Source organism: Pseudomonas syringae pv. tomato str. DC3000 (assembly GCF_000007805.1).
GTDB lineage: Bacteria > Pseudomonadota > Gammaproteobacteria > Pseudomonadales > Pseudomonadaceae > Aquipseudomonas > Aquipseudomonas avellanae.
The window spans coordinates 5,020,142-5,135,484 of record NC_004578.1 but is presented as its reverse complement, the minus strand read 5'-3'; the positions used below and the strand labels follow the sequence as shown (position 1 = coordinate 5,135,484).

General features: G+C 58.3%; 89 protein-coding genes, 2 tRNA genes, 1 other RNA gene and 2 pseudogenes (1 of these 94 cut by a window edge). 56 read left to right on the top strand and 38 right to left on the bottom strand.

What is annotated here, in order from left to right; translation table 11 throughout:
- Window positions 1-59 precede the first annotated feature (59 nt).
- Entirely contained in the window at window positions 60-254 is a 195-nt protein-coding gene (locus PSPTO_RS23530; protein ID WP_046463392.1) for a hypothetical protein, read from the top strand.
- Window positions 255-499: 245 nt separating this feature from the next.
- On the opposite strand, the gene PSPTO_RS30335 is transcribed toward PSPTO_RS23530, so the two are convergent.
- From PSPTO_RS30335 to PSPTO_RS23500, 7 genes are all read right to left on the bottom strand, one after another.
- Complete coding sequence (locus PSPTO_RS30335; RefSeq protein ID WP_007243742.1) at window positions 500-700, bottom strand: hypothetical protein; 201 nt, start codon at window positions 698-700, stop codon at window positions 500-502.
- A gap of 224 nt (window positions 701-924) precedes the next feature.
- Window positions 925-1,710, bottom strand: a complete 786-nt coding sequence (locus PSPTO_RS23525) for a sulfite exporter TauE/SafE family protein (RefSeq protein WP_046463393.1) — start codon at window positions 1,708-1,710, stop codon at window positions 925-927.
- Window positions 1,711-1,801: 91 nt separating this feature from the next.
- Window positions 1,802-3,625, bottom strand: coding sequence for a sensor domain-containing phosphodiesterase (locus tag PSPTO_RS23520; protein ID WP_011105049.1), 1,824 nt, complete (start codon window positions 3,623-3,625; stop codon window positions 1,802-1,804).
- A 364-nt stretch (window positions 3,626-3,989) separates the two neighbouring features.
- Window positions 3,990-4,490, bottom strand: coding sequence for a GAF domain-containing protein (locus tag PSPTO_RS23515; RefSeq protein ID WP_003379656.1), 501 nt, complete (start codon window positions 4,488-4,490; stop codon window positions 3,990-3,992).
- A 243-nt stretch (window positions 4,491-4,733) separates the two neighbouring features.
- Window positions 4,734-6,359, bottom strand: a complete 1,626-nt coding sequence (locus tag PSPTO_RS23510) for a methyl-accepting chemotaxis protein (protein WP_011105048.1) — start codon at window positions 6,357-6,359, stop codon at window positions 4,734-4,736.
- Window positions 6,360-6,615: 256 nt separating this feature from the next.
- Entirely contained in the window at window positions 6,616-7,557 is a 942-nt protein-coding gene (locus tag PSPTO_RS23505; protein WP_046463396.1) for a proline iminopeptidase-family hydrolase, read from the bottom strand.
- A gap of 103 nt (window positions 7,558-7,660) precedes the next feature.
- On the bottom strand, window positions 7,661-8,425 hold the full coding sequence (locus PSPTO_RS23500) for a LuxR family transcriptional regulator (protein WP_011105046.1): 765 nt from the start codon (window positions 8,423-8,425) through the stop codon (window positions 7,661-7,663).
- 338 nt (window positions 8,426-8,763) lie between these two features.
- On the opposite strand from PSPTO_RS23500, the gene PSPTO_RS23495 reads away from it, so the two are divergent.
- From PSPTO_RS23495 to PSPTO_RS30550, 7 genes are all read left to right on the top strand, one after another.
- Complete coding sequence (locus PSPTO_RS23495; RefSeq protein ID WP_005769341.1) at window positions 8,764-9,711, top strand: ABC transporter permease; 948 nt, start codon at window positions 8,764-8,766, stop codon at window positions 9,709-9,711.
- Complete coding sequence (locus PSPTO_RS23490) at window positions 9,708-10,571, top strand: ABC transporter permease (protein ID WP_011105045.1); 864 nt, start codon at window positions 9,708-9,710, stop codon at window positions 10,569-10,571. The genes PSPTO_RS23495 and PSPTO_RS23490 overlap by 4 nt, the downstream gene beginning before the upstream one ends.
- A complete protein-coding gene (locus PSPTO_RS23485) occupies window positions 10,568-11,572 on the top strand; it encodes an ABC transporter ATP-binding protein (protein WP_011105044.1) in 1,005 nt (334 codons plus the stop codon). Before PSPTO_RS23490 ends, PSPTO_RS23485 begins: the two co-directional genes overlap by 4 nt.
- Complete coding sequence (locus tag PSPTO_RS23480) at window positions 11,569-12,549, top strand: ABC transporter ATP-binding protein (protein ID WP_011105043.1); 981 nt, start codon at window positions 11,569-11,571, stop codon at window positions 12,547-12,549. Before PSPTO_RS23485 ends, PSPTO_RS23480 begins: the two co-directional genes overlap by 4 nt.
- Window positions 12,550-12,598: 49 nt before the next feature.
- Window positions 12,599-14,113, top strand: coding sequence for an ABC transporter substrate-binding protein (locus PSPTO_RS23475; RefSeq protein WP_007243735.1), 1,515 nt, complete (start codon window positions 12,599-12,601; stop codon window positions 14,111-14,113).
- Between the two features lie 157 nt (window positions 14,114-14,270).
- The gene (gene nhaA / locus PSPTO_RS23470) at window positions 14,271-15,449 is read left to right on the top strand and encodes a Na+/H+ antiporter NhaA (protein ID WP_011105042.1); all 1,179 of its coding nucleotides are present in this window, start codon (window positions 14,271-14,273) and stop codon (window positions 15,447-15,449) included.
- 451 nt (window positions 15,450-15,900) lie between these two features.
- Window positions 15,901-17,205, top strand: a complete 1,305-nt coding sequence (locus tag PSPTO_RS30550; protein WP_007243732.1) for a methyl-accepting chemotaxis protein — start codon at window positions 15,901-15,903, stop codon at window positions 17,203-17,205.
- Between the two features lie 78 nt (window positions 17,206-17,283).
- Here PSPTO_RS30550 and katG read toward each other — a convergent pair whose 3' ends face one another.
- The gene (katG, locus tag PSPTO_RS23460) at window positions 17,284-19,554 is read right to left on the bottom strand and encodes a catalase/peroxidase HPI (protein WP_011105040.1); all 2,271 of its coding nucleotides are present in this window, start codon (window positions 19,552-19,554) and stop codon (window positions 17,284-17,286) included.
- A gap of 405 nt (window positions 19,555-19,959) precedes the next feature.
- On the opposite strand from katG, the pseudogene PSPTO_RS23455 reads away from it, so the two are divergent.
- Window positions 19,960-20,052 (top strand): annotated as a pseudogene (locus PSPTO_RS23455) (GCN5 family acetyltransferase); the annotation flags it as partial.
- A 72-nt stretch (window positions 20,053-20,124) separates the two neighbouring features.
- On the opposite strand, the gene PSPTO_RS23450 reads toward PSPTO_RS23455, so the two are convergent.
- A complete protein-coding gene (locus PSPTO_RS23450; protein WP_011105039.1) occupies window positions 20,125-20,613 on the bottom strand; it encodes a hypothetical protein in 489 nt (162 codons plus the stop codon).
- Between the two features lie 192 nt (window positions 20,614-20,805).
- Between PSPTO_RS23450 and PSPTO_RS23445 the strand changes: the two genes are divergently transcribed.
- The 3 genes from PSPTO_RS23445 to PSPTO_RS23435 all read left to right on the top strand — a co-directional run bounded on the left by PSPTO_RS23445 (window position 20,806) and on the right by PSPTO_RS23435 (window position 24,291).
- Entirely contained in the window at window positions 20,806-21,798 is a 993-nt protein-coding gene (locus tag PSPTO_RS23445) for a helix-turn-helix domain-containing protein (protein ID WP_046463394.1), read from the top strand.
- Window positions 21,799-21,866: 68 nt separating this feature from the next.
- A complete protein-coding gene (locus PSPTO_RS23440; RefSeq protein WP_011105037.1) occupies window positions 21,867-22,799 on the top strand; it encodes a SphA family protein in 933 nt (310 codons plus the stop codon).
- Between the two features lie 46 nt (window positions 22,800-22,845).
- The gene (locus tag PSPTO_RS23435) at window positions 22,846-24,291 is read left to right on the top strand and encodes an amidase (RefSeq protein ID WP_011105036.1); all 1,446 of its coding nucleotides are present in this window, start codon (window positions 22,846-22,848) and stop codon (window positions 24,289-24,291) included.
- A 486-nt stretch (window positions 24,292-24,777) separates the two neighbouring features.
- Here PSPTO_RS23435 and PSPTO_RS29955 read toward each other — a convergent pair whose 3' ends face one another.
- From PSPTO_RS29955 to smpB, 13 genes and pseudogenes are all read right to left on the bottom strand, one after another.
- Window positions 24,778-24,939, bottom strand: a complete 162-nt coding sequence (locus tag PSPTO_RS29955) for a hypothetical protein (RefSeq protein ID WP_010208948.1) — start codon at window positions 24,937-24,939, stop codon at window positions 24,778-24,780.
- A gap of 726 nt (window positions 24,940-25,665) precedes the next feature.
- The gene (locus tag PSPTO_RS23430) at window positions 25,666-26,475 is read right to left on the bottom strand and encodes an isocitrate lyase/PEP mutase family protein (RefSeq protein ID WP_007243725.1); all 810 of its coding nucleotides are present in this window, start codon (window positions 26,473-26,475) and stop codon (window positions 25,666-25,668) included.
- Between the two features lie 73 nt (window positions 26,476-26,548).
- Window positions 26,549-27,004 (bottom strand): Lrp/AsnC family transcriptional regulator, encoded by a 456-nt coding sequence (locus PSPTO_RS23425; RefSeq protein WP_226992705.1) that lies wholly within the window; start codon window positions 27,002-27,004, stop codon window positions 26,549-26,551.
- A 311-nt stretch (window positions 27,005-27,315) separates the two neighbouring features.
- Window positions 27,316-28,599, bottom strand: coding sequence for an MFS transporter (locus tag PSPTO_RS23420; RefSeq protein ID WP_011105034.1), 1,284 nt, complete (start codon window positions 28,597-28,599; stop codon window positions 27,316-27,318).
- A gap of 146 nt (window positions 28,600-28,745) precedes the next feature.
- Window positions 28,746-28,952: an MbtH family protein gene (locus PSPTO_RS23415; protein WP_007243722.1), complete on the bottom strand. Its 207-nt coding sequence runs from the start codon at window positions 28,950-28,952 to the stop codon at window positions 28,746-28,748.
- A 31-nt stretch (window positions 28,953-28,983) separates the two neighbouring features.
- Window positions 28,984-31,335, bottom strand: a complete 2,352-nt coding sequence (locus PSPTO_RS23410) for a methyltransferase domain-containing protein (protein WP_011105033.1) — start codon at window positions 31,333-31,335, stop codon at window positions 28,984-28,986.
- Window positions 31,336-31,371: 36 nt separating this feature from the next.
- Window positions 31,372-41,613 carry a non-ribosomal peptide synthetase gene (locus tag PSPTO_RS23405; protein WP_226992654.1) on the bottom strand — a complete coding sequence of 3,414 codons (10,242 nt, stop codon included), beginning with the start codon at window positions 41,611-41,613 and terminating at the stop codon, window positions 31,372-31,374.
- A gap of 165 nt (window positions 41,614-41,778) precedes the next feature.
- Window positions 41,779-47,040 (bottom strand): non-ribosomal peptide synthetase, encoded by a 5,262-nt coding sequence (locus PSPTO_RS23400; RefSeq protein ID WP_011105031.1) that lies wholly within the window; start codon window positions 47,038-47,040, stop codon window positions 41,779-41,781.
- Between the two features lie 62 nt (window positions 47,041-47,102).
- On the bottom strand, window positions 47,103-48,053 hold the full coding sequence (locus PSPTO_RS23395; protein WP_011105030.1) for a fatty acid desaturase: 951 nt from the start codon (window positions 48,051-48,053) through the stop codon (window positions 47,103-47,105).
- Window positions 48,054-48,355: 302 nt separating this feature from the next.
- Window positions 48,356-48,742 (bottom strand): annotated as a pseudogene (locus PSPTO_RS30320) (integrase); the annotation flags it as partial.
- 172 nt (window positions 48,743-48,914) lie between these two features.
- Window positions 48,915-49,302: a transfer-messenger RNA gene (gene ssrA / locus PSPTO_RS23390) on the bottom strand.
- Window positions 49,303-49,412: 110 nt separating this feature from the next.
- Window positions 49,413-49,697: a hypothetical protein gene (locus tag PSPTO_RS23385; RefSeq protein ID WP_003377470.1), complete on the bottom strand. Its 285-nt coding sequence runs from the start codon at window positions 49,695-49,697 to the stop codon at window positions 49,413-49,415.
- A 291-nt stretch (window positions 49,698-49,988) separates the two neighbouring features.
- Window positions 49,989-50,471, bottom strand: coding sequence for an SsrA-binding protein SmpB (gene smpB / locus PSPTO_RS23380; protein WP_003377471.1), 483 nt, complete (start codon window positions 50,469-50,471; stop codon window positions 49,989-49,991).
- Window positions 50,472-50,584: 113 nt separating this feature from the next.
- On the opposite strand from smpB, the gene PSPTO_RS23375 reads away from it, so the two are divergent.
- Genes PSPTO_RS23375 through PSPTO_RS23365 form a run of 3 tightly spaced genes read left to right on the top strand, consistent with a single transcriptional unit; the run spans window position 50,585 to window position 52,737 of the window.
- Window positions 50,585-51,988: a sodium-dependent transporter gene (locus tag PSPTO_RS23375; RefSeq protein WP_007243715.1), complete on the top strand. Its 1,404-nt coding sequence runs from the start codon at window positions 50,585-50,587 to the stop codon at window positions 51,986-51,988.
- 7 nt (window positions 51,989-51,995) lie between these two features.
- The gene (locus PSPTO_RS23370) at window positions 51,996-52,430 is read left to right on the top strand and encodes a type II toxin-antitoxin system RatA family toxin (protein ID WP_005620437.1); all 435 of its coding nucleotides are present in this window, start codon (window positions 51,996-51,998) and stop codon (window positions 52,428-52,430) included.
- Window positions 52,423-52,737, top strand: coding sequence for an RnfH family protein (locus PSPTO_RS23365; RefSeq protein ID WP_011105028.1), 315 nt, complete (start codon window positions 52,423-52,425; stop codon window positions 52,735-52,737). Before PSPTO_RS23370 ends, PSPTO_RS23365 begins: the two co-directional genes overlap by 8 nt.
- A gap of 55 nt (window positions 52,738-52,792) precedes the next feature.
- Here PSPTO_RS23365 and PSPTO_RS23360 read toward each other — a convergent pair.
- A protein-coding gene (locus PSPTO_RS23360) for an IS3 family transposase (protein ID WP_165442254.1) occupies window positions 52,793-54,015 on the bottom strand; the annotation gives its coding sequence in 2 pieces (ribosomal slippage) (window positions 52,793-53,664 and window positions 53,664-54,015; 1,224 coding nt in all).
- A 104-nt stretch (window positions 54,016-54,119) separates the two neighbouring features.
- On the bottom strand, window positions 54,120-54,641 hold the full coding sequence (locus PSPTO_RS23355) for an outer membrane protein assembly factor BamE (RefSeq protein WP_011105026.1): 522 nt from the start codon (window positions 54,639-54,641) through the stop codon (window positions 54,120-54,122).
- Window positions 54,642-54,739: 98 nt separating this feature from the next.
- On the opposite strand from PSPTO_RS23355, the gene fur reads away from it, so the two are divergent.
- Window positions 54,740-55,147: a ferric iron uptake transcriptional regulator gene (gene fur / locus PSPTO_RS23350; RefSeq protein ID WP_002555142.1), complete on the top strand. Its 408-nt coding sequence runs from the start codon at window positions 54,740-54,742 to the stop codon at window positions 55,145-55,147.
- A gap of 64 nt (window positions 55,148-55,211) precedes the next feature.
- Here the strand turns inward: fur and recN are convergent, their stop codons facing one another.
- Window positions 55,212-56,885, bottom strand: a complete 1,674-nt coding sequence (gene recN, locus PSPTO_RS23345) for a DNA repair protein RecN (protein WP_011105025.1) — start codon at window positions 56,883-56,885, stop codon at window positions 55,212-55,214.
- Window positions 56,886-57,153: 268 nt separating this feature from the next.
- Here recN and grpE point away from each other — a divergent pair, with 268 nt between their 5' ends.
- The 7 genes from grpE to greA all read left to right on the top strand — a co-directional run bounded on the left by grpE (window position 57,154) and on the right by greA (window position 67,220).
- Window positions 57,154-57,717, top strand: a complete 564-nt coding sequence (gene grpE, locus PSPTO_RS23340; protein WP_003377479.1) for a nucleotide exchange factor GrpE — start codon at window positions 57,154-57,156, stop codon at window positions 57,715-57,717.
- 110 nt (window positions 57,718-57,827) lie between these two features.
- Complete coding sequence (dnaK, locus tag PSPTO_RS23335; protein WP_011105024.1) at window positions 57,828-59,744, top strand: molecular chaperone DnaK; 1,917 nt, start codon at window positions 57,828-57,830, stop codon at window positions 59,742-59,744.
- 325 nt (window positions 59,745-60,069) lie between these two features.
- A complete protein-coding gene (dnaJ, locus tag PSPTO_RS23330; RefSeq protein WP_003377482.1) occupies window positions 60,070-61,212 on the top strand; it encodes a molecular chaperone DnaJ in 1,143 nt (380 codons plus the stop codon).
- A 22-nt stretch (window positions 61,213-61,234) separates the two neighbouring features.
- Window positions 61,235-62,038 (top strand): 4-hydroxy-tetrahydrodipicolinate reductase, encoded by an 804-nt coding sequence (dapB, locus tag PSPTO_RS23325; RefSeq protein WP_005766439.1) that lies wholly within the window; start codon window positions 61,235-61,237, stop codon window positions 62,036-62,038.
- Between the two features lie 215 nt (window positions 62,039-62,253).
- Window positions 62,254-63,390: a glutamine-hydrolyzing carbamoyl-phosphate synthase small subunit gene (carA, locus tag PSPTO_RS23320; protein WP_007243710.1), complete on the top strand. Its 1,137-nt coding sequence runs from the start codon at window positions 62,254-62,256 to the stop codon at window positions 63,388-63,390.
- Window positions 63,391-63,525: 135 nt separating this feature from the next.
- Window positions 63,526-66,747, top strand: coding sequence for a carbamoyl-phosphate synthase large subunit (carB, locus tag PSPTO_RS23315; RefSeq protein ID WP_007243709.1), 3,222 nt, complete (start codon window positions 63,526-63,528; stop codon window positions 66,745-66,747).
- Window positions 66,744-67,220 (top strand): transcription elongation factor GreA, encoded by a 477-nt coding sequence (gene greA, locus PSPTO_RS23310; RefSeq protein WP_005766442.1) that lies wholly within the window; start codon window positions 66,744-66,746, stop codon window positions 67,218-67,220. The genes carB and greA overlap by 4 nt, the downstream gene beginning before the upstream one ends.
- 79 nt (window positions 67,221-67,299) lie before the next feature.
- Here the strand turns inward: greA and PSPTO_RS23305 are convergent, their stop codons facing one another.
- A complete protein-coding gene (locus PSPTO_RS23305) occupies window positions 67,300-67,611 on the bottom strand; it encodes a YhbY family RNA-binding protein (protein ID WP_003377487.1) in 312 nt (103 codons plus the stop codon).
- 103 nt (window positions 67,612-67,714) lie between these two features.
- Here PSPTO_RS23305 and rlmE point away from each other — a divergent pair, with 103 nt between their 5' ends.
- The 17 genes from rlmE to PSPTO_RS23220 all read left to right on the top strand — a co-directional run bounded on the left by rlmE (window position 67,715) and on the right by PSPTO_RS23220 (window position 85,334).
- On the top strand, window positions 67,715-68,365 hold the full coding sequence (gene rlmE, locus PSPTO_RS23300; RefSeq protein WP_005620411.1) for a 23S rRNA (uridine(2552)-2'-O)-methyltransferase RlmE: 651 nt from the start codon (window positions 67,715-67,717) through the stop codon (window positions 68,363-68,365).
- A gap of 193 nt (window positions 68,366-68,558) precedes the next feature.
- Window positions 68,559-70,463 (top strand): ATP-dependent zinc metalloprotease FtsH, encoded by a 1,905-nt coding sequence (gene ftsH, locus PSPTO_RS23295; RefSeq protein WP_011105023.1) that lies wholly within the window; start codon window positions 68,559-68,561, stop codon window positions 70,461-70,463.
- An 8-nt stretch (window positions 70,464-70,471) separates the two neighbouring features.
- Window positions 70,472-71,323 carry a dihydropteroate synthase gene (gene folP, locus PSPTO_RS23290; RefSeq protein WP_011105022.1) on the top strand — a complete coding sequence of 284 codons (852 nt, stop codon included), beginning with the start codon at window positions 70,472-70,474 and terminating at the stop codon, window positions 71,321-71,323.
- Between the two features lie 16 nt (window positions 71,324-71,339).
- On the top strand, window positions 71,340-72,683 hold the full coding sequence (gene glmM, locus PSPTO_RS23285) for a phosphoglucosamine mutase (RefSeq protein ID WP_005766449.1): 1,344 nt from the start codon (window positions 71,340-71,342) through the stop codon (window positions 72,681-72,683).
- 66 nt (window positions 72,684-72,749) lie between these two features.
- On the top strand, window positions 72,750-73,505 hold the full coding sequence (tpiA, locus tag PSPTO_RS23280; protein ID WP_005739097.1) for a triose-phosphate isomerase: 756 nt from the start codon (window positions 72,750-72,752) through the stop codon (window positions 73,503-73,505).
- Window positions 73,506-73,509: 4 nt separating this feature from the next.
- Window positions 73,510-73,890, top strand: coding sequence for a preprotein translocase subunit SecG (secG, locus tag PSPTO_RS23275; protein ID WP_005766452.1), 381 nt, complete (start codon window positions 73,510-73,512; stop codon window positions 73,888-73,890).
- A gap of 46 nt (window positions 73,891-73,936) precedes the next feature.
- Window positions 73,937-74,022: transfer RNA gene (locus PSPTO_RS23270), tRNA-Leu, on the top strand.
- A gap of 95 nt (window positions 74,023-74,117) precedes the next feature.
- Window positions 74,118-74,194, top strand: a tRNA-Met gene (locus tag PSPTO_RS23265).
- A 130-nt stretch (window positions 74,195-74,324) separates the two neighbouring features.
- Entirely contained in the window at window positions 74,325-74,783 is a 459-nt protein-coding gene (gene rimP / locus PSPTO_RS23260) for a ribosome maturation factor RimP (RefSeq protein WP_024419631.1), read from the top strand.
- A 59-nt stretch (window positions 74,784-74,842) separates the two neighbouring features.
- Window positions 74,843-76,324, top strand: a complete 1,482-nt coding sequence (gene nusA, locus PSPTO_RS23255) for a transcription termination factor NusA (RefSeq protein WP_005620402.1) — start codon at window positions 74,843-74,845, stop codon at window positions 76,322-76,324.
- A gap of 27 nt (window positions 76,325-76,351) precedes the next feature.
- Window positions 76,352-78,877: a translation initiation factor IF-2 gene (gene infB, locus PSPTO_RS23250; protein ID WP_003377503.1), complete on the top strand. Its 2,526-nt coding sequence runs from the start codon at window positions 76,352-76,354 to the stop codon at window positions 78,875-78,877.
- Between the two features lie 159 nt (window positions 78,878-79,036).
- Complete coding sequence (gene rbfA / locus PSPTO_RS23245; RefSeq protein WP_003377505.1) at window positions 79,037-79,453, top strand: 30S ribosome-binding factor RbfA; 417 nt, start codon at window positions 79,037-79,039, stop codon at window positions 79,451-79,453.
- A gap of 3 nt (window positions 79,454-79,456) precedes the next feature.
- Window positions 79,457-80,374 carry a tRNA pseudouridine(55) synthase TruB gene (gene truB, locus PSPTO_RS23240; protein ID WP_005766456.1) on the top strand — a complete coding sequence of 306 codons (918 nt, stop codon included), beginning with the start codon at window positions 79,457-79,459 and terminating at the stop codon, window positions 80,372-80,374.
- Window positions 80,375-80,532: 158 nt separating this feature from the next.
- The gene (gene rpsO / locus PSPTO_RS23235) at window positions 80,533-80,802 is read left to right on the top strand and encodes a 30S ribosomal protein S15 (RefSeq protein ID WP_002555121.1); all 270 of its coding nucleotides are present in this window, start codon (window positions 80,533-80,535) and stop codon (window positions 80,800-80,802) included.
- Between the two features lie 175 nt (window positions 80,803-80,977).
- A complete protein-coding gene (gene pnp / locus PSPTO_RS23230; protein ID WP_003377508.1) occupies window positions 80,978-83,083 on the top strand; it encodes a polyribonucleotide nucleotidyltransferase in 2,106 nt (701 codons plus the stop codon).
- Window positions 83,084-83,197: 114 nt separating this feature from the next.
- The gene (locus PSPTO_RS23225; RefSeq protein ID WP_054082654.1) at window positions 83,198-84,622 is read left to right on the top strand and encodes an IS1182-like element ISPsy6 family transposase; all 1,425 of its coding nucleotides are present in this window, start codon (window positions 83,198-83,200) and stop codon (window positions 84,620-84,622) included.
- A 358-nt stretch (window positions 84,623-84,980) separates the two neighbouring features.
- Window positions 84,981-85,334, top strand: coding sequence for a BON domain-containing protein (locus PSPTO_RS23220; protein ID WP_004656644.1), 354 nt, complete (start codon window positions 84,981-84,983; stop codon window positions 85,332-85,334).
- 154 nt (window positions 85,335-85,488) lie between these two features.
- Here the strand turns inward: PSPTO_RS23220 and PSPTO_RS23215 are convergent, their stop codons facing one another.
- The 3 genes from PSPTO_RS23215 to PSPTO_RS23205 all read right to left on the bottom strand — a co-directional run bounded on the left by PSPTO_RS23215 (window position 85,489) and on the right by PSPTO_RS23205 (window position 89,927).
- The gene (locus PSPTO_RS23215; RefSeq protein WP_032710582.1) at window positions 85,489-85,797 is read right to left on the bottom strand and encodes a DUF2845 domain-containing protein; all 309 of its coding nucleotides are present in this window, start codon (window positions 85,795-85,797) and stop codon (window positions 85,489-85,491) included.
- Between the two features lie 25 nt (window positions 85,798-85,822).
- Window positions 85,823-88,786 carry a DUF748 domain-containing protein gene (locus PSPTO_RS23210; protein ID WP_005766460.1) on the bottom strand — a complete coding sequence of 988 codons (2,964 nt, stop codon included), beginning with the start codon at window positions 88,784-88,786 and terminating at the stop codon, window positions 85,823-85,825.
- Between the two features lie 124 nt (window positions 88,787-88,910).
- On the bottom strand, window positions 88,911-89,927 hold the full coding sequence (locus PSPTO_RS23205) for a class I SAM-dependent rRNA methyltransferase (protein WP_005766463.1): 1,017 nt from the start codon (window positions 89,925-89,927) through the stop codon (window positions 88,911-88,913).
- A 148-nt stretch (window positions 89,928-90,075) separates the two neighbouring features.
- Between PSPTO_RS23205 and PSPTO_RS23200 the strand changes: the two genes are divergently transcribed.
- Window positions 90,076-91,659: an alkaline phosphatase D family protein gene (locus PSPTO_RS23200; RefSeq protein ID WP_011105019.1), complete on the top strand. Its 1,584-nt coding sequence runs from the start codon at window positions 90,076-90,078 to the stop codon at window positions 91,657-91,659.
- A gap of 104 nt (window positions 91,660-91,763) precedes the next feature.
- The gene (locus tag PSPTO_RS23195) at window positions 91,764-92,714 is read left to right on the top strand and encodes an AEC family transporter (RefSeq protein WP_005766467.1); all 951 of its coding nucleotides are present in this window, start codon (window positions 91,764-91,766) and stop codon (window positions 92,712-92,714) included.
- Here the strand turns inward: PSPTO_RS23195 and PSPTO_RS23190 are convergent.
- The 6 genes from PSPTO_RS23190 to gatC all read right to left on the bottom strand — a co-directional run bounded on the left by PSPTO_RS23190 (window position 92,701) and on the right by gatC (window position 97,890).
- The gene (locus tag PSPTO_RS23190) at window positions 92,701-93,084 is read right to left on the bottom strand and encodes a carboxymuconolactone decarboxylase family protein (RefSeq protein ID WP_007243700.1); all 384 of its coding nucleotides are present in this window, start codon (window positions 93,082-93,084) and stop codon (window positions 92,701-92,703) included. The genes PSPTO_RS23195 and PSPTO_RS23190 overlap by 14 nt on opposite strands.
- A gap of 31 nt (window positions 93,085-93,115) precedes the next feature.
- The gene (locus PSPTO_RS23185; protein ID WP_011105018.1) at window positions 93,116-94,147 is read right to left on the bottom strand and encodes a calcium/sodium antiporter; all 1,032 of its coding nucleotides are present in this window, start codon (window positions 94,145-94,147) and stop codon (window positions 93,116-93,118) included.
- 66 nt (window positions 94,148-94,213) lie between these two features.
- Window positions 94,214-94,582 (bottom strand): septal ring lytic transglycosylase RlpA family protein, encoded by a 369-nt coding sequence (locus PSPTO_RS23180; protein WP_011105017.1) that lies wholly within the window; start codon window positions 94,580-94,582, stop codon window positions 94,214-94,216.
- 98 nt (window positions 94,583-94,680) lie between these two features.
- Window positions 94,681-96,126, bottom strand: coding sequence for an Asp-tRNA(Asn)/Glu-tRNA(Gln) amidotransferase subunit GatB (gatB, locus tag PSPTO_RS23175; RefSeq protein ID WP_011105016.1), 1,446 nt, complete (start codon window positions 96,124-96,126; stop codon window positions 94,681-94,683).
- 10 nt (window positions 96,127-96,136) lie between these two features.
- Complete coding sequence (gene gatA / locus PSPTO_RS23170; RefSeq protein ID WP_005766477.1) at window positions 96,137-97,588, bottom strand: Asp-tRNA(Asn)/Glu-tRNA(Gln) amidotransferase subunit GatA; 1,452 nt, start codon at window positions 97,586-97,588, stop codon at window positions 96,137-96,139.
- A gap of 14 nt (window positions 97,589-97,602) precedes the next feature.
- A complete protein-coding gene (gene gatC, locus PSPTO_RS23165; protein ID WP_002555109.1) occupies window positions 97,603-97,890 on the bottom strand; it encodes an Asp-tRNA(Asn)/Glu-tRNA(Gln) amidotransferase subunit GatC in 288 nt (95 codons plus the stop codon).
- Between the two features lie 206 nt (window positions 97,891-98,096).
- Here gatC and mreB point away from each other — a divergent pair, with 206 nt between their 5' ends.
- The 8 genes from mreB (at window position 98,097) to tldD (ending at window position 109,385) form a co-directional block, all read left to right on the top strand.
- Window positions 98,097-99,134: a rod shape-determining protein MreB gene (mreB, locus tag PSPTO_RS23160; RefSeq protein ID WP_002555108.1), complete on the top strand. Its 1,038-nt coding sequence runs from the start codon at window positions 98,097-98,099 to the stop codon at window positions 99,132-99,134.
- Between the two features lie 182 nt (window positions 99,135-99,316).
- Window positions 99,317-100,444 (top strand): rod shape-determining protein MreC, encoded by a 1,128-nt coding sequence (mreC, locus tag PSPTO_RS23155; RefSeq protein WP_074842212.1) that lies wholly within the window; start codon window positions 99,317-99,319, stop codon window positions 100,442-100,444.
- On the top strand, window positions 100,437-100,928 hold the full coding sequence (mreD, locus tag PSPTO_RS23150; RefSeq protein WP_003377527.1) for a rod shape-determining protein MreD: 492 nt from the start codon (window positions 100,437-100,439) through the stop codon (window positions 100,926-100,928). Before mreC ends, mreD begins: the two co-directional genes overlap by 8 nt.
- A gap of 67 nt (window positions 100,929-100,995) precedes the next feature.
- On the top strand, window positions 100,996-101,598 hold the full coding sequence (locus PSPTO_RS23145) for a Maf family protein (RefSeq protein WP_011105015.1): 603 nt from the start codon (window positions 100,996-100,998) through the stop codon (window positions 101,596-101,598).
- The gene (gene rng, locus PSPTO_RS23140) at window positions 101,595-103,052 is read left to right on the top strand and encodes a ribonuclease G (RefSeq protein WP_003377531.1); all 1,458 of its coding nucleotides are present in this window, start codon (window positions 101,595-101,597) and stop codon (window positions 103,050-103,052) included. The genes PSPTO_RS23145 and rng overlap by 4 nt, the downstream gene beginning before the upstream one ends.
- Before the next feature lie 181 nt (window positions 103,053-103,233).
- On the top strand, window positions 103,234-107,049 hold the full coding sequence (locus PSPTO_RS23135; RefSeq protein ID WP_011105014.1) for a YhdP family protein: 3,816 nt from the start codon (window positions 103,234-103,236) through the stop codon (window positions 107,047-107,049).
- 48 nt (window positions 107,050-107,097) lie between these two features.
- Window positions 107,098-107,943, top strand: coding sequence for a carbon-nitrogen hydrolase family protein (locus PSPTO_RS23130; RefSeq protein ID WP_005766488.1), 846 nt, complete (start codon window positions 107,098-107,100; stop codon window positions 107,941-107,943).
- A gap of 2 nt (window positions 107,944-107,945) precedes the next feature.
- A complete protein-coding gene (gene tldD, locus PSPTO_RS23125) occupies window positions 107,946-109,385 on the top strand; it encodes a metalloprotease TldD (RefSeq protein ID WP_011105013.1) in 1,440 nt (479 codons plus the stop codon).
- Window positions 109,386-109,433: 48 nt separating this feature from the next.
- Here the strand turns inward: tldD and yjgA are convergent, their stop codons facing one another.
- The gene (gene yjgA, locus PSPTO_RS23120) at window positions 109,434-109,955 is read right to left on the bottom strand and encodes a ribosome biogenesis factor YjgA (RefSeq protein WP_003377535.1); all 522 of its coding nucleotides are present in this window, start codon (window positions 109,953-109,955) and stop codon (window positions 109,434-109,436) included.
- Between the two features lie 107 nt (window positions 109,956-110,062).
- Here yjgA and pmbA point away from each other — a divergent pair, with 107 nt between their 5' ends.
- The 6 genes from pmbA (at window position 110,063) to PSPTO_RS30515 (ending at window position 114,740) form a co-directional block, all read left to right on the top strand.
- Window positions 110,063-111,409: a metalloprotease PmbA gene (gene pmbA / locus PSPTO_RS23115; protein ID WP_007243694.1), complete on the top strand. Its 1,347-nt coding sequence runs from the start codon at window positions 110,063-110,065 to the stop codon at window positions 111,407-111,409.
- Window positions 111,410-111,713: 304 nt separating this feature from the next.
- Window positions 111,714-112,109, top strand: coding sequence for a hypothetical protein (locus PSPTO_RS23110; protein WP_011105012.1), 396 nt, complete (start codon window positions 111,714-111,716; stop codon window positions 112,107-112,109).
- Window positions 112,102-113,478: a class II fumarate hydratase gene (locus PSPTO_RS23105; protein ID WP_011105011.1), complete on the top strand. Its 1,377-nt coding sequence runs from the start codon at window positions 112,102-112,104 to the stop codon at window positions 113,476-113,478. Before PSPTO_RS23110 ends, PSPTO_RS23105 begins: the two co-directional genes overlap by 8 nt.
- 32 nt (window positions 113,479-113,510) lie before the next feature.
- On the top strand, window positions 113,511-113,972 hold the full coding sequence (locus PSPTO_RS23100; RefSeq protein ID WP_005766501.1) for a tetratricopeptide repeat protein: 462 nt from the start codon (window positions 113,511-113,513) through the stop codon (window positions 113,970-113,972).
- Window positions 113,973-114,584 (top strand): superoxide dismutase, encoded by a 612-nt coding sequence (locus tag PSPTO_RS23095; RefSeq protein WP_011105010.1) that lies wholly within the window; start codon window positions 113,973-113,975, stop codon window positions 114,582-114,584. It abuts the gene before it with no gap.
- A 27-nt stretch (window positions 114,585-114,611) separates the two neighbouring features.
- Window positions 114,612-114,740 carry a hypothetical protein gene (locus tag PSPTO_RS30515; protein ID WP_011105009.1) on the top strand — a complete coding sequence of 43 codons (129 nt, stop codon included), beginning with the start codon at window positions 114,612-114,614 and terminating at the stop codon, window positions 114,738-114,740.
- A gap of 14 nt (window positions 114,741-114,754) precedes the next feature.
- Here PSPTO_RS30515 and PSPTO_RS23090 read toward each other — a convergent pair whose 3' ends face one another.
- Together PSPTO_RS23090 and rapZ are read right to left on the bottom strand one after the other, a co-directional pair.
- On the bottom strand, window positions 114,755-115,027 hold the full coding sequence (locus tag PSPTO_RS23090; RefSeq protein ID WP_003377548.1) for an HPr family phosphocarrier protein: 273 nt from the start codon (window positions 115,025-115,027) through the stop codon (window positions 114,755-114,757).
- 16 nt (window positions 115,028-115,043) lie between these two features.
- Window positions 115,044-115,343 carry the end of an RNase adapter RapZ gene (gene rapZ, locus PSPTO_RS23085; protein ID WP_003377550.1) on the bottom strand. The gene runs 558 nt beyond the window's last position, so 300 of the gene's 858 nt are visible here — the last part of the coding sequence; its start codon lies off the right edge, out of view; it ends in the stop codon at window positions 115,044-115,046.

The window sequence follows — 115,343 nt, the reverse complement described above, 5'->3', positions numbered from 1 at the left end:
TTCTTCTGCAATGGTGAGGTGTTTACATACTCGCCATCCAGACCCGGAAGGAGAGAGCCATGTCGATCATTACAAAGTGGATGTTGCAGACAATTGCGCTGTTTATGCTGGGCTGGATGGCAACCGTGACCGCGAGCTGGAGTAATAATGTCGCCAGCGGCACGAGCAATGACCGTCTGGCAGAGCTGAGCGCTGGCGTATTGAGCAGCCCGGCGGTGACTGTGGCCACTTCCAGAAACCTGCAAAGCGAATAATCAGACCTGTGTTTGCAGGCGGCAATGCAGCGCTTTTCTGCAGGCAAAAAAATGGCCCACAACGGGGTGGGCCAAATGGGATTCATCAAAGGAGTAGGGCTAATTTACCCATCCAGACGTGAAGAGGATGTGAAAGGGATGTGATGGAAACGAGAACTGTTCCAATGCTTGAAAGCACGTGATGCCGGGATAAAACAGCGCCGCCAGCCAGGTGACCACGCTGCTTTTGTTGATTCAGGGGGGGCTTAGCGGGCCATCGCACTTGCGCTTGGTTCGGGGGCTGCGCGCCGTGCCAGATGCGGCAATGAATGAGGGGCATCCATTCTGGACTTCATGCGATCTGCAAACTCGCGGGCTTCCTGCCAGCTCCTGCACTTGACCGGGTAATCACCCAGTTTTACAACCCAATCAGCTCCGTATACACCTTCTTCAATTCGGATAAGCATTGTTGGCATCTCCTGTCAGCGAGGGTAAGTCTGTGCCGGGTTATCGGCGCGTAAGCAGACGGACGAAATCCTGCGCCGAAAACCGGTGTTGAGCTACAAAAAATTACAATTCCCGATGAATGCGATCTATGTGCAGCAGAACACCTGCGGCAGGCGGTTCCAAGGCTGTGTGCACGCACCAAGCCTGACGCATGAATGTGACAGGCTGATGGAGGGGAGGGCGATCAGAACGCCAGCTTGAAGCCGATCATGCCCAGCATGATGGCCAGGAAGGGCCGCAACAGGTCATCGGAGACACGGCCGGCCATGTGGCTGCCCAGATAGATACCTGGCAGCGAGCCCATCAGCAGCCAGCCGAGCAATTCCCAGTTCATGTTGCCCATGCTCGCATGGCCCAGGCCTGCGACCAGCGTGAGGGGCACGGCGTGTGCGATCTCGGTACCCACCAGGCGGCGTGTCGGCAACAACGGGTAGAGAATGAACAGCGCCACAGTGCCCAATGCCCCGGCACCAATCGATGTCAGTGCGACCATGGTGCCGAGGATCAGGCCGGTGACAACAGTCAACATCGTCAGGCTGGTGCCACTGAAAAACGATTGTCCATCGCCACGACCGTGGGCGAACGCCAGCAGCTTTTTCTTGAACAGCACGGCCAGAGCGGTCAGTAACAGCACATAACCCAAGGCTTGCTTGATGATCGCGTTCAAGGCGTCGGGTGCAGTGTGCAAGGTACTCAGAAACCACAGCGTCAGCAGCACCGCCGGTACGCTGCCCAGTGTCAGCAGGCCGGTGACTTTCCAGTCGATGTTGTCATTTTTGCGGTGTACCAGAACCCCGCCGGATTTGGTGATTGCCGCATACAGCAGGTCGGTGCCGACTGCCGTTGCCGGGTTGATACCGAACCATAAAAGAATGGGCGTCATCAGTGAGCCGCCACCGACTCCGGTCATACCCACGATAAAACCGACTACCAGCCCCGCCACTACAAACCCAAGTCCACCCGCTTCCATAACCAACCCTGTCAAACAAACGTATCAGGCAAAAAGTGGCGGGCAGCATAACGGCTTGTGTTCAAAACGGTTATGAAGAAGTGATCTAAGGTTATAACCGTTTGTCGCGGATGACGGCCGCTTCGGCCGCTTCTGTGACACTTTGCAGGCGGCGGTCCGGGCCGAGCCAGCCCAGCACGGCGTCGGCTTCCATGGGTTTGGCAATCAGGTAGCCCTGGCCTTCGTCACAACCCCACTGCTTGACCAGCCGACGAATTTCATCGGTCTCGATGCCTTCGGCCACCACGCAATAGCCGAGCTTCTTGGCCAGCCCGATCAATGCCTTGACCAGACGCTGATCAGTCTTGTCGGAGGCCAGGTTACGAATCAGCGACTGGTCAAGCTTGACCGTGGTCGCGGGCAGTTGCCGCAGGTAATTCCAGTTGCTGTAGCCCGTGCCGAAGTCGTCAATCGCCACATCCATGCCCATCTGCCGCATGCGCTCCAGCTGATGACGCACTTCGGCAGGGTTGTGCATCAATGCGCCTTCGGTGAATTCCAGCTCGAAGCGCGTGGGGTCTATCTTGTGCTGACCCAACAGCCGCACCATCCGGTCGGTAAACGCCGGGCCGGTGAGGTCCTCGGGGGTCACGTTGATGGCAATACGGAAATGGAAGCCCTGTTGCTGCCACCGGGCTGCCTGCTCAATGGCGCTCGTCAATACCCACAGACTCAACGGGCGCATCAGTGCGGTCTTCTCGGCCAGCGGCACGAACTCGGCAGGCCCGATGGGGCCGAGCGTCGGGTGATTCCAGCGCAGCAAGGCTTCCACCGACGTGCACAGGCCGGTCTCCAGGTCGATACGCGGTTGATAGACCAGGCGCAACTGATCATGCGAGTGCACCGCGCTGGTCAATGAGCTGAGCAGCTTGAACGCGCGTTGCTGAGCAGCATCGAAGTGCGGCTCGTATATCGCCCAGCCAAGGTCGCGGTCGCGTGCGTCGTCGGCGGCGCTGATGACCATACGCATCCAGTCCTGCTCTTCGTTAGGGTCGCGGTTCAGGGTCACAACCCCGAGCCCGACCTGCATCTGCACCGGAATGCCCCGGCACTCGACTGGCGTCTCAAAGTCTTCGAGGATGGTGCGAAACAGGTGTTCAGGCGGACGGTCTCCAGGCAGCAGAAAGCCGAAACGGGTCGGCCCGACCTTGTACAGCGAGCAAGTCCTCGGCAACAGACTCTCTATGCGCTCCTTGATCGCCGTCACCAGGTCCTGAGAGAAATCGTAACCCAGCGCCTTGACGATGTCGTTTAAGAACGCCGAGGTAATCATGTCCACCACGACCAGTTGATAATCAACGCTCGATGCCAGCGCCTCATGAATGTCTTCCTGCAGGCGCGAGCGGTTGAACAGGCCGGTAGGCTGGTCGATGAAGCAACTGAGTCGCAGGCTGACAATGCGCTTCATGACCAGCGAGGCGAAACGCTTGAGCATCTGCGTCTGGTGCTCGCTCATCGGCTCACGCGGCTTGGTGTCGATCACGCACAGGCTGCCCAGGGCAAGGCCGTCGTCGGTGATCAGCGGAGCACCTGCGTAATAGCGGATGTCGGGATGGCCGGTCACCAGGCTGTTGTTCATGAACCGCTCATCGAGCGTCGCATCGGGGATTTCGAACAGCGTGTCGGAGAGGATTGTGTAGGCGCAGAACGACACGTTGCGCGGTGTCTCCCGCGCACTGAGACCCACTCTGGCGCGGAACCACTGGCGATGTTCATCGACGATCGAGACCAGGGCAATGGGCGTCTGGAAAAACTCGGCGGTCATCGCGACGATCTCGTCGAACACCTCGTCGGAGGTGTCTTCAAGTACGCACAGCTCCTGAATACGCAGCAGACGTTGCGTTTCATTCAGGGGAATGGGGGCACTGGCGTTCATAAAGATTCTCGATGGGTGTACGATGATGCCTCTTTGACATCACTAAGCTCACTTTAACAGACGAAAAGATTTCGACTACAGCCGCGAGATACAGAGTGATCGGCCGCAGACGCTGATTTCTTAATGCAGTCAGTCTTGCAACCCTTACAAACAAAGGCTTTGGCCCTTTAGTTACGGCGATTTTCCGGGTTTGCCATTCGTCGTTAAGTAGTAAAAATATATTTCATAATCGATGGCGGCGCTGAAATGCGCAGTTAACGAGGTTGGCACGGGGACGGGTTGAAGGCCGTATGTGAGGATCGGGAGGGCGAGGCGCGCAGGTGAGTCATGGGGCGGCATGTGCGCCCCCGAAATGTGGCGCGGGTTAAACGGTGAGTTCCTGCATTTCCTGCAGTTGGTAGTGCGCGTAAAGCGTGCTGGCAATCAGCGTGCAGAACACTTTCAGGGTGTCGAGCGTATCGGCGTCGTCGAGCTGCTTGGGCAACTGGTCCAGGCCGCACAGCGTGCCAAAGAAATCGCCATTGGGAAAAATGATCGGCAGCGAAAAATAGCTCTGAAACCCATAGAGTTTCGGAATGGGGTGCTCGGCATACACCGGATCGGTGGCCAGTTCGTTGATCACAATGGGTTGCCGGTGCTGGCGCAACTCGTTGCACAGCGTGGTTTCCAGCTTGAGCTGGTGACCCGCTTCCAGTCCGAACTGGATTTCGTCGTAAACAGCACACGCAGTCCAGCTGCTCTCGGTTACTTTCGCAATCGCCGCAAATCGCAGCCCGGTCAGCCGGGTTACCAGCCTGAGAAGGCTGGAAGTGGCTTCGATCTCACTAATGACTGCGAGCTCTGCCGAAGTCAGGTTGTTGTTCAAAATGTGTCACCCTGGTCATAAAAGCACTGATGCAGCCTTGGCAGTACGCCTGTCGCTGCCGATCTGGCGCAGGCACTGATCCTGCCATACCTGATCGTGGCTTACATGAAATATCGTCGTTATCCTTGGGTAACTATTTAATGGGTTAAACGCATCTGTCAACTTTCATGAACTTGTTCAGGGCAGGTGTCTTGGCAAAAACGCACTTTTCAAAGAGCCTTGTCCCTGCGCAAGGCTCGGTAATCACGTCTTGAAGCGCAGTACCAGATCGTTCAGGTTGACGGCCAGCTGCGACAGTTCGTTACTGGCCACCAGCGTCTGGCGAGTACCTTCACTGCTCTGCACGGCCAGGTCACGGATGCTGACCAGGCTGCGGTCTACGTCACGGGCCACATGCGCCTGTTGTTCTGATGCCGTGGCAATCTGCAGGTTGCGGTTGTTGATCTCCAGCACCGAATCGGTGATCTGACGCAGCGATTCGCCCGCACCTTCGGCTGTCTTGCGCGTGCTGTGAACTTCCTGTGTGCTCTTTTGCATGGACTCCACGGTCGCGGACGAACCGGCCTGAATCGCCGAAATCATCTGCTCTATTTCCTGCGTGGAGGTTTGCGTGCGATGCGCCAGTGCCCGCACTTCGTCCGCCACCACGGCAAAGCCGCGACCCTGCTCGCCGGCACGGGCCGCTTCGATCGCCGCGTTGAGCGCCAGCAGGTTGGTCTGTTCTGCAATGCCGCGAATCACGCTCAATACTTTGCTGATGTCCTGCGCCTGGCCGGCGAGTGCCGTGACCTGCTCCGATGAGCCTTCGACCAGCCCGGTGAGCTTTTGCATGGCGCTCAGGGTTTCAGTCACACGCTGGTTGCCCAGGTCGGCGGAAAGGCTCGACTGCCTGGCGGCCTCGGACGTGGACGTAGCGTTACGAGCAACTTCTTCCACGGCGGCACTCATTTCGTTTACTGCGGTGGCCGCCTGTTCGATCTCGCTGTTCTGTTGTTGCAAGGTCCGGTCTGCACTTTCAGTGATCGAGGTCATCTCGACAGCGGCAGTGCTGAGTTGCGCAGAGGCGCCGGAGATTTCGTGAATGGTGCTGCGCAGGTTTCCCGACATCGTGTTCAGTGCGTTCATCAGCCGTGATGCTTCGTCGCTGCCGACAACGCTCAACTGCCGGGTCAGGTCGCCTGCGGCGATGTCTTCGGCCAGCTTCAGCGAGACGCTGATCGGATCGACAATGCTGCGGGTCAGGGCTATTGCCAGCACCACCGTCAGCAGCGATGCTGCAATGACAACAGTCAGTAATACGTTGACGCTGTGGTTATAAACCGCCGTGGCATCTTTACCGGAGCTTACGGCTTCCTCGGCATTTTGCTCGCGCAGGGTGGTGAGTTTTTCCTGATAGGCGTTGGCGCGCTCGACCTGCTCTGCGTTCGCAAAGGAAAGGGCTTTTTCATGATCGGAACTGTCCATGGCGATGATCTGTTTCACGCCGTCGATGTAGGCCCCCATCTTGCTGTTGGCGTCTTCGAATTGCGCCAGGTCGGTCGCACCTGAAATCAGATTTTTCCGATAGAACTCGCTGCTTGAGCGAAGCGCCTCGATCGCTTCCCGAGCTTTTGCCTCCGCTGTGCTGTGCACGGCGGGGTCGGTACTGGCGAGCATTCTGATGCTTTCCAGCCGGGCGTGAAGCAGAGCGATCTGGATGTCATCGACGACCTGAATGCTGGGCAACGAATTCTCTTCGATGTTCTGCTCGGCCGTGCGCAGTTGGTCGATCTGCACATAGGAAAATCCTCCCAGGCCGATCAACAGTACGGTGATGATGCCGAAGCACAAGGAGGCCCGGCGCGAAATGTTTAACGATCTAAGATTCATGGTTGCCTCCGGCGGCAAAACAGGCAGAAGGTGAATACGTACCTTCCAATACCTGTTTTTCTGCCGAAGTGGGTAGAGCTTTAACGGGTTGCGATGAAGGTTATTTCATGATGAGCGACATATTTCAATTTTTTGTTTTTAATCAATGGCTTGGTGCTGATGTATAGGGTGTTTCTGTTTCCTGTAACAGTGCTGGAAAAGGCTGGTCGCGGGAAACTAAAGTATTCCCGCTTACTGCACGGCGGTGCGCCATTGATCATCCAAAACGGGCTTTGACGCCTGGCAACGCTTTGCCTGAGGTGGCGACCTCGTCAAGAAAATCTGCCACGCGGCCCATGCATGCCATGCGTTCTTCTACGTGGGGCATGTGGCTGGATTCCTGGAAAACCGACTGGCGAACGTCAGGGATGTTATCTACGTAAGGTTGAATCACCAGTGGAGTGGCCTCGTCGTAAAACCCTGAAATCACCAGGGTCGGGACGTTGATGTTCGACAGGCGGTCGACAATGCTCCAGTCTTTCATCGTGCCGATAACGTGAAATTCGGTGGGGCCGTTCATCGCGCGATACACCGTCGGATCTTCGTCGATCTGGTGGAATGTACGTTCTACCTCAACTGGCCAGGGCGTGATGCGGCAGACATGGCGGTCGTAGAATACCCGAGACGCTGTCAGGTACGCCGGGTCAGTCAAAGTGCCTGCCTCTTCGTGCTTGAGTAACGTGGCCTGAACGTCGTCGGGCAGCTCCTCGCGCAGGCGATTGGCTTCGCTGACCCACGTGTGCATGTCTGCGGGCGAGTTGGCGATGATCAGTGCCTGCAGGCCTGTCGGCTGAAGTACGGCGTGTTCCGACGCCAGCATGCCACCCCAGGATTGACCCAGCAGCGCGTAGTCGTCGGCGATCTCCAGATACTCAAGCAGGTTGTCCAGCTCGCTCAGGAACAGATCGACTGTCCAGAACTCGCTGCCCATGTCCGGCAGATGGGTCGACTTTCCGTTGCCCAGTTGATCGTAGTGGATCACCGCGCGACCGGTATTGGCGATGTCCTTGAACGAGTCCACGTAATCATGGGTACAGCCAGGGCCGCCGTGCAGGATGACCAGCGGTGTGCCGCCGCCACGCAGGTCGCCGGTGATGCGATACCACGTTTGATAGTCGCCAAAGGGCGCAAAACCTTCCTTGATCGTCATGTCTGCCATATCTGCCATGTCGGCGGTCCCTGCTGGATAGTTCGGGGCACCTTAGCGCTGTGCGCGGCATTTAATAACTATAGAAAGTAATAGGTTTTGGCCAATAAACCGGTCAGTGGTCGAGTAAACGGTAGTGAACGGCACGTACCACCGCCTGAACTCGGTTTTTGGCGCCCAGTTTCTGCATGGCCGAATTCAGATGCAGTGTGACGGTCGCGACCGAGCGGTTGAGTTGGTCGGCGATTTCTCTGGCCGTCAGGCCTTCTGCCGACCAGCTCAGGCACTCGCGTTCACGCCGGGTCAGCTTGATGGCGTTGCAGGAACGCATCTTCTGGTCAAACAGCGGGTAGGCGACTTCCTGAAACGCATGAGCCAGCAGGCCGAATTCCGCCAGGCTCTGCCGGGCATCTTCCAGTGCCACATCGCTGCTGTCAGAACACAAGCCTGTCAGGGTCGCAAAACCGCCCTTGGGCATGTGAATGGGCACGGTCAGGCCACACGTCATGTGTGAATCGTGCAGATAACGCACCACCGGCTTGTGCATGTCAGTGAGGAAGGTTTGCAGCACCGTCTCGGCTCTGGGCTGATAGGACCATACGAAAGGCGAGACGCTGGCGACGGCCAGGTGTTGCACCGGATCTATCTGGTAATAACCCTGACTGCACCAAAGCGCATGCCAGTCGGCGGGCGTGTTGCGCAATGACAGCAACGACGGGGTAATCAGTGCTCCATCATGGGACACGGGCACCGGGCTGTAATCGTAAATCACAGCATCGAACCCCATATCCGATGCCAGCAGCAGGGCGCAATCCATTTGCTGATCCAGCGTAGATGCCGATTGCAGACGCGAATTGAAATCCGACAACCTGATATGCATGGCATGACCTCCTTTGTCATTGAACCAATCTGGGGTCTTAATATAGCAATTAGCAAGGACAGTGCCACGCTTGCGTCCAATCGGCTGTCAGTCCTGTAAAACCTATAAGAATTGCTAGATGTCTGCCGTCGCGCTGCACGGTAGGGTTGATGTCATGAGCCATGGCCGCAAAGGTGCAGTGTGATGAGGGATGAGAGTGGGCCAGGTGAGCAAAAAACGATCAAATTCGACGAATGGCGAATGTTCGACTACAACTTCGCCTTGCCCTTTTGCGTGGAAAGGGCTGCGGCGTACTTTCCGGTTCTGCTGAAACTTCTGTCACAGCATCGGGGCGTCTGATGAATCCGGGTCGTTATCGCTTCATCCTCCAGCGTCCGCTGCAACTGCTGCCCGTGCTGTTCGGCATCAGCCTGGTGACCTTCATTCTGGTGCGTTCGATCCCCGGTGATCCGGCGCGCATCCTGCTGGGTGCCCGTTCCACACCGGACGCACTGGCCAATATCCGCGCCCAGTACGGCCTGGATCAGCCGATGTGGACGCAGTACCTGTACTTCATGAAAAACCTGTTTCAGGGTGATATGGGCAAGTCGCTGCTGTACAAGATCGACGTGCTCAAGCTGATCGGTACACGCCTGGAACCGACATTATTTCTGGTGATCGGCAGCGTTCTGCTGGCCTTGCTCATTGCTGTGCCACTGGCGACGGTCGCTGCGCGCAACAAAGGCAGTTGGGGCGATAACCTGATACGCGTTTTCACCACCACCGGGCTGGGCATGCCGGCGTTCTGGCTGGGCATCATGCTGATCCTGCTGTTCAGTGTGCGGCTTGACTGGTTTCCGGTGTCGGGCTACGGCAGCGACTGGCTGGACAAGCTGCATCACATGGTGCTGCCGTGCCTGACCATCGCCCTTGCGCTGTCTGCCGTGCTGGTCCGCAACCTGCGCGCCAGCATGCTCATGGAGCTGCAAGCCGATCACGTCACGGCAGCACGGGCACGCGGGGTCAGTGAAGGCGCGCTGTTTCGCCGTCACGTGCTGCCTAACTCGCTGGTGCCCTCGATCAACCTGCTGGCAGTGAATATCGGCTGGCTTATCAGCGGCACGGTGGTTATCGAAAGCCTGTTTGCCATCCCCGGCATCGGTCAGTTGTTGGTGCGCGGCATTTTCAGTCGCGATTACATGGTGGTGCAGGGTGTGGCGATGGTGCTGGCCTGTGCCACGGTGATCGTCAACTTCCTCGCCGATGTGGCCACGGTCGCGATAGACCCGCGGGTGAACATCAAATGAGCGTCGCTCAGGCTCATCTTCGTCCGCAGTGGCGTTCGCGACTGCGTCTGCGCTTGCGCAATGGCCGGCTGGCGATGCTCTCGGGTGGTGCGCTGCTTGGCGTGTGGTTGCTGCTGGCACTCTTCGCCCCTTGGCTGGCACCCTACGATCCGATTTATCAGAACACCGAACTGCGCCTGCTCGCGCCACACCTCGCACACCCGTTCGGCACCGACAATTTTGGCCGCGATATTCTGTCCAGAGTGATCTGGGCGGCGCGCGTCGACCTGCAGATCTGCGTGATCGGGGTGGTGTTCCCGTTCATGATCGGCACCTTTGTCGGTGCATTATCGGGCTATATCGGTGGCCGATTCGACAACCTGTGTATGCGCCTCATCGACATCGTTCTGGCGTTCCCGTTTCTGGTCTTGATGCTGGCGATCATCGCCATTCTCGGGCCGGGCCTGAGCAGCTTTTACATCGCCATGGCGCTGGTGGGCTGGGTGTCTTATGCGCGGCTTATTCGCTCACAGATTCTGGTCCTCAAGGAAAGCGATTTCGCCCTGGCGGCCAAGAGCCTGGGCTTTGGTCACCTGCGTATTCTGTTTCGCCATCTGCTGCCCAACGCGATGTTCGGCTCGATTGTGTTTTCCATGTCCGATGCGGTGCTGGTGTTGCTCAGTGGCGCGTCGGTCAGCTACCTGGGCCTGGGCGTGCAACCGCCGTTGGCCGAGTGGGGCACGATGGTTGCCGAGGGGCAGGCGTTTCTGACCTCGGCCTGGTGGATCTGCACCTTTCCAGGCCTCGCCATCGTGACACTGGCCATGGGCTTCAGCCTGCTGGCCGACGGCGTGGCCGAAACACTGGGAGAGCGTCGATGAGTACGCCGGTGCTGAAAGTCAGCGAGATGAGTGTGGTAGCCAGCAATGTGGCCAGGCATCGTGGCCGTGAGGTGACGCTGGTCGATCGCTTGTCGTTCGACCTGCATCAGGGCGAGATTCTCGGGCTGGTCGGCGAAAGCGGCTCCGGCAAGACCATGGCCTGCCGGGCACTGATGCAATTGATGCCGTCGCCGGACCTGCAGGTGCGTGGCGGCTCGGTGCTACTCGACGACGTTGATCTGCTGAAACTCGATGCAGCCGGAATGCGCGCCATGCGCGGACGCCGGATCGGCATGATTTTCCAGAACCCAAGCGGCCATCTGGACCCTTTGATGCGTATCGGCGAGCAGATCGCCGAGGGCTTTCGGCTGCATCAGGGCTCATCGAAGCGCGAAGCGCGGGCCCAGGCGATTGACCTGCTGCGTCAGGTCGGCATTCCTGATCCGGCTTCGCGTGTGGATAACTTTCCCCACGAGTTTTCCGGCGGCATGCGCCAGCGGGCGATGATTGCCGTCGCCCTGGGCTGCGGCCCGCAGGTGTTGATCGCCGACGAACCGACCACCGCGCTGGACGTGACCGTGCAGGCGCAGATTCTGCGTCTGCTGCTGGACTTGCGTGATCGTCACGGGCTGTCGTTGATCATGATCACCCACGACCTTGGCGTGGTGGCGCAAACCTGCGACTCCATTGCTGTGATGTACGCCGGTCGCCTGTGCGAACACGGCAGCAAGCGCGATGTGCTGGCCCGCGCCAGACACCCATACACCCACGGCCTGATCGAGTGCCAGCCCGCCAGCAGCGCGGGCAGCGGCCTGTTGCGCACCATTCCCGGCCAGCCGCCTTTGCTCGACGCGCTGCCCAGCGGCTGCCGCTTCCATGCGCGCTGTGGCCATGCCGGCCAAGGCTGCGCCGAAACGCTGCCGCTGATGCGCCCGATGGGCGTTGCGCATGCTGCGGCGTGTCACTATCCGCTGGCAGACAGGCAAGGAGCGCTTTCATGAGCGGCCCCAGCCTGTTGAACGTCAACGATCTGGTCGTACGCTTTGCAGCGCCCGGCTCGGGTTTCACGGGCCTGAACAAGCGCTGGGTCCATGCCGTCAACGGTGTGTCACTGAGCATTTCAGCGGGCGAAACGCTGGGCCTGGTCGGCGAGTCGGGCAGCGGCAAGAGCACCTTGGGCCGCGCGATTCTGCGCCTGAACGACATTACCTCAGGGCAAATCGTCTTCGACGATGTTGACGTGGCGCAGGGCAGCGGCATCAATTTACAGCGTCTGCGCAGTGAAACGGCGATGGTCTTTCAGGACCCGTCTTCCTCGCTCAACCCGCGCATGACCGTCGGTGCCACGCTGGCCGAGGTGCTTAAAGTGCAGCGCAAGGTCGCGGCATCCGACATTCCTGCGCGGGTCATCGAGTTACTCGACATGGTCGGCCTGCGCGCCGAGTTTGCCGAGCGCAAGCCCGGTGCATTGAGCGGCGGGCAGTGTCAGCGTGTCGGCATTGCCCGCGCACTGGCCATCGAGCCGCGGCTGATCATTGCCGACGAATGCGTGGCAGCGCTGGACGTGTCGATTCAGGGGCAGATCATCAACCTGCTGCTGGAACTGCGTGAACGCATGAACCTGGCGATTCTGTTCATCGCCCACGACCTGGCCATTGTGCGGCGGCTGTGCGACCGGGTGGCGGTGATGTATCTGGGCAAGATCGTTGAAGAAGGCCCGGTCGAAGCCGTCTTTCTCAGGCCGCGCCATCCCTACACCGCTGCGCTGATCCAGGCGATCCCGGAGATTGATCCGGATCGCCCATTGCCCAGCGAGCCGTTGCAGGGCGAGCCGCCAAGCCCCCTGCATCTGCCTGATGGCTGCGCGTTTCATCCGCGCTGCCGTTTTGCCCGGCCCACCTGTTGCAGCGTTGCGCCGCCGACCCGCTATGTCGGTGAACAACGCTATGACTGCGTACTCGATGCGCCCGTTTTTTGATCCGACTGACAACAACATTTGTCCCGACACCGGCAAGGAGTTCATGTGTATGAAAGCTCGACCAATGAAAATGCTGACCGTCGCTATGTTGGCGGCCTGTTCCCTGGCAGCGGGTGTGGCAGAAGCCGCGGGCGTGCTGACCATCGGCCGTCGTGAAGACGGCACCACCTTCGACCCGATCAAAAGCGCGCAGAACATCGACAACTGGGTATTTTCCAACGTCTACGACGTGCTGATCCGGGTGGACGACAAAGGCACCAAGCTGTTGCCGGGGCTGGCGGAAAGCTGGTCGATCTCGCCTGATGGCCTGACCTATACGCTGAAGATGCGTGAGGCGAAGTTCTCTGATGGTTCTGAGCTGACCGCCAGTGATGCGGTGTTCAGCCTGCTGCGAATTCGCGACGATAAAGGCTCGCTGTGGAGCGATTCCTACAAGATCATCGACAAAGTCGTCGCGACCGATCCGCATACACTGGTCATCACGCTGAAAAATCCTTCAGCTTCGTTCCTCTCGCAATTGGCCTTGCCAAACGTCTCGATCCTCTCCGAGAAGGCCATGAAAACCCTGGGCGAAGAGGCTTACGCCGAAAAGCCTGTCAGCTCCGGCGCCTTCACGGTGAAAGAATGGCGGCGTGGTGACCGGGTGATTCTGGCCAGAAACCCCAACTTCTGGGAGGCGCCGAGCGTCAGCCTGGATGGTGTCGAGTGGATCTCGGTACCGGATGACAACACGCGCGTACTGATGGTCCAGAAGGGCGAGCTGGACGCCGCGATTCTGGTGCCCTTCTCTCGGATCGAAAATCTGAAGAAGAACCCTGATCTGGTGGTGCATCTGGACCCGTCCACCCGCGAAGATCACTTGTTGATCAACCACGAACACGGCGCGCTGGCCAAGCCGGAAGTACGCCAGGCACTGGACATGGCCATCGACAAGAAATCGCTGATTGATGCCGCCACTTTCGGGCAGGGTACGGTGGCCAATTCCTACATCCCCAAAGGTGCGCTGTATCATTACGCCGATAATCTGCAACGCCCCTACGACCCGGTCAAAGCCAAAAAGATGCTGGCCGATGCCGGTGCCTCTGACCTGAAACTCAACTATGTGGTCAATGCGGGCAACGAAGTCGATGAGCAGATCTCGGTCATGCTTCAGCAGCAACTGGCCAAGGTCGGCGTGACCACGACGCTGCAGAAGGTTGATCCGAGCCAGAGCTGGCAGATGCTGATCGACGGTGATTACGATATTTCCGTGATGTACTGGACTAACGACATTCTCGACCCGGACCAGAAAACCACGTTCGTGCTCGGTCACGACACCAACAATAACTACATGACCCGTTACAAGAACGAGAAGGTCAAGGAACTGGTCGCTGCTGCGCGGGTGGAAATGGACCCCAAAAAGCGTGAGCAGATGTACATCGACCTGCAGAAAATGGCCAAAGCCGACGTCAACTGGATCGACCTGTACTACAGCCCTTACATCAGTGTTTCACGCAAGAACATCGAGCACTTCGGTCAGAACCCGCTGGGCCGATTCACCCTTGAAGAAACCGTCAAGAAGTGAGGCGGGCAGGGCTCTCTGCTGATTGGCCAGAGCCCTGATTCTTCGAGCGATGACTGGCGTGTGCGTTAATTTGTATCCTCAGGTTTACCTGCGCTTCGACAGGCTCTGCGAGTGGTAAAGTTGCGGCCTTTTTTCGCTGTACCCCGCGGAGCCCCTCATGCACAACCCCACCCCCCGTACCGAATCCCCGAACGCGCTGGCGTTCATCAAGCGCTTTTTCGCCGCCGAAGCCGCTGGCGGTCTGATTTTGATGGCGGCTGCACTGGCTGCCCTGATCGTCGCCAATTCGCCGTTGGCTGACAGCTATTTTGCAGCGCTGCACACCGTGCTCGCCGGCATGTCGGTAGAGCACTGGATCAACGACGGCCTGATGGCAATCTTCTTCATGCTGGTGGGCCTTGAGATCAAACGCGAAATGCTGGCAGGCCAGCTTGCGTCCTGGAGTCAGCGCGCCTTGCCGGGCTTTGCGGCGCTGGGTGGCATGGTGGTGCCGGCGTTGATCTACGTGGCATTCAACTGGGGCCAGCCAGAAACCATCGGCGGTTGGGCCATCCCGGCTGCGACCGACATCGCCTTTGCCCTGGGTGTGCTTTCTCTGCTCGGCAAACGCGTACCGTTGTCCCTGAAAATCTTCCTGTCGGCATTGGCGATTCTCGATGACCTCGGCGCGGTATTGATCATCGCGCTGTTCTACACCAGTGATCTGTCCATCCCCATGCTGCTGGCGGCGCTGGGCTCCATCGCCGTACTCGTGGCGCTGAACCGTCTGGGCGTTAAAAAGCTGTTGCCGTACCTGCTCATCGGCGCGCTGCTATGGTTTTTCATGCTCCAGTCCGGCATTCACGCCACCCTTGCAGGTGTGGCCCTGGCGCTGTGCATTCCGCTCGGCAAAGCTGATGAAGAAGCCAGCTCGCCACTGCTTCATCTGGAAGAGAAACTGCACCCGTGGGTCGCTTTTGCTGTGGTACCGATCTTCGGGTTCGCCAATGCGGGCGTGTCGCTGGCCGGTATCACCGTCGACAAACTGGTAGACCCGGTGCCGCTGGGCGTCGCGCTGGGGTTGTTGATCGGCAAACAGGTCGGCATCTTCGCCCTTGCGGCACTGGCCATCCGCGCCGGCCTGGCACGCTTGCCTGACGGCAGTAATTGGGGTCAGCTTTACGGCGTCGCGGCACTGTGCGGGATCGGTTTCACCATGAGCCTGTTCATCGGCGCACTGGCCTTCCCGGGCGCGCCGGCACTGGTGGACGAGGTCAAGGTGGGCGTGTTGATCGGGTCGGTGTTTTCGGCGTTGTTGGGGGTGGTGGTGTTGCGCAGGTTTGGGGCGCGGGGGTGAGCGTAGGGAATGGTAATCTCAACTCATATAGCCAGGGGGCATCGGTAAATGTTGAAACTGATAAGTCAGCGCAATTGCGCGCCATCGCTTGAGGACCCGAAACACGATGTGTATGCATTCAGTGTCGATACATCCGGGACCGATAAGCCGTTCTGTTTTGAACAGTCAATTACTGGCGGGCACGCTGAGCGGGGTGGCTGCATATTCCTGAACCTGGCCGAACTTGAGCAATGTCCCGGCGATTGGCGAGTTCATCTGGAGAAGTCCGGTTGCGGGTGGGTAGCGGAGTTGATGGCGGAGGCGCAAACCGATCAGCAGGCCGTGAAGTTGATTCTGGATCGAGTGTCCACCCTCTGATCACAATCTGACATACAGAAACCGCACGGCATGTCGATAAAGAACTGACATGCCAGGGACTCGGCAAATCTGACTTATTTTGAGAGTCCACTGTATGCTCCATTTATTCCGCCCGCGTCGCGACAGAAAAGCCCTTCACCAACTTATTGCCTCGCTCAACGGTTCTGGCGAGCCGGTTGTAAGAGGCTGCGCAGAAGAAAACACCGTACTTGAATGCTGGCGTTCGCTGAGCAGCCAGCGCCGTATGAACGAACAGCGTATTGCCGAGCTTGAGCAAGAGCTTGAAACCGCCCGCCATCTTCTCGGCGAGGCTTCCGCGTCGGCGACTGCTTACGAAACACGGTTTGATCTGGTCAACCGCGCTTCCAGTGAAGGTCTCTGGGACATGGAGGTGGTTGCGGGTGATCCGGTCAACCCGAACAATCGATTCTGGTGGTCTCAGCAACTGCGTTCGCTTCTGGGCTTCAATGACGAGCGAGACTTCCCCAACGTGCTGGCCAGCTGGGCCGACCGGCTTCATCCGCAGGATAAACAGGCCACGCTGGACGCCTTTGCCAAGCACCTCAACGACCGCTCGGGTAACACGCCGTATCGGATCAAGAATCGCCTGGCCATGAAGAACGGCACGTATCGCTGGTTCTACGCCCAGGGTGAAACATTACGAGACGCTCGTGGCACGCCCTTGCGTGTCGCCGGCTCCCTTCGTGATATTCACGATGAGCTTGAGCGTGACCTCGAACATGACGTGATCATTACCCGCTTCGAACTGGCCCGCGAAATGCTCTCCGACGGTCTGTGGGACATGGAAGTGATTGCGGGTGATCCGGTCAATGCCAGAAACCCTTTCTGGTGGTCGCCGCAGTTCAGACGTCTGCTTGGTTTTGAAACAGTCGAAGAGTTTCCTGACGTGCTGGACAGCTGGGCATCACGGCTGCACCCGGAAGACAAGGAAAGAAGCCTGACGGCCTTCGGCACCCATTTGAATGATCGCTCGGGCAAGACACCTTTCGATATCGAATACCGTTTAAAAATGAAAACCGGCGAGTACCGCTGGTTTCGCGCACGCGGTCAGACCCGCCGAACCCCGGAAGGTACGCCGCTGAGGGTGGTAGGGGCATTGGTGGATGTGCATTTGAAGCATGAGCAAGATGCCCTCCGGGAAACCGAAGCTCATCATCAGAAAAATCTGGAAGAGAACATCGCCCAGCTTACTCAGATTGTGGGCACCATCCAGAGCATCGCCAGCCAGACAAACCTGCTGGCGCTCAATGCGGCCATTGAAGCGGCACGTGCCGGTGAGGCAGGGCGGGGCTTTGCGGTTGTGGCCGATGAGGTGCGCAAGCTGGCCACCAGAACCACCGAAGCCACGGAGCAGGCAGCCAGCATGATGAGCCGCTGACGGCGCGCCGATCAGTGCGCAAAAAAAACGCCTCCACAGGGGAGGCGTTATTTTTGTACTCAAAACACAGCTAGCGCATCAAGCGAGGTCGAAACGGTCCAGGTTCATTACCTTGGTCCAGACGGCCACGAAGTCTTTGACAAACCTTTCTTGCGCATCCGCGCTGCCGTACACCTCGGAAATCGCACGCAGTTGAGCGTGTGAACCGAACACCAGATCGACACGAGAGCCGGTCCACTTCACTTCGCCGGTCTTGCGGTCACGTGCTTCAAAGGTGTCGTTGGCACCCGAAGTCGCTTTCCACTCGACAGCCATGTCCAACAGGTTCTTGAAGAAGTCGTTGGTCAGGGTTTCCGGCTTGTCGGTGAACACACCGTGCTTGCTCTGCCCGACGTTGATATTCAAGACCCGCAAGCCGCCCAGCAGCACAGTCATCTCTGGCGCAGTCAAGGTCAGCAGTTGCGCCTTGTCGACCAGCAGCGACTCGGCCGATACCTTGTAACGCCCTTTCTGATAGTTGCGGAAGCCATCGGCGATCGGCTCAAGGAAGCTGAACGACTCGACATCTGTCTGCTCTTGAGACGCATCGGCCCGGCCCGCTGTGAACGGAACCGTTACCTGCTGACCTGCGTTCTTCGCCGCCTGCTCGACGCCTGCACTACCGGCCAGCACGATCAGGTCGGCAATGGACACTTTCTTGCCGTTCGATTGAGCTGCGTTGAACTCGCTCTGAATACTTTCAAGCGTACTCAGCACGTTCGCCAGTTGTGCAGGCTGGTTGACCGCCCAGTCCTTCTGCGGCGCAAGACGCAGACGCCCGCCATTGGCACCGCCGCGCTTGTCAGAGCCGCGGAAGGTGGAAGCTGCCGCCCATGCGGTTGAAACCAGTTGTGACACCGAAAGCCCCGAGTCGAGAATCTTGCCCTTGAGCGCGGCAACATCCTGATCATCCACCAGCGGATGAGTGACGTCTGGAATCGGGTCCTGCCACAACAGCTCTTCGGTCGGTGTTTCCGGGCCGAGGTAGCGGGCCAGTGGGCCCATGTCGCGGTGAGTCAGCTTGAACCAGGCACGTGCGAACGCGTCGGCCAGTTGCTCGGGGTTGGCCAGGAAGCGGCGAGAAATCTGCTCGTAGGCCGGGTCGAAACGCAGCGCCAGGTCAGAGGTCAGCATGCTCGGTGCATGGCGTTTGCTCGGGTCGTGGGCATCCGGAATCTTGCCAGCGCCAGCGCCGTTTTTAGGCGTCCACTGATGCGCGCCGGCCGGGCTCTTGGTCAGTTCCCAATCGAAGGCAAAGAGGTTTTCCAGGTACTCGTTGCTCCATTGGGTAGGCGTCGAGGTCCAGGTCACTTCCAGGCCACTGGTGATGGTGTCGCCACCTTTACCGGTGCCAAATTTGTTGCTCCAGCCAAAGCCCTGTTGCTCAAGACCCGCTGCTTCCGGCTCTGGACCCACGTTGTCGGCCGGGCCGGCACCGTGAGTCTTGCCGAAGGCGTGACCACCGGCGATCAGCGCCACGGTCTCTTCGTCATTCATGGCCATGCGGCCGAAGGTTTCGCGGATATCCCTCGCCGAAGCGACAGGGTCCGGCACGCCTTCAGGGCCTTCCGGGTTCACATAGATCAAGCCCATCTGCACGGCGGCCAGCGGGTTTTCCAGATTACGTTCGCCACTGGCGGTGCGGCTTTCTTCGTTCGCGTGGTTCTCAGGCTCGGCCACCAGGGTGCCGTCGCCCGGCTGCTGCATTTTCTTCTGCGCGCCGTAGCGCTCTTCGCCACCCAGCCAGGTGGTTTCGGAACCCCAGTACACGTCTTCTTCCGGTTCCCAGACATCCGGGCGACCACCGGAAAAACCGAAGGTCTTGAAGCCCATGGACTCCAGCGCCACGTTACCGGTGAGCACGATCAGGTCGGCCCAGGAAATCTTGCGGCCGTACTTCTGCTTGACCGGCCAGATCAGGCGACGCGCCTTGTCCAGGCTGACGTTGTCAGGCCAGCTATTGAGCGGCGCAAACCGCTGCTGACCGGCGCCCGCGCCGCCACGACCATCACCGGTGCGGTAAGTACCGGCGCTGTGCCAGGCCATACGAATGAACAGCGGGCCGTAGTGGCCAAAATCCGCCGGCCACCAGTCCTGCGACCGGGTCATTACGTCGCGCAGGTCTTGCTTGACCGCTTCGAAGTCCAGGCTCTTGAACTCCTTGGCATAGTCAAAGTCCTCGCCCATCGGGTCGGAGAGCGAAGAATGCTGGTGCAAAATCTTCAGATTCAGCTGCTTGGGCCACCAGTCACGGTTGGTGGTGCCGCCGCCGGCAGCGTGGTTGAAGGGGCATTTCGATTCAGTTGACATGCTTGATACACCTTTTTGTCATTTGCATCCGGCCATCCAGCCCACTCGGGGGGCTTCAGACAGCGATGACGGAACTCAACAGCACGGGATTCATACCGGCAGCCCGATCAGCGATCGCGCCAGCTCTACAGATACGTCGCACAGCGATCATCAGATTACTGCGGTGCGAGCCCACAACGTGCACAGCGAACTTGAGCTCATTCTTATCTCCTTATCAGGGTAAAACCGCACGGCCTGCGCCGATGCATTCCTAGATTAGCCTTCTTGGTGAATATTTCTAATAGAAAGAACGTTAGAGGGTGATAGGCAGGCTCTGATAGCCAGGCTGTGAAAGCGTTGTCATGAGCGTAGCGAAGGGCTCTGCCAATCTGTTCGGCCTTTGAAACAGCAGGTTGAGCTTGCCCGATGACCACGATCCGCAGCATGACAATGGACGACTACGATGCAGTCATCGAACTGATGCGCAGCACGCCAGGCATCTCGATCCCCGAGGCGAACGACGATCACGCGCCCAGTGAGTAATGCCCGAAAAGCATGACTCAAGCAAGACGCGTGGGAAATTCAGGGGGGTTATTTCAAGGTGAACGAGTCTGCGCTGCATGCGCCGAGTGAGTTGGTATTATAGGTGCGCCAGTCGTCGATGCTCAGCATGCCAACGCGGATAGCCCCTTCGCCAAGGCTGTCGTTCAAATTCCTGATAGTCACCCACCGGACCGGCTTGTCACAAAAGCCGTTCTTGCCTTTGTTCAATGAGAAAAATTCATCGGCGTTCAGCACCTGATAGACGTCTCCGCCGAATTCAGTATTATCGCTGTTCTTCCATACGTCAGAATATTTAAGTTTCATTTCCCCTTTCAGTAGAGAAAATTGTGCAGACGTGCGAGAGAGTTTCATCGTGTCTCCCAGCGTTACCGATGTTCCGTTTGACAGCGCGTCATAGACACGAATGCTGTCCGTCGGCATCGCCTTCGTACTTGACTGGGCGATGGCGCCATGGGCCAAGAGTGTACACAGCGAAGCTGCGGTAAATAAGTTTGTTAAAAGCCTATAGCCTGTCATGGACGTACCTCTTTAACGACGCTGGTGTGTATACGAGTAACATCCGAATTATAAGCTTCGGCCATGGAATATTCTCCATCCGAGAAAGGAGAGCCGCCACTCTGGACACAAATCCCACAAGCCCTGTGCAACCGGAATGAAACTTGCCTCCACCTGTCCTGTGACCTTGAAACGTATTTAAGGGCAAGGCCGATGAATCACAATAATATGGCGATAAACCCTGCTTCGAACCAAGCGGCAGCACTGCCTCATCTAGGGCGTTTTCAAACCTGCGACATCGACGAGCACGGTCGTAACCTCAGCGGCTGGCAGGTTCGGTACGATCAAGTGACGCCCGGTGGCTTTGAAGGCGAACTGACGGAGTTTCGCTCGGACTGGCTGCAACTGGTCCGCGACCGCTCTAATCAGGCCTTGGTCAAGAGTGGCATGGCCTGGAAGGGGGCGATTATTTTTGCGCTGCCGTTGAGCGCCAACGGTCCGGCTTTCTGCGCCGGGCACACGCTTCAGGAGCCCAGCCTGATCGTCGCGCATGGCGAGAATCTTCCGGAATTGAGTACGCCGCTGCAACTGGATGCCCTGGGGGTGGCGATCGAAGAGGGTGCCCTGGCTCATGCGCTGGAGCGTCAGGGCAGTCGTTTTGAAATTACCGATCTTCCCAAGTGTTACCGTTTGGCCGATCCAACGGTTCGCACGAGGTTCGCTGCGTTGTTCGATAACCTGTTGAATGGTGAGCAGGCGTGCTTGCAGAAGCTTGAGTACGATTCGATCCGGCGGGGCATTCGCGATGCTGTGATGTTGCAGGTACTGGAGCTGGTGGCGCCTGATGAGGCGCCGCCGCTCAACCCCACGGCGCGCAAGAAAATGGTGGATCGGGCCCGAGATTATGCCTTGGCGCATCTGGACGAACCACTGTCCATCCTCGATGTGTGCAATCACATCGGCACCAGTCGCCGCAAACTGCAGTACTGTTTTCAGGAGACGCTGGGCATCAACCCTGTGGCCTTTCTGCGCACGTTGCGCCTCAACGCAGCGAGGCGTGAGTTGCGCGAAAGCAGCCGGGTCGAACTCGTACAGACGGTCGCCGCGCGCTGGGGTTTCTGGCACCTGAGCCGGTTTTCCAGTGACTACCGGACGCTGTTCGGGGAAACACCCTCGCAGACGTTACAGCGCACGCATCTTTGCTGAAAACGGATAACGGCACACAGCATGACTCAATAGCATAGCCCCACCACCTTCGTGGTCAGGGGCATGCGATGAGTCATAACAATAATTCCAAAATCAGACGCTTCACTTTCTTGACGCTCGGCCTGATGAGCCTTGGTGCTACGGTTCAGGCAACCGAAAACGGCGCACCCACTACGTCTTTCGGCGTTTACGATTTCGGCGCTGGCATGCTGCCTGCGTCGACGCCCGTGGGCACATTGGGAATGCGTGTAGCGTTCTATTCGGCCAATGTGCAAAAAGACCGCCACGGTCGCTCGCTGGACAACAATTTTTCGCTGGACGTTCTGTCCATCGGCGTCGCGTACTTTCGCATGACCGATTACAGAATACTGGGCGCGCGCTATGGCTACAGCGTTGCATTACCGTTCTTCCAGATGGATGGCTCTTTTCGGGTGCAGACGCCTGGCGGCCCGCTGGACCTGAAGGCGGATCCGTTCAGGATGGCCGACATTTCAGTGTCGCCGCTCATTCTGCAATGGGACCTTTCGCCCAACCTGTTCGTGAACGCGCGGATGCAGGTTCAGGCGCCCACCGGCGACTACGACAAGAGTCGTGTGTTCTCGCCGGGGGTGAATCACTGGACGTTTTCTCCCACTTTCAACGCGACCTATATCACCGACAGCGGCTTTGAAGTGTCCAGCAGTTTTCAGACGGACTTCAACACCCGCAACCCTGCGACCGACTACAAGAACGGCGTCGAATACCGTCACGAGTTCGCCGTGGGCCAGCACGCAGGGCCTTTCACGCTGGGGCTGGGCGGGTTCTATTACCGGCAATTCTCCGATGACGATGCGCCCGGGCTGCAAACCGGCAACCGCGCCCGAGTAGTCGCTGCCGGCCCCGCGATCAGCTACTTCACGCCTGGCATGCCAGCGGCGTGGTTTCACCTCTACAAGGAGTTCGATGCGCGCAACCGTTCCGAGGGTTACACCGTGGCGTTACGTGTGGGCCACAGTTTTTAAGGCGATTGCGAGATAGACGAGCTTTTCAATTATCAGGAACCTTCACATGAAAGACATTCAGAATTTGTTGAACGATGAAGACGCGACCGGCCTGGCCGAATGGGTCCGGCGCGGCGAGGTCCAGCCGATTGATTTGCTGGAGGCAGTGATTCAGCGCATCGAGCACGTCGAACCGCAGCTCAACGCCGTTGCCGAGCGGCTGTACGACTCGGCCCGCAGCGCAGCGCTGGACGCTGCAAAAAGCCAAGGCGTTTTCGCCGGCGTACCGACGCTCATCAAAGACCTGTTTACCCCGGTCCACGGCGCACGGATGAGCAATGGCTCCCTGGCCATGGGCGAGTTTCGCGCCCCCTTTGAAGCCGAAGTGGTCAGCCGCCTGAGGCGTGCCGGTTGCGTGCTTGCCGGCACGACCACCTCACCAGAATTCGGCACGTCCTATTCCACCGAGTCCACACGCTTCGGCGCGACCCGTAACCCCTGGAACCTTGAGCACAGCGCCGGAGGCTCAAGCGGCGGGGCTGCCGCACTCGTCGCCGCGCGGGTGGTGCCCTTTGCCCACGGCAACGACGGCGGTGGCTCATTGAGACTGCCGGCGTCCTGCTGCGGCGTGTTCGGCTTCAAACCCAGTCGCGGCCTGATGCCCTCCGGCCCCATGGTCGGCGAAGGCTGGGCCGGCATGAGCACTGCGCACGCCATCACCCTGACCGTACGCGACAGCGCAGCCCTGCTCGACGCCACAGCCGGCATGGACCTCGGCGCGCCTTACGCAGGCCCGGTCCAGAGCCTGTCTTACGTCAGCGCCGCCCAACGCGACCCCGGCCCCCTGCGCATTGCGCTCATCGAACAATCAGGCACCTGGCCAACCTCGCCCGAAAGCCTGACCGCCGTGCGCGAGGCCGCACAATTGTGCGAGTCACTCGGGCACCGCATCGAACCGGTCAGCCTGCCCGTGGTATTACCAGAACTCCTCGACCACGTCTTCACCATCATCGGCGCCAACACCCGCAACCACGTCGACATGCTCGGCCGCATGCGAGGTTTTGACGTGCAGGACGCCGAACTGGAAGCCCGCACACGCATCATCCTGCGCGACAAAGGCAGCGTCAGTGGCGCGCAATACGCTGCCGCCGTCGAATGGATTCATGCTCTGGGCCGTCAACTGGCGACGTTCATGCAGGACTACGACGTGATCCTCTCGCCCGTGCTGACACGCGAGCCGGCACGCATTGGTGAGCTTGTGGTGCCGGACATGAGCCTGAGCCTTGAGGACATGATCGAGCGGTCGCATCGGTATTCGCCCTTTGCCGCGTTGTTTAATGCGAGTGGTCAGCCGGCGATGTCGGTGCCGCTCTACTGGAGCGCTGCGGGGCTGCCTATGGGGGCGCATTTTGCTGGGCGGTTTGGGGAGGAAGGGGTGTTGTTGGGGTTGGCTGGGCAGTTGGAGCGGGTGCGGCCGTGGCGGGGGCGGGTGCCGGGGGTTAGTGGGGGTTGAGGTGGCGGGGTTTCCAGATGCTCGTTCGATATCGGGGTGGTTGCGTGGGTAGGCAAGCGGGGGCGAAAAAGACGCTTTAGGGCGTCTTCGTCTGCGATTTGATGGGCCGGGGTTGTAGTGGTCAACTGATCCCGGACACGACGTTAAGGTTTTTCTCGTACTGATATCCAGCTCAACCAGTGCGGCTAGACCGTCGATGGATTTTAGGAAATCCATAGGGTTCGGGTAGAGGTACACTTTTTCGACTTTGGCGTCGGGTCGCATCATGGGGAGCTGGCTCCTGAAAAGAATTGGGAGCACTGCATCAGGCTTCAATTGTCAGCTTGGAATGTGGGGGTTTACGCTAAACAGGCGGAGTCTATGCGGTATAGCAAAGCCCCGTCACTCACGCATAACGTCGGGTACTGGAATCAGCGTGCTCGCAACTGCCAGGCCACTGCCTGCCTTAATGACTCGCCTGCGTCGGCGATTTGTGACCCAGGCGTATCAGTTCGTCGGAGAAACACAAACCAGCGATCGCAGTCGTGAGCCGATCAGCAGGATTGCCAGTGGCAACAGCCAGGGCGCGGACTCGCCCAGGTAAATCGCCAGGCTGATCCAGAACAGATTCTGTAACAGCGCGAAGAGGCAGTGATAGTTGTCGTACATGTACAACGCTTAGATCTGTTCCTTGATATCTTTCGAGCATCGGTGTCTGAGTAACATCGACAGTCCTGTTGATAATATTAAGCATGGCAGTGCGCATTACATGCGGAAATCCCGCACTCATACAAAATGAGTGAATGGCCGAAGGCGCGAACAGCCTCTCTTGTTCAGGACCGGGCTTGGGCGCTGAGCGTTTTCTATTAATTATAGGTAACGAATAGCTCGCCGGCCCGACTGCAATCAGAGCACAACCTTGACACACAAGTGTACACACCAGGGCTTCTGGTCAGGCCTTGAACCCGTATCGCTTTCAAACAGAGCGCCGATTGCCGCAGGGACAGAGAAGGGTGTGCGCTTGTCTAGGTCAATCAAGACGTTTTTGATACCTGTCCACTTAAGTCCTTTTATTGAAGCTTCATCCTTAAAAGCGACGCAAGGCGATTGGAAGGAGTCAAACCATCGTGTGGCAGTCAACGTCATCAGCAGGGGGGCTTACTGATGTGTTGTTACACCCGGCGTAATAACGTCTATTCCGAGCTTTGTTTTACTTTATCTAATAATGCGCCAACGTTACGCGTAACAATATGCGAACGCAACTCGAACGCCATCATCTGTACATTTAATACATGGCATCGCTTTACCGAGGGAGCCGGGCCACAAGGCTCCGGCGCGTACTTTATGCCTTTGTGTCAGCGCAATGTGAGACCCAAAACGGGTCTCATACGAATATCACACTGCCTTCAATGCCATCAGAGCGTTCAATTCGCCATACGTATGGGCTTTCAGGGTGTGGGTATCCAGTTGGCCGTTGTCCAGAAAACTGCGGATCAGTCCGCCCATGGCACCGAACAGGAATTCCGCAATGCTGGAGCCTGCGCTGAGTCGTCTGACACCCAGGCGTTTGAGTTCGTCGGGGGACGGCAGACCGTCTCTGGAAAGCAGGTTGACCGGCAGTTGAGTGTTTTGACAGAGGGTCGCAATTTCATTGGAATCCACCACGCCTGCTGCAAACAGGCCATCTGCGCCAGCATCGGCATACAGTGCCGCGCGCTTCAGAAGCTCTTCCAGGCGTTGTTCCGGGGCGAAAAGATTCTTCAAATAGACATCGCAACGCACATTGATGAACAGATCGACTCCAGCCTGTTGCGCCATCTGTCTTGCGACATCGATTTTTCGAACCAGCAGCTCTGGAGCGCCAAGGCCATCTTCGATGTTGATGCCTACCGCCCCGGCGCCGACAACGGCGTTGATCACCTGTCCGACCTTCTCGAGTTCATCCGAATAACCGCCTTCGATATCCACGGTAAGTGGCACATTGAGTACGCGCACCATCGATTGGATGGTTGTGCTCAGCAGCTCCAGGGGAAGCTTATTGCCATCCTGATAGCCATGAGACCAAGCCATGGCCGCGCTGCTGGTGGCCACCGCTTTGCCGCCCAGATGTTCCACCATGCGCGCCCCGCCGGCGTCGGCCACATTCGCCAGGACCAGCAGTCCATTTTGATGCAGGCTGTGAAAAGCGTGATCCAGTGTGGTCATAACGTATCAACTCCTTCGACAATGACAGGCAAAATGATGGAGGGTTTGATTAATTCATCCGTCCAGAAAACCTTCAGAGATACGCGGACAGTGGAACCCGTTTCGAGTCATACACTTCGCGCAAGGTGATCGATGTTTTTATTTGGGTGATGCACGGAATCTTTCGCAGGGTCTTTTCAATGAAGACGGTATATAAGGCGATGCTTTTGCAAACAATCTTTACGAGGAAATCATAATCCCCTGTCACATTGTAAAGCGCCACTACTTCGGGGCACAGGATGATTTTCTCTTCCAGTTTTCGAGTGACTTCTTCCGTGTGTAAGTCCACGGAGAGATGCACGAAGGCAATGACTTCAAACCCCAGCGCTTCTTTGTTCAACATGGCTTGATAGCCTTCAATGAACCCTTCGTCTTCAAGGCGTTTGAGACGGCGCCAACACGGTGTCTCACTCATGGAAAGAACTTCCGCAAGTTTTGATGTGGTGGTAAGGCAATTAGCCTGCATGATGCTCAGGATTTTTAGATCTATTGCATCAAGTGCCCTAGAGTTTTTTTCAAAAACAGAATCCTTTCTGGAAGGCAGCGTCAGTTACAGCCTGGGTGCGCGCATAGATACCATTTATTTCAAGGTGATGCAAATTTTTCAGCTACCGTACAAGCCATCATTCGGATCAAGAAAAATGTCGCTTATCTGTTACATGGTGCTGCCCATACAATCGTTAATACCGGTGGCGATAAGGTACGACACTAAGCAATTTATCCATTGCAGGTATACCGTGCAGGCAATGCCGAGGGGGCGCTTGCGCTCTCGGCGGCAGTGTCGATACGTGTCGGTTTCTGTCAAGCCTGCGTGCTGTGGACGCTAATATCTTCAGACCTGACTGCAATAGCCTTGCGATTCGCAGATCGGACGAGAAGGGGAGTTGCGACACCGGCCAGGGCGAAGACAACAGCAAGGCCTATCCAGCCGGTTGAACCTGCCTCGACGACAGCGATGGGCAGGATCCCCGGAAAAATCACGGTCATCAGGTTGGCTCCCAAGGCATAGATGCTCAGGTAATAAGCGCGATTTTCGACTGGAGACAAATAGTACGAGATACCCCACGCACCTGCGCATTGCCACAGCTCTCCAAACGTCATGACCACACAGGCGAACAACAGGATACCTGCCACCAGGTAGGAGGGTTGTTCCGCCGTGGTGAAGGCAACCAATGCGCACGAAAGAGCCAGTGTTATCCCTGCGTACAAGTGTTTGCGGGCGGCAAAAAGCACCTCATTGCCACGCTTGCTGAACGACAGTTGCAGGGTAATCGCCATGATGCCGTTGATGACCAGAATGATGCCGATCAGAGACTTGGGCGCCTGTGTCTTGGTCAGCAGCCACAGGGGAATGGCGATGGTCATCACGGCCTGATGCAGTGACAGAATACCGTTGCACAAGGACAGCGACAGGAAGTTCAGGTTTTTCAACGGCTGAGCGGGCGGGGTCACAGGTTGGCTCTGGTCAGACGCCTTGGTGACAACATGGGGCAGTTTTACGCTGACCAGCAGGATGGCGGAAACCAGAAACGCCATGGCATTGGCGATCAGCATGCCAATCACGCCGCCGGGGCCGGTCGTGAAGCTGACCACAATGGAAAATATTCCGGCGGCCAACATGTAGGCCACGTTTCTGACGATCGCGACCTTGGACATGGTCTTCACGTAGGCATCCGCTGTTACCGCTGAACCTACCAGCGTCTGGATGATTGGCCAGACCGCCTGCTCGACACAGCCGATGAAGCAGGCAATCAGCAGGAAGGAATAGAACTCATCCACGAAGGGATAGATCAGAAAGCCTGCCATTCGCCAGACCTGAAGAAAGGCCAAGACGCGCGCGGCACCCAGACGATCCGCCAGTCGGCCAATCGGAACTGCGCAGACAAGGCCACAAAGGCCGGCCAAGGCCAGACCGATGCCAACTTCGACATTGCTCAGGCCAACAACCTGAGTGTAGAAAAACGTTGCCCCGGCGAGAAAAAGCCCGCGACCAGCCGCATCGACGAATGCGATGAGCAAGAGCAGAAGAGTGGCTCGGTCGTCGGAAACGGGCACCTTTTCAGAAACGCGGTTGGGCGCGGACATCAGACTATTCCTTTAGAGAAACATGCGTGAGCTTCAGCATCCGACGGATTCCCGAAAGGGCCGAAGAGCGGAACGCGGAGGTGAACACTGCCATGCCTGGCGCAGGGGGACATTGTCGATGACAACCCCTGCGCACGGCAACCGACTCAGGCCTGCTGGCGTTGCCGCAAACTCAGAGGGCGCATGTCAGTCCATACTTCTTTGATGTACTCCAGGCATTCGGACTTGCTTGCGCGTTTGCCCATGAACTGCCATCCGCCGGGTAATGGCAGATCGGCGGCCCAGATTGAGTACTGTTCTTCAGCGTTGGCGACGACCAGATAATCACCCTGGTTTTTTTCTTCATCGGTCATGATTGCTCTACCTCGGACTTAACAGTGATCGTTAGATTTTTCTGATAATCAGCATGTACATCTGGCCATGCAGGTCTGGAAATTTGGCCTGGAACGCGAGGTCCATGTCCAACAGATTCCTGATTCGCTCAGGGCCGTCCTGTTGCAGGTCAAGTTCGTAGCCCAGCGATTCCGGCAGCAGGCCCACGCCTCTGATTTCCTCGACAACGAACCCTTGCGCGATAGCGATCTCGCTAACGTCGGCTCGGCTGATGGCGTTCTGGCGCATCAGCTCTTTTTGTTCGTGAGAGTAGATGGAGAGGTAGGTCAGGTGCGGGCATTCGATGTCCCAGGTTGAGATGACACAGAACCCTCCGGGCACCAGGCAGCGATGAATTTCCGACATGACGGTGGGGACGTCCTGTCTTGGGAAATGCGCTGCGGTGCCCATCATGCAGGTGACGAGATCGAACTGGGTGCTTTCGAACGGCAGATCACGCGCGTCGCCCTGATGGAATTGAGGGTTCAGCGCGCCGTTGCTTTTTTTCCGGGCGAACTCCACGGCCATCGGCTCCAGGTCAACGCCAAATGCCTGGATACCTTGTTGTGCCAACAGCGTTGGATAACGGCCGGTCGCTGCGCCGATGTCCAGGCTTTTACTGAACGGACCGTAGTGTTTGATGCAGTCGAGCATGTTGACCAGTTCCAGCGATTTCTTCGCCTCGTCCTCGGGGACAGAACAGTCATAGCGCATATACGCGGCGACGTCGTAGCCGAGTCTGGCATCGGCGGTATTGTCGACGCTGTCCAGTGAAAACTCGGAAACAATCGACAGCAAGCGCTTGCGGTGCTCGGCGACTGAGGTGAGTCGGGCAGTTCTGGAGTGTGCGGGATTATCCTGCCGGGCAAGGTCAAACCCATGCTGCGAGACCGGGCTGAGCAATTCCCGGATAAGGCTGGCGTACCAGTCCTTGTTTTCGGGGACGGCCCGGGAAGTGAGCGTGGCGGGCGGGCTGTTCAGGTTCTGCAGTCTGGCGCAGACATCCAGATAGTCAGGGTTGAGGGTAAACACCACCTCATAGTATTTCTGGGCGTCCGTTATCGAGCCCTGTTCTTCATGGATGCGACCCAGCGTGTAGAGGGTTTTTTTCGCTTCCTCCGTAACGGTCAATTCGCGTGCCCGACGGTATGCCGACTTGGCGGCGAAAGGCAGACCTGCCTTCTGGAAGCTCTCTGCCGCCAAGGTGAAGCTTTTCAGTTTCATCCGCTCGTTCTGCCCGGCCCACGTGAAGTGGCGCGCAGCTTGATGCCATTCCTGACGTCTCTGATAAGTCTGGGCCAGAATAAAGTGGCTAGCATAGTGTTTGGGGAACCGTTGTACCTGTTCACTGAGCAGTTTGATGACGATTTCGTCAAGTGCATCGGGAGCCAGTTGCAGCGTCCCTTCCTGCAGCCAATTCACCGCATACACTGCCAGCCCCGTCTGGCTCAGACTGGCCAGAATCTCGCTGACCGCCTGCTGCTGTTCTGCGGTGTTTTTCAAGCGTTCGGCGCTGTGCTGCAACGCGTGGATGTATTGGTTGTAAGCATCGTGAGCATGGTTGGCGAGCAGTTTGACCGTGCCGTCGGTACAGCCGGAAGCAATGATCGCCCCGTTTTCCGAGATGCCCAGAGTCCAGACTTCGCCGTCCACCTGCCTGGACCAGAGTGGCTTGCCCTGGCAGTCGATAAGGTGAATCTTGCCGTCCAGCGAGCCGATGGCGGCCGTGCCTTCCAGAGACACCGCTACGCTTGCGGCGTGGGGGTACAGGTTCGGCTCACTGAGTAAACGGTCCTTGACCGCCAGCAAGGCATCATTACGCTTGGACTGCGCCACATCCTCGGCGTTGGCCTGACTCAATTGATAGGTGTCAGCCACGCGCGATGCGATGTACCACGCCTGGTTCTTGCACTGAATGACGAGATGTTCGCCATTAGAGGAGTGCGTGAGGCTCGAGACCGCCGACTTCAGCGATGTCCGGAACAGCTCCCGCCCATCGGCATCGAAGAGGTAGACAGCGACGGCTCCATCCGAGGCCTGTTGAGTTCCCACCGCGACGTGATGATTCGACGCGATCGCCGTTGCAGTGATGTCATCGTCCAGCCGATGGGACCAGTGCAACTCTCCGTCACGGGACAACACCGTCAACTGCCGGTTTTTACAGGCAACGGCGAGCATGGCGAGGTCCGCGGTAACCGAGAGGCTGACCACTGCGCTACCAAAATGCCGACTCCAGAGTTCGCTGTAGGGCGTTTCAAGAAACAGCGGGGAAGGATGAGGAACGCTGCTCAAGCCCATGACACTGTGAGTAGAGGCTCTTTGCTCTTTTGCCGGGGCGTAGAAATCAATGTTGAAGTTGGTCATGGAATTTCCTTATCAAACCATCTTGTCTGTTCGGTTTTAATTGAAGAGCTTGCTGATACATGGCGTGGCAGCTTCGAGAATGCTGTAGTGGTCGGCCGTGAACCCGGTGGCGTTGAAGGACTGCCCACAGAGTGGCCGCCACTTGTCCCGCAGCTCTGCACTTTCTTCTGTGTGCAGTAACGTCAGATTGCTGTTGATGCCGGTTTTTGGGCGATAGGCTTCCAGCGCCTGCTGATGGGTGCAGAAGATCTGCAGTCGTCGTGATACCTGCTGATCGTCCATGCTGTCGGGGATCACGCCGATGCGCCGCATGGTTGCAATGGCCAGAACGTCCCGGTCCGGATGCTCGATCAGTTGGTTCATTTCGCTGGCCGAAAGTGGCAGGTCGACCGAAAGCGAACGGGCCATGTCCATCAGGTAAGCACCCAGCGGCCAGGTCTGCTCCTGTGCCGCGTGGCCCGGCGCGGGCGCGTCGATCAGCAGCAGTTGGCGTACTTCCCTGTCCAGTGCTTCCAGCTGACGGGCCATCTCGAAGGCAATCACTCCTCCCATTGACCATCCGCCCAACCAGTACGGCCCCTCGGGTTGAATTTCAAGCATCTGCTCGATGTAGATCGCGGCCATTTTTTCCAGGGTATCGACGACGTCGGTGCCGTGTTCAAGACCTCCGGCCTGGAAGGCGTGTACGCTCACGTCATCGGGCATCAACTGCGAAAGCTTGATGTAGGGCGAGACCACGCCGCCAACGGCATGCACCAGGAAGAGGTGCCTGCGCGTTCCCTGCTTGAGCCTGATACGGTTTGAACCACGTTCGCCGATGCCCTGGCTGATCTTTTCGATGAAGGCGCCCAGAGTGGCTGACTCGAAAATGTCACGAACGCGGGCCGCCAGCCCCAGCTCCCGGTTGACCTGATCGATCATTTTCATTGCCAGCAATGAGTGACCGCCTTCGTGAAAGAAGTTGTCGTTCAGGCTGATGAACTCAAGATTCAGCGTGTTCTTCCAGACCGCAGCCACGCTTTTCTCCAACGCAGTTCTCGGCGCCAGCAGTTGAATGGCCTGGTCCCGAACCGCGCTTACAGGCTGCGGGAGCGCGCGCCGATCGACCTTGCCGTTTGACGTCAATGGCAAGTGGTCAAGAAACTGAAAGCAGACGTCTGCCATGTAATCGGGCAGGGTGCGGGCCAGGCATTCTCTGAGTTCGTCGACACTTGGCTGTGTATCCGCGTTGCACACAAGGTAGGCGGTAAGGGTGGGGTTATCCGCATCGCTGGTATTGACACTGACGACGGCCTGGCTGACCTGCGGATGGGCGCACAACTGCATTTCGATCTCGCCCAGTTCTATCCTGAAACCGCGCAATTTGATCTGCTGGTCGTTGCGTCCCAGATACTCGATTTCACCGTGGGCACGATAACGAGCGGTATCCCCGGTCATGTACATGCGACTGCCCGGCGTGCCGTGCGGGTCTGGGATGAAGCGTTCGGCCGTCAAGTCGACGCGTTTCAGATAGCCACGGGACAGTTGCACACCGGCCAGGTAGAGATTGCCGGTCACGCCAATGGGGACCGGTTGCAGCGTCTCGTCAAGAATGTACGTACGCGTATTGGCGACGGGGCGGCCAATCGGGACCGCATGACCGACGTCACCGGCCTGGCAATGCCAATGGGTGACATCAATCGCAGCCTCTGTCGGTCCATACAGATTATGCAGTTGTGTGGCCGGGTATCGTTTGAAGAACTCGTTTTGCACTGAGGTGGACAGTGCCTCGCCGCTGCTGAAGACCCGGCGCAGGGCGCGGGTGTGACTGGCCTGGGTCAAGGCCATGTAGGCGCTGAGCATGGAGGGCACAAAGTGCGCCGTGGTCACCCCCTCGCGTTCGATAAGCGTCTCCAGGTAGCGCGGATCTTTGTGCCCCTCGGGTTTGGCCAGCAGCATCCGCGCGCCCACACTGAGTGGCCAGAAAAATTCCCAGACCGAGACGTCGAACGAAAATGGCGTTTTTTGCAGCACCCGATCTGTCGCATCCAGCAAGTAGGTGTCCTGCATCCAAAGGATACGGTTGATGATTGCCTCATGGCTGTTCAACGAGCCTTTCGGCGCACCTGTCGATCCGGAGGTGTAGATGCAATACGCCAGACAGGCCGGGTCTATCAGGCGCTGAGGATTGGTCTTGGGCAGGTGTGCCAACGAGGTTGCGTGCTCGTCCAGACACAGGCTGTCGGTCCGTTGCAGCGCGGTAAGTTTCAGCAGGCTGCGTTGTGTCATGGTCAGGATCGGTGCGGCGTCTGCGAGCATGTACGCGATACGCTCTTCGGGATAATGAGGGTCGATTGGCACATAGGCGCCGCCGGCCTTCAGGACTCCCAGAAGACTGACGACCATCTCGACGCTGCGCTCCATGCAGATTGCGATCAGATCATCCGCCCGGGTCCCCCGCGAAATCAGGTAGTGGGCCAACTGATTGGCGGCCTCGTTGAGTGCCCCATAGCTGAGGTGTTGGCCTTCGAAACTGACTGCGATGGCGTCCGGCGTCTGTTCCACCTGCTGTTCAAACAGATGATGAAGGGCTGCAACCGGACGATGACTGACCTTGGTCGCATTCCACTGCTCAAGCATCCTGTTTTTTTCAGAGGCCGAAAGCAGGTCAAGGCTTGCGACCGTTTTCTGTGCATCAAGGACGGCCGATTCAGCGAGGGTCTGGAACTGTGCGGCCAGCCGTTCAATGGTCGTGGCGTCGAACAGGTCGCAGTTGTATTCCCAGCGTACTTGATAGCCCTGGACCGTGGGCGTCAGCTCCAGGCTCAAGTCGAATTTGGCCGTGGTGGTCCCGATGTCGAAGATGCGGACCTCGACGTCCGGAATTTTCAATGGCTCGGGCGCCGTGTTCTGTAGCACAAACATCACCTGGAACAGTGGCGAATGGCTCATGTTCCGAGGCGTATCCAGCGCTTCGACGACTTTTTCGAACGGCAGGTCTTGGTGGGCATAAGCGCCGAGGGTGGTGTTCCTGACCTGTTGCAATAATTGGCGAAATGTCGGGTTGCCTTCAATGCGTGTGCGCAGTGCCAGCGTGTTGACGAACAGGCCGATCAAGGGTTCGACCTCGGTTCGGGTCCGGTTGGCGATGGGCGTGCCGACGACGATATCGCGCTGGCCGCTGTGCCGGCTCAGCAGCAGACTGAACAGGGTGAGCAGGGTCATGAACGGTGTCACCCCCAGGCTTTGGCTCAACGTATCGATCTTCTTGGACAGGGTTGGGGGCCATGTATGGGTAACGGCCTGACCTCGATAGGTCTGAATCGCGGGACGCGGTCGGTCCGTCGGCAGCTCGAGGCGGGCAGGTGCCTGATCCAGCTGCTGGCGCCAGTAGCCGACCTGCGCTGCAAAAACGCTTGGGGCCTGTAACGAACGCTGCCAGAAGGCGTAGTCGCTGTACTGGATTTCCAGAGGCGGCAACGGTGATGCCTGGTCTGTCGAAAACGCTTGGTAGAGCGCCATGATCTCGCGGGTAAGCACCGCGATCGACCAGCCGTCAGCAATGATGTGATGCACGGTAAACAGCAGAATATGGTGCTCGTCGGCGACCTGCAGCAGGAGGACTCTCAGCAGTGGACCGGTTTCCAGGGAGAACAACTGTGAGGCATGGTCGCGTACCTGTTTTTCAGCCACCGACAGCGGCTGAGCGGTATGGCGCAAATCGAGAGAGATCAGCGTATCGAGCTGCGGGGGATGAACGAGGCTCACCACCTGGCCGTCTTCCTGCAAGGCGAATGTCGTGCGCAGGGGTTCGTGACGTCGAATCAGCTCGTCCAGGCATTGCTGCAACACCGGCTTTTTCAGCGGGCCGTTCAGTTCCAGCGCCAATGCAATGTTGTAAGCGGTACTGGAGCGATCCAGACGATTCAGGAAGAACAGACGCTCTTGGGCATAGGAAGCGACTTTCATGCCGGAGCCGGTGTTGGTGGCAGTGATTGCTGACAGGGTCACTACCGGGCTTGTGCTCAGGCGCGGCAGCAATTGTTCGATGGTCGGCGCTTCAAACAGGGTGCGCAGCGCCATATCGACATTCAGCTGTTTGCGAATACGCGAAACCACCTGAGTGGCGAGCAAAGAGTGCCCACCAAGTTCGAAGAAGTCATCGGTGATACCGACCTGCGACAGATTCAGGACACTCGCCCAGATGGCAGCGAGTTGTCGTTCAGCGTCGCTCCTGGGGGCAACATATTGATTTTCGTGGTTGTCGTTTTCCGGCTGCGGCAACGAGCGTTTGTCGACTTTGCCACTTGGGGTCAGGGGCAGGGTCGGCAGGATGACGAAGGTGGTCGGCACCATGTAATCGGGCAGCGTTCGTCGCAGATGTTCCTTGATGTCCACGATGTTCAGCGTGCAGTCGCTTTTGGCGACCAGATAACCCACCAGCTTTTTCAGCCCTGGACGGTCTTCCCGGACCATCGCGGCGGCGCTTGCCACCGTTTCCTGGGCCATCAGTGCCTGTTCGACCTCGGCCAGCTCGATCCTGAAGCCGCGAATCTTGACCTGATGGTCCGAGCGCCCCAGATACTCGATATTTCCATCAGGAAGATAGCGCGCAACATCACCGGTCTTGTACATACGAGCGCCCGGCGAGAGGCTGTGGGGATTGGGAACGAAACGTTCGGCAGTGATATCGGGACGCTCCCAGTAACAGCGCGCCAAGTGAACGCCAGCAATGTAAAGATCACCTCGTACGCCGACCGGAACCGGTTCCAGACTGGCGTCGAGAACGTACATCTGCGAGTTGAACAACGGCTTGCCAATGGGCGGGAGGGCCGGCCATTGCGTGGCATCGCCGCTGAGCCGATAGCCGGTGACGAAGTGTGACTCCGTCGGTCCGTACTGGTTGTGCAATAAGGCATCTGGCAGTTTTTGAAACAGGTCGACGACTTCCTGAGTGACCTGCAGTTGCTCGCCGCCGCAGACGACTTCCTTCAGGCAGGCCAGTTTATCTACATCCCGGGCAGCGTCAGCAATGCCTTGCAGGGCAACGAAGGGAATGAAAAGGCGGGCAATGTTCTGTCGCTGAATGAGTTCAAGCAGCAGAACGGGGTCCCGGCGCGTATCTTCGCTGACCATGACCAGCGTGCCGCCGCTGGCCCAGGTGGAGAAGAATTCGTCGAAACTCACATCGAAGCTCAATGGCGAGAATTGCAGCGTATTGTCGCCTCGGCTCAGGCGCGATTCAGTGAGTTGCCACTGCACGAGGTTGGTCAGCATTTCGTGAGTCAGGGCCGCGCCTTTGGGCAGCCCGGTGGAGCCCGAGGTGTAGATGACGTAACACAGGTCAAGCAGGTTTTGCGGTCTGGCCGGATTTGACGATGGCTCATGCCAGGCATCGGCGCATTGGTCCATGCAGATGATGGTATGGCTGCAGCCTTCGACACGCGGGCGCAAAGTAGTCAGGGTGATGATCAGGTCGGCACGGGCATCCTGGGCCATGAAGCGCAGGCGCTCGGTCGGATAGCTCGGGTCCATGGGCACGCACACTGCCCCCGCTTTTAGTACAGCCAGAATCGCCACAGGCACATGCATAGAGCGCTCGAGGCATATGCCCACCAGCGTGCCGGGGAGGACGCCCGAGCGTTGCAAGTAATGGGCGAATTGGTTGGAACGTGCTTCCAGCTGTCGATAGCTCATCGACGCTGTGCCGAACATGACTGCGGGCAAGTCGGCGCACGGCTCGCTCATTTCGGTGAACAACTGATGCACCGCCAATGGGCGATAAACCTGCTGAGTCGCGTTCCATTCGTGGAGGATGTGTTGTTTTTCTTGCGCGGTGATCATCGACAGGCGCTGGGCGGGTTGGCTCGGATCGCTGATCGCCGAGCGGGCCAGTGTTTCAAAATGGCGGGTCATGCGTTCGATAGTGTCAGCGTCAAAAAGGTCGCTGTTGTATTCCCAGCGCATCTGATAACCCTCGGATGAGGGCGTCAGTTCCAGGGTCAGATCGAACTTGGCTGTGGTCGACTCAAGCGCGAAATTTCCGATCTCCAGCCCTGGCAGGTTCATTGCTTCAAGCGCAGTGTTCTGCAGGACGAACAGCACCTGGAACAAGGGCGAGCGACTCATGTCACGCGGGATGGCCAAAGACTCGACTACTTTTTCGAAAGGCAGTTCTTGATGGGCATAGGCGTTTAACGTGGTGTCGCGAACCTGTCCTAGCAGTTCGCTAAAGGTCGGGTTGCCTTCCAGGCGTATCCGCATGGCAAGGGTATTGACGAACAAGCCGATCAGCGGCTCGATCTCGGGTCTGGTGCGGTTGGCGATCGGGGTTCCGATCACAATGTCTTGCTGGCCGCTGTAGCGGTTGAGTAAGACATTGAACAGGGCCAGCAGCGTCATGAACGGCGTGCCTTCCTGAGCCTGGCTCAGGGCATCGATCCGTGCGGACAGCGTTTTGCCCAGTGAGCGACTGATGACCCTGCCACGGTAGGTCTGAATCGCCGGGCGCGGCCGGTCGGTAGGCAGTTCCAGAGTGGTCGGGGCCTGGGCCAGATGGCAGGACCAGTAATCGGTTTTCGACGCGAACTCGATGGGGGCCTGCCACTCGCGTTGCCAGGCAGCATAGTCACCGTACTGAATATCAAGAGGTGCCAGGGGCGAGGGTTGGCCCTGTGCAAAGGCTTGATAAAGGGCCATGACCTCACGGGCGAGTACGGCCACCGACCAGCCATCACTGACGATGTGGTGCAGGGTCAACAGCAGGATATGTTGCTGCTCGCCAGTCTGTAACAGCGAGGCGCGAAACAATGGGCCTTTTTCCAGAGAAAACAGGTGTTGTGCTTCGGCATTGGCCTGCGTTTGAGCGAGCAGGTAAGGCGTCGAGTGATGACGCAGATCGCGATAGACCAGTTGGCTAAGCGCCTCGGGGTGAACCTGTGCCTGAGGCTTTCCGTCTGCGTCCAGGACGAACGTTGTGCGCAAGGGCTCGTGGCGACGGATCAGCTCATTCAGACACCTGTGCAGCAGCGATGCCTCCAGCGGGCCGTTCAGCTCAAGGGCCAACGCGATGGTGTAGGCCGCGCTGGCAGGCTCGAACTGATCCAGAAAATACAGTCGCTCTTGAGCGTACGACAGCGGCTGACGGTGCTGCGACGGTGAGCGCGGGATGATGGATTGGGCCTGCCGAACGGTTGGCGAGCCGAGGCTTGCGATCAGTTGCGCGATGGTCGGCGCTTCGAACAATGTGCGCACCGAGAGTTCGATCTGCAGGGTATTGCGTAGTCGGGAAACAACCTGAGTGGCGAGGATCGAGTGTCCGCCCAGCTCGAAGAAGTTATCGGTAATGCCGACGCCTTCCAGATTGAGTACGTGCTGCCAGATATCGGCTACGGCCTTTTCCATCGGTGTGCCAGGAAGAACACGATTCGCACCCGGCGGTGTGGTGTTGGGTGCCGGGAGGCGCTTGCGATCAAGTTTGCCATTGGGTGTCAGCGGGAATTGCTCAAGAACCACAAAGTGGTTCGGGATCATGTAGCCGGGCAACGTCTGCGCGAGGTGATGGCGCAGTTGTTCCGGCTCTGCGGCGTATTGCTCACCGACCAACAGGTAAGCCACGATCTGCTGGTCGCCCGGCTGATCTTCCCGAACGATCACTGCCCCTTGGCGTACGCTGGGGAAGCTGACCAGACGGGTTTCGATTTCACCCAGTTCGATGCGGAACCCGCGGACCTTGACTTGATGATCGATGCGCCCCAGAAATTCGATTTCGCCGTTGGGCAGCCACCTGACCAGGTCGCCGGTTTTATAAATACGTGCTCCTGACCCTGACGCATAAGGATCGGGCACGAATTTCTGCGCAGTCAGATCCGCACGGTCGAGATAGCCACGGGCGACACCCTCGCCACCGATGTGCAGTTCGCCGGGACTGCCGGTCGCACACAGGCGCGCGTTCTCATCAAGGACACGCAGCACGGTGTTGGCAATCGGGCGACCCAGAGTGCTAGCGCTGCCCGTTACACGGCTGATGGCTGACCAGATGGTGGTTTCGGTCGGGCCATACATGTTCCATACCGAGTCGCTGCGTTGCAGCAGTTTTTGCGCCAGAACAGGTGGCAGCGCTTCGCCGCCGCAAAGTACTTTGAGCTTGAGCGTGCTTGGCCAGCCTGCCTCCAGCATCAGCCAGTAGTTTGAAGGTGTGGCCTGGATGAAGGTGACATCCTGGTGCATGGCCAGCTTGATCAACGCCTGTCCATCCGCCGCCGCTTCCGAGTCTGCCAGCACAAGGCTTGCGCCACTGATCAATGGCAGGAAAAGCTCGAGGACACTGATGTCGAATGAGATCGAGGTGACCGCCAACAATCGGTCCCCAGCGTTTATGCCAGGCTGGTTCGTCATCGACAGCAGAAAGTTAACGACCGCCCGGTGCGGCACCTGAACGCCTTTCGGTAAGCCGGTGGAGCCTGAGGTGTAAATCACATAGGCCGTGTTCAGAGCGGCGACGGGATGCCGGATATCAGAGGGACGAGGGTTCGATTGCACTTCATCGAGCAGGACAATCTGTACCGCTGCTGCGCTGAACGCCTGCACGTGCGGTCGCTCGCTGAGCAGGATCCGAGCCTTGGAATCCTGCAGCATGTGCAGCAGGCGGGCATGAGGGTAGCCTGGGTCCATCGGTACATAATGTGCGCCCGCCATCCAGGTGCCGAGCAACGCTGCCACCATGGTGACCGAACGATCCAGACAGATCGCTACGCAGGTTTCCGGACCCGCGCCCAGCGCAATCAATCGGTCAGCGATGGCCGTTGCCTGCTGCTCCAGTTGGCGATAGCTCACCTCCTGCCCGGCGCAGAGAATCGCAGTCGCGTCAGGGGTGGCCCGCGCCTGGGTCAGAACCAGATCGTGCACGCATTGATCTGCACTGAGCGTGTGGGCAGGCGTGGGTGCGGTCGCCAGTCGGGACAGCCGTTCCTGCAGGGGCAAAATTTCGAGGTCGCCGATACGGGCAGTGGTGTCGACGACAATGGATTCCAGTAATACACGATAGTAGCCACTCATACGTTCAATGGTGGCCTGGTCATAAAGCGCGGTCCGGTACTCGAAGAAGCCTCCCAGGGTGTTCTGCCGAGTGTTCATTTCCAGAGACAGGTCAAACTTCGAGAAGCGGCAGTTCTGCTCCAGTGTGCCGGACGTTGTCCCACTGAGCGTCAGTCCTCCGGCCAGGTCCTGGTTGAAGAAAGAAAACAGGACTTGAAAGAGCGGCGAGTGGTTCAGCTCCCTGGCAGGGCGTAACGCCTCGACCAGTCTTTCGAACGGGATGTCCTGATTCAAGTCCGAGTCGAGCAGTGTCGATTGGGTCTGTTGCAGATAAGCGGCAAACGTCTGTTGCGTGCTCATCTGACTGCGCAGCACGAGGGTGTTGACGAAGAAGCCGATCAGCGGCTGGATTTCGGCACGACCGCGATTGGCGACCGGATACCCGATACAGATATCGGGCTGATTGCTCAAGCGCAGCAGCAGCGTATTGAAGGCACATATCAGCGTCGTGAACAGCGTCACATGGTGGCGTTGGCTGAGTTCCTGGAGTTGCGCTCCGAGTTCGGCGGGAAGTGTGAAGTGAACCCGGTTACCCGCATAGTCGAGTCGTGCAGGGCGGGGCCGGTCGGTCGGCAGTTCAAGAACGCTTGGCGCATCCTTGAGCTGAGTCTCCCAATAATCCAGCTGTGGTTGCACGACCTCTTCCTGCAGCCATTCCCTTTGCCAGACGGCGTAGTCGGCATAGTGTATTTCAAGCGCTTGAAGGTCAGCGGCTACGCCGTTCAGCTCGGCGTTGTAGAGCCGACTGAGTTCGTCCAGCAACACGCTCATGGACCAGCCATCTGCAACGATATGATGCAGGGTCAGCAGCAGGACATGCTCATCGGCCCTGACTTCGATGGCTGTGGCGCGGATCAGTGGTGCCTGCGTCAGGTCGAAGGGGCTGGCCGCCTCATCATCCATGAACTGTTGCAGGGTGAGGTTCCGTTCAAGGAGCGCCGCCAGTTTTACAGGCCTGATCAGCACCGGCGCCTCGCGCATGATCACTTGCACGGGTAGATCTTTATCCACGGAAAATGAGGTGCGTAGCGCTTCATGCCGCTCGATGATGGCATTAAGGCTGCGCTCAAGGATATCGAGCCGCAGCACACCGTTGATCCGGCAGGCGGCCGGGATGTTGTACAGGCCAGTGCCGGGTTCATATTGCTCGAGAAACCAAAGACGCTGTTGAGCAAAGGAGGTGCTGAATTGATCGGCTGACATGACTCGAAATCTCTTCTGGTTCTCTGTCCAAGAGGTCCGGTTCTTGATGCAGCGCATGGCGTGATGACATGCGGCGAGAACAATCGGTCCTGGGCAGGGGCGCTAGGGCATGCTTTTCAGGAAGGTGCCGACTTATGATCGGCACAAGGCAAGTCGAGGACCCAATCAGGTCTGGTTACGCGTCAGCCGCTTGATTGGCGGTGCCGACGCGCGTGGTGTTCGTGCCGCCTGATCGATGTAAGCCGCCATGGCCGCGACCGTTGGCGATTCGAATAGATGCTTCAGCGGCAGGCTGACCGAAAAGGTCTGCTGGACGCTGGCGAGAATCTGGGTTGCCAGCAGGGAGTGCCCGCCCAGTTCGAAGAAGCTGTCGTTGATGCCAACGCGGGGGACCTTCAGCGTCTCTTGCCAAAGGCTGACCAGACTTTTTTCGGTTGCGGTGGTCGGCGCCAGATAATCCCGGGCGAGCGACTGGGCAATTTGCTCGTGGGGCGGTAGCGCCTGTCGATCGATCTTTCCGTTAGCGCTCAGTGGCAACGCGGCAAGAACAACGTAAAAGCTCGGCTGCATATAGTCGGGCAGTATTTTTCCGATCTGTTTACGCAGTTGCGCAGCGTCCGGTTCGCTCACACTGGATGCAATGTAGGCCACAAGGTATTGGCCACCAAACGCATCGTCCCTGGGGACAACTACGGCTTCACGCACCGTTGGGCACTGCAGCAAGGCATTCTCGATCTCGCCCGGTTCGATGCGGAAACCACGGATCTTTATCTGATGATCGATACGCCCCAGGTATTGGATATCACCTGATGGCAGATAACGGCCACGATCTCCGGTGAGGTACATCCGGCCACCGTGGTTGTCGTTCGGGTCCGGAATAAAACGTTCTGCGGTCAGATCGGGACGCCCGAAGTAGCCTCGGGCCAGCTGCACCCCGGCGATGTAGAGATCGCCGATGACCCCGATAGGGGCTGGCTGCAGAGTCTCGTCCAGAATGTACAAACGGGTGTTGGCCACTGGGCGGCCAATCGGCACGAGTGGATGGCGATAATCGGGTTGGCATTCCCAATAAGAGACGTCCACGGCCGCTTCGGTCGGTCCGTAGAGGTTGTGCAGACGCGTGTGCCGGTAGCGTTCGAGGAACTCGTTGGCCACCGCCACCGGGAGTGCTTCACCACTGCTGAATACGTGACGTAATGAGTCGGCGGGTTGTGCTGGCCCGGTTTTGAGAAAGGCTTGCAACATTGAAGGCACGAAGTGCGCGGTTGTCACGCCCTGCTGACCGATCAGGTTCCATAGATAGGACGGGTCTTTGTGCCCCTCGGGTTTGCAGATCACCAGCCGGGCGCCCTGGATCAGCGGCCAGAAGAACTCCCAGACCGAGACATCGAACGAGAAAGGCGTCTTTTGCAATACGCGGTCCTGGTTCGATAGGGCGTACTGCTCTTGCATCCATTGCAGCCGATTGACGACAGCGCCATGAGCGTTCATCACGCCTTTCGGGCGGCCTGTGGAACCGGAAGTATAAATACAGTAGGCCAAGCTATCGGTATCGCCGATTGTCAGGTTATGGGATGAGCATCCGGCGATCTCCTGCTCTTCGGTCTCCAGCCATAGGGTCGGTACTGAATGCTCGGGCAAACAGTCTCGCACGCTCTCTTGAGAGACCAGCACGTCAGGTTTGGAGTCGTCGAGCATGTAGGCCAGACGCTCGGTGGGGTAGCCGGGATCAAGGGGCACGTAGGCGCCGCCTGCCTTGAGAATGGCCATTAGCGTGATGACCATCTGCGCGCTGCGTTCGATGCACAGAGCCACTCGTGAATCGAGCCCCACGCCATAGTCGAGCAGGCGGTGGGCCAACTGGTTGGCCCGTGTATTGAGTTGAGAGTAGCTCAGTTGCTCTGCCTCGAAGACCAGCGCGATAGCCTCGGGCGTGCGTTCGACCTGCTGCTCGAACAAGCCATGAAGTGTTTGCCCGAGCGGATAGTCCCGATCGGTATCGTTCCACAGACTGGTCAGCTGTCGTCGCTCGTTCTCATGCAGCAGAGGCAGGGTGTTGACCGGCACCTGGGGCTGGCCAGTCGCACCGGTCAGCAGAACGAGGAAGTGATTCATCACGCGGTCGATGGTCGACGGTGTGTACAGTTCCTTGTTGTACTCAAACGCGATGGACAGGTTTCGTGTCGTTGAATGCACCTCCATTTTCAACTCGAACGCTGCGTGGTTCACAGTACTCGGGTGATGGCCAACGAGGCTTACCCCACTGCTTCTCTGCAGCCCTGGCCGCGGCGTGGGTTCGGCTATTTCGTTGTGGAAGTTCATCACGAATTGAGCGTAAGGCGTACCGCCGGTCTGTCTGGGTGGCGCCAGATGCTTGAGGATCAGCTCGAAAGGAATCTGCTGGTCATAGGCAGCCAGTAATTGCCGGGAGGTGGTTTTCAACAGGTTGCTGAACGCCTCGTCCCCTTTGATGTGACTGTATAGAGGCACTACGTTGATGAAATTGCCGATCAACCCCTCGGTCCCTTCCGGGCGATTCGCCGACATCACGCCGATGCACAGATCTCTTTGTCCGGTCATGCGTTGCAACAGGACATTCATGGCAGTCACCATCACCATGAAGACTGTGGCGTTGTTCAGGCGGGCAAACGTTTCGAGTTGTCGCACCAATTCCTGCGGCACCTGAATCGTGCGCACATCGCCTTCCTGACGGGTGTTCTCATGGCGTGGAAAATCAGTCTGCAGATCCAGTGACGTCGGAGCATTGGCCAAGTGCGCACGCCAGAACGCCAGTTTCTCCTCAAGCCATGGGCCAGCGATGTGCTGCTGCTCCCACAGCGTGTAATCAGTGTACTCGAAGGGCAACGCAGGCAGCGCCGCAGGCTGGTCATGTACAAGCGCGTCATAGAGGGCCGAGAACTCATGTTGCAGCACATTGCTCGACCAGCCATCGCAACTGATGTGATGCAAGGTCAACAGCAGGACATGGCGCTGTGGGGCACTTTGCAACAGGCGGGCGCGAATCAGTGGGCCTTGTGCCAGATTGAACGGTTGATAAGCCTCCTGGCGAATGGCCTCGGCAATTGCGCAGGCCGCCTGGTCCCCCGATTGACTGAAGTCGACATGAGTTACCGGGACCTTCAGTACCGGCAGAATATGCTGCTGAAGCACACCGCCTTCGCGCTTGAACAGGGTTCTTAATGGCGTGTGGCGCATAACCAGCAGGTTCACGACCTGCTGGACGATTTCTGCGTCCAGCGGCCCGTCGATGGTCAGCGCCAGAGGCAGCGAATAGAACGGGTTGTCGGGCTGGTACTGGTCGAGAAACCAGAAACGTTGCTGTGCATAGGACAGCGGTACAGGTACTTGGTGAGGCGCGCGGGCAATGGCTGGCAGAGATTGGCCAGATGGGGGCCGTGCGTTGGAGATTTCAGCTGCCAGTTGGTGGAGTGTCGGCGAATGGAAGAGCACACTGAGCGCCAGGTCGACATTGAAGCGCTTGCGAACCTCCATCATCATCTGTGTGGCCAGCAACGAATGACCACCCAGCAAGAAGAAACTGTCAGTACTGGAAATATCCTGTCGATCCAGTGTCGTTTGCCAAATGGATAACAGCTGCGCCTCTATTTCTGTAAGGTGCGCGCTGCTCCGGGTGTCCGCCTGATGGCCTTCATCTTCCCGGCTCCATGACCATATCGGCTTCAGCTCTGCAGCTTCGAACAGGTCTCTGCAGCGAGCCCGCTGAATCTTGCCGCTGGAAGTTCTCGGCAGCGTACCCGTCTTGACCAGAAGCACTGCCGCCAGATCGAAGACTTCATGACGATCTGCCAGTTCGGCCCGCAGGCGGGGCATCACGCTGTCGAATTCAACGTGTTGGCGTGACTCCAACTCCTGCACGACCACCAGTTGACTGACCTCGCCGTTCTCGATGGAGAAGGCCGCGCAGCCATTGGCGCGAAATGCCGGGTCGATGGCTTCGACCGTTATCTCGATGTCCTGAGGGTAAATATTTCGCCCACTAAAGATCATCACCTCCTTGAGGCGGCCAGTAATATAAAGATCGCCGTCATTGACGAAACCCAAGTCCCCGGTACGGAACCAGCGAGTTTCATCGCCCTCTGCACGGGTATTGAAAACCTGGCTTTCAGCCTCTTGCCGCCAGTAACTGCGGGCGGTTGACGGACCGCTGATCCATATTTCACCCACCTGCTGCGCCGCGAGCCGTAAGGCGTGCTGCGGATGGAAAATCCCGACCCGGTGATCGCCTGTGATTTCGGTGCCCGTGGCCACTAGCTCCACTGCGTCGGTGGCATGCCGTTCGGGCCTGACCTGGCCATTTTCCAGCGCACTTTTGCTGATAGTGCGCATACGCGGCAATTGTCCGATCGGGGTCTGCGTATTGGCCGTCACCAACAGTACGGACTCGGCCATGCCGTAAGCGGGAACCATGGCATGGGGTTTTAAACCACAGCCGGAAAACGCTTCCACGAACGACCTCAGAGTGCCCGGACGAATTCGCTCAGCCCCGTTGACCGCAATTTCCAGTGAACCAAGGTCAAGGCTTTGTTTCTGCTCTTCAGTGACGCGCTGGACGCACAGCTGGAAGGCGAAGTTGGGGCCGCCGGTGATGCGTGCCCGGTAGTCTGAAATCAATTTCAACCAACGGTAGGGGCGCATGACAAATGCCGCAGGCGGGAACTGCACGCAATGGCTGGCCATGTAGACCGGAAGAATGATCGCACCGATCAGCCCGAAATCGTGATGGGCCGGCAGCCAGGAGACGAAGACATCCTGCTCGCGTATCCGGTAGGTCTGTTTTGACAGTTCCACATTGGCCAGCAGATTGGCGTGGCTGACCATCACCCCTTTGGGCGCTCCGGTCGACCCTGATGTGTACTGCAAAAATACGATGTCGCTCGCCACGGTCGGCGGGCATTGCCAGTCGGCGCTGGCATCCACGAGCAGGTTGCTGGACAGCCAGGTGATGTCCGTGAGCAGGTTGGGCGTGTTGTCGTCAGTGACTATGCGTTGCAGCCCAGTCAAAACCGCATCCATCGTCAAGGCAAGTGCTGGCTGTGAGTCCTGTGCAATCAGATGCAGGCGAGGCAACGTCTTGGCGTTGGCCGGCGACAGTGCTGGAACCGCAATGACGCCAGCGTAGATGCAGGCATAAAAGGCAATGGTGTATTCCATACACGGTGGGTACACCAGCAATACCCGATCGCCAGGTCGAGTGTGGCGTTGTAAGTGAGCCGCCAGGCTACGTGCTTTTTGATCCAGTTGAACGTAGGTCAGACTATCACTGACCGACTCGCCGTCAGCCAGGTAAGTAAAGGCCAGACGCTCGGCATTGACTGAGTCATGCGTTGCTCGATAGCGGACAACATCCAGAAAAGTGTTGAAGTGCAGCGCAGTTGGTTTGTCCATTTGACGGCTCTAAAAAACGTGGTGATGTTGGCGGCAGGGCAACTTCTCTTCTCGGCAGTGTTTCAGGGTGATACGTCTGCCACGTTCTCCTTCCTCAGTTGGCTTGCACGTTCTGGAAACATCAACGGCGAATTCAAGTAATGCGAATACGGCACGGTATGGCGGTCGCTGGGTAACTCTTTGGTGAGCTCCGGAAGTTTTAGCCAATGCAGGCCGGGCTTGTAGTGATGTTCCTGGTGATAGCCCAGATTGAACGTCAGCAGGTTGTAGAGCGTTGAGTAGCAACTCACCGAATCGCGCTTCGGGTCATTGGGGTCCGTTGCTCCCCAGTGCTGAAAGTAGTTCTCGCCTTGCCTCAGGGTATCGATGAGGTAGGTGACGGGAATGAAGTAAAAGAAGAAAAACTGCCAGTCAACCACACACAGTACGAGGCGAAACAGGAACCAGGCTGCCAGGTCGTATTTCGCCGCCTTCAGTTTTGCAGGTTCCAGCAGTTTCTTCAGCGCCCGGGCTGCCAGCACAGGATCTTCCGGTGATGCCAGCACCGCCACGCGCTCGATGGGCCAGTATTTCAGCAGGACCAGCAAGGTGAAGTACTTCACGCCCAACGATTCGAAAATGAACAGACCGAAGCTGATCAGTTGTTGGGCGATTGAACGCTTCAGTCCGAGAACGGCCAGGATTGATTTGTCATTCCATGACTGGTGCGTTGCGTGATGAATGCCGTGGCCGATGTTATAGGGCGTCTTGGGCGCTTCCGTCGCAGAAAAGCCCATTCGCGTCAGTGTATTCATCCACCGGATACGAAAGAAGGGCGTGTGGTAATGGTTATGGTTGGCCCCGGCGTTTTGCAGGGACAAGGCAAACAGAACGGGGATCATGCCGAGCAGGGCAAGCAGCGACATGCTTTGATAGTAGTAGGCGAGTAAAGCGTACACGCTGATCTGAAAAGGAATTACCAGACAGCATGCAATGTCCCAGCGGGAATACTTGAATACTTTGCTTTGAAGCATGTCCACTCCTTGTGTGACGTTCTTCAGCAGTGTGACGCTCCTGCCAGCTGACCGGATTAAGAGGAGGCGGTAGGCGCAATGGTATGTTTCAGCCCTGCACCGTTACGGTGGAGGTTGTCAGGCTTTTTATGGCTGCATCGGCTAAGGCGGTTGTCGATGACAAAATTTATGGAACTATTATCTGTTTCTGAGTGAGAGGTTTTTTGCTTTTTTAGCGTGCTCACAGGGCGTTTTAGGGGAAATTTTTCGTTTTAGGGGAGGTAATCGGAGAAAAGCTCTCATCTGGCAGCGTGCTAGTGATTAACTGTTTCCGGGCTGCCTTTTGTTTCAAGGGGCCTCAGCAGATTGATGGCGGCCGGAGCTGTGATGGCTGAGATAGGTATAGCCGCCAGGCCGGGGAAGATATGCAAGGTCAGGGTGCGCTATATGCCTTAAGCGTAAGCGGTAGCAACGTAGTCTTAAGGTCAAACCATGCGGAGGGCACATTTTTGAAGGTGTGCTCAGTGGTCGCTTTTAGTATTTGCTGATCGGCGTCGCGCTCCTCTTTTGGGTCCAACCCCTGAGCAACGATTCCACAGTCCGCTTTCGCGTTTGAGCCAAGCCCACCTCAGGAAAAGTCCCAAGCCCATATTGATCCGCTTCTCGGATACAGGATGAATGTCGTTGAGATTCAACAGCTTCGAGCTATTGGGCATCCATGGTGTGCTGTGTGTATTCCAAAAAAATACCAGTGGAAGGCTTGGATTACCTGAATTGATGGATGGGGTCGGATCCCTCAGGACACCAATGGACCTGAACCCCCCTGTTTTCACAGGATTTCAGGCACAAAAAAAGACGCCCTAGGGCGTCTTCTTCTTGATTTGGTGGAGCCGGGGGGATTTGAACCCCCGTCCGCCAGTACTCCGCTGTCGGTACTACATGCGTAGCCGTGTCTATTAAGTTAACCCTCAGCGACCCGACGGGCAGGGTGCATTGGGCGAGTTGCGTAAGTTTTAGTCGCTTCGTCCACAACGTACTAGGCGACGATCCTGTTCTATATGACAATCATTTTGGGTTTACAGGCATCCCCTGATGATTGCTGGAGCCGAAGCTACCAGAAGTGCGGCTAGGCTGCTTACGCAGCTAGTTGAGCACCGTAGTTTTCGTCATTGGCAACTATAGAAAGTTGCAACAGTGGATTTACGAGTTCTGTTACCAACTCGGCATGCACCTAAAGTTTCATCACCGGCGTCGAATCCAAATCGGCCCCGAGACTGCTTTCGCAGTCGCTGGGGCGCAGTGTACGCCGATTGGCGTGCCACGTCGACCCGTTTGCTGCAATCGATCAGGCAAGCCCGGTGGCTGGCCTGATCGAGGGTGTTATTTGGTGCCTTCGCTGCCCGACCCGGTGTTTTTCAGCGAGGTGATCACCTTGGTGGTGATCTCGATGCATTTTTTCTCATCGTTCTGCGCTTGGGCCGCTTTGGCGTTTTTCTCGGTGGTTTCGAGCATGGTCTTGGTTTCAGGGCTCAGGTTGGTGCCGGAAGAAACCTGGGCATTTTCGATCGTTTTGATGTTGGCGCCACACAAATCATCGGCGGCGAATACCGGCGAAGCCAACAGGGCGGCGCTGAGGAACAATCCAGTGAGGGCGGTACGCATCATGTGTCTCTCCTTATAACCTGTGGACTCGGTATGGCCGGTCGTTGACGCCGTCGCCCGAGGGTTTGAAAGCCCGTTCATTTTCAGGGCCTAAAGGATTGACTGTGCTGTAACGCAGGCGTTCTATTTTATTTTTGCGCAGATGCGAAAAAGCCACATTGGGCAGTTAAGGCACCAAAGTGGGGCGATCTTCGCGTTGAGGTTGTGATTATGCTGGGTGGGAAGGGGAGGCGAAGTGATTGAAGCGGCGCAGCGCCAAATGCCTGGTTCAAGGCATTTGGCACTCGCAAAGGGCTAGTCGTCCTTGCCCTTGGTGCGCACGGCACGCTGCAGCTCACGGTCCGAATCGCGTTCGCGCTCGGTGTGGCGCTTGTCGTATTCCTTTTTCCCTTTACCCAAAGCAATTTCGCACTTGATCAAGTGCTGCTTCCAGTAAATGGAAAGGGCGACACAGGCGTAGCCTTTTTGCTGAACCGAGCTGGTGAGCTTTTCGAGCTCGCGCTGGTTCAGGAGCAGTTTACGGGTGCGTGTCGGGTCAGCGATGACGTGCGTGCTGGCAGTCTTGAGAGGCGTGATGTGGCAACCCATCAACCAGGCCTCGCCGTCCTTGAGCAGCACGTAACTGTCAACCAGCTGTACCTTGGTGGCACGCAGGCTTTTTACTTCCCAGCCAGACAGGACCAGACCGGCCTCGAACTTGTGTTCGATGAAGTAATCGTGGCGCGCCTTTTTGTTCTGCGCGATGGTCCCTGTAGGGTGTTTCTTGAGCTTAGCCATAGGGGGCGCATTATAGGGAGTTGCATCAATGTCGGCTACGGGAAAGCGTGTGCTTGAGCACAAAGGTTGAATCCCGGACAATGCGCGATCTTTTTTGGCTGGGCGTTTCAATAATGTCGACGGACAAGGTTTCGGTCCACGGTAGCTGGGCAAGTCGCTGGGTGTTCATCCTGGCTGCCACCGGCTCTGCCGTGGGGCTGGGCAGTATCTGGAAATTCCCGTACATGGTCGGTGCCTATGGCGGCGGCGCATTTGTGCTGGTATTTCTGGCGTGCATCGCGCTGATCGGCATTCCGGTGATGATCGCCGAGACGCTGATTGGTCGTCGTTCGCGGCTCAGTCCTGCGAATGCGCTCAAGACGCTGGCGGTCGAGGCGGGGCATTCGGCGCGTTGGTCATGGGGTGCTTTCGCCGGGATGATCACGGCGTTGCTGATTCTCTCCTTCTATAGCGTGGTGGGCGGCTGGTCGCTGGATTACATCATCGACATGGGGCGTGGCGATTTTCAGGGCGTGACGGCGGATCAGGTCGGTGCCTATTTCGGCGCGATGATTGCCGACCCTTGGCGGCTGATCTTGTGGCACACGGTCTTTATGCTGCTGTCGGCTGTGGTCATCGGTAAAGGTGTCGAGGCAGGGCTGGAGCGCAGTCTGCGGATCATGATGCCGATGCTGTTCCTGCTGATGCTGGCGCTGTTGGGCTATAGCCTGACCACCGGGCACTTCATGGAAGGCGTGCATTTCATGTTCGACTTCAACCCAGACAAGGTGCTGGACGGCTTGCTGCCAGCAATGGGGCATGCGTTCTTTTCGTTGAGCGTCGGCGTTGGCTCGATCATGGTCTACGGCGCGTACATGACCAAAGGCGCCTCCATCAGCACCACGGTCGTGGGCATCGCGCTGCTCGATACGTTTGTTTCGCTGCTGGCCGGCTTGGCGTTGTTTCCGATTGTCTTTGCCGCAGGGCTGAGTCCGAGCGAGGGGCCGGGTCTGATGTTTGTCGCGCTGCCGTTCGCGTTTGGTAACGTTGCGTTCGGGCAGTTGATGGGTGTCGTGTTCTTTGTGCTGGTCGCGGTTGCGGCCTGGAGCTCGGCCATTTCGCTGCTTGAGCCAATGGTTGCGTACCTGGTCGAGCGCACCCGTATTCGCCGCGCCTGGGTGACGTTCTGGCTGGCATTTACCTGCTGGTTTGTCGGTCTGGGAACGGTGTTCTCGTTCAACATCTGGCAAAAAGCCAAGTTCTTCGTGAACGATGGAGGCGTATTCCACCTCTATCAATGGGGCGCATCGAATGGCCTGGACTTCTTCGGAGTCATTGATTTCTTCACCTCGCGGGTCATGTTGCCGCTGGGTGGGTTGTGTTTTGTAGTATTCGCTGGTTGGGTGATGGGCCGTGAGGCGGTGCGCGACGAATTGTCGATTCGCAGTCCGCTGCTCTTTAACCTGACGTTCTTTTTGATGCGCTACGTGGCGCCGCTCGGCATTCTTGTGGTGTTTGCCGCTCAGCTCTGGAAATGACGCTCACATGACTACGCACATACAACGCTCTGCTTTACTGCCGTACCCGGCCGGTTTCCTTTATGACCTGGTCAATGACGTGGCTCGTTATCCCGAGTTTCTGCCGTGGTGCTCTTCCGCCACCGTGCTTGACGCCAGCGAGTCGCAAATGCGCGCCAGCCTGGAGATCGCCAAGGGCGGTCTGAGTCAGAAGTTCATGACGCGCAATACGCTGGTCCCCGGCGAATCGATTGTGATGGATCTGGTCGAAGGGCCGTTCGAGCAGTTTCATGGCGTCTGGACGTTCAAGCCGCTGGGTGAAAAGGCCTGCAAGATCAGCCTGGATTTGTCTTTCGATTACGCCGGAACGATTGTACGCGCCACGTTGGGGCCGCTGTTCAATCAGGCGGCCAACACGCTGGTGGATGCATTCTGCCAGCGAGCGAAAGAGCTGCATGGCTGAGGCATCGATTCAGATCGAAGTGGTGTATGCCACGGTTCAGCGTCAGGTGTTGATGACGGTCGATGTGCCGGCAGGCTCGTCGGTACGTCAGGCGCTGGCGCTGTGTGGCATGGATCGGGAGTTTCCCGAGCTGGATCTGTCACACTGCCCTGTGGGTATTTTCGGCAAAGTGGTCGCTGACCCTGCAGCGCGAGTGTTGGAGGCGGGTGAGCGAATCGAGATCTATCGCCCCTTGCTGGCCGACCCGATGGAAATCAGGCGTCTGCGCGCGGCCAAAGCGCGTGAGAAAAGAACGCTGCCAGGCTGAACACCGGCTGAATGAAAGTGTCTAGTCCTGAAATAGGTTTACACCTGTTTCACGCTCAAAACGCCCGATGCACCGCATCTGGCGTTTTGTATTTCAGGGATAAGTGTGGCCGCTCCCCATTGTAGATCTGCACCGATTCGTCAACCATTTTCACTGCATCTGCCAAGTCTTTAGGCCGATGGAGTAGAAACTCGGTCTTCAAAATCCCGTTTACTCGCTCGGCCATAGCGTTCTGATAACAGTCATAGCCATCAGTCATCGAGCACCGGATTCCATGCCTGGTATGCAGCTGCTGATAGAGATCGGAGCAGTACTGGGCGCCGCGATCTGAATGATGAATCAGCATCTGATCGGTTTTTCGCTCTCCTACCGCTTTTTCCAGTGCCTTCATCACCGATTGGGCATGCAGGCTCTCATGCACGTGATGGCCAACGATCTTACGTGAGTACGCATCTGTCACAAGGCTCACGTAGGCCACGCTTTCCTGCGTAGGCAGATAGGTTATGTCTGCAACCCAGACCTGTTCGGGTCCATTGGCCACGACTTGTTCTGGACCTGCTTTGAGCAGGTTGGGGTGGCGACGGAAGCGATGATGGCTATGAGTGGTCTTGTGATAAGCCCGTTTACGCGGAACCAGCTCGCGCGCACCACGAAGGATAGTAAACATACGATCTCTACCCACGCACAACGACGCAGGAGCTTCGACGCTCATCAAGTAGTGCAGCTTGCGCGTTCCCAACTTGGGCTGGCGACGCCGCTTTTCCAGGACGAAGTCCACCACCTCTTGGTCTTGGCAGACTCTCGCGTCAAAAGCGCGATTACGCTTGTAATACGCTTGGCGCGAAATACCCATGAACAGGCAAGCCCTGGTAATGCTCAGGTCTTGGATTTGCCCTTGCGAGAGGACTTGCCGGGTGGCTTTTTTACGACAGAAACGCCGTAGTCATTTTTCAGAACGTTGACGACGGCTTCAAAGAACTGAGCCTTCTGATTGCTCAGCTCCAGCTGTTCTTCAAGCTCTTTAATCCGCTGCTCGGGTGTCGGCGGGAGGGTTGGCTCGGTCATGGACCTGCTCCTCTGCTCTCGAATTGATGCGCCTTGGCTCCAATCCTGTCGACCGTGCTTTCGTAACCAGACCAGCACCGTCGACCGGCCTTGGATGCCATAGCGTCGTTGGGCTTCTTTATAACTCAACTCGCCTTTTTCAACCTGATCTACGACCGATAATTTAAAGGCTAGCGTGTAATCGCGCTGGCTGCGCCTTTTACCCGAATCCATTGAGTCCTCCTGAGGAAAGGTCAGAAGGTGTAAACCTTATTCAGGACGGGACAAAGCACACAAAAAAGCCCGGCGTGCCGGGCTTTTTGCTGAGCGGCTGGTGACTAACGGGGGTTAGTGTCCAGTGGCTCTTGAGTCGGGACCGGTACGGTCTCGACGCTGTCCACATCCTGCTGGATGGTGTCCAGAAGCGAGCCTGGCTTGGCTGGCTGTTCAGGCGGCTGCTGCGGCTGATTCTCTACAGGCGCAGTGGTATCACTGCCTTTGCCGAGAATGGCTTCATCGCGGCTGACGCCTGGCATGAAGTCGCCGGACAAGCTCACGAGCTGGTCATTGCCGTTGAATATCAGGCTGACACGCTCCTGCTGGCGTTCACCGCCACCTGGCTGCAGGCTATACAGGTAATCCCACCGATCGGCGTGGAAAGTGTCGGTCAGCAGGGGGTTGCCCATGATAAACCGTACTTGCCGCCGGGTCATTCCGGGGCGTAACTGGTCTATCATGTCCTGCGTGACGACATTACCCTGCTGGATGTCGATTTTGTAAACCCCGGGGAATGAACAACCGGCGAGTGCGAGCAGTCCCACGAAGGTGAAACTGGTTAGCAAGAGCTTGGTGTTTTGCATCGGTGGGCGACTTCCACTATCTTGGCTGGGACAACGTAAACCCCGATCATACCTGCATTAAGAGAAGCTGCGAAGCAGCGTCTGCGAGAAAGCTGACCATGGTTGAAAATAGCGAACTACGAAAAGCAGGACTAAAGGTAACCCTACCGAGGGTTAAAATACTCCAAATGCTCGATTCTGCCGAGCAGCGCCACATGAGTGCCGAGGATGTTTACAAGGCACTGATGGAGGCTAGCGAGGACGTCGGCCTGGCCACGGTTTACCGTGTCCTGACCCAGTTTGAAGCTGCGGGATTGGTGGTTCGCCACAATTTCGACGGTGGTCATGCTGTGTTTGAGCTGGCTGATGGCGGCCATCACGACCACATGGTCAACGTGGAGTCAGGCGAGGTGATTGAATTCTTCGATGAAGAAATCGAGAAGCTTCAAAAAGCCATCGTCGAAAGACACGGCTTTGACCTGGTGGACCACAATCTGGTGCTTTACGTACGCAACAAAAAGGCGTGAAACCAGATGACACAAAGGCGACCCAAGGTCGCCTTTGTGCTTTCTATGGCTGCGTTTCAGTGGCTCAGGTTTTAGCCGTCACGACCATCTTCCTGGCATGTGCCAAGGATTCCTTGGTGAGGTCAATGCCGCCCAGCATTCGGGCAACTTCTTCTATGCGCTCGGTTTTCGTCAGTTTGGAGACCGCCGTGCGCGTTGCGTCGTTATCCCTGACCTTGTGCACGAACAGATGCTGATGGCCCTGCGCCGCGACCTGCGGCAAGTGCGTGACGGTCATGACCTGCCCGCGCTCGCCCAGGCGACGCAGCAGTTGACCCACGATCTCGGCAGTCGGGCCGCCGATGCCCACATCCACCTCGTCGAACACCAGTGTTGGCACCCGTGAGGTTTGTGCGGTGATCACCTGAATGGCAAGGCTGATCCGTGACAGTTCGCCACCCGAAGCCACTTTTGCCAGCGCTTTCAGCGGTTGACCGGGGTTGGCGCTGACCAGCAGCTCCACCTGCTCAAGGCCGTGAGGCAGCGGCTCGGCACTGGCGTTGGGTTTGAGGTCTATCTGGAAGCGTCCGCCCGGCATGCCCAAGCGATGAATTTCCTGCTCTACCGCATTGGCCAGCGTGGTCGCTGACATATGACGCCGGTCGCTCAATTCGCGTGCTTTCTCCTGATAATGCCGGGCAAACGCCTGCACCTCGTGCTCCAGACGCTCGATGGACTCGTCGTTGGCATTCAGTGTTTCTATTTCATCCAGCAGCTTTTGTTGCAGCGTGGCTACTTCGCCCGGCTGGATGCGGTGCTTGCGCGCCAGCGTATAAATAGCATCGAGTCGCTCTTCAAGCTGTTGCAGGCGGGCAGGGTCGGCATCGAAATGATCCAGAAAGCGATTCAGCTCGCCTACGGCTTCTTCTACCTGGATCTGCGCGCTGGACAGCAGGCCTGTGGCCTCGCTCAGGGCCGTAGGTGAATGGTCGACGCTGCCGAGGCGATGCAGGCTGGCGGTCAAGGCTGTGAGTACATTGCCGGAATCGCTTTCGCTACATTGCTCGACGACCTGTCGGCAAATGCTCAGCAGGCTTTCGGCATTGGTCAGGTCCTTGTGTTCCTGTTCGAGCTGCTCCAGCTCGTTTTCGCCCAGGCTCAGGCTTTCCAGCTCTTCAAGCTGATAGCTGAGCAATTGATGGCGTGCGCGCTGTTCGTCGCCGGAGTTGGAGAGACGCTCCAGCTCCTGTCGCGTCTGCCGCCAGCGCTGCGCAGCAAGATGAACCTGGCGGGCGAGGTCGGTCGCGCCAGCGTATTCATCCAGCAGGCGTCGATGGGTGTCGGTCTTGAGCAGCGACTGATGTTCATGCTGGCTGTGGATATCGATGAGCAGTTCGCCCAGCGCTTTCAAGTCTCCCTGAGGGCAGGGCGAGCCATTGATGTAAGAGCGTGAGCGACCTTCGGCGGTAATCACCCGGCGCAGGATGCAGGGGCCGTCGTTGTCGAGGTCGCGCTCTTTGAGCCAGGCCTCGGCCTCGGGAATGTCGCCCAGGTCGAACGTGGCAAGGATGTCTGCCTTGTCGGCCCCCGGCCTGACCACGCCGCTGTCGGCCCGGTCGCCCAGAGTCAGGCCCAGGGCGTCGAGCATGATCGACTTGCCGGCACCGGTTTCGCCAGTAATAACGCTCATGCCTCGATCCAGTTCCAGATCAAGGTGTTCGACGATGGCGTAGTTGTGTACGGAAAGGTGCACCAGCATTGAGCGGCTCCCGGGCTGTTTGTCTGGATATTTATACAGTGTTTTGTTCGTGGCTGACAATGCCTCTGCTTAGCTCGATTTGGTCTGCTTTCAGTGTTTTTTAGTACCGGTTGCCTCATGGCGCCATTTTTTCTGGCCCCATATCCGGTTTTTTTGTCAGGGAATACGTATCTCGATCACATCAGACCCTTGAAGCGGGAAATTCCGATCCCATATAGGTGGCAGAAGCGCGAGTCGGGATCGCGGACGTTTTTAGAGGAGAATATTTATGGCTGACGAACAGAATCTGGATGCGCAGGCTCAGGATCAGGCTGCCGAGGCAGGCGCGGGTGACGAGTTGACAACCCGCGTGCAGGTGCTCGAAGAGCAACTGGCTGCTGCGCAGGACCAATCCCTTCGGGTGGCTGCGGATTTGCAGAATGTCCGCCGCCGTGCCGAACAGGATGTTGAAAAGGCGCACAAGTTTGCGCTGGAAAAATTTGCCGGTGATCTGTTGCCGATCATCGACAGTCTGGAGCGAGGCCTTGATCTGTCCAATCCGGACGATGAAAGCATTCGCCCGATGCGTGAAGGCATCGAGCTGACCTTGAAGATGTTCCAGGACACCCTCAAGCGTTATCAGCTGGAAGCCATTGATCCGCATGGTCAACCGTTCAGTGCCGACCAGCACCAGGCAATGGCCATGCAGGAAAGTGCCGATGTCGAGCCTAATACTGTGCTCAAGGTATTCCAGAAGGGTTATCAGCTTAATGGTCGTCTGCTGCGCCCGGCCATGGTCGTGGTCAGCAAGGCACCATCGCCTGCAACGCCGTCAATCAACGAGCAGGCTTGAAATTAGCTGTAAGGCCCCCATTTAAAGGTCAAGCGTTTAAGAGCTACCGCAATTTGTAAACGCAATTGCGGCAACCACATTCAAATTTTGCAAGTTTCGGGAGAGTCAAGATGGGCAGAATTATCGGTATCGACCTGGGGACTACCAACTCCTGCGTCTCCATTCTGGAAAACGGTAACGTCAAGGTTATCGATAACGCCGAAGGTACGCGTACCACGCCTTCGATCATTGCTTATGCCAACGATGGCGAGATCCTGGTCGGTCAGTCCGCCAAGCGTCAGGCTGTTACCAACCCGCACAACACCCTGTACGCGGTAAAGCGTCTGATCGGTCGCAAGTTCGACGAGCAAGTCGTTCAGAAAGACATCCAGATGGTCCCTTACAAGATCGTCAAGGCTGACAACGGTGATGCCTGGGTTGAAGTGAATGGCCAGAAAATGGCGCCTCCTCAGATTTCCGCTGAAATCCTGAAAAAGATGAAGAAGACTGCCGAAGACTACCTCGGTGAAGCGGTTACCGAAGCGGTCATCACCGTTCCAGCCTACTTCAACGACAGTCAGCGTCAGGCGACCAAGGACGCTGGCCGTATCGCCGGTCTGGACGTCAAGCGCATCATCAACGAGCCTACCGCAGCCGCTCTGGCATACGGTATGGACAAGGCCAAGGGCGACCACACTGTCATCGTTTATGACCTGGGTGGCGGTACTTTCGACGTTTCGGTTATCGAAATTGCCGAAGTCGATGGCGAGCATCAGTTCGAAGTGCTGGCCACCAATGGCGACACGTTCCTGGGCGGTGAAGACTTCGATATTCGTCTGATCGACTACTTCGTTGACGAATTCAAGAAAGAAAGCGGCATGAGCCTCAAAGGCGACCCGCTGGCCATGCAGCGTCTGAAAGAAGCGGCTGAAAAAGCCAAGATCGAGCTGTCTTCCAGCACCCAGACCGAAGTCAACCTGCCGTACATCACTGCAGATGCCACCGGTCCAAAGCACCTGGTTGTTAAAATCTCGCGCTCCAAGCTGGAATCGCTGGTTGAAGACCTGGTTCAGCGCACCATCGAGCCTTGCCGTATCGCATTGAAAGATGCCGGCATCGACATCGGCAAGATCAACGACGTGATTCTGGTCGGTGGCCAGACGCGTATGCCGCTGGTACAGAAGCTGGTAACCGAGTTCTTCGGTAAAGAAGCGCGTAAAGACGTCAATCCGGACGAAGCTGTTGCAATGGGTGCAGCTATTCAGGGCGCGGTATTGGCCGGTGATGTAAAAGACGTTCTGCTGCTGGACGTCAGCCCGCTGACGCTGGGTATCGAAACCATGGGCGGCGTGATGACTGCGCTGATCGAGAAAAACACCACGATTCCTACCAAGAAATCCCAGGTGTTTTCGACTGCCGATGACAACCAGAACGCTGTGACCATTCACGTACTGCAGGGTGAGCGCAAGCAGGCCGGTCAGAACAAGTCGCTGGGCAAGTTCGACCTGGCCGAGATTCCACCCGCTCCACGTGGCGTGCCGCAGATCGAAGTGACCTTCGACATCGACGCAAACGGCATCCTGCACGTTGGCGCGAAAGACAAGGCTACCGGCAAGCAGCAGTCCATCGTGATCAAGGCCAACTCCGGTCTGTCCGAGGAAGAAATTCAGCAGATGGTTCGCGATGCTGAAGTCAACTCCGAAGAAGATCGCAAGTTCGAAGAGCTGGCCTCTGCCCGTAACCAGGGTGATGCGTTGGTCCACTCGACTCGCAAGATGATTGCTGACGCAGGCGACAAGGTCACTGCTGAAGAGAAGACGGCTGTTGAAGCGGCGCTGGTTGCTCTGGAAGCGGCCATCAAGGGCGACGACAAGGCTGTCATTGAAGCCAAGGTCGAAGAACTGTCTAAGGTTTCCGCGCCGATCGCTCAGAAGATGTACGCCGAGCAGGCCGAGAATCCGGAAGCAGCAGCCAAGCCGGCTGAAGAAACTGCCAAGGCTGACGACGTCGTTGACGCCGAGTTTGAAGAAGTGAAAGACCACAAGTAAGCGCAGGCTCACTTGCAACCCGGTTGACCTCTTTCGAGCGCTGACTGGTAGGATGTCGCCGCGCGGGAGCTTGCTCCCGCGTTGGCGTGTCTGGAACACCCAAAATTTCGGCGTGCGGATTCGCTCCGTACGCCATGTGGCAAGATCGCTGCGCTCCTGCGTGGCGAATCATTCTGCCGCTTTCTCGGCCGGATCCGTCTGGCTGTTGAACGAAGACCAGGATCGTTGAATTGACGTGAGTTGGGTCCGGGCCTGTATGGGGCTCAACGAGTTTGGCTGGGCTCAGGAGGGTCTTGCCAAACGTCCTCAAGAGTGCGGAAGAATTATGGCAAAGCGTGATTATTACGAAGTGTTGGGTGTGGAGCGAGGCTCCAGCGAGGCGGACCTGAAGAAGGCTTATCGTCGTCTGGCGATGAAGCATCACCCTGACCGCAACCCTGATGACAAAGCGTCTGAAGAGATGTTCAAGGAGGCCAATGAGGCCTACGAAGTGCTGTCCGATGCCAGCAAACGCGCGGCCTACGACCAGTACGGCCATGCAGGCGTTGACCCGAGCATGGGTGGCGGCGGCGGGTTTGGCGGTGGTGCCGGTGGCGCCAACTTCTCGGACATCTTTGGCGACGTGTTCAGCGACTTCTTCGGCGGTGGCCGGGGCGGTGGCGGTGGCGGTCGTGGCGGTGCCCAGCGTGGCAGCGACCTGCGTTACACGCTTGAGCTGAACCTTGAGGAAGCGGTTCGCGGTACGACGGTGAATATCCGCGTGCCGACGCTGGTCAACTGCAAGCCTTGCGACGGGAGCGGCGCCAAGAAGGGCTCGTCCCCGGTGACCTGCCCGACCTGTGGCGGTATTGGTCAGGTGCGCATGCAGCAGGGGTTCTTCTCTGTGCAGCAAACCTGCCCACGTTGCCACGGCCACGGCAAGATCATTTCTGACCCGTGTGACTCGTGCCACGGCGAAGGGCGTGTCGAAGAGTCCAAGACCCTTTCCGTCAAAGTGCCGCCAGGTGTTGACACCGGTGACCGCATTCGCCTGTCGGGCGAAGGCGAGGCGGGTGCTCAGGGTGGGCCGACCGGCGACTTGTATGTCGTGATCAATGTGCGCGAACACGCAATCTTCCAGCGTGATGGCAAGCATCTGTTCTGCGAAGTGCCGATCAGCTTTACCGACGCGGCGCTGGGCGGCGAGCTTGAAGTGCCGACGCTCGATGGTCGCGTCAAACTGAAAATCCCTGAGGGCACCCAGACCGGCAAGCAGTTCCGCTTGCGTGGCAAGGGTGTTGCTCCGGTGCGTGGCGGTGGCGCGGGTGACTTGATGTGCCGCGTTGCAGTCGAAACACCGGTCAACCTGAGCAAGCGTCAGCGTGAATTGCTCGAAGAGTTCCGCACATCGCTTGAGAACGACGAGTCCCACTCTCCCAAGGCCAGTGGCTGGTTCGAGGGTGTGAAGCGTTTCTTCGGCGATCTGTAAGGCTTATCAACGGGAGCAGGGCATGCGACGTATTGCTGTAGTAGGCGCCGCCGGGCGCATGGGCAAGACTTTGATCGAAGCGGTTCAGCAGGCGCCTGGCGCCGGGCTGACCGCTGCCGTCGATCGTCCCGACAGCACGCTGGTGGGTGCTGATGCGGGCGAACTGGCGGCGCTGGGCCGTATCGGTGTGCCGTTGTCAGATGATCTGGCGAAGGTGATGGATGAGTTCGATGTGTTGATCGACTTCACTCACCCGTCGGTCACGCTGAAAAACCTGGCGTTCTGCCGCAAGGCAGGCAAGGCCATGATTATCGGGACGACCGGTTTCAGTGCCGAAGAGAAGCAGCGTCTGGTCGAAGCGGGGAAAGACATCCCGATCGTTTTCGCGGCCAATTTCAGCATCGGTGTGAATCTGTGCCTGAAGCTGCTCGACACCGCTGCTCGCGTGCTGGGTGATGAAGTCGATATCGAAATCACCGAAGCGCACCATCGGCACAAAGTCGATGCGCCGTCTGGTACCGCGCTGCGCATGGGCGAAGTAGTCGCCAATGCACTGGGCCGTGATCTGGAAAAAGTCGCGGTCTACGGGCGCGAAGGTCAGACCGGCGCGCGTGATCGTCAGACCATCGGCTTTGCGACTATTCGAGCCGGTGATGTGGTCGGTGACCATACTGTGCTGTTCGCAGCGGACGGCGAGCGGGTTGAAATCACCCACAAGGCGTCCAGCCGCATGACCTTCGCCAAGGGCGCGGTCAGGGCTGCAATGTGGCTCGACGGCAAGGCACCAGGCTTGTACGACATGCAGGATGTACTGGGTCTGCATTGATTCAATACAGGGCCTGCAAGGCCCTGTCGCATTTTCCCGCTTTTCAGGCTCATTGGTGGTAGACCAAAATGGGCCTTTTCTGTAAGCTACAGCTTTAGTGTGTCCACTAAAAGCGCGCAGATGATTCCATAAGAAAGCGGGGTGACGTAACTACGTCATTCCGCTTTTTTGCAACCTGCGATCGCCCTTTCAGGCTTTATTTACGGGAGGTCTTCTTGACTAAGCCAGCCATACTCGCCCTTGCTGATGGCAGCATTTTTCGCGGCGAAGCCATTGGAGCCGACGGTCAAACCGTTGGTGAGGTGGTGTTTAACACCGCAATGACAGGCTATCAGGAAATTCTTACCGATCCTTCCTACGCCCAGCAGATCGTTACCCTGACTTACCCGCACATCGGCAACACCGGTACTACACCTGAAGACGCCGAGTCGGATCGTGTCTGGTCAGCGGGTCTGGTCATCCGTGACCTGCCGCTGGTTGCCAGTAACTGGCGCAACAAGATGTCCCTTGGTGATTACCTGAAAGCCAATAATGTCGTTGCCATCGCTGGCATCGACACGCGTCGCCTGACCCGCATTCTGCGTGAGAAAGGCGCCCAGAACGGTTGCATCATGGCAGGGGACAACATTTCCGAAGAGGCAGCCATCGCCGCCGCTCGCGGGTTCCCTGGCCTCAAGGGCATGGACCTGGCGAAGGAAGTCAGCACCAAGGACACCTACGAGTGGCGCCACAGTGTCTGGAACCTGCAGACCGACAGCCACCCCGAAATCGCCGCTTCCGAGCTGCCTTATCACGTGGTTGCCTACGATTACGGCGTCAAGGTCAACATCCTGCGTATGCTGGTCGAGCGCGGTTGCCGGGTGACGGTAGTGCCTGCGCAAACGCCTGCCAGCGAAGTGCTTGCCTACAAGCCGGACGGTGTTTTCCTGTCCAACGGCCCTGGCGACCCTGAGCCATGCGACTACGCCATCAAGGCGATCAAGCAAGTGCTGGAAACCGAAGTGCCAGTATTCGGCATCTGCCTTGGTCACCAGTTGCTGGCGCTGGCTGCGGGTGCCAAGACCGTGAAAATGGGCCATGGCCACCACGGTGCAAACCACCCGGTTCAGGATCTGGACACCGGCGTTGTAATGATCACCAGTCAGAACCACGGTTTTGCGGTTGATGAATCGACGTTGCCGGGCAACGTTCGCGCTATCCACAAGTCGCTGTTCGACGGCACCCTGCAAGGTATCGAGCTGACTGACAAGAGCGCGTTCAGCTTCCAGGGTCACCCTGAAGCAAGCCCAGGCCCGAACGATGTAGCGCCCCTGTTTGACCGCTTTATCGACGCCATGGCCAAGCGACGCTGACCGGTTGCCTTGAGACTGTAAACGCAGGTGCCCAGGGCGGCCCCGGACCACACGTCCGGTTGCTGCCGCCCAGGCCACCTCAGAAAAATGTTCAAGACGGCTTGCCGACTGACCTGCGGATTTGAGTGACAACCCATGCCAAAACGTACAGATATTAAAAGCATCCTGATTCTCGGCGCCGGCCCCATCGTGATCGGCCAGGCCTGTGAATTCGACTACTCCGGCGCCCAGGCTTGCAAAGCCCTGCGCGAAGAGGGCTATCGAGTTATCCTGGTGAACTCCAACCCGGCGACCATCATGACCGACCCGGCCATGGCCGACGCCACCTACATCGAGCCGATCAAATGGCAGACCGTTGCCAAGATCATCGAGAAAGAGCGCCCGGACGCGTTGCTGCCAACCATGGGCGGCCAGACCGCACTGAACTGCGCACTGGATCTGGAGCGTGAAGGCGTTCTGGAGAAGTTCGGCGTAGAGATGATCGGTGCCAACGCCGACACCATCGACAAGGCTGAAGACCGTTCGCGTTTCGACAAGGCCATGAAGTCCATCGGCCTGGCGTGCCCGCGTTCCGGCATCGCGCACAGCATGGAAGAAGCCAACGCGGTTCTTGAAAAGCTCGGTTTCCCTTGCATCATCCGTCCGTCGTTCACCATGGGTGGCACGGGCGGCGGTATTGCTTACAATCGTGAAGAGTTCGAAGAAATCTGCGCTCGTGGTCTGGACCTGTCTCCGACCAAGGAACTGCTGATCGACGAATCGCTGATCGGCTGGAAAGAGTACGAAATGGAAGTTGTCCGCGACAAAAAGGACAACTGCATCATCGTCTGCTCCATCGAAAACTTCGATCCGATGGGTGTGCACACCGGTGACTCCATCACCGTTGCCCCGGCACAGACCCTGACCGACAAGGAATATCAGATCCTGCGTAACGCCTCGCTGGCGGTACTGCGCGAGATTGGCGTTGAAACGGGTGGTTCCAACGTTCAGTTCGGCATCTGCCCGGACACCGGCCGTATGGTCGTCATCGAGATGAACCCGCGCGTGTCGCGTTCCTCGGCGCTGGCTTCCAAGGCGACCGGCTTCCCGATTGCCCGGGTTGCGGCCAAGCTTGCAGTGGGTTACACCCTCGACGAGCTGTCCAACGAAATCACCGGCGGCAAGACCCCGGCGTCCTTCGAGCCATCCATCGACTACGTCGTTACCAAGCTGCCGCGCTTCGCGTTTGAGAAGTTCGCCAAGGCCGATGCACGCCTGACCACGCAGATGAAGTCGGTGGGTGAAGTCATGGCCATCGGCCGTACTTTCCAGGAATCCCTGCAGAAAGCGCTGCGCGGCCTGGAAGTTGGTGTGTGTGGCCTTGATCCGAAGCTGGACCTCAGCCATCCGGAAAGCATGAGCACGCTCAAGCGCGAGCTGACCGTGCCGGGCGCCGAGCGTATCTGGTACGTCGCCGATGCGTTCCGCGCAGGCATGACTGTCGAAGAAATCTTCGCCATGAACATGATCGACCCCTGGTTTCTGGTCCAGATCGAAGATCTGGTCAAGGACGAGGAGAAGATCAAGACGCTTGGCCTGTCGGCAATTGATCGCGACCTGATGTACCGTCTCAAGCGCAAGGGCTTCTCCGATGCACGCCTGGCCAAACTGGTCGGCGTTACCGAGAAAAACCTGCGCACGCACCGTCACAAGCTGGATGTGTTCCCGGTCTACAAGCGCGTCGATACCTGCGCGGCCGAGTTTGCAACCGACACCGCGTACCTTTACTCGACGTACGAAGAAGAGTGCGAAGCCAACCCTTCGACGCGCGACAAGATCATGATCCTCGGCGGTGGCCCTAACCGTATCGGCCAGGGTATCGAGTTCGACTACTGCTGCGTGCACGCAGCCCTGGCGCTGCGTGAAGACGGGTACGAGACCATCATGGTCAACTGCAACCCGGAAACCGTCTCCACCGACTACGACACCTCTGATCGTCTGTACTTCGAGCCGGTCACCCTGGAAGACGTGCTGGAAATCGTACGCGTCGAGAAGCCCAAGGGCGTGATCGTGCAGTACGGCGGCCAGACCCCGCTGAAACTCGCCCGTGCCCTGGAAGCCGCCGGCGTCCCGATCATCGGCACCAGCCCGGACGCCATCGACCGCGCAGAAGACCGCGAGCGCTTCCAGCAGATGGTCGAGCGTCTCAACCTGCGTCAGCCGCCAAACGCCACCGTGCGCAGCGAAGACGAAGCGATTCGTGCCGCCGCGAAAATCGGTTACCCGCTGGTCGTGCGTCCGTCCTATGTACTGGGCGGCCGGGCGATGGAAATCGTTTACCAGGAAGACGAGCTCAAGCGTTACCTGCGTGAAGCGGTTCAGGTGTCCAACGACAGCCCGGTGCTGCTCGACCACTTCCTGAACTGCGCCATCGAAATGGACGTCGATGCAGTTTGCGACGGTACTGACGTGGTGATCGGCGCGATCATGCAGCACATCGAACAGGCGGGCGTTCACTCCGGCGACTCCGCCTGCTCGCTGCCGCCGTACTCGCTGCCTGCTCACATCCAGGACGAGATGCGCGAACAGGTCAAGAAGATGGCCCTGGAACTGGGCGTGGTGGGCCTGATGAACGTACAGCTGGCACTTCAGGGCGAAGACATCTACGTGATCGAAGTGAACCCGCGTGCATCGCGTACCGTGCCGTTCGTTTCCAAGTGCATCGGTGTTTCCCTGGCCATGATCGCTGCGCGCGTGATGGCGGGTAAAACCCTGAAAGAGCTGAATTTCACCAAGGAAATCATTCCTAATTTCTATAGTGTGAAAGAGGCCGTGTTCCCGTTCGCCAAATTCCCTGGCGTTGACCCGATCCTTGGCCCGGAAATGAAGTCGACCGGCGAAGTGATGGGCGTGGGCGACACCTTCGGTGAAGCGTTCGCCAAGGCTCAGATGGGCGCCAGCGAAGTGCTGCCGACCGGCGGTACTGCGTTTATCAGCGTACGTGATGACGACAAGCCGCTGGTTGAAGCGGTTGCTCGTGACCTGATCAACCTGGGTTTCGAAATTGTCGCAACAGCCGGAACGGCCAAGCTGATCGAAGCGGCCGGCCTGAAAGTGCGTCGCGTCAACAAGGTGACCGAAGGTCGCCCGCACGTGGTCGACATGATCAAGAATGACGAAGTCACCCTGATCATCAACACCACCGAAGGCCGTCAGTCTATCGCTGATTCCTACTCCATCCGTCGCAACGCCTTGCAGCACAAGATTTACTGCACCACTACCATTGCAGCAGGCGAAGCGATCTGCGAAGCGCTCAAGTTCGGCCCAGAGAAGACCGTGCGTCGCTTGCAGGACCTCCATGCAGGATTGAAGGCATGATCAAATACCCGATGACCGTTCAGGGCGCTCGCGCCCTGGAAGAAGAGCTGACTCACCTGACCAAGGTGATCCGTCCCAAATTGAGCCAGGACATTGGTACTGCGCGCGAGCTGGGCGACCTCAAGGAAAACGCTGAATACCATGCTGCCCGCGAGCAGCAGGGTATGGTTGAAGCGCGTATTCGTGATATCGAAGGCCGTATGCAGAACGCGGTGGTGATCGACGTTACGACTATTGCGCACACTGGCAAGGTGATTTTCGGCACGACAGTCGAAATCGCCAACGTCGAGACCGACGAAAGCGTTGTTTACCAGATCGTGGGTGAGGACGAGGCGGATATCAAGAAGGGCAAGATTTCAGTGGGTTCGCCCATTGCTCGCGCCTTGATTGCCAAGGAAGAAGGTGACGTCGTCGTGGTGAAAACGCCGAGTGGCGTTATCGAATACGAAATCATCGAAGTGCGTCATATCTGATGCAAGTGCCCGCCATGGCGGGCACTTTCAGCGGTAAAAACGCGTCAGGGCACACACTAAGCGGCCCTGGCGCATATTTTTATCCGTGCGCGCGGTGGACGTTGGACAGTTGCTTGTTTACCTTTGGGTTCTTGCGGTAGATCAACGCCATTTTGCCGATGACCTGTACCAGGTCGGCTGAGCCAGCCTTGCACAGTTCTGCAACGGCACCCAGACGGCTTTCGCGGTCGAGGATATTGAGCTTGATCTTGATCAGCTCGTGATCGCTCAATGCGCGTTCAAGCTCTGCAAGTACACCTTCAGTCAAACCATTGTCAGCCACGGTCAATACCGGTTTCAGATGGTGACCAATGGATTTGTATTGTTTCTTCTGCTCTGGAGTGAGCGGCATAATCTGACCTCTGCGTCTGATCTTTTAAAAGCGGCGGCCAGTTTACCCGAGCGAGTCCGGGACCGCCCAGTTAATCACGACTCGTTTATTTTTGAGGTGCCCTGTGGCCCGTTCCAAGACAAGCCATAACTGGCTCAAAGAACACTTCGACGACAAGTACGTCAAAATGGCGCAGAAGGACGGCTACCGTTCGCGTGCCAGCTACAAGCTTCTCGAGATTCAGGAAAAGGACAAGATCATCCGCCCCGGCATGACCGTCATCGACCTCGGCGCTGCGCCGGGTGGCTGGTCGCAAGTGACCAGTCGTCTGATCGGTGGTCAAGGTCGCCTGATCGCTTCCGACATTCTTGAGATGGACAGCATCCCGGACGTGACCTTCATTCAGGGGGATTTCACCGAGGACGCCATCCTTGAGCAGATTCTTGAAGCCGTCGGTAATACGCAGGTAGACCTTGTGATTTCCGATATGGCCCCCAATATGAGTGGATTGAGCGCTGTCGATATGCCGCGTGCAATGTTTCTCTGTGAATTGGCGCTCGACCTTGCCGGTCGGGTACTGCGTCCCGGTGGCGATTTTCTGATCAAGGTCTTCCAGGGTGAAGGCTTCGATATTTACCACAAGGACATTCGCAAGCTGTTCGACAAGGTGCAGATGCGCAAGCCTTCGTCGTCCCGCGACCGATCGCGCGAGCAATACCTGCTGGCTCGTGGTTTTCGCGGAATCGATGGCGCAGCCAGCATCGAACGTTTTTGATAGAGCGCGATAGCTTTTTTCAAATGGCGTCGCCAGTGCGGCATCAACGAACATTATGGTGTCAAAGTTTCACAAAGGGTTACAGACGGTGTCTGCCGTATCTGTAGGTTCTGTAGTAAGTTAGGCCAGTGAATATCATGCGAGGCACGCTTGCTGCGTGGAGCTTGCTTCAGAGGGTAGCTAATTGAACGATATGGCAAAGAATTTGATCCTGTGGTTGATCATCGCGGCTGTCCTTGTGACGGTGATGAACAACTTCTCAAGCCCTAACGAGCCGCAGAACTTCAACTATTCCGAGTTCATCCAGCAGGTCAAGGATGGCAAGGTCGAGAAGGTTTCTGTCGATGGCTACGTGATCACGGGCAAGCGCAGTGACGGTGACACCTTCAAGACCATTCGTCCGAACATTCCGGACAATGGCCTGATCGGCGATCTGGTCAGCAACAACGTTGTGGTCGAAGGCAAGCAGCCCGAACAGCAGAGCATCTGGACCCAGTTGCTGGTCGCCAGCTTCCCGATTCTGGTGATCATCGCGGTCTTCATGTTCTTCATGCGCCAGATGCAGGGCGGAGCGGGCGGCAAAGGCGGCCCGATGAGCTTTGGCAAAAGCAAGGCGCGTCTGTTGTCTGAAGATCAGGTCAAGACCACCCTGGCGGATGTTGCAGGGTGTGACGAAGCCAAGGAAGAAGTCGGCGAGCTCGTCGAGTTCCTCCGTGATCCTGGCAAGTTCCAGCGTCTGGGTGGTCGAATTCCGCGCGGCGTGCTGATGGTTGGTCCTCCGGGTACCGGCAAGACGTTGATTGCCAAGGCGATTGCCGGCGAAGCCAAAGTGCCGTTCTTCACGATTTCCGGTTCCGACTTCGTCGAAATGTTTGTGGGTGTCGGTGCAAGCCGCGTCCGTGACATGTTCGAACAAGCCAAGAAACACGCGCCCTGCATCATCTTCATCGACGAAATCGATGCGGTCGGTCGTCATCGTGGTGCCGGCATGGGTGGTGGTCACGACGAGCGCGAGCAGACCCTCAACCAGTTGCTGGTAGAGATGGACGGCTTTGAAATGAATGACGGCATCATCGTCATTGCCGCGACCAACCGTCCTGACGTACTGGACCCTGCATTGCTGCGTCCAGGCCGTTTCGACCGTCAGGTTGTGGTGGGTCTGCCGGACATTCGTGGTCGCGAGCAGATTCTCAAGGTCCACATGCGCAAAGTGCCTATGGGTGAGGACGTCAATCCAGGCGTTATCGCTCGCGGTACTCCGGGTTTCTCCGGTGCCGATCTGGCCAACCTGGTCAACGAAGCGTCGCTGTTCGCTGCGCGCTCCGGCAAGCGTGTCGTCGAAATGAAGGAATTCGAACTGGCCAAGGACAAGATCATGATGGGCGCCGAGCGCAAATCGATGGTCATGTCCGACAAGGAAAAACGCAACACGGCTTACCACGAGGCGGGTCACGCCATCGTCGGTCGTCTGGTGCCCGAGCATGATCCGGTCTACAAGGTGTCGATCATTCCTCGCGGCCGCGCTTTGGGTGTGACCATGTTCCTGCCCGAAGAAGACCGTTACAGCCTGTCCAAGCGTGCGTTGATCAGCCAGATATGCTCGTTGTACGGCGGTCGTATCGCTGAAGAAATGACCCTGGGCTTTGATGGCGTCACGACGGGTGCGTCCAACGACATCATGCGTGCCAGCCAGATTGCCCGGAACATGGTCACCAAATGGGGCCTGTCTGAAAAGCTGGGTCCATTGATGTACTCTGAAGACGAAGATGGTGGTTACCTGGGGCGCGGCGGCAGCCAGAATTCCAGTGTTTCCGGCGACACCGCCAAGCTGATCGACTCGGAAGTACGCAGCATCATCGACCACTGCTACGGCACCGCCAAGCAGCTGCTGACGGACAATCGCGACAAGCTTGAAGCGATGGCCGACGCGTTGATGAAGTACGAGACCATCGATGCTGATCAGATCGATGACATCATGACCGGTCGCCCACCGCGCGAGCCGCGTGACTGGGATGGCGGTTCAGGTACCAACGGTACTCCGATCACACCTGATCCTCGTCCGGAAACGCCTATTGGCGGTCCTGCTGCTGAGCATTAAGGTCTGACATGACATCTGCGCTGTACCCAACCCGGTTGCCTTGCGGCAACCGGGTTCTTGATTTGGCCCATACCCATGTGATGGGCATCCTCAACGCGACTCCAGATTCGTTCTCCGACGGCGGCCGTTACAGCCAGCTCGATGCTGCCCTGCGTCATGCAGAAGCCATGGTGCTGGCCGGTGCCACGCTGATTGACGTCGGTGGCGAGTCGACCCGTCCGGGCGCACGCCCGGTGTCTCCTGCGCAAGAAGTCGAGCGTGTAGCGCCGGTTGTCGAGATTATTGCGCGTGAACTCGATGTGATCATCTCGGTTGATACGTCAACGCCTGAGGTCATGCTGGCGACGGCAGGGCTGGGCGCTGGCATGATCAATGACGTTCGCTCGTTGCAGCGTCCAGGCGCGCTTGAGGCGGCTGCAAGCACCGGTTTGCCGGTGTGTCTGATGCATATGCAGGGCGAGCCGGGCACCATGCAGAATGATCCGCACTATGAGGACCTTCTGGGCGAGGTCAGTGCCTTCCTGCTGGAGCGCATGAATCAGTGTGTGGCCGCGGGGATTGATCGGCAACAGCTCATCCTTGATCCGGGTTTTGGTTTTGCCAAGACGCTGGAACATAATCTGAGCCTGTTCAGGCGTATGGAAGCGTTGCACGCGCTGGGTCGGCCGCTGTTGGTGGGGGTTTCGCGCAAAAGCATGATCGGTGCAGTGCTGGGACGGCCCGTAGATCAGCGCTTGTCTGGAGGGCTGGCCCTGGCCGCCCTGGCGATGACCAAAGGGGCAAGAATTCTACGTGTGCACGATGTCGCCGAAACGGCTGACGTGGTGCGCATGATCGCAGCTGTCCAGGCAGCTGAATAAAAACAGTGGGGCATCCATGACTACCAGAAAATATTTCGGAACCGACGGCATTCGTGGTCGTGTAGGGCAATTCCCGATTACACCCGAGTTCATGCTGAAACTGGGCTGGGCTGCAGGCATGGCCTTTCGCAAGATGGGCGCCTGCCGCATTCTTGTTGGCAAGGACACGCGTATTTCCGGCTACATGTTCGAATCTGCACTGGAAGCAGGGCTTTCTGCGGCGGGCGCTGACGTGCTGCTGCTGGGGCCGATGCCTACACCTGCCATCGCGTATCTGACGCGCACTTTTCATGCCGAAGCAGGCATCGTCATCAGTGCTTCGCACAATCCGCACTACGACAACGGCATCAAGTTCTTCTCCGGCCAGGGCACCAAGCTGCCTGACGAGATCGAAATGATGATCGAGGAGTTGCTCGACGCACCGATGACCGTGGCCGAGTCCGAAAACCTCGGCAAGGTCTCGCGGATCAACGATGCTGCCGGGCGTTACATCGAATTCTGCAAGAGCAGCGTGCCGACCAGTACCGATTTTGCCGGGCTCAAGGTGGTGATCGATTGCGCGCACGGCGCGACTTACAAGGTGGCGCCCAACGTCTTCCGTGAGTTGGGGGCGCAGGTTGTGGTGCTCTCGGCGCAGCCTGACGGGCTCAACATCAACAAGGACTGCGGCTCTACTCACATGGAGGCCTTGCAGGCCGCTGTGGTTGCGGAGCACGCGGACATGGGCATCGGTTTTGATGGTGACGGCGACCGAGTGCTGATGGTCGACCACACCGGGACCATCGTTGATGGCGATGAGCTGCTTTACATCATTGCGCGCGATCTGCACGAGCGTGGCCGCTTGCAGGGAGGTGTTGTCGGCACGCTGATGAGTAACCTGGGTCTTGAGCTCGCTCTTGCCGAACAGAATATTCCCTTCGTGCGGGCCAACGTTGGCGACCGTTATGTGATTGCCGAGCTGCTTGAGCGCAATTGGCAGATCGGTGGTGAAAACTCCGGGCACATCGTGTGTTTCCAGCATGCCACCACCGGTGACGCCATTATCGCCTCGCTGCAGGTGATACTTGCCTTGCGTCGCAGCGGCATCAGCCTTGCCGAGGCGCGCCTGAAATTGCGCAAGTGCCCGCAAATCCTGATCAATGTGCGTTTCGAGGGTTCCAGTGTCGACCCGGTTACCCACCCGTCGGTGCAGGAAGCCTGTGCGCGCGTCACCGAACAGATGGCGGGGCGTGGCAGGGTGCTATTGCGCAAATCCGGCACAGAGCCTCTGGTGCGGGTGATGGTTGAAGGTGAGGACGAAGCGCAGGTCAGGGCGTACGCCGAAGAGCTCGCAAAACTGGTTGCTGAAGTTTGCGCCTGATTTCGGCTTGCCAGTGTCGGAAGTGTTGGGTAACATCTGCGCCCACTTTGACCCACGAGGTGTAGCATGCGTCGCCCAATGGTAGCTGGTAACTGGAAAATGCACGGTACCCGCGCCAGCGTCGCTGAGCTGATCGAGGGTTTGGTCAAGCAGGCGTTGCCTGGCAGCGTCGATATCGCCGTAATGCCTGCAAGCCTGTTTACCAGTCGAGTGATCGAGGGCCTTCAGGGTACGTCGATCATTGTCGGTGCGCAGGATGCAGCCATTCAGGCTGAGCAGGGCGCACTGACCGGCGAAATCGCATCGAGCCAATTGGCTGATGCCGGTTGCAAGCTGGTACTCGTCGGGCACTCGGAGCGTCGTCAGCTGATTGGCGAGCAGGATGAGGTGCTCAACAAGAAGTTCGCAGCGATACAGGCAAGCGGTCTTACCCCTGTGCTTTGCATAGGCGAGACGCTTGAAGAGCGCAAGGCAGGGCAAACGCTTGAAGTTGTCGGGCGTCAGCTTGACAGCGTCATTGCAGAGTTTGGTATTGGTGCGCTGGTCAATGCAGTAATTGCCTACGAGCCAGTCTGGGCCATCGGCACCGGATTGACCGCTTCGCCTCAAGAGGCGCAGGAGGTGCACGCAGCAATTCGTGCGCAACTGGCAAAAGAGAATGCCGAAGTCGCACAAGGCGTGCGACTTCTCTATGGCGGCAGCGTGAAGGCGGCCAATGCGGTCGAGCTTTTCAGCATGCCGGATATCGATGGGGGGCTCATTGGTGGAGCGTCCCTGAATGCAGATGAGTTCGGTGCGATCTGTCGCGCCGCGGGAAACTGAAAAAATGCTGGAAACAGTCGTAATCGTTTTTCACCTGTTGGGCGCTCTGGGCGTTGTCGCTCTGGTATTGCTGCAGCAGGGTAAAGGTGCGGACGCAGGTGCGTCTTTCGGAGCAGGTGCATCAAATACTGTCTTCGGAGGTCAAGGAACCTCTACCTTTCTCAGTAAGTTTACTGCTATACTTGCCGCATGTTTTTTCATAACCAGCTTGGGGTTAGGTTACTTTGCTAAAGAGAAAGCTCAACAGCTGACTCAGGTAGGTTTGCCAGACCCTGCAGTACTGGAAGTGAAGCAAAAGCCGGCGGCAGGTGATGTGCCGGTTCTCGAAGAGCAAAAGCCAGCAGTTGTTCCTGCTGATGCACCTCAGGCTCCAGAGAAGAAGTAAAAAAGAATTCGGCGATGTTTTTGCGAGATCGCCAAAGAGTTGTAATGCCGAGGTGGTGGAATTGGTAGACACGCAACCTTGAGGTGGTTGTGCCCAATGGGTGTAGGGGTTCGAGTCCCCTTCTCGGTACCAATTAACAAGGAAGCCCGCATTAGCGGGCTTTCTTGTAGGTGGATGTTGGATTGACCCAGCAATGGATCGGTCGTATACTTCCGCCCCAGCTTTGTCGCGGGGTGGAGCAGTTTGGTAGCTCGTCGGGCTCATAACCCGAAGGTCGTTGGTTCAAATCCAGCCCCCGCAACCAGTTTTAGCGGAGCCCCTTTTAAGGGGCTTTTTGTTAGCTGGACAGTACGTGACGCCGATGTTCAGCGGCGTTTTCAGGGATGGGCTTTTGCCCATTTTTTTATTTCTAAAGCATGTACGAGGGGGTTCAGGTGTCGAGCAAGCTAGAACAGTTGCAGGGCTTGTTGGCCCCTGTGGTCGTGGCGCTTGGCTATCAATGCTGGGGGATCGATTTCAGTTCCCAGGGCAAGCATTCGGTGCTGCGTATTTATATCGATAAAGAAGGTGGTGTTCTGGTAGACGACTGCGCAATCGTCAGTCGCCAGATCAGCGGTGTGTTGGACGTAGAAGACCCGATCAGCACCGAATACACCCTTGAAGTCTCTTCTCCTGGCATGGAGCGCCCGCTGTTCACTATCGAGCAGTTCGCTTTGTACGCCGGGGAACAAGTAAGAATAAAGCTGCGTTCGCCTTTCGAAGGTCGACGCAACTTTCAAGGCCTTCTCCGCGGGGTGGAGGAGCAGGATGTCGTGGTGCAGGTTGAAGACCATGAGTTTCTGTTGCCGATCGACTTGATCGACAAGGCCAACATTATTCCCACGTTTGACTGATACGTGCCGGTTACTGCGGATCCCGCGGATCCAATGGCTTGCGAAAGGCGAGGCGTACGATGAGCAAAGAAGTACTGCTGGTTGTTGAGTCGGTGTCCAATGAAAAGGGCGTTCCGGCAAGTGTAATTTTTGAAGCGCTGGAGCTGGCTCTGGCCACTGCTACCAAGAAACGTTTTGAAGACGAAGTTGAACTGCGTGTAGAGATCAACCGCCAAACAGGCAACTACGAGACTTTCCGTCGCTGGACAGTCGTCGAAGACGAAGATCTGGACGATCCTGCTTACGAGCTGGCCGTCGATCAGGCTCAGGCTAAAAAGCCTGGTGCCGTTGCAGGCGACCTGATCGAAGAGAAAATCGATTCCATCGAATTTGGTCGTATTGCTGCACAGACCGCAAAACAGGTCATCGTGCAGAAAGTTCGTGAAGCCGAGCGTGCTCAGGTAGTCGATGCCTACCGTGAGCGTCTGGGTGAAATCATTTCTGGTACTGTTAAAAAGGTTACACGTGACAATGTCATCGTTGATCTGGGTAACAATGCCGAAGCCTTGCTTGCTCGTGAAGACATCATTTCCCGGGAAACTTTCCGGGTCGGTGTTCGCGTCCGTGCTCTGCTGAAGGAAATTCGTACTGAAAACCGTGGCCCTCAGCTGATTCTGTCGCGTACTGCGCCAGAGATGCTGATCGAGCTTTTCCGCATTGAAGTGCCGGAAATTGCCGAAGGTCTCATCGAGGTGATGGCTGCCTCTCGTGACCCGGGCTCTCGTGCGAAAATCGCTGTTCGCTCCAAGGACAAACGAATCGATCCGCAAGGTGCCTGTATCGGCATGCGCGGTTCGCGAGTTCAGGCTGTTTCCGGCGAGCTGGGTGGCGAGCGTGTGGATATCGTGCTTTGGGACGATAACCCTGCGCAGTTCGTGATCAACGCAATGTCCCCTGCAGAAGTAGCTGCAATCATCGTAGATGAAGACGCTCATGCAATGGACATCGCGGTAGGCGCGGACAACCTGGCCCAGGCTATTGGTCGTGGCGGTCAGAACGTTCGTCTGGCCAGTCAGTTGACTGGCTGGACCCTGAACGTAATGACCGAATCGGACATCCAGGCCAAGCAGCAAGCTGAAACCGGTGACATCCTGCGCAACTTCATCGAAGAGCTCGAAGTCGATGAAGAACTGGCTCAGGTGCTGGTTGATGAAGGCTTCACCAGCCTGGAAGAGATTGCCTACGTACCGTTGGAAGAAATGCTCAACATCGACGGCTTTGACGAAGATATCGTCAACGAGCTTCGCGCTCGTGCCAAGGATCGTTTGTTGACTAAAGCCATCGCTACAGAGGAAAAGCTGGCAGACGCCCATCCGGCCGAAGACCTGCTCTCGCTTGAGGGTATGGACAAGGATTTGGCGATGGAACTGGCGGTGCGCGGCGTAGTTACCCGCGAAGACCTGGCCGAGCAGTCTATAGATGACCTGCTCGACATCGACGGCATTGACGATGATCGTGCCGGCAAGTTGATCATGGCCGCCCGAGCCCACTGGTTCGAGTAAGTAGGCGCGGCCTGAGGAGAGAAGTGCATGACGCAAGTCACGGTGAAAGAACTGGCCAAAGTGGTCGACACACCGGTAGAGCGCCTGTTACAGCAGATGCGTGAGGCAGGTCTGCCGCACACCGCCGCCGAGCAAGTTGTGACCGATAACGAAAAACAAGCCTTGTTGACGCACCTGAAAAGCGGTCACAAGGCCAAGGTGGAAGAGCCTCGCAAGATTACCTTGCAGCGCAAGACCACCAGCACCCTGCGCGTTGCTGGCAGCAAGAGCATCAGCGTTGAAGTGCGCAAGAAGAAAGTCTTTGTGCAGCGTAGCCCGGAAGAGATCGAAGCCGAGCGCAAGCGCGAGATGGACGAACGCCGTGCGGTAGAAAATGCCGCTCGTCAAAAGGCTGAAGAAGAAGCCAAGCGTCGCGCTGAAGAAGATGCGCGCAATCAGCCTGCTGCCGGCCAGCCTGCTTCGGCACCTGCGCAACCTGTTGCTGCCGCCGAGCCTGTGCGTGAAGCACCTGCAGCCGCTGCTCCGGCACCTGCCAGCGCAGCGCCGTCTGCCGATGCACGCAAGCGTGACGAACAACGTCGCCCTGACAAGCCTCGTGCTGACGACCGCAACGCCCGTGGCGGCGACGGCGATCGCAAGAACGCTCCGCATCGTGCTTCGGTCAAAGAGAAGGCTCCGGCCCCTCGTGTTGCACCTCGCACCACCGACGAAGAAAGCGACAGCTTCCGTCGTGGTGGTCGTGGCAAGGGCAAGCTGAAGAAGCGTAACGCGCATGGTTTCCAGAGCCCTACCGGCCCGGTTATCCGTGACGTTGCCATCGGCGAGACCATCACTGTGGGCGAATTGTCGGCACAGATGTCGGTCAAGGCTGCTGAAGTCATCAAATTCATGTTCAAGATGGGCACCCCGGTGACCATCAACCAGGTACTGGATCAGGAAACTGCCCAGTTGATCGCCGAAGAGCTGGGCCACAAGGTCACGCTGGTCAGCGACAATGCCCTGGAAGATTCCCTGGCGGAATCGCTGAAGTTCGAAGGCGAGTCGTTCTCTCGTGCGCCGGTTGTGACCGTAATGGGCCACGTCGACCACGGCAAGACTTCGCTGCTCGACTACATCCGTCGCGCCAAGGTAGCGGCTGGTGAAGCCGGTGGTATCACCCAGCACATCGGTGCCTACCACGTTGAAACCGAACGCGGCATGGTGACGTTCCTCGACACCCCTGGTCACGCTGCGTTTACCGCAATGCGCGCCCGTGGTGCCAAGGCGACCGACATCGTGATTCTGGTGGTTGCTGCCGACGACGGCGTGATGCCACAGACCATCGAAGCCGTTCAGCATGCTGTTGCTGCTGGCGTTCCGCTGGTGGTTGCGGTGAACAAGATCGACAAGCCGGGTGCGGATCTCGACCGCATTCGCAGCGAGTTGTCAGTCCATGGCGTGACGTCCGAAGAGTGGGGTGGTGATACGCCTTTCGTTTCGGTCTCCGCGAAAATGGGTACTGGCGTCGACGAGCTGCTGGAAGCTGTCTTGCTGCAAGCCGAAGTCCTGGAACTCAAGGCAACGCCTTCGGCTCCTGGCCGTGGTGTTGTTGTCGAGTCCCGTCTGGACAAGGGCCGCGGTCCGGTTGCTACTGTTCTGGTTCAGGACGGTACGCTGCGTCAGGGCGACATGGTTCTGGTCGGTTCGAACTTCGGCCGCATCCGCGCCATGCTTGACGAGAACGGCAAGCCGGTCAAGGAAGCGGGTCCTTCCATCCCTGTCGAGATTCTCGGCCTGGACGGTACCCCGGACGCTGGCGACGAGATGAGCGTGCTGTCCGACGAGAAGAAAGCCCGTGAAGTGGCTCTGTTCCGTCAAGGCAAGTTCCGTGAAGTCAAACTGGCCCGTGCCCACGCTGGCAAGCTGGAAAACATCTTCGAGAACATGGGTCAGGCAGAGAAGAAGACGCTCAATATCGTCCTCAAATCTGACGTTCGTGGTTCCCTCGAAGCGTTGAACGGCGCCTTGAACGGCCTGGGTAACGACGAAGTGCAAGTGCGCGTAGTGGGTGGCGGTGTCGGTGGTATCACCGAGAGCGACGCCAACCTGGCACTGGCGTCCAACGCTGTACTGTTCGGCTTCAACGTGCGTGCCGATGCTGGCGCACGCAAGATTGTCGAGCAGGAAGGTCTGGATATGCGTTACTACAACGTGATCTACGACATCATCGAAGACGTCAAGAAAGCCCTTACCGGTATGCTTGGCAGCGACGTTCGGGAGAATATCCTGGGTATTGCCGAAGTCCGCGATGTGTTCCGTTCGCCGAAATTCGGCGCGATCGCAGGTTGTATGGTTCTGGAAGGTACTGTTTACCGCAACCGTCCAATCCGTGTTCTGCGTGAAGACATCGTTATCTTCGAAGGCGAGCTGGAATCCCTGCGCCGCTTCAAGGATGACGCTGCCGATGTACGTGCCGGCATGGAATGCGGTATCGGCGTCAAGAGCTACAACGACGTCAAGGTTGGTGACAAGATCGAAGTCTTCGAGAAGGTCCAAGTGGCTCGCAGCCTCTAAATCGCGAGCTTTAGGAGTCATGGTGGGGGCGTCGCATGTACATGCAGCGCTTTCTCCATGGGCTCTAAACGCAACGCCCGGTCTGGCAATTGTCAGGCCGGGCGTTTGCCGCTTTCAGACTGTCAGGGTTTGGTCCCGGATCAGTAACAGGTAACAAGCATGGCAAAAGAATACAGCCGTACCCAACGTATCGGCGATCAGATGCAGCGCGAGCTGGCGCAACTGATCCGTCGCGAAATCAAGGACCCACGTGTGGGTCTGGTCACGATTACCGCCGTAGACGTCAGCCGTGATGTCGGTCACGCAAAGATTTTCATGACCGTCATGGGGCAGGACAACGCGGAAGACATCGCGCAGACCATCAAGGTGCTCAACGCTGCCGCAGGCTTCCTGCGCATGCAGCTGGCCCGTGAAATGAAGCTGCGCAGCGTGCCTCAATTGCACTTCCACTACGACGAAAGCGTCGTGCGTGGTGCGCACCTCTCGGCACTGATCGAGCGCGCAGTGGCGCAGGACAGTCAGCACCAGGAAGGCCCTGCATCGCCAGATGCAAAGCCTGAAAGTACCGAGGAATAAAGGGTGGCTCAGGTCAAGCGTATACGTCGCAATGTCAGCGGGATCATCCTGCTCGACAAGCCACTGGGCTTCACGTCCAACGCCGCTCTGCAAAAGGTTCGCTGGCTGCTCAATGCCGAGAAGGCGGGGCACACGGGCAGCCTTGATCCTTTGGCCACCGGCGTTCTGCCGTTGTGCTTTGGCGAGGCGACCAAGTTCTCTCAGTATCTGCTCGATTCGGACAAGTCCTACGAGACGCTGGCCCAACTGGGCAAGACCACGACCACTGGCGACTCCGAGGGCGATGTTTTGCTCACGCGTCCGGTGACCGTTGGTCGCGACGATATCGAAGCGGTTCTGCCCGACTTTCGCGGGAAAATCAGCCAGATACCTCCCATGTACTCGGCCCTCAAGCGTGACGGGCAGCCACTTTACAAACTGGCGCGTGCAGGGGAAGTAGTGGAGCGCGAGCCCCGTTCTGTTACTATTGCGCGCCTGGAATTACTTGCTTGCGAAGGCGAGACAGCACGTCTGTCGGTGGATTGCAGTAAAGGCACCTATATCCGCACGCTGGTCGAGGATATCGGTGAAAAACTCGGTTGTGGTGCCTACGTCGCAGAACTGCGCCGTACCCAGGCCGGGCCTTTCACGCTGGCTCAGACGGTTACGCTGGAAGAGCTCGAGCAAGTGCACGCCGACGGTGGCAACGAAGCGGTTGACCGCTTCCTGATGCCTTCGGACAGCGGCCTGCTGGACTGGCCGTTGCTGAAGTTTTCCGAGCACAGTTCGTTTTACTGGTTGCATGGTCAGCCGGTACGCGCCCCGGACGCACCGAAATTCGGTATGGTGCGGGTGCAGGATCACGAAGGTCGCTTCATCGGTATCGGTGAAGTCAGCGAAGACGGGCGTATTGCGCCGCGTCGATTGATTCGGTCAGAGTGACCGGAACCAGTCCACTGGCGGGCTAGCCTGGCAGTGGGGTGGAACGAGGATGGCTGTCAACAGGCACGGTCATATCTCATTTTTTAATACGAGGTTTTGTCCTCGGCCTGTTGGAAACGTTTCCCCGGAAGCGCTTCCCTGAAATAAGGATTGCCCACATGGCACTCAGCGTTGAAGAAAAAGCTCAGATCGTAACCGACTACCAGCAAGCTGTTGGTGATACTGGTTCGCCAGAAGTGCAGGTTGCACTGCTTACCGCCAACATCAACAAACTGCAAGGCCACTTCAAGGCCAACGGTAAGGACCACCACTCCCGTCGTGGTCTGATCCGTATGGTAAACCAGCGCCGCAAGCTGCTGGATTACCTGAAAGGTAAGGACGTTAGCCGTTACAGCGCCCTGATCGGTCGTCTGGGTCTGCGTCGCTAATAACGACGTTGCTAGAGGTTGGTTGTCTGTCACGATCCGTCGGGTTTACCCGGTGGGTCTGGCAGGCTCCCAGCCTCAAGTTTTATCTGGGCTGTGGAAGGGGCCGATTCCCCACGCTGCCCAAGAATTCGCAAGAAACCAGTTCCCCAAGAGCCACAAAGAAAGGTAGGAAACCGTGAACCCGGTAATCAAAAAGTTTCAGTTCGGTCAATCGACCGTAACCCTCGAGACAGGCCGTATCGCCCGTCAAGCCTCTGGCGCAGTATTGGTCACCGTTGACGACGACGTCAGCGTACTTGTGACTGTGGTCGGCGCCAAACAGGCTGACGCTGGCAAAGGCTTCTTCCCTCTGTCCGTGCACTATCAGGAAAAAACCTACGCTGCCGGCAAGATTCCTGGTGGTTTCTTCAAGCGTGAAGGCCGTCCTTCCGAGAAAGAAACCCTGACCTCGCGCCTGATCGACCGTCCGATCCGTCCGCTGTTTCCAGAAGGCTTCATGAACGAAGTGCAGGTTGTCTGCACAGTCGTTTCCACCAGCAAGAAGATCGATCCGGACATCGCTGCGATGATCGGTACTTCGGCTGCTCTGGCCATCTCCGGTATCCCGTTTGACGGTCCGGTTGGCGCTGCGCGCGTTGCTTTCCACGAAAGCACCGGCTACCTGCTGAACCCGACTTACGAGCAACTGCAGGCTTCGAGCCTGGACATGGTCGTAGCTGGTACTTCCGAAGCCGTTCTGATGGTTGAGTCTGAAGCCAAAGAGCTGACCGAAGACCAGATGCTGGGCGCTGTGCTGTTTGCCCACGACGAGTTCCAGGTGGTCATCAACGCCATCAAGGAACTGGCTGCCGAAGCCGCCAAGCCTACCTGGGACTGGCAGCCAAAGCCTGAAGCGACTGCACTGCTGGGCGCTATCCGTGCCGAGTTCGGCGACGCGATCTCCCAGGCGTACACCATCACCGTCAAAGCCGACCGCTATGCGCGTCTGGGCGAGCTGAAAGACCAGGTCGTTGCCAAGCTGGCTGTCGAAGAAGGCAGCCCGTCTGCCGGCGAAGTCAAAGCGGCTTTCGGTGAAATCGAATACCGCACCGTTCGCGAAAACATCGTCAACGGCAAGCCGCGTATCGATGGCCGTGACACTCGCACTGTCCGCCCGCTGAACATCGAAGTCGGCGTTCTGCCAAAGACTCACGGTTCGGCACTGTTCACCCGTGGCGAAACTCAGGCGCTGGTTGTTGCCACCCTGGGTACTGCACGCGACGCACAGCTGCTCGACACCCTTGAAGGCGAGAAAAAAGACCCGTTCATGCTGCACTACAACTTCCCTCCGTTCTCGGTGGGCGAGTGTGGTCGTATGGGCGGCGCAGGTCGTCGCGAGATCGGTCACGGCCGTCTGGCACGCCGCAGCGTACAGGCTATGCTGCCGGGCGCTGATGTGTTCCCCTACACCATCCGTGTTGTGTCGGAAATCACCGAGTCCAACGGTTCCAGCTCCATGGCTTCGGTCTGCGGCGCTTCTCTGGCACTGATGGACGCTGGTGTTCCGATGAAGGCACCGGTTGCCGGTATCGCCATGGGTCTGGTCAAGGAAGGCGAGAAGTTCGCCATTCTGACCGACATCCTGGGTGACGAAGATCACCTGGGCGACATGGACTTCAAAGTAGCCGGTACCTCCAAAGGTGTTACCGCGCTGCAGATGGACATCAAGATCAAAGGCATCACCGAAGAAATCATGGAGATCGCTCTGGGCCAAGCCCTGGAAGCTCGCCTGAACATCCTCGGTCAGATGAACCAGATCATCGGTCAGTCGCGTAACGAATTGTCGGCCAACGCTCCGACCATGATCGCGATGAAGATCGATACCGACAAGATCCGTGACGTGATCGGCAAGGGTGGCGCGACCATCCGTGCAATCTGCGAAGAGACCAAGGCTTCGATCGACATCGAAGATGACGGCTCGATCAAGATCTTCGGCGAGTCCAAGGAAGCGGCTGAAGCAGCACGTCAGCGCGTTCTGGGTATCACCGCAGAAGCAGAGATCGGCAAGATCTACCTGGGCAAGGTTGAGCGCATCGTCGATTTCGGCGCATTCGTGAACATCCTGCCTGGCAAGGATGGCCTGGTACACATCTCCATGTTGAGCGACGCTCGCGTAGAGAAAGTGACCGACATCCTGAAAGAAGGTGAAGAGGTCGAAGTACTGGTATTGGACGTGGACAACCGCGGTCGTATCAAGCTGTCGATCAAAGACGTCGCCGCAGCGAAAGCGTCGGGCGTCTGATTGATTTAAGCAGTACTTGAAAAAAGGACTCTTCCAGACTGTGTGAAAACCTAGCAATCTGCGCAGCGCTCAAAGAAAATGCTCCGTATCGAAAGATACAGAGCATTTTTCGTTATGGCCTACATCCAAGGTGAGTCCCGCAGCCAGACCAGCCTATTCCCGGTCTCGCTGGAAGAGTTGATCCCCGAGGATCACCTCGTTCGTGTCATTGACCTGTACGTTGCCAAGCTCGATCTGGTGCAACTGGGCTTCGATAAAGCGATTCCAAAAAGCACGGGGCGCCCTGCTTATGATCCCGCCGATCAGCTAAAACTCTACCTCTACGGCTATTTTCAGCGGATTCGCTCATCGCGACGTCTTGAAGCCGAGTGTCAGCGCAACATCGAAGTGATGTGGCTGATCAACCGGCTCAAGCCCGACTTCAAGACCATCGCCGACTTTCGCAAGAACAATAAACCCGCCTTCATCGCGACCTGCCGTGCTTTCGTTCGATTTTGTCGCACAGCAGGCTTGATCGCCGGTGAATTGGTGGCCATCGACGGCAGCAAGTTTCAGGCGGTCGCCTCCTCACGGCGTCATGTGAATTTGAAGCAGCTCAAGCGCCAGGAAGAAAAACTGGATAAGCGCATCGCTCAGTATCTGGCCGAGCTGGATGAGGCCGACAAGGCTGAAACCACAGATTCAATTGATCGCAGCGCAATCAAAGCAGCACTGGCACAGCTTGAGGCTCGACAACAGGATAATCAGAGTTGCCAGGCACTGATGCGTTCGATGGGCATCGAGCAGTTCAACACTCATGAAAGCGATGCCCGAATGATGCGCACGGCCAAAGGGCCACGTGTGGCCTACAACGTGCAAACCGTCGTGGACGCCGAGCATTGCCTGATTTTGCATCATGAGGTCACCCAGGATGGCGATGACCGAAAGCAACTGGAGCCGATGGCCAAGGCCGCCAAAGCAGAGTTACAGCAAGATGAGCTGACGGTCACTGCCGATGCCGGCTACTCCAATGGCAAGCAGTTTCAGGCCTGCGAGGATGCTTCGATTACGGCCTATGTACCGCCCAATCGTTCGAAAAACCCTGGCAGTCATGAAGAGCAGCTCTTTGAGCGAAAAGACTTTATCTATGAGGCCGGACACGATCGTTTCCAGTGTCCGGCAGGCAAATGGTTAACGCTAAAACAGCACAACAAAGGTGATCGGATCTATCAGGCTGAGGTCGATGACTGCGCCAACTGCGCGCTGAAAACGCAATGCACTCGAGCCCAGCGCCGTTATGTCTCACGACATGCCCATGAAGAGGCTTTCGAGCGGATGGAGCAAAGAATGCAGGCGCATCCTGAGATGATGGCCAACCGAAGATCCATCGTTGAGCACCCCTTCGGCAACCTCAAGCAATGGCTATTTGGTAATGGCCGTTTCTTGCTGCGACAACTGGAGGGGACAAAAGCTGAAATGGCCTTGGCGGTGAATGCTTATAACCTGAAACGAGCGATTAAAGTGCTCGGTGTGCGCCATCTGATGGCTTTGATGGGCTGAGCGGTCATTTTTTCGTCTGCTGCCAATACAAAACAAAACGCCCCGAACAAGTCGGGGCGTTTGCTTGGGCCTTCATCAGTGTGTTTTCACACAGTCTGCTTCGGAGTCCTTTTTTTATGAGTGCAATTAGGGGCTTATGTTTGCACCGCGCGAAATGCCTGATGTGAACATGCATCTTGCAAGCCCGGGAAGCGGCGAACGGGCAATCTGCACGACTCCGTTAAATGGCCAAAAACACAAGCTGCTGATTTTAAAGGGTTTTTTTGCGTTCTCATATTTGGCACACCGATTGCGATATAACTGATAACCCTGCAGCCACACAGCTGGCGCAGATTTTGAGAAAAACAGGAGTTATCGTATGAAGAAGTTCGCTATCGCTGCTGCTACCGCTACTGCCCTGACTCTGACCATGGCTAACGCTGCATTCGCTCAGACTTCGGCCCAAGCGCCAATGGTTCTGGCAGCTAACACCACCACTCAAGAAGTCAAAGAAGATACCTCTGACACCTGGATCACCACCAAAGTCAAAGCTGACCTGCTGACTGAAAAAGGCATCCCGGGTTCGGACATCAAGGTTGAAACCAACAAAGGCGTGGTTTCCCTGTCTTCGACCGTAGCTGTAACTGATGCTCAGAAGAAAATCGCTGTAGCAATCACCAAGAAAATCAAAGGCGTCAAAGACGTATCGGCTGCTGGCCTGAAAGCCGAGTAATCGAACACTGCACATGAACACCCCCAGTCATTGATTGATGGAAGGTTCATGCGAGGCTACAAGGATGTAGCCATTACAGGCCCCGGCTGAAGAGTCGGGGCCTGTTCTATTGTGGGCGGGAAATATGCACAAGGCGCTGAACGCAACAAGGCGATCAGTTGCGACGTTTGCTTTCAATCCTCACCAGGCGACCGCCTTCAAAGCGCAGGTACTGATACATGCCGTTATCAGGGCCGTAGACCCACTCTTCTATCCTGACCGCCTCTGACCTGCGATAAGTGCTGTTGAAGGTCTCTTGAGTGCCAAGAACCTCCTGACTCACGGGCTCGCCACACTTCTGCTGAACTTCGAATGCCCGGTCACCGGTGCTTACCAGCTGGCTGCCGCACCGCAAGGTTGAGGTGGCGTAGGAAAAGGTAGCGGTTGACCCCGCCAAAGCGGCGAGGGTCAGGGTAATCAGCATCTTGATTCGGGTGCGTGCCAAGGGTTTATTCACTGTCGAGGTGGAGAGGGCTGACGACTTTACCATCCGGTTGAGCCTGACCCAGCCGGGCGTCGACAAAATACACGCGCGCATCTTCCAGCTTGCCGGTGTCCACCAGATAATCCTTGATGCTACTGGCCCTGCTCTGGCCCAGCTCACGCAGCAACAGCTCGTTACCGCTCCAGAATTTGAGTACGGCGGCACGCATCTGGCCTGCGCGTTGTTCCTTGCCCAGGTTTGCCCATTCAGCAGGCGGTTGCTGTTTCAGGCGAGTTCGGTAAATGCCTTCAAGCATCGGCGCTTTCTCATCGTCCGGGACCTGAATCAGCCCAGCCCTGGCCGGGACCTTGTCACCGCGTCTCTGAAGAATCTTGTAATACGTATACTGGTATTCCCGCTCCAGCCTCTGCTGGGCAATCAACGGGCCGTCACTGCTGGCGGCACTGGTGCCTTCAATCTCAAGCTTGAGGTCCGGGCGCTCCTTGAGTGCGGCTGAGAGCTTGTCCAGCGCCTTTTTTGCCTCGACCGACAAGTCACTGGCGCCTGGCGCGAAACTCACGCTGCCGAGGTCCTCGGAGCTGCCGCCTGCCACCAGCCCGCCAAGCATCTTGAACGGCGCTTGCGCGGCGCGCAGCACCAGGTTACGCAGCGTCTGCCAGACAATAGGCATCACGCTGAACTGAGGGTTGTTGAGGTCGCCTTCGATAGGCAGCTCCAGGGAAATGCGCCCCTTGGTGTCCTTGAGCAGCGCAACCGCCAGGCGAATAGGCAGGTCCAGCGCATCCGGGCTGTCGACCCGTTCGCCCAGTTGCAACTGTTCGATCAGCACTTTGTTCTGTGCCTTGAGCTGGCCCTTGGTGATCAGGTAGTGCAAATCGAGGTTGAGCCTGCCTTTGCGAATCCGGAAGCCGGCGAATTTACCCGAGTAAGGCGTCAGGTTGGTCAGCTCGACGCGCTTGAAGCTGGTTGTGATGTCGAGGCTGGCCATCGGGTCGAAAGGGTTGAGGCTGCCTTTGATGGTCACCGGTGCATAACGGTCTACCTTGCCTTCGATATCGACCGGGGCCGGAGTGGCTTTGCGGTTGTTGATCGTGCCGATGCGACCATTGAGTTGCTGCACCGCGGTCGCAAAGTTGGGTGTCAGGGTCATGTCGGCAAAGTTTGCCGAGCCGTCCTTGATGTTCACTTCACCGACATAGATCGCCAGCGGGTTCTCTGTTTTGGCCTTGGGCTGGGTCTTGGCTGTTTTTGGCTGCGAGGCCGCCTTGTCATCGGGCTGCGGAATCAGCAGGTCGTCAACGTTGGTGGTTCGGTCTTCGTTGATCATGAAGCGCGCGTACGGCTGGCTCATGTTGACTTTGGCAATCGACAGGCCCGTGCCGTGCTGGTAATCCAGCCCTTCGAGCTCCAGTTGTTGCCACTTGAGAAAATCGCGCTGTTTGAGTGTGTCGAGCGTGTGTAGCTGATTAACCTGGGCTTTGCCCGTGACGCTGAACGCCAGCGGCTCGGTGCTTTTCAGGTTGACCGCCAGATCGCTGCCCAGCATGCCGCTGCGCAGTTCAAGAAGAATGAACGGGCTGATGTAAGCCTGCGCGACGCGTAAATCGATGTCGCGGGTGGTCACGTTCAATCGTGCGCTCACCGGGTTCAGGTTCACGTCGCCGGTTGCAGTGAGATTGCCCTGTTTGCCCAGACCGGTGTCTAGCTTGAGGGTGAAGGGGGATTTGTTCAGGCTGTCGAAGTTTTGCATGTCCAGATTCAGCGGGCCGACATCCAGCGCAACAGGTTCTTTGGGCACGCGATCGGTCAGGTGAACCGTGTAGTTGCGCAGTTGCACATCGCGTAACAGCACTTGCCACGGCTTGCCTGGCTGAGTGCTGGCTTGCGCAGATGTCTGGGGGGCAGGCGCCGGTTCAGCGGCCTTTTCGTCCACTGCCGGTTTTTTCGGCGCGGCAGGCTTGCCCGGCGGGTTGGCGAACAGTTTTTGCCAGTCCAGTTGGCCATCGACTTCGCGCGCTGCCCAGGTTTCGAGCGTCTGGCTGCGAATCTTGCCGACACTGACCAGTTGCCGGGCCAGATCAACCGATGTTTCGCTGACATCCAGGCGTTGCAGGCGCACCAGTGGGCGACCGTCGGGGGTGTTCAGCGCGAAGGGCGCCACACTGGCCGACAGGTTGGTCAGCTTGAGTTCGGTTTCTTTGGAGAGGTCGAGCTTGTAAGCGGTGCTGAAATTCAGCACGCCATTTTCAAGCGCCAGCGGCAGGGCGTCACGTACATAAGGCCACCACAGCTTCATCTTGCCGTCCGTGACCTTCAACGTGCCCTCGGAGGTGATCGGCACCAGACTGATGCGGCCCACCCAGTCGATCTGCCCGCCATCGGGGCCTGCCGCGACCAGCGTCATGTCGGCATTGTCTTCGGGCAGAGTGCTGAGGTTCTTGAGTTCGAAATTCAGCGCGTCGTAGAGGAATTCGATCGGCTCGCTGGGGCGCACATCCTGAAAGTGCACGTAGCCGTCAGCCAGCTTGATCTCGCCGATACGCAGCGGGAACGGCTTGCTCGGCGGTTGGTCTTTCGCAGGTTCGCTGGCAGGCAGCTTGAACAACTGCGCCAGATTGAGCTTGCCTTGCTTGTCGAACAACAGTTCGGCTTTGGGTTTGATCAGTTCGACGCGTTGCAGGTGCAGCGCTTTGGTCCATAGGCTGTCGATCTGCAGGTTGGCGTAGAGCTTTTCAAACGCCACCTGTTCTTTGCCCGGCGTGCCGATGTTCAGGCCCCAGAGGGTCAGTTCCAGCGTGTAGGGATTGAATTCCAGGCGTTCGAGCTTGGCGGGCACGGTCGAATAATTGGCCAGTTGCTGATTCGCTATACGCAGGGCGACACCGGGGAGGATGAAAAACCCCAGCAAGCTGTAGAGCACGATCACAGCCAGCAGTGAGCCAAGTGTGCGTTTCAATCCTTTGGACATGGGCGGCGGCGTCTCTCTCTTTTGGAAGCCCTTGGAGTATGGCATGCCTGTTCGGTTCCCAAGGTACTGCTGTCGTGGCTTGTAGGAACTTTCCGGTATTGCTTTTCCAATTTTAAGTGACGAATCAGAGTTGCAGGATCAGCGTCTTCAACGGTGGCTGATTGTCCTGAGACGGAAAGTCCCCGGCAGGCAGCATCTCTTGCCAGTCACGGACCGGGCGACCGGTTTTGGTGGCGCAGCGCAGCACTTGCTCGCGCCAGTCTTGCATGCTGACCTTTGCCAGATTGTTGCAGCAGATCAGCACGCCGCCATCTGCCGTCGCCAACAGGGCCGGTTTGAGCAGGCTTTGATAGTCGCGCAACAGGTCAACGGTGCCGAATGCGCTCTTGGCCCAGGCGGGCGGGTCGAGCAGAACCAGGTCATAGTGGCGCGGCTGCAGTTTCACATAGCTGGGCAATTGCTGGCTGCGCCGCGCGGCGACAGGCAACCCGGCCAGTTGACGGATCGCCGGGAAGTAATCGGACTGAATGAATTGCATGGTCGGCAGCTGTGGGTTGAGCGCGCCGTTTTCGCGGCCCACGGCCAGATTGCCTTCGGCGAAGTCCAGATTGCACACCTCGCTGGCGCCGCCGGCTGCAGCGCTGAGGCCGACACCGCAGGTGTAGGCGAACAGGTTCAGCACGCTTTTGCCGGCGCTGTGCTGCTTGACCCAGCCGCGCGTGTTGCGCAGGTCGAGAAACAACAGCGGGTCCTGACCGGCGTGCCGCCCCCGAACCCGGTAATTGAGCCCCCATTCATGCCCGACATGATCGGCCAGGGCCGCTTCTTCGGCCTTGTAGACGGTGTCCTCACGGTCCACCCGCGAATTGCCCTGCGAGCGATCGTTGTAGACCAGCAGTGTTTCCACGCCCAAGTAGGTATTGATCTGCGCATGCACGGCGAGCAAAGCCTCGCGATCCAGGCTGGCGTGAAAGCTCTGTACCAGCAATTGCGGACCGTAGCGGTCGATGGTCAGGCCGCTGGCGCCTTCCTGGCTGCCATGAAACAGGCGATAGCAGTCCGTGCCTTGCGTGTGCAGTTCGGCAAGCAACGGTCGACGATTATCGAGGGCGACGCTGAGCGCCTGATTCAGGGAAGACATGCCAAGCGCCTCGGACTGTAATAAAGCGCGGGAGTTTACCAGTTACCTGCCATTGATGGCTTGAGCCGTCGAGAATTGGCGCCTCTGTCACACAGCGCCAACATTGCCCTGCTACGTTGCTTTTTTGCCTGTTAGCGAGGGGATAACCGTGAGCCAGTTCGATCTCAAGCGTCGCCGTGTCATCCAGGCCGTTGGCGCCGTAGGTGCCGGTCTGCTGTTACCGGGTGTTGCACCAGCGGTGATCGCCTCGGTGCAGGATCGTCCGAAGATGGCCGACGGCGTGCAATCCGGCGATGTATTCGGTGACAAGGCGATAGTCTGGAGCCGCAGCGACCGGCCTTCGCGAATGGTGGTCGAGTGGGACACCCGCAGCATGTTCACCCAGCCACGCCGTGTGGTGTCGGCGCTGGCCGATCAGCGCACTGACTTCACGGCGCGTGTCGAATTAAGCGGGTTGCCGGTGGATCAGGCGATTTTCTACCGTGTCTCGTTTGAAGATGCCCAGACCGGTGTCGCCAGCGAACCCTGGTTCGGGCATTTGCGCAGCACGCCACAGCAGCGCCGCGATATTCGTTTTGTCTGGAGTGGCGATACGGTCGGGCAGGGCTTTGGCATCAACCCGGACATCGGCGGCATGCGCATCTATGAAGCCATGCGCCTGCGCTTGCCGGACTTTTTTATCCACAGCGGCGACACTATTTATGCCGACGGCCCGGTACCAGCGCAGATTACGGCCGAGGGCGGGCGCATCTGGCGCAATATCACCACCGAGGCGAAAAGCAAGGTCGCGGAAACCCTCGACGAATACCGTGGTAATTACCGCTACAACCTGATGGATGAAAACCTGCGCCGCTTCAACGCCGAAGTGCCGCAGATCTGGCAGTGGGACGACCACGAAGTCACCAACAACTGGTCGCCCAGCAAGCAGCTGGATGATCGCTACAAGGTCAAGGACATCCAGCTGTTGTCCTCGCGTGCCCGTCAGGCTTATCTGGAGTACGCGCCGCTGCGCCTGCAAGAGGCGGACAAGGGCGGGCGCATCTATCGCAAGATTCCCTACGGGCCGATGCTCGACGTGTTTGTCCTCGACATGCGCAGTTACCGCGACGGCAATGACGCCAATCTGGCCGACAAGCCTGGTCCGACGACTGCTTTTATGGGGTGCGAGCAGCTTGACTGGCTCAAACGTGAACTTGATGCGTCCACTGCGCAGTGGAAAGTGATTGCCGCTGACATGCCCATCGGCCTGGGTGTGCCGGATGGCGAAGTGAGCCCGGGCGTGCCGCGCTGGGAAGCGATTGCCAACGGTAACGACGGCCCTGCGCTGGGCCGCGAGCTGGAAATTGCCGAGCTGCTGGCGTATCTGCGTGCGCAGAAGGTTCGCGACTGTGTGTGGCTGACGGCCGATGTGCACTATTGCGCCGCGCATCATTATCAGCCGGACCTGGCGGTGTTCCAGGATTTTGATCCATTCTGGGAGTTCGTCGCCGGGCCCTTGAATGCGAGCAGCTTCGGCCCTAACGTGCTGGACAAGACCTTCGGACCTGAGCTGGTGTTCCAGAAGGCGCCTCCCGCGCAGAACACCTCGCCTTTTGCGGGTTATCAATTCTTCGGTGAGGTGAATATCGACGGGCAGACGGGCGAAATGTCTGTCGCCCTGCGCGATCTGGATGGTGTGTCGGTGTTCGAGCGCAAATTGCAGCCGGCAGCGCAAGTCAGCCGCATCGTCTGACAGGCAATGAGGCCAATGGCGTAGGACTTTCGGAAATTCCTTGCAACATGCCTGTCACGGGTGGCCTATCATGAGCGACCTAACGACGGGACCGGGTGTGTTGCATGCTGGCTATTTTTCTCGAAACCCTGAACATCACCGCCCCGGTGTTTGCCATGCTGTTTCTGGGCGTGTTGCTGCGGCGTATCGGCGCAATCAACGACGGGTTCATTGTCGCCGCTTCGGGGCTGGTGTTTAACGTCACCATGCCTGCGCTGTTGTTTCTCGGCATCATCCATGCCGATCTGCGCACCGCGCTCAAACCCAGCCTGCTTATTTTCTTCAGTGCGGCGACTCTGTTGAGTTTCGCTTTTGCCTGGGGCTGGGCGATCTGGCGTTGCCCGTATGAAGAGCGCGGCATCTACGTTCAGGGCGCGTTCCGCGGCAACAACGGTGTGATCGGCCTGGCGCTGGCGGCGAGCATGTATGGGCCGGTAGGGATTTCCCTGGGGGCCATTCTCGCGGCGCTGGTCATCGTCTTCTATAACACGCTGTCGACGGTGGTGCTGGCGGTCTACAGCCCGGTGATCAAGTCCGATCCGTGGAGCATTTTCAAGAGTGTGCTGGTAAACCCGTTGATCATCAGCGTGATCATCGCCTCGCCCTTTGCCTACTTTGGCATCGGTCTGCCCAAATGGCTGGAGACTTCCGGCAGCTTGCTGGCACAGATGACGCTGCCGCTGGCGTTGATCTGCATCGGCGGCACGCTGTCGCTGGCGTCGTTGCGCAAGAGCGGCAAGCTCGCCGTCAGTGCCAGCGTCATGAAGATGATCACCTTGCCGCTAATCTGCACGCTGGCCGCATGGCTGTTGGGCTTTCGCGGTCCCGAGCTGGGCATTCTGTTTCTTTATTTCGGCAGCCCGACCGCCGCCGCCAGCTACATCATGGCGCGCACCGCCAACGGTAATTACGAACTGGCCGCAGCAATCATCGTCATCACCACCCTGGCCGCAGCGGTCACCACCAACGTGGGGATTTTCATTCTGCAATGGGGCGGCTGGATCAATCCGGCTTGACGTAGCTGTCGATCACTTCCTGCGCAGCCCGAAACGCATCGATAGCCGCTGGCACACCGGCGTATACCGCGCAGTGCAGCAGTGCTTCACGAATCTCTTCGACGGTGCAGCCGTTGTTCAGCGCGCCACGCACATGGCCCTTCAGTTCTTGCGGGCATTTAAGCGCGGTGAGGGCGGCCAGGGTGATCAGGCTGCGGGTTTTCAGCGGCAGACCATCACGGCTCCAGACGCTGCCCCAGGCGTGCTCGTTGACGAAGTCCTGCAGTGGCTGGCTGAACTCGGTGGCATTGCCCAGTGCGCGGTCAACGAAGACATCGCCCATCACCTGACGACGAATCTGTTCGCCGTTGCTGATTGTCTTGTCTGTCATGGCTTTCCCCTTGAGCGAATGTGGATTGAGATCAGTGCTGGCGTCGCCAGGCGCGAACAGTGCCCCAGGCGACGATAATTCCCAGCACAGGCAAAGCGAAAGTCAGCATCAAGCCTTCGAGCCTTTCGGCCAGCGCCATGCCGGTGCTGATCGCCAGGATATGCAGCCCGTAGGTCAGGTACAACGCCAGCAACAGCAAGCCTTCGATACGGTCCATCCGGTAGCCGGAATAGAACAGCGGCACGCACAGCAGCGAAACGCCCAGCATGATCGGCAGATCGAAAACCAGCGCGTTCGGCGAGATGGTCAGCGGCGTGGGCGCGACCAGCGCGGTGAGCCCCAGCACGCCCAGCAGGTTAAACAGGTTGCTGCCGATCACATTGCCCACCGCGATATCGCGCTCGCCGCGCAGTGCTGCGATCAAGGAAGTCATCAGCGCGGGCAGTGAGGTGCCGATGGCAATGACGGTCAGGCCGATAATACGCTCGGAAAGCCCCAGGTGGATGGCGATAACCACCGAGGCATCGACCAGCAAGTGCCCGCCCGCGACGAGCATCAGCAGGCCTGCAGCCAGCATGGCCATGCGCGTGAAGGTGCGCGGTTTTCCGCTTGTAGCGGCACGCCCGTGACGTGGGCTTTGGCCTCCCTGGCGGATGATGATGACCAGACAGACCAGCAGCGCGACCAGAAGCAGCGCACCGTCAAATTTGCTGAACTCGCCGCTCCACGACAGGCCGATGGCCAGCAGGCAGGCGCCGATCATCAGCGGGATGTCGATGTGCAATACCTGACGCGCGACGCGCAACGGAATGATCAGCGAACACAGCCCGAGGATGACCAGCACATTGAAGATGTTGCCGCCGATCACGCTGCCCACGGCAATGTCGGTGTTGTCGGAAAACGCGGCTTGCAGGCTGACGGCCATTTGAGGCGCGCTGGTGCCCATCGCCACGACAGTCAGGCCGATGATCAGTGGCCGAACCTTGAAAATCGCCGCCAGGTGTACGGCAGCGCGCACCGACAGTTCGGCCCCGATCAGCAGCAACAGCAAACCACTGAGCATCTGAATCAGCGCGGGGGCGGGCAGGGCCGATAGCTGGAGAATAGGGGGTTGTCCTTGATCGAGGGCTTAGTCGAGGGCTTGAACGCGAACTGGCGCGGTGCCGCTGCGCAGCATACCCAGTTGTTCGGCTGCTTCGCGAGAGACATCGATCAGACGACCCCGTGTGTGCGGGCCACGATCATTGACACGCACGATCACTGATTTGTCGTTGTTCAGGTTGGTGACTTTGACGCGCGTGCCGAATGGCAACTGCCGGTGGGCAGCGGTCAGGGCGTTCTGATTGAACGGTTCGCCGCTGGCGGTGCGATTGCCATGATGGCGGGTACCGTAATAAGCGGCAGTACCGGTTTCGTCATAACCGTGTGGGTCAATGACGTGATTGGCGCAGCCAGCCAGCAAGGTCAGCAGGCTGCTGGCAAGAAGAAGTCGGCGCATGGGTGGGGTCCTGAGTGCAAATCGGGCTCATCGATACTTGACTATCGTGCCAATGCTCCGCGTTGGCACGATAATCAGCGACAGTCAGCTTGGGACGATTAACCCTCCAGTTTGGCCTTCAGCAGTTCGTTGACCTGCTGTGGGTTGGCCTTGCCTTTGGAGGCTTTCATGGCCTGGCCGACGAAGAAACCGAACATCTTGCCGCGCTTGGCTTCATCAGCTGCACGGTACTGTTCGACCTGTTCTGCGTTGGCAGCCAGTACTTCGTCGAGCATCGATTCGATGGCACCGCTGTCGGTCACCTGTTTCAGGCCGCGCTTCTCGATCACTTCATCGGCGCTGCCTTCACCATTGGCCATCGCTTCAAAAACCATTTTGGCGATCTTGCCCGAAATGGTGTTGTCAGTGATGCGCTTGAGCATGCCGCCCAGTTGTTCGGCGCTGACCGGCGACTGGTCGATTTCGACCCCCTGTTTGTTCAACAGGCTGCCCAGTTCGACCATGACCCAGTTGGCGGCCAGCTTGGCGTCGCCGCTGATGCTGACCACTTTTTCAAAGTAGTCGGCCTGCTCGCGGCTGGAGGCCAGCACGCTGGCGTCGTACGTCGACAGGCCGAACTGGCTCTGGAAGCGTTCGCGTTTCTGCGGTGGCAGTTCCGGCAGTGTGGCGCGGGTTTCTTCGATGAACGAGTCTTCGATGATCACCGGCAACAGGTCTGGGTCAGGGAAGTAACGGTAGTCGTTGGCTTCTTCCTTGCTGCGCATGGCGCGGGTTTCGTTGGTGTTCGGGTCGTACAGACGTGTCTGCTGGATAACCTTGCCGCCGTCTTCGATCAGGTCGATCTGGCGCTGAATCTCGCTGTTGATCGCTTTTTCGATGAAGCGAAACGAGTTGACGTTCTTGATCTCGCAGCGAGTACCGAACTCGACCTGGCCCTTGGGGCGGATCGACACGTTGCAGTCGCAACGCAGCGAGCCCTCGGCCATGTTGCCGTCGCAGATACCCAGGTAGCGAACGATCGCGTGGATGGCCTTGACGTAGGCCACGGCTTCTTTTGCGCTGCGCATGTCCGGCTCGGAAACGATCTCCAGCAGCGGCGTGCCGGCACGGTTCAGGTCGATCCCGGTCATGCCCTGGAAGTCTTCATGCAGACTTTTGCCAGCGTCTTCTTCAAGGTGCGCGCGAGTGATGCCGACGCGTTTGACCGTGCCGTCCTCCAGGGGAATGTCCAGGTGGCCCTTGCCGACAATCGGCAGCTCCATCTGGCTGATCTGATAGCCCTTGGGCAGGTCCGGGTAAAAATAGTTTTTGCGGGCGAACACGTTGTGCTGACCGATTTCGGCATCTACCGCCAGGCCGAACTTGACGGCCATGCGCACGGCTTCCTTGTTCAGCACTGGCAGCACGCCCGGCATGCCCAGATCGACAAGGCAGGCCTGGGTGTTGGGCTCGGAGCCGAACGTGGTGGCGCTGCCGGAAAAAATCTTTGATTGGGTCGAAAGCTGAGTGTGAATCTCAAGCCCGATGACGACTTCCCATTGCATGTGTTTCTCCTCAGAAGCCTTCAGGTGCGCGAGTGTGCCAGTCAGTGACTTGCTGATACTGATGCGCCACATTCAAGAGACGGCCTTCCTGGAAATACGGGGCGAGCAATTGCACGCCGACCGGCAGACCATCGACAAAGCCCGCTGGCATGGACAAGCCGGGCAGGCCCGCCAGGTTGGCGGTGATGGTGTAGAAGTCTTCCAGGTATTGGGCAATCGGGTCGTGGGTCTTGGCGCCGATTTTCCAGGCCGGGTTAGGCGTGGTCGGGCCGAGGATCACGTCGACTTCGGCAAATGCACTCATGAAATCGTTCTTGATCAGGCGGCGGATTTTCTGCGCCTGCAAGTAATAGGCGTCGTAGTAACCCGCCGACAGCGCGTAGGCGCCGACCATGATGCGTCGCTGCACTTCCGGGCCAAAGCCCTCGGCGCGCGAGCGCTTGTACAGGTCGGTCAGGTCCTTCGGGTCTTCACAACGGTAGCCGAAGCGCACGCCGTCGAAACGCGACAGGTTGGACGATGCTTCTGCCGGAGCGATGACGTAGTAGGCAGGAATGGCGTGTTGCAGGTTCGGCAGGCTGACTTGCTTGACGATTGCGCCGAGCTTTTCCAGCTCCTTGACGCTCTCATGCACCAGCTGCGCGATGCGCGGGTCGAGGCCTGCACTGAAATATTCTTTCGGCACACCGATACGCAGGCCCTTGAGCGAGGTATTGAGGCTGGCGGAGTAGTCCGGGACCGGCTCGTCGATGCTGGTGGAGTCCTGCGGGTCGAAACCGGCCATGCCTTGCAGCAGCAGTGCGCAGTCTTCGGCGGTGCGAGCCATCGGGCCTGCCTGATCAAGGCTGGACGCATAAGCAATCATGCCCCAGCGCGACACACGACCGTAGGTCGGCTTGAGGCCGGTGAGGTTGGTCAGCGCCGCTGGCTGGCGAATCGAACCGCCGGTGTCGGTGCCGGTCGCCGCAGGCAGCAGGCGTGCAGCAACTGCTGCAGCCGAACCGCCAGAGGAGCCGCCAGGCACGCATTCCAGGTTCCACGGGTTTTTCACCGCGCCGTAATGGCTGGACTCGTTGGCCGAACCCATGGCGAATTCGTCCATGTTGGTCTTGCCCAGCGTTACCGTGCCGGCCGAAGCCAGTTTCGACACAACCGTGGCGTCGTACGGCGCCTTGAAGTTGTCGAGCATCCGGGAGCCGCAACTGGTGCGAATGCCCTGGGTGCAGAACAGGTCCTTGTGCGCCAGGGGGGCACCGAGCAGCGGCCCGTTTTCACCGGCCGCACGGCGGGCGTCTGCCGCCTGGGCCTGGGTGATGGCCAGGTCTTCGGTGAGGCTGATGAAGCTATTGAGCTGCGGGTCAAGCTGCGCGATACGCGACAGCAGAACGCGGGTCAGCTCTTCGGAAGAAAACTTTTTTTCGGCGAGTCCGCGAGCGATCTCGGCCAGAGTCATTTGGTGCATGCAGGCGCTTTCCCTTACTCGATGACTTTCGGAACCAGATAAAGTCCGTCTTGGACCGCTGGTGCGATGGCTTGGTAAGTGTCGCGTCGATTTCGCTCGGTTACCGCATCTTCGCGCAGGCGCTGGGTCGCTTCCAGCGGATGAGCCAGTGGTTCGATGCCGGTGGTGTCGACGGCCTGCATCTGATCGACCAGCCCGAGGATGCTGTTAAGGGCTTCGGTAGTACGCGGAATATCGGCGTCATTAAGGCCAAGTCGGGCCAGATGAGCGATCTTTTCCACGTCGGAGCGTTCAAGCGCCATGGGGTATCTCCAGTGGAATGCTGACGGATTTGCTTTGTTGCCAATTGCGGAACACTATCGCGTTATTACTGTCTCAAGCCGCTAACGTCGAGGGTCGTGTTCGGAAAACCGCCAATTTAGCATATTGGCTCCTTGCCCAAAATCCCTGTCGTTGTTAGAGTTTGCCGCACTTTTTTTACCACGCGTTCCCTAGGGTCCCTTATCCCATGTTCAAGAAACTGCGTGGCATGTTTTCCAGTGATCTATCCATCGACCTGGGCACTGCCAACACCCTTATTTACGTGCGTGAGCGCGGTATCGTCCTGAATGAACCCTCTGTCGTTGCCATTCGTACTCACGGCAATCAGAAGAGCGTCGTCGCTGTCGGTACCGAAGCCAAGCGTATGCTGGGCCGTACTCCAGGCAACATTGCCGCCATTCGCCCAATGAAAGACGGCGTCATCGCCGATTTCAGCGTCTGCGAAAAAATGTTGCAGTACTTCATCAACAAGGTCCACGAAAACAGCTTTCTGCAGCCAAGCCCTCGTGTGCTGATCTGCGTTCCGTGCAAATCCACTCAGGTCGAGCGTCGCGCCATTCGCGAATCTGCCCTGGGCGCAGGCGCGCGTGAAGTGTTCCTGATCGAAGAGCCTATGGCTGCTGCGATCGGTGCCGGTCTGCCGGTCGAAGAAGCGCGCGGCTCGATGGTCGTCGACATCGGCGGCGGCACCACCGAGATCGCGCTGATCTCCCTCAACGGTGTGGTGTATGCCGAATCCGTACGTGTGGGCGGCGACCGTTTCGACGAAGCGATCATCACTTACGTGCGTCGCAACTACGGCAGCCTGATCGGCGAATCCACCGCCGAGCGCATCAAACAGGAAATCGGCACCGCCTACCCGGGCGGTGAAGTACGTGAAGTCGACGTGCGTGGCCGCAACTTGGCCGAAGGCGTCCCGCGCGCCTTCACCCTGAACTCCAATGAAGTGCTCGAAGCACTGCAGGAGTCGCTGGCGACCATCGTTCAGGCGGTCAAGAGCGCTCTGGAGCAATCGCCTCCGGAGCTGGCTTCGGACATCGCCGAGCGTGGCCTGGTACTGACCGGTGGCGGCGCTCTGCTGCGTGACCTCGACAAACTGCTGGCTCAGGAAACAGGTCTGCCGGTGATCGTCGCCGAAGACCCGCTGACCTGTGTGGCGCGTGGCGGTGGCCGTGCGCTGGAAATGATGGATAAGCACACCATGGATCTGCTCTCCAGCGAGTAATTCGCCGGGGTGCCTTTCACGGAGTCTTTTGTATGCAGGTGGCGTATGTGCTACCTGTATGCCTCAGGCTGACGCCGAAACAGGGTGCCTATCCCTCTCATTGTCCAGGCCGGTTACATACCGCATGAATAATTGCCAATCGAAGTTCGATCCAACGATCGCATGCCCCGGAGGAGCGGCCTATTAAACCGCTTTTCGCAAAAGGCCCGTCGCTGGGTGTACGTCTGCTGGTGCTGGCCGTTCTGTCGGTAGCGTTGATGGTGGTCGACGCCCGCTTTACGATCCTCAAGCCCGTGCGCAGCCAGATGTCGATGGTGCTCATGCAGTCTTACTGGGTCGTCGATCTGCCACAACGTTTGTATCAGGGCGTTGCCAGTCAGTTCGGCAGCCGCACAGAACTCATCGCTGAAAACGAAAAACTCAAGACCGAAGCCCTGCTCCTGCAAGGTCGCCTGCAAAAGCTGGCGGCACTGACCGAGCAGAACGTGCGCCTGCGCGAGCTGCTGAACTCTTCGGCGCTGGTCAACGAGAAGGTCGAGGTCGCCGAGCTGATTGGCATGGACCCGAACCCCTTCACCCATCGCATTATCATCAACAAGGGCGAGCGCGATGGCGTGGTGCTCGGGCAGCCGGTGCTCGATGCACGGGGCCTGATGGGCCAGGTCGTCGAATTGATGCCCTACACCTCGCGGGTTCTGCTGCTGACTGACACGACCCACAGCATTCCGGTGCAGGTCAATCGCAACGGCCTGCGTGCCATTGCCAGCGGCACCGGTAACCCGGAACGCCTTGAGCTTCGGCATGTGGCGGACACCGCAGACATCAAGGAAGGCGATCTGCTGGTCAGCTCCGGCCTTGGTCAGCGTTTTCCGGCAGGCTACCCGGTGGCCACGGTCAAGGAGGTCATTCACGACTCCGGTCAGCCTTTCGCGATTGTCCGCGCCGTGCCTACGGCCGCTTTGAATCGTAGTCGCTACCTGTTGCTGGTGTTCTCCGACGGTCGCTCGCCCGAAGAGCGCGCTGCCGATGCCGCGCAGGCTCAGGAGTCGATCGACAAAGGCCTCGAACCCACGGTCATGGCTACCTTGCCGCCGCCAACACCGGCATTTCCGATGTGGCCGCAAGCAACGGTGCCGACGTTCCCCGGCAGTACAACGACGCATAAACCCGCCGCGCAACCCGCGACGCCAGCTCCGGCTGCCACGCCTGCCGCGACTCCGGCAGCAAGGCCCGCCGCCCGACCTGCTGCGTCGCGTCCGCCTGCGTCCACGCCTTCCAACTCCAACGCCCGGGAGCCTATCGATGGTTAGTCATGTTTCCGGGCGCAACGGCTGGGTAGTCTGGCTGACGTTCGCAATCGGTTTGTTGCTGAGTGTTTCGCCGCTGCCGCAGTTCATGGAAATCTTTCGGCCGCTGTGGCTGGCCTTGCTGTTAACCTTCTGGGTACTGGCGCTGCCGCACAAATACGGCATGACCACGGCGTGGATATTGGGGCTGATGGAGGACGTGCTGTACGGCACGCTGCTCGGCCAGAATGCGCTGATCCTCAGCCTGATCACGTTCCTGGTGATGTCCTTGCAGCAGCGTCTGCGCATGTTCCCCATGTGGCAACAGTGCCTGGTGCTGCTGGTGGTGTTCGGTCTGGCGCAGCTTGCGCAGTTGTGGCTCAGTGCCTTGACGGGCAATCGCCAGCCAACCCTTGCGCTGGTGTTGCCTGCTTTGGTCAGTGCGCTGTTGTGGCCTTGGGTCAGTTATGGTCTGCGTGGATTGCGCAAACGTTTGAAAATCAATTAAGCGCAAGGTGAGCGCGGCGCTCTGCAGCGTCCATCGCGCTCACCCGCACAGACACGGAGATGTCCTTATGCCCTCGCTTTATCTGGCTTCTGGCTCGCCGCGCCGTCGCGAACTTCTGACTCAGATCGGTGTGCCTTTCACCGTATTGAGCACTCAGATCGACGAAACCCCCTTCGACCTTGAAACCCCGGCTGCCTATGTCGAGCGTCTCGCGCTTGGCAAGGCCCAGGCCGGGTTGGCCGCGTTGCCGGCCGATCAGCAGGCTTGTGTGCTGGGGGCTGACACGGCGGTGGTGCTCGACGGGCGCATTCTCGGCAAGCCGGTTGATCAGGCCGATGCGCTGGCCATGCTTGCTGCGCTGTCCGGGCGAGAACACCAAGTGCTCACCGCCGTGGCACTGACTGACCGGCAGCGCAGTGAAACCTGTGTCGTGACCAGTCGCGTGCGTTTTCGCCCGATTCAACCCCATGAGGCTCACGCCTACTGGACCAGCGGCGAACCTGCCGACAAGGCCGGAGGCTATGCGATTCAAGGCCTGGCGGCGATTTTCGTCGCGGGTCTGCATGGCAGCTATTCTGCTGTGGTGGGCTTGCCGCTGTGTGAAACCGCAGAACTGCTCAGCCGTTTCGGCATACCCTGCTGGCAATGCCTGGAAGGTGACAAGTCATGAGTGAAGAGATTCTGATCAACATCACCCCGATGGAATCGCGGGTGGCAGTGGTAGAAAACGGTGTACTGCAAGAGGTGCACGTCGAACGCACCCAGCGTCGCGGCATTGTCGGCAACATCTACAAAGGCAAGGTGGTGCGGGTGTTGCCTGGCATGCAGGCGGCGTTCATCGACATCGGTCTGGATCGCGCCGCATTCATTCATGCATCGGAAATTTCCATGCGCGAAGGGCCTGCCGTCGAGAGCATTGCGTCGCTGGTGCATGACGGCCAGAGTCTGGTGGTGCAGGTCACCAAAGACCCGATTGGCAGCAAAGGCGCACGCCTGACCACGCAGCTGTCGATTCCGTCGCGGTATCTGGTGTACATGCCACGTACTGCCCACGTCGGGATTTCTCTGAAGATCGAAGACGAGGCCGAGCGGGAGCGACTGAAAAAAGTTGTCAGCGATTGTGTCGCCCAGGAAGGCATCAAAGAGGCCGGTGGCTTCATTTTGCGCACCGCTGCGGAAGGCGCCGGTGCCGACGAAATCCTCATGGACATTCGTTATCTGCGCAGGCTCTGGGACCAGATCGGCGATCAGATCAAGACCGTCAGCCCACCCACCGTGATCTACGAAGACCTGGGCCTGGCATTGCGTACCTTGCGTGACCTGGTCAGCCCGCGAATCGAAAAAATCCGCATTGACTCACGGGAGACGTTTCAGAAAACCACACAGTTCGTGGCTGAACTGATGCCTGAAATCGCCGACCGTCTTGAGCATTACCCGGGCGAGCGGCCGATTTTCGATCTGTACGGCGTCGAAGACGAAATCCAGAAAGCCCTGGAGCGCAAGGTGCCGCTCAAGTCCGGCGGTTATCTGGTGATCGATCCGGCCGAGGCGATGAGCACCATCGACGTCAATACCGGTGCGTTTGTCGGGCATCGCAACCTGGAAGAAACCATTTTCAAGACCAACCTGGAGGCGGCGACAGCCATCGCCCGCCAGCTGCGTCTGCGCAATCTGGGCGGCATCATCATTATCGATTTCATCGACATGGAAGACGGTGAACACCAGCGTCAGGTGCTGCGCACGCTGGAAAAACAGCTGGAGCGCGATCACGCCAAGACCAACATCATCGGTATTACCGAGCTGGGTCTGGTGCAAATGACGCGCAAGCGCACCCGCGAAAGTCTCGAGCAGGTGCTGTGCGAGCCCTGCCATTGCTGCGTGGGCCGGGGCAAGCTGAAAACCCCGGAGACCATCTGTTACGAAATCTTCCGGGAAATCCTGCGCGAAGCCAGGGCCTATCAGGCAGTGGGTTATCGCGTTCTGGCCAATCAGCGCGTGGTGGACCGCTTGCTCGACGAAGAGTCGGGCAACGTGGCTGAGCTGGAGAGCTTTATTGGCCGGACCATCCGTTTTCAGGTAGAAACCATGTACTCGCAGGAACAATACGACGTGGTGCTGCTCTGAAGCGGCTGAGCGTATGAAATGTTATGAAAAGCGCCCAACGGGTTTCTGGCAGGTATGCCGTTTTATCGAGAATGATGTGTGGCAAACGAGCAAAGCCTGTACCTGAGCGCAGCTGCACACTTGAGCCGGAATAGATTCGCCGATTCCGGTCTCTGCATCCCGCTGCGCAGGGCATCCTGAGATGGGGCGTCTTTCGCGTGCCGTTGCAACCCTGACGCGCTGGAGCCTGAGCCTCTGCGCGCTGATTCTGGTGCTCGCGGCGCTGTACGTCAGCCTCGGCCGTCAACTGGCGCCGCTGGTTGCCGAATACCGCGTCGATGTAGAAACCCGAGCCAGCAGCGCATTGGGCATACCGCTGAGCATTGGCAGCCTGGAAGGCAGCTGGAGCCGCTTTGCCCCGGTATTGCTGGCCCACGACGTCATGGTCGGTGAGGGCGCCAATGCCCTGCGTCTGGATCGTGTGCGGGTTGTTCCTGATCTCTGGGCAAGCCTGTTGGCGCGTCAAGTGCGCATCGCGCACCTTGAAGTAGACGGTCTGCAGTTCACGATCAAGCAGGATCAAGAAGGCGGCTGGGCCGTGCAGGGCTTGCCGCTGCGTAACGACACCCCGTTAGACCCGGGGCAATTGCTCAATCAGATGCAAATGGTGTCGCACCTTTCGCTGCTCGACAGCCAGGTGACGGTGCAACCGCTCGACGCCGCGCCACTGACCCTGACCTACGTCAACCTCAGTCTGACCACCGGCAGCTATCACCAGCGTCTGGACGCGCGCCTGACCCTGCCGGATGGCCAGCCGTTTGCGCTGAATGTGCGCTCGCGTATCCAGGCCAGTCAGTGGAAAGACGGCGAAGCGGATTTCTACGCCAGCCTGCCGCAAAGCGACTGGGCCAAATGGCTGCCGAAAAGCGCCACACGTGAATGGACGCTGTCCAGGCTGCAAGCCGGTGGCGACCTGTGGATGAGCTGGGGCAAGGGCACCGTGCAAAGCGCAACTGCACGCCTGAATGCCCCGCAGATCAAAGGCGTCTACGCCGATCGCAAGCCGTCCACAATCGATAATCTGGCGCTCAACGCCTGGTTCGCGCGCACGGCGACAGGCTTTGACCTGAACCTTGATTCACTGGCGATGAACCTGGGCAGCGACCGCTGGGAAAGCCGCCTGCAACTGACCCAGACCGCTGCAACGCCTGATAGCGAAGAGCTTTGGCATGTGCAGGCTGACCGCCTGGACCTGACACCGCTCACGCCACTGATCGACTCCCTCGCGCCACTGCCTGAGAAGGCAATGGCGGTGGTCGACGGGCTCAAGGTGACGGGCGGGCTTCGCAACGTATTGCTCGATTACCGCCCGCAGGCCACCGGCGACAAGCGCTTGGGTTTTGCCGCCAATCTGGACAAGGTCGGTTTCAATGCCTATCGCGGCGCACCGGCGGCCGGGAATGTCAGCGGCGCGATCAGCGGCGATCTGGGGCAGGGCGAGCTGAGGCTCGCTACTGACGATTTCATGCTGCACCTGGACCCGATCTTCGCCAAGCCGTGGCGCTATCAGAAAGCCAATGCCCGCCTGACCTGGAAGCTGGATGATCAGGCGTTCACCCTGATCGCGCCGTATATCAAGGTGCTTGGCGATGAAGGCAAGATCGCGGCAGACTTCCTGATCAGAATTCACCTCAGCCACGATCAGGAAGACTACATGGACCTGCGGGTTGGCATGGTCGATGGCGATGGTCGCTACACCAGCAAATACCTGCCTGCCGCGCTCAGCCCGGAACTCGATCACTGGCTGCGCACTGCCGTGGTGAGTGGCGCGGTCAAGCAAGGCTTTTTCCAGTACCAGGGTTCGTTGAACAAGAATTCGCCCGACACTGCGCATGTCATCAGTCTGTTTTTCGATGTCAGCAATGCAACGCTGGCGTTCCAGCCGGGCTGGCCTTCGCTGACCGGCGTGGACGGCAAGGTGTACGTTGAAAACAGCGGCGTGCGGGTCAAGGCAAGCAAGGGGCAGCTGTTCGACACCAAAGTCAGCAATGTGCTGGTCAACATTCCCCACGTGCCGTCGGGTCAGGACAGCCACCTGCTGGTGGACGGTAACTTTTCCGGAAGCCTGGTCGATGGGCTGAAGATTCTTCAGCAAGCGCCCATCGGCACGGGCAGCACGTTTGCCGGCTGGCAGGGCGAAGGCCCGCTGGACGGCAAGCTCAAGCTGGATATTCCGCTGGCAAAGGGCGTCGAGCCAAAGGTCGTGGTGGATTTCAGCACCGACAATGCACGTCTGAAGCTGGCAGATCCGGTGCTGGAACTGACCCGGCTCAAGGGTGACTTCCGTTTTGACAGCAACAGTGGGTTAAGCGGCAAAGGCATCAAGGCACAAGCGTTCGATCGTCCGGTGACGGCTGAAATTGCGGCCGAGGGCAAGCCGGGTGCCAATGTCACGCGCATCACGGCAAACGGGCAAATCACCGTTAAGAAACTGACGGACTGGCTGAGCGTCACCCAGCCGGTACCAGCGTCGGGTGACTTGCCTTATCAACTGCAACTGATTCTGGACAGCAAAGACAGCCCGTTGCTGATCAACTCCACGCTCAAGGGTGTGGCAATCGATCTGCCCGCGCCGTTTGGCAAAGCCGCCGATCAGGAGCGCCCGAGCGAATTTCGCATGACCCTGCAAGGGCCAGAGCGCAGGCTGGGTGTGGCTTACGACAACCTGGCGAACTTCGCTTTCGCAGCGCCGGGTGGCAAGTTTGCCGACGGTCGCGGCGAACTGTATCTGGGGCGCGGCGGGGCCGTCGTGCCAGACGCCAAGGGCTTGCGGATCCGCGGTGAGTTGTCCGAACTGGACATCGCCCCGTGGCAGGCGCTGGCAGGGCGATACTCCAGCAATGATCCGGGTGACAGTGCAAAACAGCTGCTCAACAGCGTGGACCTGCAGATTGGCAAGCTGACCGCGATGGGCACAACGCTCAATGAGGTGCGTGTTCAATTGCAGCGCAGCGCTGCGGCCTGGGCCTTGTCGCTGGACAGTGCGCTGGCCAAGGGCACGGCAACGCTGCCAGACGCCAAAGCTGCGCCAATCGGTATCAACATGGCGTATGTGCGACTGCCTGCGCCCGATCCGAATGCCGCCGTAGTCGAAAACGCGCCTGACCCGCTGGCTGACGTTGATCCGCGCAAGATCCCGGCGCTGGATATCAAGATCTCGCAACTGTTTCAGGGCGACCAGTTATTGGGTGCCTGGGCGTTGAAGATTCGTCCGACGCCCACCGGAATGCGCATGTCTGACCTGAGCCTGGGGCTCAAAGGCATCCTGCTGGAAGGCGACGGTGCCTGGGAAGGTGCGCCGGGTGCCAGCAGCAGCTGGTTCAAAGGGCGTCTGGCCGGCAAGAATCTGGAGGACGTACTCAAAGCCTGGAACTTCGCTCCGACCGTCACCAGCGAAAGCTTTGAAATGAACGTCGACGGGCGCTGGCCCGGCTCACCCGCGTGGGTAGGGCTCAAGCGTTATTCCGGCAGCCTCGATGCCACGTTGAACAGAGGTCAGTTTGTCGAAGTGGAGGGCGGCGCCCAGGCACTGCGTGTATTCGGGCTGCTCAACTTCAACTCCATTGGTCGCCGTTTACGTCTGGACTTCTCTGACCTGCTCGGTAAAGGCCTCAGCTATGACCGGGTCAAAGGGCTGCTGGTGGCCAGCGACGGCGTTTACGTGACGCGCAACCCGATCACGCTGACCGGGCCGTCCAGTAATCTGGAACTCAACGGTACGCTGGACATGGTTCGCGACCGGGTCGATGCCAAGCTGCTGGTGACCTTGCCGGTGACCAACAACCTGCCTATCGCGGCGTTGATTGTCGGCGCGCCGGCCATTGGCGGCGCGCTGTTTCTGGTCGACAAGCTGCTGGGCGACCGGGTTGCCCGCTTCGCCAGCGTGCAGTACAAGGTCGAAGGCCCGTGGAAAGAGCCGAAGATCACCTTCGACAAGCCATTTGAAAAGCCCCAGTAGCGTCTCTTGGAGTACAGTGGTGGCCATGTCCTCAAGGAGCAGGTTGCCATGACCTTCGCTGTGATTCAGATGGTCAGCCAGAGCGATGTCCAGGCTAATCTGGCCAGCGCCCGCCGATTGCTCGAACAGGCGGCAGAAGGCGGTGCCAGGCTCGCCGTGCTGCCGGAAAACTTCGTCGCAATGGGGCGCCGTGATGTCGCTGATATCGGTCGTGCCGAGGCTGATGGGCACGGCCCCATCCTGCCATGGTTGAAACTGGCCGCTCGCGACCTCAAGTTATGGATTGTTGCCGGAACATTGCCACTGCCGCCGACCGCGCAGCCAGCGGGCAAGGTCACCGCCTGTTCGCTGCTGGTTGACGAGCATGGCGAGCAGATAGCGCGCTATGACAAGCTGCATTTGTTTGACGTGGATGTTGCCGACAGCCGAGGCCGCTACCGTGAATCGGATGACTATGCTCATGGCAGCAAGGTTGTGGTGGTCGATACGCCGGTCGGTCGTCTGGGGTTGAGCGTGTGTTATGACCTGCGCTTCCCGGAGCTTTACACCGCGCTGCGTGAAGCCGGCGCTGAACTGATCACGGCCCCGTCGGCATTCACAGCGGTCACCGGCGCTGCGCACTGGGACATTCTGATCAGGGCGCGCGCCGTCGAAACCCAGTGCTACGTGCTGGCGGCGGCACAAGGCGGGGTCCATCCGGGGCCTCGCGAGACTTACGGACACGCGGCCATCGTTGATCCATGGGGCCGCGTACTGGATCAGCAAGCGCAGGGTGAAGCCGTGCTGCTGGCCACACGCGACAGTGAAGAACAAGCGTCCATACGGGCGCGGATGCCGGTGTCCAGTCACCGGCGCTTTTTTTCGCAGGACGCCATGCGGCCTGCTTCGGAGTGAATATGAGTGATCTGTCCTCAGTCAGCGAACACCTTCTGGCACCTGGCGGCCTGACCCTCGACAGCCTGCAATCGGTGCTCGGCGAGCTTGCCGGACCTGGTATCGACGCGGCTGATCTGTATTTTCAGGGGATGATCTCCGAGTCCTGGTCGCTCGAAGACGGAATCGTCAAGGAAGGCAGTTTCAATCTGGATCAAGGTGTGGGCGTGCGTGCCCAGTCGGGCGAGAAGACCGGTTTTGCGTACAGCAACGCCATCACTGAAGATGCACTGCGCACCGCTGCCCGCGCGGCCCGCTCCATCTCCCGCGCCGGGCAGAATGGCCGGGTGCAGGCCTTCACATCGCAGGACGTGGCCCAGTTGTATGCCCCGGATAACCCGCTGGAAGTGCTGAGCCGCGCCGAGAAGGTTGAACTGCTCAAGCGCATCGACGTCGCGACGCGCGCACTGGACTCGCGCATTCAGCAGGTCTCGGTCAGCATGGCAGGGGTCTGGGAACGCATTCTGGTGGCTGCCGCTGATGGCAGCCTGGCTGCCGACGTGCGCCCGCTGGTGCGCTTCAACGTCAGCGTCATTGTCGAGCAGAACGGCCGTCGCGAGCGCGGCGGGCATGGCGGTGGCGGACGTACCGACTACCGTTATTTCCTGACGGATGATCGCGCCATGGGCTACGCCCGCGAAGCGTTGCGTCAGGCACTGGTCAATCTGGAAGCAATTCCTGCACCGGCCGGCACATTGCCGGTGGTACTGGGTTCAGGCTGGTCTGGCGTCCTGTTGCACGAAGCAGTCGGTCACGGCCTGGAAGGTGACTTCAACCGCAAGGGCAGTTCGGCCTACAGCGGGCGCATGGGCGAGATGGTTGCGTCGAAACTTTGCACCATTGTTGACGACGGCACCCTCGCCGGGCGTCGCGGCTCGTTGAGCGTCGATGACGAAGGTACGCCGACCGAATGCACCACGCTGATCGAAAACGGCGTGCTCAAGGGCTACATGCAGGACAAACTCAACGCTCGGCTGATGGGTGTTGCGCGGACCGGTAACGGTCGTCGCGAGTCTTACGCTCATCTGCCGATGCCACGCATGACCAACACTTACATGCTGGCTGGGCAAAGTGATCCGCAGGAGATCATCGCCTCGGTGAAGCGCGGTATCTACTGCGCCAATCTGGGGGGCGGTCAGGTGGACATCACCAGCGGCAAGTTTGTGTTTTCGACCTGTGAGGCGTACCTGATCGAAGACGGCAAGATTACCGCACCGGTCAAAGGCGCGACCTTGATCGGCAACGGGCCGGAAGCCATGAGCAGGGTTTCGATGGTGGGCAACGACCTGTCGCTGGACAGCGGCGTGGGTACGTGCGGAAAAGACGGCCAGTCACTGCCGGTCGGCGTGGGTCAGCCTACGCTTAAAATCGACGCGATCACGGTGGGCGGTACGGGCAACTGAATGTGAGTCGGGGCTGGCGGCTTGCTGCTGCCGGCCCCGAGGTTGAAATCAACGCAGACCGCGTTGAAGTTCGTCCAGCTCACGGATGTATTTGAAGATTTTGCGGCTGGTGGCCGGCGGTTTGTTGCGTGCAACTTCGTGTTGCGCCTGACGAATCAGCGAACGCAGCTGCTGACGGTCGGCGTCGGGGTATTCGATAACGAATTTCTCGAGGTCGGCGTCATCACCCGCGATCAGGCGATCACGCCAGCGCTCCAGATTGTGAAAACGTTCATTGTACTGGCGAGTGGAGGCATCGAGTTGGTCCAGCAACACCAGAATGGCTTCCTGGTCCTGATCGCGCATCAGCTTGCCAATGAACAGAATATGCCGTTTTCGGGCGATGTTGGCGGTGTGCTTGGGCGCTTCGGCCAGGGCTTTGCGCAAAGCATCGGTCAGCGGCAGCTTGGCCAGCACATCGGCTTTGAGTGTTGTCAGTCGCTCGCCGAGGTCGACCAGAGCATGCAGCTCTCGTTTGACCTGGGTTTTGCTTTTCTCCCCGTCGAGGGAGTCGTCGTAAGAATCAACCATGGGGGCAGTCCGCAAAGAAACGCCGCCATGATAACCAGTCGAGGGCCGCTTGTCCGGCCCGGTCGGTATTCGGCCTGTGCTGAAAGAAGAATTTGATGGAGAAAGTCATGAGTGCAACCCAAAGCGTCGGCCCACAAGCCTTGCCCGAGCTGCAGGAACAGGTCGAACAGATTATCGCCGAAGCCAGGCGTCAGGGCGCCAGTGCCTGCGAAGTTGCAGTGTCGGTGGATCAGGGGCTGTCGACATCGGTTCGTCAGCGAGAAGTCGAGACCGTCGAATTCAATCGTGACCAGGGTTTTGGTATCACCCTGTACGTCGGGCAGCGCAAAGGCTCGGCCAGCACCTCGGCCACCGGCGCCGATGCCATTCGCGAAACGGTCGCCGCCGCACTGGCGATTGCCGAGCACACCTCCGAGGACGAAAGCTCCGGGCTGGCGGATGCTGCGCTGATGGCCAAAGAGGTCATGGACTTCGATCTTTATCACACCTGGGACATCACCCCTGAACAAGCCATCGAGAAAGCGCTGATCTGCGAAGCCGCAGCTTTCGATGCCGACAGCCGGATCAAGAACGCCGATGGCACCACGCTCAACACGCATCAGGGGTGCCGTGTGTATGGCAACAGCAACGGTTTCATCGGTGGCTATGCATCGACACGGCACAGCCTCAGTTGCGTGATGATCGCTGAGGGCGAAGGGCAGATGCAGCGTGATTACTGGTACGACGTCAATCGCAAGGGTGAGCTGCTGGTTGATGCCCAAAGCATCGGCCGCAAGGCCGCGCTGCGTGCGGCGAGCCGTCTGGGTGCGCGCCCTGTGCCAACCTGTGAAGTGCCGGTGCTGTTTGCTGCGGAACTGGCAGGTGGGCTGTTCGGCAGTTTTCTCGGCGCTATTTCCGGTGGCAGCCTGTATCGCAAGTCTTCATTCCTTGAAGGCACGCTCGGCCAGCGGCTGTTCCCCGAGTGGATGACCATCGACGAACGCCCGCACTTGAAGCACGCCATGGGCAGCTCGGCGTTCGACAGCGATGGCCTGGCGACCTACGCCAAGCCATTTGTGGAAAACGGCGACCTGGTGTCCTACATATTGAGCACCTATTCCGGTCGCAAGCTGGGCATGCCGAGCACTGCCAATGCGGGCGGCGTTCATAACCTGTTCGTCACTCACGGGTCGGAAGACCAGGCAGCGCTGATCCGGCGCATGGGCCGTGGCCTGCTGGTCACCGAGTTGATGGGCAGCGGCTTGAACATGGTGACCGGCGACTACTCCCGAGGCGCGGCAGGTTTCTGGGTCGAGAATGGCGAGATTCAGTTCCCGGTCCAGGAAGTGACTATTGCCGGCAATATGCGTGACATGTTCAAGCAGATTGTCGCCGTTGGCAGCGATCTCGAACTGCGCAGCAACATCCGCACCGGCTCGGTCCTGATCGAGCGCATGACCGTCGCGGGTAGCTGAGCCGGGCCACGCCTCAAACCGGCAGCATCAGGCACAACTAGTGCGGCCCGTTCCAGGGCCGCTTCGCAGCCCTTCGCGGACAAGCGAAGCGTCGCCCGGTCCCACGTCCTCCAGGCCGAAGCAGCCCTTCGCTTGTCCACGATATCCAGGTTTTGTAGGAGCGGACTTGTCCGCGAACTGCCGGGAACCGACAGCAAAACGGGCATCTCAGCACCTGTGTATAACGCACTTGCTCAAGATCAGGCTTGTAATGAGTCAATATCTCATTTGATAATGAATATCATTACCAAAATGAGCTGTGGTCATGGGGCGTGTTTTGCACGAGCTGTCATACCTGGAAAACTGGCGCGCGCTCAGTCTGCGGATTCGTTGTGCCCTTGAGCCTGACGAGCCTCGACTGATCGAGCACTACCTCGCCGAGGGGCGTTATCTGGCGCGTTTCACCGCCACGCCTCCGCTCATGCTTGTCGAAACCACCTTTCGCCTGTTGATGGACACCGCGCGTGATACGGCGCTGCCGTGGCATTGGCGCTGCCTGTGCCTGGATCAGGTGTGGCGGCCGCTGCGTGATTTACAGGCCATCGCCGTCACGCCAGACCGACGTCAGCGCTGGCAAGCCTGTGCTCAGCAGCTCGCGACCTGCGTGCTACAGCCCTCGATTCCCCTTTCTGAACTGGTGCAAGGACATTGCGATGAGTAATACCCGTATCGAACGCGACAGCATGGGCCAATTACAGGTCCCGGCCGAGGCCCTTTACGGCGCGCAGACTCAGCGTGCGGTGGAAAATTTTCCGATCAGCCATCAGCGTATGCCCAGGCTGTTCATTCGCGCGCTACTGCTGGCCAAAGCGGCCGCTGCACAGGCGAACCTTGAGCTGGAGCAGATCAGCGAAGGGCAGAGCCAGGCGATTGTCGGTGCCGTGAAAGAGCTGTTGGCCAGCGACTACATGACTCATTTCCCGGTCGATATCTTCCAGACCGGTTCCGGCACCAGCACCAACATGAACGCCAACGAAGTGCTCGCAACGCTGGCAACGCGGTTACTGGGCGAAGAGGTCAACCCCAACGATCACGTCAACTGCGGGCAAAGCAGCAACGACATCATCCCGACCACGATTCACGTCAGCGCCGCGCTGGCACTCCATGAACAACTGCTGCCAGCGCTTGCGCATCTGGTGCAGGTCACCGAGCACAAGGCCGTGCAAGTCCACGCCTTCGTCAAGACCGGCCGCACACACCTGATGGACGCCATGCCCGTGCGCATGAGCCAGGTGCTCAATGGCTGGGCGCAGCAGATTCGCGCCAACATCGAACATCTGCAGGGTTTGCAGCCCAGCCTGCAAGCACTGGCTCAGGGCGGCACGGCGGTTGGCACCGGAATCAATGCGCATCCCGAGTTTGCAGCACGCTTCAGTCGCCAATTGAGCACATTGACCGGCGTGCAGTTCGCACCGGGCAAGGACCTTTTTGCGCTGATCGGCTCGCAAGACACAGCGGTAGCAGTGTCTGGTCAGCTAAAGGCCACGGCGGTGTCGCTGATGAAAATTGCCAACGACCTGCGCTGGATGAACTCCGGGCCGCTGGCAGGGCTGGGTGAGATCGAGCTTGAGGCCCTGCAACCGGGCTCGTCGATCATGCCCGGCAAGGTCAACCCGGTGATCCCCGAGGCGACTGCGATGGTGGCCGCGCAGGTCATCGGCAACGACGCGACCATCACCGTGGCGGGGCAGTCCGGCAACTTTGAGCTGAACGTGATGCTGCCGATCATCGCCCAGAACCTGCTCAGCAGCATCGAGCTGTTGGCCAACGCCAGCCGGCTTCTGGCGGACAAGGCAGTTGCCAGCTTCAAGGTCAATGAATCCAGGCTCCAGGAAGCGCTGTCACGTAACCCGATTCTGGTCACCGCGCTCAACCCGATCATCGGTTATCAGAAGGCCGCCGAAATCGCCAAGGCCGCTTACAAGCAGGGTCGCCCGGTGATTGACGTCGCTCTGGAGCACACCGATTTGCAGCGCAGCGAGCTGGAAGTGTTGCTCAATCCCGAAAAACTCACCGCTGGCGGCATCTGATTCCAGCCAGCCAACGTCTCTGGAGGTATGTCATGCAGCATTGGAAACGCACCATCGAGCAGGCCAATCGCTGTTTCAATCTCGGCGAGTGGGTAGAAGCCCGTGAGCTGTACCTTCAGGCGTTGGCGCTGGCGCAAGTGTTGTTCGAGCGCTGGGCGGATGCCGACGAAGCCGTCGCAGCCTGTGTGATTTCTCACCACAACCTGGCGGATCTGCACCTCAGCCTGGGTCAGCCGGAGGAGAGCGCCGAGTACCTGTGCGCCATCCACCAGCACCTGTTGCAAACCATGCAGAGCCAGCGTCTGCCCCCCGCCCTGCGGCAGGCAGCCCTGCGCCACAGCAGCAAGACGTACGCCGAGCTGTTGAGTTTTATCAGCGAGCACGGCGAATATCCACGCACCCATCGGTTGTTAAACAGCAGCAGCGAACACACACGCTCATCTCTGCAGCGCCATGGCGCAGCCACTTCCGGACTTTTCTACGGAGCACATTGAATGTCTTATACCTTGCCAGCACTGCCTTACGCCTACGATGCCCTTGAACCGCATATCGATGCGCAAACAATGGAAATCCATTACACCAAACACCACCAGACCTACATCAACAACCTCAATGCGGCGGTGGAAGGCACGGAGTTTTCTGACTGGTCGGTGGAGAAGCTGGTCGCCAGCGTCAAACAGCTCCCGGAAAACCTGCGTCCGGCAGTCATCAACCAGGGTGGCGGCCATGCCAATCATTCGTTGTTCTGGGAAATCATGGTGCCGGGCGGTGGAGGCTTGCCAAAGGGCCCGATCGCCGCGGCCATTGACGAGCAACTGGGTGGCTATGACAGCTTCAAAGAGGCGTTCACCAAAGCAGCGCTGACCCGTTTCGGCAGCGGCTGGGCGTGGCTGAGCGTCACACCTGAAAAGAAACTGGTGGTCGAGAGCAGCGGCAACCAGGACAGCCCGCTGATGAATGGCAATACCCCCATTCTGGGGCTCGATGTATGGGAGCACGCCTACTATCTGCGCTATCAGAACCGTCGTCCCGAATACATCAATGCGTTTTACAACGTGATCAATTGGGATGAAGTTTCCCGACGTTACCAGGCTGCTCTGGCCTGACTTCTGTAACCTGACCCAAGGCAGTTTATGCGCTCAGGAATATTCGCCATCGGCCGAGTGCGGTTGTTGCGTCAGGCAGTCGGCACCGTGCTGCTGATGGCGGGTATGGCGTTACTGGTCGCTCATGGTTTGAGCTGGCTGCGAATGCACTGGTGACGGGTGGGGTGGGCTTACTCGCCCTCATCAAACTTGTTATCAATCAGCTCAACCAGCCCGTCCAGCGCTTCCTGTTCGAATTCGCCTTCGGTGTGCAGGTGGATGTCGGTACCTTTGCCTGCGGCCAGCATCATCACAGCCATGATGCTTTTGCCGTCGACCATGCTGTCTGGCGTGCGGCCGACCCTGATTTTGCAAGGGAACTTGCCGGCGACGCCTACGAATTTGGCGGCGGCGCGGGCGTGCAGGCCCAGTTTGTTGATGATGGTGATTTGACGAACGGGCATCGCAGTGTAAATCCTTTCAGCTAAGGTCGCGGTGGCGGACCTGAACGTTCTTGAGTGATTGTTGCAAGACCTGGCCAAGCCGTTCGGTCAGGTAGACGGAGCGGTGATGCCCGCCGGTGCAACCGATGGCAATGGTAACGTAAGAGCGGTTGCTGGCTGCAAAGCGCGGCAGCCATTTATTGAGGTAGGAGAAGATATCCTGGAACATCTCTTCTACATCGGCCTGCGCGGACAGGTAGTCGATAACCGGTTGTTCCAGGCCCGAATGGTCGCGCAGCTCAGGCTTCCAATAAGGGTTGGGCAGGCAACGCACGTC

Coding starts and splice junctions, on each gene's coding strand:
- PSPTO_RS23220 (WP_004656644.1), top strand. CDS start 84,981: ATGAAGAAGTTCGCTATCGCTGCTGCTACCGCTACTGCCCTGACTCTG.
- mreD (WP_003377527.1), top strand. CDS start 100,437: ATGGTTAGTCATGTTTCCGGGCGCAACGGCTGGGTAGTCTGGCTGACG.
- rbfA (WP_003377505.1), top strand. CDS start 79,037: ATGGCAAAAGAATACAGCCGTACCCAACGTATCGGCGATCAGATGCAG.
- PSPTO_RS30515 (WP_011105009.1), top strand. CDS start 114,612: ATGCGCTCAGGAATATTCGCCATCGGCCGAGTGCGGTTGTTGCGTCAG.
- nusA (WP_005620402.1), top strand. CDS start 74,843: ATGAGCAAAGAAGTACTGCTGGTTGTTGAGTCGGTGTCCAATGAAAAG.
- yjgA (WP_003377535.1), bottom strand. CDS start 109,955: ATGGTTGATTCTTACGACGACTCCCTCGACGGGGAGAAAAGCAAAACC.
- PSPTO_RS23215 (WP_032710582.1), bottom strand. CDS start 85,797: ATGCTGATTACCCTGACCCTCGCCGCTTTGGCGGGGTCAACCGCTACC.
- PSPTO_RS30550 (WP_007243732.1), top strand. CDS start 15,901: ATGCTCCATTTATTCCGCCCGCGTCGCGACAGAAAAGCCCTTCACCAA.
- rng (WP_003377531.1), top strand. CDS start 101,595: ATGAGTGAAGAGATTCTGATCAACATCACCCCGATGGAATCGCGGGTG.
- PSPTO_RS23505 (WP_046463396.1), bottom strand. CDS start 7,557: ATGGCAGACATGACGATCAAGGAAGGTTTTGCGCCCTTTGGCGACTAT.
- ftsH (WP_011105023.1), top strand. CDS start 68,559: ATGGCAAAGAATTTGATCCTGTGGTTGATCATCGCGGCTGTCCTTGTG.
- tpiA (WP_005739097.1), top strand. CDS start 72,750: ATGCGTCGCCCAATGGTAGCTGGTAACTGGAAAATGCACGGTACCCGC.
- recN (WP_011105025.1), bottom strand. CDS start 56,885: ATGCTGGTGCACCTTTCCGTACACAACTACGCCATCGTCGAACACCTT.
- smpB (WP_003377471.1), bottom strand. CDS start 50,471: ATGGCTAAGCTCAAGAAACACCCTACAGGGACCATCGCGCAGAACAAA.
- PSPTO_RS23430 (WP_007243725.1), bottom strand. CDS start 26,475: ATGACCACACTGGATCACGCTTTTCACAGCCTGCATCAAAATGGACTG.
- PSPTO_RS23520 (WP_011105049.1), bottom strand. CDS start 3,625: ATGAACGCCAGTGCCCCCATTCCCCTGAATGAAACGCAACGTCTGCTG.
- glmM (WP_005766449.1), top strand. CDS start 71,340: ATGACTACCAGAAAATATTTCGGAACCGACGGCATTCGTGGTCGTGTA.
- mreB (WP_002555108.1), top strand. CDS start 98,097: ATGTTCAAGAAACTGCGTGGCATGTTTTCCAGTGATCTATCCATCGAC.
- tldD (WP_011105013.1), top strand. CDS start 107,946: ATGAGTGATCTGTCCTCAGTCAGCGAACACCTTCTGGCACCTGGCGGC.
- dapB (WP_005766439.1), top strand. CDS start 61,235: ATGCGACGTATTGCTGTAGTAGGCGCCGCCGGGCGCATGGGCAAGACT.
- PSPTO_RS23405 (WP_226992654.1), bottom strand. CDS start 41,613: ATGTCAGCCGATCAATTCAGCACCTCCTTTGCTCAACAGCGTCTTTGG.
- PSPTO_RS23110 (WP_011105012.1), top strand. CDS start 111,714: ATGGGGCGTGTTTTGCACGAGCTGTCATACCTGGAAAACTGGCGCGCG.
- dnaJ (WP_003377482.1), top strand. CDS start 60,070: ATGGCAAAGCGTGATTATTACGAAGTGTTGGGTGTGGAGCGAGGCTCC.
- gatC (WP_002555109.1), bottom strand. CDS start 97,890: ATGGCGCTTGAACGCTCCGACGTGGAAAAGATCGCTCATCTGGCCCGA.
- infB (WP_003377503.1), top strand. CDS start 76,352: ATGACGCAAGTCACGGTGAAAGAACTGGCCAAAGTGGTCGACACACCG.
- PSPTO_RS23420 (WP_011105034.1), bottom strand. CDS start 28,599: ATGTCCGCGCCCAACCGCGTTTCTGAAAAGGTGCCCGTTTCCGACGAC.
- PSPTO_RS23475 (WP_007243735.1), top strand. CDS start 12,599: ATGAAAGCTCGACCAATGAAAATGCTGACCGTCGCTATGTTGGCGGCC.
- katG (WP_011105040.1), bottom strand. CDS start 19,554: ATGTCAACTGAATCGAAATGCCCCTTCAACCACGCTGCCGGCGGCGGC.
- PSPTO_RS23445 (WP_046463394.1), top strand. CDS start 20,806: ATGAATCACAATAATATGGCGATAAACCCTGCTTCGAACCAAGCGGCA.
- PSPTO_RS23480 (WP_011105043.1), top strand. CDS start 11,569: ATGAGCGGCCCCAGCCTGTTGAACGTCAACGATCTGGTCGTACGCTTT.
- gatA (WP_005766477.1), bottom strand. CDS start 97,588: ATGCACCAAATGACTCTGGCCGAGATCGCTCGCGGACTCGCCGAAAAA.
- dnaK (WP_011105024.1), top strand. CDS start 57,828: ATGGGCAGAATTATCGGTATCGACCTGGGGACTACCAACTCCTGCGTC.
- PSPTO_RS23500 (WP_011105046.1), bottom strand. CDS start 8,425: ATGCATATCAGGTTGTCGGATTTCAATTCGCGTCTGCAATCGGCATCT.
- PSPTO_RS23225 (WP_054082654.1), top strand. CDS start 83,198: ATGGCCTACATCCAAGGTGAGTCCCGCAGCCAGACCAGCCTATTCCCG.
- PSPTO_RS23355 (WP_011105026.1), bottom strand. CDS start 54,641: ATGCAAAACACCAAGCTCTTGCTAACCAGTTTCACCTTCGTGGGACTG.
- PSPTO_RS30335 (WP_007243742.1), bottom strand. CDS start 700: ATGCTTATCCGAATTGAAGAAGGTGTATACGGAGCTGATTGGGTTGTA.
- PSPTO_RS23485 (WP_011105044.1), top strand. CDS start 10,568: ATGAGTACGCCGGTGCTGAAAGTCAGCGAGATGAGTGTGGTAGCCAGC.
- PSPTO_RS23145 (WP_011105015.1), top strand. CDS start 100,996: ATGCCCTCGCTTTATCTGGCTTCTGGCTCGCCGCGCCGTCGCGAACTT.
- PSPTO_RS23490 (WP_011105045.1), top strand. CDS start 9,708: ATGAGCGTCGCTCAGGCTCATCTTCGTCCGCAGTGGCGTTCGCGACTG.
- PSPTO_RS23095 (WP_011105010.1), top strand. CDS start 113,973: ATGTCTTATACCTTGCCAGCACTGCCTTACGCCTACGATGCCCTTGAA.
- PSPTO_RS23385 (WP_003377470.1), bottom strand. CDS start 49,697: ATGATGCGTACCGCCCTCACTGGATTGTTCCTCAGCGCCGCCCTGTTG.
- PSPTO_RS23395 (WP_011105030.1), bottom strand. CDS start 48,053: ATGCTTCAAAGCAAAGTATTCAAGTATTCCCGCTGGGACATTGCATGC.
- PSPTO_RS23135 (WP_011105014.1), top strand. CDS start 103,234: ATGGGGCGTCTTTCGCGTGCCGTTGCAACCCTGACGCGCTGGAGCCTG.
- PSPTO_RS23435 (WP_011105036.1), top strand. CDS start 22,846: ATGAAAGACATTCAGAATTTGTTGAACGATGAAGACGCGACCGGCCTG.
- secG (WP_005766452.1), top strand. CDS start 73,510: ATGCTGGAAACAGTCGTAATCGTTTTTCACCTGTTGGGCGCTCTGGGC.
- carB (WP_007243709.1), top strand. CDS start 63,526: ATGCCAAAACGTACAGATATTAAAAGCATCCTGATTCTCGGCGCCGGC.
- PSPTO_RS23100 (WP_005766501.1), top strand. CDS start 113,511: ATGCAGCATTGGAAACGCACCATCGAGCAGGCCAATCGCTGTTTCAAT.
- PSPTO_RS23400 (WP_011105031.1), bottom strand. CDS start 47,040: ATGGACAAACCAACTGCGCTGCACTTCAACACTTTTCTGGATGTTGTC.
- PSPTO_RS23450 (WP_011105039.1), bottom strand. CDS start 20,613: ATGACAGGCTATAGGCTTTTAACAAACTTATTTACCGCAGCTTCGCTG.
- nhaA (WP_011105042.1), top strand. CDS start 14,271: ATGCACAACCCCACCCCCCGTACCGAATCCCCGAACGCGCTGGCGTTC.
- PSPTO_RS23415 (WP_007243722.1), bottom strand. CDS start 28,952: ATGACCGATGAAGAAAAAAACCAGGGTGATTATCTGGTCGTCGCCAAC.
- rpsO (WP_002555121.1), top strand. CDS start 80,533: ATGGCACTCAGCGTTGAAGAAAAAGCTCAGATCGTAACCGACTACCAG.
- PSPTO_RS23365 (WP_011105028.1), top strand. CDS start 52,423: ATGGCTGAGGCATCGATTCAGATCGAAGTGGTGTATGCCACGGTTCAG.
- PSPTO_RS23410 (WP_011105033.1), bottom strand. CDS start 31,335: ATGACCAACTTCAACATTGATTTCTACGCCCCGGCAAAAGAGCAAAGA.
- PSPTO_RS23370 (WP_005620437.1), top strand. CDS start 51,996: ATGACTACGCACATACAACGCTCTGCTTTACTGCCGTACCCGGCCGGT.
- PSPTO_RS23510 (WP_011105048.1), bottom strand. CDS start 6,359: ATGAATCTTAGATCGTTAAACATTTCGCGCCGGGCCTCCTTGTGCTTC.
- PSPTO_RS23180 (WP_011105017.1), bottom strand. CDS start 94,582: ATGCGCCGACTTCTTCTTGCCAGCAGCCTGCTGACCTTGCTGGCTGGC.
- PSPTO_RS23185 (WP_011105018.1), bottom strand. CDS start 94,147: ATGCTCAGTGGTTTGCTGTTGCTGCTGATCGGGGCCGAACTGTCGGTG.
- PSPTO_RS23105 (WP_011105011.1), top strand. CDS start 112,102: ATGAGTAATACCCGTATCGAACGCGACAGCATGGGCCAATTACAGGTC.
- PSPTO_RS23305 (WP_003377487.1), bottom strand. CDS start 67,611: ATGCCGCTCACTCCAGAGCAGAAGAAACAATACAAATCCATTGGTCAC.
- pmbA (WP_007243694.1), top strand. CDS start 110,063: ATGAGTGCAACCCAAAGCGTCGGCCCACAAGCCTTGCCCGAGCTGCAG.
- PSPTO_RS29955 (WP_010208948.1), bottom strand. CDS start 24,939: ATGTACGACAACTATCACTGCCTCTTCGCGCTGTTACAGAATCTGTTC.
- PSPTO_RS23195 (WP_005766467.1), top strand. CDS start 91,764: ATGCTGGCTATTTTTCTCGAAACCCTGAACATCACCGCCCCGGTGTTT.
- PSPTO_RS23130 (WP_005766488.1), top strand. CDS start 107,098: ATGACCTTCGCTGTGATTCAGATGGTCAGCCAGAGCGATGTCCAGGCT.
- PSPTO_RS23530 (WP_046463392.1), top strand. CDS start 60: ATGTCGATCATTACAAAGTGGATGTTGCAGACAATTGCGCTGTTTATG.
- PSPTO_RS23210 (WP_005766460.1), bottom strand. CDS start 88,786: ATGTCCAAAGGATTGAAACGCACACTTGGCTCACTGCTGGCTGTGATC.
- PSPTO_RS23190 (WP_007243700.1), bottom strand. CDS start 93,084: ATGACAGACAAGACAATCAGCAACGGCGAACAGATTCGTCGTCAGGTG.
- greA (WP_005766442.1), top strand. CDS start 66,744: ATGATCAAATACCCGATGACCGTTCAGGGCGCTCGCGCCCTGGAAGAA.
- folP (WP_011105022.1), top strand. CDS start 70,472: ATGACATCTGCGCTGTACCCAACCCGGTTGCCTTGCGGCAACCGGGTT.
- fur (WP_002555142.1), top strand. CDS start 54,740: ATGGTTGAAAATAGCGAACTACGAAAAGCAGGACTAAAGGTAACCCTA.
- PSPTO_RS23495 (WP_005769341.1), top strand. CDS start 8,764: ATGAATCCGGGTCGTTATCGCTTCATCCTCCAGCGTCCGCTGCAACTG.
- PSPTO_RS23205 (WP_005766463.1), bottom strand. CDS start 89,927: ATGTCTTCCCTGAATCAGGCGCTCAGCGTCGCCCTCGATAATCGTCGA.
- PSPTO_RS23525 (WP_046463393.1), bottom strand. CDS start 1,710: ATGGAAGCGGGTGGACTTGGGTTTGTAGTGGCGGGGCTGGTAGTCGGT.
- PSPTO_RS23090 (WP_003377548.1), bottom strand. CDS start 115,027: ATGCCCGTTCGTCAAATCACCATCATCAACAAACTGGGCCTGCACGCC.
- grpE (WP_003377479.1), top strand. CDS start 57,154: ATGGCTGACGAACAGAATCTGGATGCGCAGGCTCAGGATCAGGCTGCC.
- gatB (WP_011105016.1), bottom strand. CDS start 96,126: ATGCAATGGGAAGTCGTCATCGGGCTTGAGATTCACACTCAGCTTTCG.
- PSPTO_RS23375 (WP_007243715.1), top strand. CDS start 50,585: ATGTCGACGGACAAGGTTTCGGTCCACGGTAGCTGGGCAAGTCGCTGG.
- PSPTO_RS23440 (WP_011105037.1), top strand. CDS start 21,867: ATGAGTCATAACAATAATTCCAAAATCAGACGCTTCACTTTCTTGACG.